The organism is Modestobacter sp. I12A-02662, assembly GCF_041028325.1.
GTDB lineage: Bacteria > Actinomycetota > Actinomycetes > Mycobacteriales > Geodermatophilaceae > Modestobacter.
In genome coordinates this window covers 57,672-173,014 of the sequence record NZ_JABGDE010000004.1, presented here as the reverse complement: position 1 = coordinate 173,014, position 115,343 = coordinate 57,672, and the positions used below count along the sequence as shown (strand labels likewise).

Annotated in this window: 102 protein-coding genes (2 of these 102 cut by a window edge); 59 read left to right on the top strand and 43 right to left on the bottom strand. The window is 74.6% G+C overall.

Translation table 11 applies throughout. The features are described 5' to 3' along the window. The 5 genes from HL189_RS05910 to HL189_RS05890 all read left to right on the top strand — a co-directional run. Positions 1-302, top strand: partial view of an ABC transporter ATP-binding protein gene (locus HL189_RS05910; protein ID WP_369133059.1) — the 3' portion only. Its footprint begins 583 nt before the window's first position; the window shows 302 of its 885 coding nt (coding positions 584-885); its start codon lies beyond the left edge, outside the window; the stop codon is at positions 300-302. Beyond that, complete coding sequence (locus HL189_RS05905; RefSeq protein WP_369132781.1) at positions 299-1,102, top strand: ABC transporter permease; 804 nt, start codon at positions 299-301, stop codon at positions 1,100-1,102. Before HL189_RS05910 ends, HL189_RS05905 begins: the two co-directional genes overlap by 4 nt. Positions 1,103-1,111: 9 nt before the next feature. Beyond that, a complete protein-coding gene (locus tag HL189_RS05900) occupies positions 1,112-2,182 on the top strand; it encodes an adenosine deaminase (RefSeq protein WP_369132780.1) in 1,071 nt (356 codons plus the stop codon). 61 nt (positions 2,183-2,243) lie between these two features. Continuing rightward, positions 2,244-3,077, top strand: a complete 834-nt coding sequence (locus tag HL189_RS05895) for an MgtC/SapB family protein (RefSeq protein WP_369133058.1) — start codon at positions 2,244-2,246, stop codon at positions 3,075-3,077. An 87-nt stretch (positions 3,078-3,164) separates the two neighbouring features. Next, positions 3,165-4,724: a DEAD/DEAH box helicase gene (locus HL189_RS05890; protein ID WP_369132779.1), complete on the top strand. Its 1,560-nt coding sequence runs from the start codon at positions 3,165-3,167 to the stop codon at positions 4,722-4,724. 119 nt (positions 4,725-4,843) lie between these two features. On the opposite strand, the gene HL189_RS05885 is transcribed toward HL189_RS05890, so the two are convergent. After that, on the bottom strand, positions 4,844-6,289 hold the full coding sequence (locus HL189_RS05885) for a hypothetical protein (protein WP_369132778.1): 1,446 nt from the start codon (positions 6,287-6,289) through the stop codon (positions 4,844-4,846). Between the two features lie 60 nt (positions 6,290-6,349). Further along, positions 6,350-7,216 (bottom strand): class I SAM-dependent methyltransferase, encoded by an 867-nt coding sequence (locus tag HL189_RS05880; RefSeq protein WP_369132777.1) that lies wholly within the window; start codon positions 7,214-7,216, stop codon positions 6,350-6,352. Positions 7,217-7,292: 76 nt separating this feature from the next. Here HL189_RS05880 and HL189_RS05875 point away from each other — a divergent pair, with 76 nt between their 5' ends. Further along, positions 7,293-7,931, top strand: a complete 639-nt coding sequence (locus tag HL189_RS05875; protein WP_369132776.1) for a PadR family transcriptional regulator — start codon at positions 7,293-7,295, stop codon at positions 7,929-7,931. 100 nt (positions 7,932-8,031) lie between these two features. On the opposite strand, the gene HL189_RS05870 is transcribed toward HL189_RS05875, so the two are convergent. The 3 genes from HL189_RS05870 to deoC are packed head-to-tail and all read right to left on the bottom strand — an operon-like array spanning position 8,032 to position 11,346. After that, entirely contained in the window at positions 8,032-8,898 is an 867-nt protein-coding gene (locus tag HL189_RS05870) for an aldehyde dehydrogenase family protein (RefSeq protein WP_369132775.1), read from the bottom strand. After that, positions 8,895-10,340, bottom strand: a complete 1,446-nt coding sequence (locus HL189_RS05865; protein ID WP_369132774.1) for an aldehyde dehydrogenase family protein — start codon at positions 10,338-10,340, stop codon at positions 8,895-8,897. Before HL189_RS05865 ends, HL189_RS05870 begins: the two co-directional genes overlap by 4 nt. Position 10,341: 1 nt before the next feature. Then, positions 10,342-11,346, bottom strand: a complete 1,005-nt coding sequence (deoC, locus tag HL189_RS05860) for a deoxyribose-phosphate aldolase (protein WP_369132773.1) — start codon at positions 11,344-11,346, stop codon at positions 10,342-10,344. Positions 11,347-11,969: 623 nt separating this feature from the next. On the opposite strand from deoC, the gene HL189_RS05855 reads away from it, so the two are divergent. Beyond that, positions 11,970-12,620 (top strand): maleylpyruvate isomerase family mycothiol-dependent enzyme, encoded by a 651-nt coding sequence (locus HL189_RS05855; protein ID WP_369132772.1) that lies wholly within the window; start codon positions 11,970-11,972, stop codon positions 12,618-12,620. A 7-nt stretch (positions 12,621-12,627) separates the two neighbouring features. Here the strand turns inward: HL189_RS05855 and HL189_RS05850 are convergent, their stop codons facing one another. Then, positions 12,628-13,011 (bottom strand): VOC family protein, encoded by a 384-nt coding sequence (locus tag HL189_RS05850; RefSeq protein WP_369132771.1) that lies wholly within the window; start codon positions 13,009-13,011, stop codon positions 12,628-12,630. A gap of 36 nt (positions 13,012-13,047) precedes the next feature. On the opposite strand from HL189_RS05850, the gene HL189_RS05845 reads away from it, so the two are divergent. Next, positions 13,048-13,458: a rhodanese-like domain-containing protein gene (locus tag HL189_RS05845; RefSeq protein ID WP_369132770.1), complete on the top strand. Its 411-nt coding sequence runs from the start codon at positions 13,048-13,050 to the stop codon at positions 13,456-13,458. On the opposite strand, the gene HL189_RS05840 is transcribed toward HL189_RS05845, so the two are convergent. Further along, positions 13,459-13,923 (bottom strand): GNAT family N-acetyltransferase, encoded by a 465-nt coding sequence (locus tag HL189_RS05840; protein ID WP_369132769.1) that lies wholly within the window; start codon positions 13,921-13,923, stop codon positions 13,459-13,461. A gap of 194 nt (positions 13,924-14,117) precedes the next feature. On the opposite strand from HL189_RS05840, the gene upp reads away from it, so the two are divergent. From upp to HL189_RS05820, 4 genes are all read left to right on the top strand, one after another. Then, a complete protein-coding gene (upp, locus tag HL189_RS05835) occupies positions 14,118-14,741 on the top strand; it encodes a uracil phosphoribosyltransferase (protein WP_369132768.1) in 624 nt (207 codons plus the stop codon). Next, the gene (locus tag HL189_RS05830) at positions 14,741-15,631 is read left to right on the top strand and encodes a Gfo/Idh/MocA family protein (RefSeq protein WP_369132767.1); all 891 of its coding nucleotides are present in this window, start codon (positions 14,741-14,743) and stop codon (positions 15,629-15,631) included. Before upp ends, HL189_RS05830 begins: the two co-directional genes overlap by 1 nt. 112 nt (positions 15,632-15,743) lie before the next feature. Further along, entirely contained in the window at positions 15,744-16,163 is a 420-nt protein-coding gene (locus HL189_RS05825) for a DUF805 domain-containing protein (RefSeq protein ID WP_369132766.1), read from the top strand. 105 nt (positions 16,164-16,268) lie between these two features. Continuing rightward, on the top strand, positions 16,269-16,694 hold the full coding sequence (locus HL189_RS05820) for a DUF805 domain-containing protein (RefSeq protein WP_369132765.1): 426 nt from the start codon (positions 16,269-16,271) through the stop codon (positions 16,692-16,694). 45 nt (positions 16,695-16,739) lie between these two features. On the opposite strand, the gene HL189_RS05815 is transcribed toward HL189_RS05820, so the two are convergent. Genes HL189_RS05815 through HL189_RS05805 form a run of 3 tightly spaced genes read right to left on the bottom strand, consistent with a single transcriptional unit; the run spans position 16,740 to position 20,079 of the window. Beyond that, the gene (locus HL189_RS05815; RefSeq protein WP_369132764.1) at positions 16,740-18,365 is read right to left on the bottom strand and encodes a phospho-sugar mutase; all 1,626 of its coding nucleotides are present in this window, start codon (positions 18,363-18,365) and stop codon (positions 16,740-16,742) included. Beyond that, positions 18,362-19,189, bottom strand: coding sequence for an NAD-dependent epimerase/dehydratase family protein (locus HL189_RS05810; RefSeq protein WP_369132763.1), 828 nt, complete (start codon positions 19,187-19,189; stop codon positions 18,362-18,364). The genes HL189_RS05815 and HL189_RS05810 overlap by 4 nt, the downstream gene beginning before the upstream one ends. Before the next feature lie 41 nt (positions 19,190-19,230). Then, positions 19,231-20,079 carry a purine-nucleoside phosphorylase gene (locus tag HL189_RS05805; RefSeq protein ID WP_369132762.1) on the bottom strand — a complete coding sequence of 283 codons (849 nt, stop codon included), beginning with the start codon at positions 20,077-20,079 and terminating at the stop codon, positions 19,231-19,233. A gap of 100 nt (positions 20,080-20,179) precedes the next feature. On the opposite strand from HL189_RS05805, the gene HL189_RS05800 reads away from it, so the two are divergent. The 6 genes from HL189_RS05800 (at position 20,180) to HL189_RS05775 (ending at position 29,435) form a co-directional block, all read left to right on the top strand. Next, positions 20,180-21,322, top strand: coding sequence for a glutamate--cysteine ligase (locus HL189_RS05800; RefSeq protein WP_369132761.1), 1,143 nt, complete (start codon positions 20,180-20,182; stop codon positions 21,320-21,322). 20 nt (positions 21,323-21,342) lie between these two features. Further along, positions 21,343-22,584, top strand: coding sequence for an amidohydrolase (locus HL189_RS05795; protein WP_369132760.1), 1,242 nt, complete (start codon positions 21,343-21,345; stop codon positions 22,582-22,584). A 56-nt stretch (positions 22,585-22,640) separates the two neighbouring features. Next, the gene (locus tag HL189_RS05790; protein WP_369132759.1) at positions 22,641-24,578 is read left to right on the top strand and encodes a methylmalonyl-CoA mutase subunit beta; all 1,938 of its coding nucleotides are present in this window, start codon (positions 22,641-22,643) and stop codon (positions 24,576-24,578) included. Beyond that, entirely contained in the window at positions 24,575-26,785 is a 2,211-nt protein-coding gene (scpA, locus tag HL189_RS05785) for a methylmalonyl-CoA mutase (RefSeq protein WP_369132758.1), read from the top strand. The genes HL189_RS05790 and scpA overlap by 4 nt, the downstream gene beginning before the upstream one ends. After that, positions 26,782-27,810, top strand: coding sequence for a methylmalonyl Co-A mutase-associated GTPase MeaB (gene meaB / locus HL189_RS05780; protein ID WP_369132757.1), 1,029 nt, complete (start codon positions 26,782-26,784; stop codon positions 27,808-27,810). Before scpA ends, meaB begins: the two co-directional genes overlap by 4 nt. 215 nt (positions 27,811-28,025) lie before the next feature. Beyond that, positions 28,026-29,435: an NAD(P)H-quinone dehydrogenase gene (locus HL189_RS05775; protein ID WP_369132756.1), complete on the top strand. Its 1,410-nt coding sequence runs from the start codon at positions 28,026-28,028 to the stop codon at positions 29,433-29,435. A gap of 15 nt (positions 29,436-29,450) precedes the next feature. On the opposite strand, the gene HL189_RS05770 is transcribed toward HL189_RS05775, so the two are convergent. Beyond that, entirely contained in the window at positions 29,451-31,211 is a 1,761-nt protein-coding gene (locus HL189_RS05770) for a biotin carboxylase N-terminal domain-containing protein (RefSeq protein WP_369132755.1), read from the bottom strand. A gap of 144 nt (positions 31,212-31,355) precedes the next feature. Here HL189_RS05770 and HL189_RS05765 point away from each other — a divergent pair, with 144 nt between their 5' ends. Continuing rightward, the gene (locus tag HL189_RS05765) at positions 31,356-32,072 is read left to right on the top strand and encodes a methyltransferase domain-containing protein (protein WP_369132754.1); all 717 of its coding nucleotides are present in this window, start codon (positions 31,356-31,358) and stop codon (positions 32,070-32,072) included. Positions 32,073-32,097: 25 nt separating this feature from the next. Here the strand turns inward: HL189_RS05765 and HL189_RS05760 are convergent, their stop codons facing one another. Genes HL189_RS05760 through HL189_RS05750 form a run of 3 tightly spaced genes read right to left on the bottom strand, consistent with a single transcriptional unit; the run spans position 32,098 to position 34,537 of the window. Then, positions 32,098-32,706, bottom strand: coding sequence for a nucleoside triphosphate pyrophosphatase (locus tag HL189_RS05760; protein ID WP_369132753.1), 609 nt, complete (start codon positions 32,704-32,706; stop codon positions 32,098-32,100). Further along, entirely contained in the window at positions 32,703-32,918 is a 216-nt protein-coding gene (locus HL189_RS05755) for an acyl-CoA carboxylase subunit epsilon (RefSeq protein WP_369132752.1), read from the bottom strand. Before HL189_RS05755 ends, HL189_RS05760 begins: the two co-directional genes overlap by 4 nt. Next, positions 32,915-34,537 (bottom strand): acyl-CoA carboxylase subunit beta, encoded by a 1,623-nt coding sequence (locus tag HL189_RS05750; RefSeq protein ID WP_369132751.1) that lies wholly within the window; start codon positions 34,535-34,537, stop codon positions 32,915-32,917. Before HL189_RS05750 ends, HL189_RS05755 begins: the two co-directional genes overlap by 4 nt. A gap of 19 nt (positions 34,538-34,556) precedes the next feature. Between HL189_RS05750 and HL189_RS05745 the strand changes: the two genes are divergently transcribed. From HL189_RS05745 to HL189_RS05725, 5 genes are all read left to right on the top strand, one after another. Beyond that, the gene (locus HL189_RS05745; RefSeq protein WP_369132750.1) at positions 34,557-35,399 is read left to right on the top strand and encodes a biotin--[acetyl-CoA-carboxylase] ligase; all 843 of its coding nucleotides are present in this window, start codon (positions 34,557-34,559) and stop codon (positions 35,397-35,399) included. Between the two features lie 88 nt (positions 35,400-35,487). Beyond that, a complete protein-coding gene (locus tag HL189_RS05740; RefSeq protein ID WP_369132749.1) occupies positions 35,488-36,864 on the top strand; it encodes an acyltransferase family protein in 1,377 nt (458 codons plus the stop codon). A 31-nt stretch (positions 36,865-36,895) separates the two neighbouring features. Then, entirely contained in the window at positions 36,896-37,525 is a 630-nt protein-coding gene (locus HL189_RS05735) for a PH domain-containing protein (RefSeq protein ID WP_369132748.1), read from the top strand. Between the two features lie 77 nt (positions 37,526-37,602). Next, on the top strand, positions 37,603-38,751 hold the full coding sequence (locus HL189_RS05730; protein WP_369132747.1) for an exonuclease SbcCD subunit D: 1,149 nt from the start codon (positions 37,603-37,605) through the stop codon (positions 38,749-38,751). Beyond that, the gene (locus HL189_RS05725; protein ID WP_369132746.1) at positions 38,748-41,708 is read left to right on the top strand and encodes an AAA family ATPase; all 2,961 of its coding nucleotides are present in this window, start codon (positions 38,748-38,750) and stop codon (positions 41,706-41,708) included. Before HL189_RS05730 ends, HL189_RS05725 begins: the two co-directional genes overlap by 4 nt. A 9-nt stretch (positions 41,709-41,717) precedes the next feature. Here HL189_RS05725 and HL189_RS05720 read toward each other — a convergent pair whose 3' ends face one another. Further along, positions 41,718-42,242 carry a GtrA family protein gene (locus tag HL189_RS05720; RefSeq protein ID WP_369132745.1) on the bottom strand — a complete coding sequence of 175 codons (525 nt, stop codon included), beginning with the start codon at positions 42,240-42,242 and terminating at the stop codon, positions 41,718-41,720. A gap of 159 nt (positions 42,243-42,401) precedes the next feature. On the opposite strand from HL189_RS05720, the gene HL189_RS05715 reads away from it, so the two are divergent. From HL189_RS05715 to HL189_RS05690, 6 genes are all read left to right on the top strand, one after another. Next, positions 42,402-43,181 carry a polyprenol monophosphomannose synthase gene (locus HL189_RS05715; protein WP_369132744.1) on the top strand — a complete coding sequence of 260 codons (780 nt, stop codon included), beginning with the start codon at positions 42,402-42,404 and terminating at the stop codon, positions 43,179-43,181. Next, positions 43,178-44,620, top strand: a complete 1,443-nt coding sequence (locus tag HL189_RS05710; protein ID WP_369132743.1) for a hypothetical protein — start codon at positions 43,178-43,180, stop codon at positions 44,618-44,620. The genes HL189_RS05715 and HL189_RS05710 overlap by 4 nt, the downstream gene beginning before the upstream one ends. Positions 44,621-44,660: 40 nt before the next feature. Continuing rightward, on the top strand, positions 44,661-45,374 hold the full coding sequence (locus HL189_RS05705; protein WP_369132742.1) for an SGNH/GDSL hydrolase family protein: 714 nt from the start codon (positions 44,661-44,663) through the stop codon (positions 45,372-45,374). Between the two features lie 44 nt (positions 45,375-45,418). Further along, the gene (locus HL189_RS05700) at positions 45,419-46,624 is read left to right on the top strand and encodes a 5-(carboxyamino)imidazole ribonucleotide synthase (protein WP_369132741.1); all 1,206 of its coding nucleotides are present in this window, start codon (positions 45,419-45,421) and stop codon (positions 46,622-46,624) included. Between the two features lie 50 nt (positions 46,625-46,674). Further along, complete coding sequence (gene purE / locus HL189_RS05695) at positions 46,675-47,151, top strand: 5-(carboxyamino)imidazole ribonucleotide mutase (protein WP_369133057.1); 477 nt, start codon at positions 46,675-46,677, stop codon at positions 47,149-47,151. A 61-nt stretch (positions 47,152-47,212) separates the two neighbouring features. Next, positions 47,213-48,367: an acyl-CoA dehydrogenase family protein gene (locus HL189_RS05690; protein WP_369132740.1), complete on the top strand. Its 1,155-nt coding sequence runs from the start codon at positions 47,213-47,215 to the stop codon at positions 48,365-48,367. A gap of 100 nt (positions 48,368-48,467) precedes the next feature. On the opposite strand, the gene HL189_RS05685 is transcribed toward HL189_RS05690, so the two are convergent. Both HL189_RS05685 and HL189_RS05680 read right to left on the bottom strand, forming a co-directional pair. After that, positions 48,468-48,596 carry a hypothetical protein gene (locus HL189_RS05685; RefSeq protein WP_369132739.1) on the bottom strand — a complete coding sequence of 43 codons (129 nt, stop codon included), beginning with the start codon at positions 48,594-48,596 and terminating at the stop codon, positions 48,468-48,470. 258 nt (positions 48,597-48,854) lie between these two features. Beyond that, entirely contained in the window at positions 48,855-49,529 is a 675-nt protein-coding gene (locus HL189_RS05680) for a GntR family transcriptional regulator (RefSeq protein ID WP_369132738.1), read from the bottom strand. A gap of 78 nt (positions 49,530-49,607) precedes the next feature. Between HL189_RS05680 and acnA the strand changes: the two genes are divergently transcribed. The 8 genes from acnA (at position 49,608) to HL189_RS05640 (ending at position 57,913) form a co-directional block, all read left to right on the top strand. After that, positions 49,608-52,337, top strand: a complete 2,730-nt coding sequence (gene acnA, locus HL189_RS05675) for an aconitate hydratase AcnA (RefSeq protein ID WP_369132737.1) — start codon at positions 49,608-49,610, stop codon at positions 52,335-52,337. 63 nt (positions 52,338-52,400) lie between these two features. Continuing rightward, on the top strand, positions 52,401-53,396 hold the full coding sequence (locus HL189_RS05670) for a tripartite tricarboxylate transporter substrate binding protein (RefSeq protein ID WP_369132736.1): 996 nt from the start codon (positions 52,401-52,403) through the stop codon (positions 53,394-53,396). Beyond that, complete coding sequence (locus HL189_RS05665) at positions 53,393-53,908, top strand: tripartite tricarboxylate transporter TctB family protein (RefSeq protein ID WP_369132735.1); 516 nt, start codon at positions 53,393-53,395, stop codon at positions 53,906-53,908. Before HL189_RS05670 ends, HL189_RS05665 begins: the two co-directional genes overlap by 4 nt. Beyond that, positions 53,908-55,521, top strand: a complete 1,614-nt coding sequence (locus HL189_RS05660) for a tripartite tricarboxylate transporter permease (RefSeq protein WP_369132734.1) — start codon at positions 53,908-53,910, stop codon at positions 55,519-55,521. The genes HL189_RS05665 and HL189_RS05660 overlap by 1 nt, the downstream gene beginning before the upstream one ends. Then, positions 55,518-55,910, top strand: a complete 393-nt coding sequence (locus tag HL189_RS05655; protein ID WP_369132733.1) for a universal stress protein — start codon at positions 55,518-55,520, stop codon at positions 55,908-55,910. Before HL189_RS05660 ends, HL189_RS05655 begins: the two co-directional genes overlap by 4 nt. A gap of 61 nt (positions 55,911-55,971) precedes the next feature. Beyond that, positions 55,972-57,144 (top strand): MFS transporter, encoded by a 1,173-nt coding sequence (locus tag HL189_RS05650; RefSeq protein WP_369132732.1) that lies wholly within the window; start codon positions 55,972-55,974, stop codon positions 57,142-57,144. Between the two features lie 38 nt (positions 57,145-57,182). Continuing rightward, positions 57,183-57,572 carry an isocitrate/isopropylmalate family dehydrogenase gene (locus tag HL189_RS05645; protein WP_369132731.1) on the top strand — a complete coding sequence of 130 codons (390 nt, stop codon included), beginning with the start codon at positions 57,183-57,185 and terminating at the stop codon, positions 57,570-57,572. Further along, positions 57,464-57,913, top strand: a complete 450-nt coding sequence (locus tag HL189_RS05640) for an isocitrate/isopropylmalate family dehydrogenase (protein ID WP_369132730.1) — start codon at positions 57,464-57,466, stop codon at positions 57,911-57,913. The genes HL189_RS05645 and HL189_RS05640 overlap by 109 nt, the downstream gene beginning before the upstream one ends. A gap of 222 nt (positions 57,914-58,135) precedes the next feature. Here the strand turns inward: HL189_RS05640 and HL189_RS05635 are convergent, their stop codons facing one another. The 4 genes from HL189_RS05635 to HL189_RS05620 form a co-directional block, all read right to left on the bottom strand. Beyond that, the gene (locus HL189_RS05635) at positions 58,136-59,152 is read right to left on the bottom strand and encodes a CNNM domain-containing protein (protein ID WP_369132729.1); all 1,017 of its coding nucleotides are present in this window, start codon (positions 59,150-59,152) and stop codon (positions 58,136-58,138) included. Then, the gene (locus HL189_RS05630) at positions 59,149-60,576 is read right to left on the bottom strand and encodes a hemolysin family protein (RefSeq protein ID WP_369132728.1); all 1,428 of its coding nucleotides are present in this window, start codon (positions 60,574-60,576) and stop codon (positions 59,149-59,151) included. Before HL189_RS05630 ends, HL189_RS05635 begins: the two co-directional genes overlap by 4 nt. Positions 60,577-60,926: 350 nt before the next feature. Next, a complete protein-coding gene (locus HL189_RS05625; RefSeq protein WP_369132727.1) occupies positions 60,927-62,270 on the bottom strand; it encodes a hypothetical protein in 1,344 nt (447 codons plus the stop codon). Continuing rightward, positions 62,267-62,716, bottom strand: coding sequence for a hypothetical protein (locus HL189_RS05620; protein WP_369132726.1), 450 nt, complete (start codon positions 62,714-62,716; stop codon positions 62,267-62,269). Before HL189_RS05620 ends, HL189_RS05625 begins: the two co-directional genes overlap by 4 nt. Positions 62,717-62,887: 171 nt before the next feature. Between HL189_RS05620 and HL189_RS05615 the strand changes: the two genes are divergently transcribed. Beyond that, positions 62,888-63,277 (top strand): hypothetical protein, encoded by a 390-nt coding sequence (locus tag HL189_RS05615; protein WP_369132725.1) that lies wholly within the window; start codon positions 62,888-62,890, stop codon positions 63,275-63,277. Beyond that, a complete protein-coding gene (locus HL189_RS05610) occupies positions 63,274-63,798 on the top strand; it encodes a MerR family transcriptional regulator (protein ID WP_369132724.1) in 525 nt (174 codons plus the stop codon). Before HL189_RS05615 ends, HL189_RS05610 begins: the two co-directional genes overlap by 4 nt. Here the strand turns inward: HL189_RS05610 and HL189_RS05605 are convergent. The 4 genes from HL189_RS05605 to HL189_RS05590 form a co-directional block, all read right to left on the bottom strand. Continuing rightward, positions 63,701-64,366 (bottom strand): class I SAM-dependent methyltransferase, encoded by a 666-nt coding sequence (locus HL189_RS05605; RefSeq protein WP_369132723.1) that lies wholly within the window; start codon positions 64,364-64,366, stop codon positions 63,701-63,703. The genes HL189_RS05610 and HL189_RS05605 overlap by 98 nt on opposite strands. A 16-nt stretch (positions 64,367-64,382) precedes the next feature. Further along, complete coding sequence (locus HL189_RS05600; RefSeq protein ID WP_369132722.1) at positions 64,383-65,024, bottom strand: methyltransferase domain-containing protein; 642 nt, start codon at positions 65,022-65,024, stop codon at positions 64,383-64,385. Positions 65,025-65,096: 72 nt separating this feature from the next. Then, positions 65,097-66,116 (bottom strand): Gfo/Idh/MocA family oxidoreductase, encoded by a 1,020-nt coding sequence (locus tag HL189_RS05595; RefSeq protein ID WP_369132721.1) that lies wholly within the window; start codon positions 66,114-66,116, stop codon positions 65,097-65,099. A gap of 81 nt (positions 66,117-66,197) precedes the next feature. Further along, on the bottom strand, positions 66,198-66,719 hold the full coding sequence (locus HL189_RS05590; RefSeq protein ID WP_369132720.1) for an Lrp/AsnC family transcriptional regulator: 522 nt from the start codon (positions 66,717-66,719) through the stop codon (positions 66,198-66,200). A gap of 180 nt (positions 66,720-66,899) precedes the next feature. On the opposite strand from HL189_RS05590, the gene hppD reads away from it, so the two are divergent. Continuing rightward, positions 66,900-68,105 (top strand): 4-hydroxyphenylpyruvate dioxygenase, encoded by a 1,206-nt coding sequence (hppD, locus tag HL189_RS05585; protein WP_369132719.1) that lies wholly within the window; start codon positions 66,900-66,902, stop codon positions 68,103-68,105. 54 nt (positions 68,106-68,159) lie between these two features. Here hppD and HL189_RS05580 read toward each other — a convergent pair whose 3' ends face one another. From HL189_RS05580 to HL189_RS05570, 3 genes are all read right to left on the bottom strand, one after another. Continuing rightward, positions 68,160-70,391: a malate synthase G gene (locus HL189_RS05580; protein ID WP_369132718.1), complete on the bottom strand. Its 2,232-nt coding sequence runs from the start codon at positions 70,389-70,391 to the stop codon at positions 68,160-68,162. Positions 70,392-70,655: 264 nt separating this feature from the next. Next, on the bottom strand, positions 70,656-72,068 hold the full coding sequence (locus HL189_RS05575; RefSeq protein ID WP_369132717.1) for a sensor histidine kinase: 1,413 nt from the start codon (positions 72,066-72,068) through the stop codon (positions 70,656-70,658). Next, on the bottom strand, positions 72,065-72,739 hold the full coding sequence (locus tag HL189_RS05570; protein WP_369132716.1) for a response regulator transcription factor: 675 nt from the start codon (positions 72,737-72,739) through the stop codon (positions 72,065-72,067). The genes HL189_RS05575 and HL189_RS05570 overlap by 4 nt, the downstream gene beginning before the upstream one ends. 453 nt (positions 72,740-73,192) lie before the next feature. Between HL189_RS05570 and HL189_RS05565 the strand changes: the two genes are divergently transcribed. The 6 genes from HL189_RS05565 to HL189_RS05540 are packed head-to-tail and all read left to right on the top strand — an operon-like array spanning position 73,193 to position 82,871. After that, complete coding sequence (locus HL189_RS05565) at positions 73,193-76,654, top strand: glycogen/starch synthase (RefSeq protein ID WP_369132715.1); 3,462 nt, start codon at positions 73,193-73,195, stop codon at positions 76,652-76,654. Continuing rightward, positions 76,651-77,673, top strand: coding sequence for a phosphotransferase (locus HL189_RS05560; RefSeq protein ID WP_369132714.1), 1,023 nt, complete (start codon positions 76,651-76,653; stop codon positions 77,671-77,673). The genes HL189_RS05565 and HL189_RS05560 overlap by 4 nt, the downstream gene beginning before the upstream one ends. After that, positions 77,670-79,646: an ABC transporter ATP-binding protein gene (locus tag HL189_RS05555; protein WP_369132713.1), complete on the top strand. Its 1,977-nt coding sequence runs from the start codon at positions 77,670-77,672 to the stop codon at positions 79,644-79,646. The genes HL189_RS05560 and HL189_RS05555 overlap by 4 nt, the downstream gene beginning before the upstream one ends. After that, positions 79,643-80,851 carry a phosphotransferase gene (locus HL189_RS05550; RefSeq protein WP_369132712.1) on the top strand — a complete coding sequence of 403 codons (1,209 nt, stop codon included), beginning with the start codon at positions 79,643-79,645 and terminating at the stop codon, positions 80,849-80,851. Before HL189_RS05555 ends, HL189_RS05550 begins: the two co-directional genes overlap by 4 nt. After that, positions 80,848-81,879: a hypothetical protein gene (locus HL189_RS05545; protein WP_369132711.1), complete on the top strand. Its 1,032-nt coding sequence runs from the start codon at positions 80,848-80,850 to the stop codon at positions 81,877-81,879. The genes HL189_RS05550 and HL189_RS05545 overlap by 4 nt, the downstream gene beginning before the upstream one ends. Beyond that, positions 81,876-82,871 (top strand): phosphotransferase enzyme family protein, encoded by a 996-nt coding sequence (locus HL189_RS05540; protein WP_369132710.1) that lies wholly within the window; start codon positions 81,876-81,878, stop codon positions 82,869-82,871. Before HL189_RS05545 ends, HL189_RS05540 begins: the two co-directional genes overlap by 4 nt. Before the next feature lie 54 nt (positions 82,872-82,925). On the opposite strand, the gene HL189_RS05535 is transcribed toward HL189_RS05540, so the two are convergent. The 3 genes from HL189_RS05535 to HL189_RS05525 all read right to left on the bottom strand — a co-directional run bounded on the left by HL189_RS05535 (position 82,926) and on the right by HL189_RS05525 (position 87,042). Continuing rightward, positions 82,926-84,500, bottom strand: coding sequence for an FMN-binding glutamate synthase family protein (locus HL189_RS05535; RefSeq protein WP_369132709.1), 1,575 nt, complete (start codon positions 84,498-84,500; stop codon positions 82,926-82,928). A gap of 74 nt (positions 84,501-84,574) precedes the next feature. Next, positions 84,575-85,693: a glycosyltransferase family 4 protein gene (locus HL189_RS05530; RefSeq protein WP_369132708.1), complete on the bottom strand. Its 1,119-nt coding sequence runs from the start codon at positions 85,691-85,693 to the stop codon at positions 84,575-84,577. Beyond that, on the bottom strand, positions 85,690-87,042 hold the full coding sequence (locus HL189_RS05525; RefSeq protein ID WP_369132707.1) for a lipopolysaccharide biosynthesis protein: 1,353 nt from the start codon (positions 87,040-87,042) through the stop codon (positions 85,690-85,692). The genes HL189_RS05530 and HL189_RS05525 overlap by 4 nt, the downstream gene beginning before the upstream one ends. Before the next feature lie 63 nt (positions 87,043-87,105). Between HL189_RS05525 and HL189_RS05520 the strand changes: the two genes are divergently transcribed. The 3 genes from HL189_RS05520 to HL189_RS05510 all read left to right on the top strand — a co-directional run bounded on the left by HL189_RS05520 (position 87,106) and on the right by HL189_RS05510 (position 93,524). Beyond that, the gene (locus HL189_RS05520; protein ID WP_369132706.1) at positions 87,106-90,282 is read left to right on the top strand and encodes an arabinosyltransferase domain-containing protein; all 3,177 of its coding nucleotides are present in this window, start codon (positions 87,106-87,108) and stop codon (positions 90,280-90,282) included. Positions 90,283-90,418: 136 nt separating this feature from the next. Further along, positions 90,419-91,390, top strand: a complete 972-nt coding sequence (locus tag HL189_RS05515; protein ID WP_369132705.1) for a decaprenyl-phosphate phosphoribosyltransferase — start codon at positions 90,419-90,421, stop codon at positions 91,388-91,390. A gap of 175 nt (positions 91,391-91,565) precedes the next feature. Continuing rightward, a complete protein-coding gene (locus HL189_RS05510; protein ID WP_369132704.1) occupies positions 91,566-93,524 on the top strand; it encodes a DUF6541 family protein in 1,959 nt (652 codons plus the stop codon). A 13-nt stretch (positions 93,525-93,537) separates the two neighbouring features. Here the strand turns inward: HL189_RS05510 and HL189_RS05505 are convergent, their stop codons facing one another. Genes HL189_RS05505 through HL189_RS05490 form a run of 4 tightly spaced genes read right to left on the bottom strand, consistent with a single transcriptional unit; the run spans position 93,538 to position 96,668 of the window. Further along, positions 93,538-94,359: a DUF1028 domain-containing protein gene (locus HL189_RS05505; RefSeq protein WP_369132703.1), complete on the bottom strand. Its 822-nt coding sequence runs from the start codon at positions 94,357-94,359 to the stop codon at positions 93,538-93,540. After that, entirely contained in the window at positions 94,356-95,024 is a 669-nt protein-coding gene (locus HL189_RS05500) for a CoA transferase subunit B (protein WP_369132702.1), read from the bottom strand. Before HL189_RS05500 ends, HL189_RS05505 begins: the two co-directional genes overlap by 4 nt. Then, the gene (locus HL189_RS05495; protein ID WP_369132701.1) at positions 95,024-95,830 is read right to left on the bottom strand and encodes a CoA transferase subunit A; all 807 of its coding nucleotides are present in this window, start codon (positions 95,828-95,830) and stop codon (positions 95,024-95,026) included. Before HL189_RS05495 ends, HL189_RS05500 begins: the two co-directional genes overlap by 1 nt. A gap of 49 nt (positions 95,831-95,879) precedes the next feature. Beyond that, entirely contained in the window at positions 95,880-96,668 is a 789-nt protein-coding gene (locus HL189_RS05490; RefSeq protein WP_369132700.1) for a TIGR03089 family protein, read from the bottom strand. A gap of 70 nt (positions 96,669-96,738) precedes the next feature. Here HL189_RS05490 and HL189_RS05485 point away from each other — a divergent pair, with 70 nt between their 5' ends. Beyond that, entirely contained in the window at positions 96,739-97,263 is a 525-nt protein-coding gene (locus HL189_RS05485; RefSeq protein ID WP_369132699.1) for a phosphatase PAP2 family protein, read from the top strand. A gap of 63 nt (positions 97,264-97,326) precedes the next feature. Here the strand turns inward: HL189_RS05485 and HL189_RS05480 are convergent, their stop codons facing one another. Next, the gene (locus HL189_RS05480) at positions 97,327-98,862 is read right to left on the bottom strand and encodes an LCP family protein (protein ID WP_369132698.1); all 1,536 of its coding nucleotides are present in this window, start codon (positions 98,860-98,862) and stop codon (positions 97,327-97,329) included. Positions 98,863-99,283: 421 nt separating this feature from the next. Between HL189_RS05480 and HL189_RS05475 the strand changes: the two genes are divergently transcribed. Beyond that, on the top strand, positions 99,284-101,263 hold the full coding sequence (locus HL189_RS05475; protein ID WP_369132697.1) for an N-acetylmuramoyl-L-alanine amidase: 1,980 nt from the start codon (positions 99,284-99,286) through the stop codon (positions 101,261-101,263). A gap of 13 nt (positions 101,264-101,276) precedes the next feature. Further along, on the top strand, positions 101,277-103,163 hold the full coding sequence (locus HL189_RS05470) for a SpoIID/LytB domain-containing protein (RefSeq protein ID WP_369132696.1): 1,887 nt from the start codon (positions 101,277-101,279) through the stop codon (positions 103,161-103,163). Between the two features lie 55 nt (positions 103,164-103,218). Here HL189_RS05470 and HL189_RS05465 read toward each other — a convergent pair whose 3' ends face one another. Beyond that, positions 103,219-105,153, bottom strand: a complete 1,935-nt coding sequence (locus HL189_RS05465) for a DUF6541 family protein (protein WP_369132695.1) — start codon at positions 105,151-105,153, stop codon at positions 103,219-103,221. A 186-nt stretch (positions 105,154-105,339) separates the two neighbouring features. On the opposite strand from HL189_RS05465, the gene HL189_RS05460 reads away from it, so the two are divergent. From HL189_RS05460 to HL189_RS05450, 3 genes are read left to right on the top strand one after another with little or no spacing between them, the layout of a single operon-like run. Next, positions 105,340-106,179, top strand: coding sequence for an ABC transporter permease (locus HL189_RS05460; protein WP_369132694.1), 840 nt, complete (start codon positions 105,340-105,342; stop codon positions 106,177-106,179). A 2-nt stretch (positions 106,180-106,181) separates the two neighbouring features. Then, positions 106,182-106,943, top strand: coding sequence for an ABC transporter ATP-binding protein (locus tag HL189_RS05455; protein ID WP_369132693.1), 762 nt, complete (start codon positions 106,182-106,184; stop codon positions 106,941-106,943). After that, on the top strand, positions 106,940-107,845 hold the full coding sequence (locus HL189_RS05450) for a glycosyltransferase (RefSeq protein ID WP_369132692.1): 906 nt from the start codon (positions 106,940-106,942) through the stop codon (positions 107,843-107,845). The genes HL189_RS05455 and HL189_RS05450 overlap by 4 nt, the downstream gene beginning before the upstream one ends. Positions 107,846-107,869: 24 nt before the next feature. Here the strand turns inward: HL189_RS05450 and HL189_RS05445 are convergent, their stop codons facing one another. After that, on the bottom strand, positions 107,870-108,493 hold the full coding sequence (locus tag HL189_RS05445; protein ID WP_369132691.1) for a maleylpyruvate isomerase family mycothiol-dependent enzyme: 624 nt from the start codon (positions 108,491-108,493) through the stop codon (positions 107,870-107,872). Positions 108,494-108,608: 115 nt separating this feature from the next. Here HL189_RS05445 and HL189_RS05440 point away from each other — a divergent pair, with 115 nt between their 5' ends. The 3 genes from HL189_RS05440 to HL189_RS05430 are packed head-to-tail and all read left to right on the top strand — an operon-like array spanning position 108,609 to position 111,085. Next, positions 108,609-109,565 (top strand): threonine dehydratase, encoded by a 957-nt coding sequence (locus tag HL189_RS05440; protein WP_369132690.1) that lies wholly within the window; start codon positions 108,609-108,611, stop codon positions 109,563-109,565. A gap of 26 nt (positions 109,566-109,591) precedes the next feature. Beyond that, the gene (locus tag HL189_RS05435; RefSeq protein WP_369132689.1) at positions 109,592-110,497 is read left to right on the top strand and encodes a metallophosphoesterase; all 906 of its coding nucleotides are present in this window, start codon (positions 109,592-109,594) and stop codon (positions 110,495-110,497) included. 9 nt (positions 110,498-110,506) lie between these two features. Then, a complete protein-coding gene (locus tag HL189_RS05430) occupies positions 110,507-111,085 on the top strand; it encodes a GNAT family N-acetyltransferase (RefSeq protein ID WP_369132688.1) in 579 nt (192 codons plus the stop codon). A gap of 30 nt (positions 111,086-111,115) precedes the next feature. On the opposite strand, the gene HL189_RS05425 is transcribed toward HL189_RS05430, so the two are convergent. From HL189_RS05425 to glf, 5 genes are all read right to left on the bottom strand, one after another. Then, the gene (locus tag HL189_RS05425) at positions 111,116-111,772 is read right to left on the bottom strand and encodes a hypothetical protein (protein WP_369132687.1); all 657 of its coding nucleotides are present in this window, start codon (positions 111,770-111,772) and stop codon (positions 111,116-111,118) included. Between the two features lie 159 nt (positions 111,773-111,931). Further along, complete coding sequence (locus HL189_RS05420) at positions 111,932-112,057, bottom strand: hypothetical protein (RefSeq protein WP_369132686.1); 126 nt, start codon at positions 112,055-112,057, stop codon at positions 111,932-111,934. Positions 112,058-112,260: 203 nt separating this feature from the next. After that, positions 112,261-112,917, bottom strand: a complete 657-nt coding sequence (locus HL189_RS05415) for a hypothetical protein (RefSeq protein ID WP_369132685.1) — start codon at positions 112,915-112,917, stop codon at positions 112,261-112,263. Between the two features lie 161 nt (positions 112,918-113,078). Next, positions 113,079-115,025 (bottom strand): glycosyltransferase, encoded by a 1,947-nt coding sequence (locus HL189_RS05410; RefSeq protein ID WP_369132684.1) that lies wholly within the window; start codon positions 115,023-115,025, stop codon positions 113,079-113,081. Positions 115,026-115,033: 8 nt separating this feature from the next. Next, positions 115,034-115,343, bottom strand: partial view of a UDP-galactopyranose mutase gene (glf, locus tag HL189_RS05405; RefSeq protein ID WP_369132683.1) — the end only. The gene runs 878 nt beyond the window's last position; 310 of the gene's 1,188 nt are visible here — the last part of the coding sequence; its start codon lies off the right edge, out of view; it ends in the stop codon at positions 115,034-115,036.

Below are 115,343 nucleotides of genomic sequence, written 5' to 3'. Positions count from 1 at the left end.
CGACGATCCTCCTCACCACCCACTACCTCGACGAGGCCGAGGCGCTGGCCGACCGGGTGGGCGTGATCGCGCACGGCCGGGTGCTGGAGATCGGGGTCCCCGGCGAGCTGGGTGGGCGAGGGCTCGCCCCGGCGGTCGTCTCCTGGACCGAGGACGGCGTCCGGCGCACCGCCGAGACCGCCACCCCGACCGCCTTCGTGCGGGAGCTGGCAGCGCGCTTCCCCGGCGAGGTGCCGGACCTCGCGGTCAGCCGGCCGACGCTGGAGGACACGTACCTGCGCATGATCGGAGACCGTCCGTGAGCTCGACGGAGACCCCGCTGCCCGGGGCCTACGGCACCCGGATCTCGGTCGAGCTCAAGGAGTTCTTCCGGCAGCGCGAGGCGGTGACCTTCACCGTCCTGTTCCCCGTGGTCCTGCTGCTGGGGGTCGGCTCGGTCCTCGAGTACGACATCGGGTACGGCGTCGACTTCTCGCAGTACTTCATGGCCGGCGTGATCGTGGCCGGCATCGTCGGGGCGAGCCTGCAGAACCTGGGCATCTACATCGCCAGCGAGCGGTCCGACGGGACGCTGAAGAGCCTGCGCGGCACCCCGATGCCGGCCAGCGCCTACTTCGTCGGCAAGGTTGTGCAGGTGCTCGCCGTCGCGGCGGTCACCATCGCGCTGCTGCTCGTCGTGGGCGTCCTCGTCTACGACACCGCGCTGCCCTCGGCCCGGGACTGGCTCACCTTCGCCTGGGTCGGCCTGCTCGGCATCACCGCCTGCACGCTGCTCGGGATCGCCGTCTCCAGCCTCGCGCCCAACCGGCGGGCGGCGTCGGCGCTGGTGAGCCCCGCGGCGCTGCTGCTGATGTTCGTCTCCGGGGTGTTCATGCCCTTCGGGCAGCTGCCGCACTGGGTGCAGACCATCGCCTCGCTGTTCCCGGTCAAGTGGATGGCGCAGGGCATGCGGTCGGTGTTCCTCCCCGAGCAGCTGGCGGCCGACGAGCCGGCCGGCAGCTGGGAGCTGGGGCGCGTCGCGCTCGTGCTGGGCATCTGGTGCCTGCTCGGGCTGGTGCTGTGCCTGCGCACCTTCCGCTGGCAGGACCGCGGCGACAGGTAGCTTCTCCGGATGCCCGCCGACATCACCGCCGAGACCCTCGCCCGCGCGCCGAAGGTGCTGCTGCACGACCACCTGGACGGCGGCCTGCGGCCCGGCACGGTGCTCGAGCTGGCCGAGGAGGCGGGCTACCGCGACCTGCCCGCCGACGAGCCGGAGGCGCTGGGGCGCTGGTTCCGCGAGGCCGCGGACTCCGGGTCCCTGGTGCGCTACCTGGAGACCTTCGCGCACACCGTGGCGGTGATGCAGCGACCCGAGGCGGTCCAGCGGGTCGCCCGGGAGTGCGCCCTCGACCTGGCCGCCGACGGCGTCGTCTACGCCGAGGTGCGGATGGCCCCCGAGCTGCTGACCGCCATGCCGCTGGAGGCGGCCGTCGAGGCGATGCTCGACGGGTACGCGCAGGGCGCGCACGAGGCCGCGGCGGCCGGCCGGCCGATCGTCGTCGGGACCCTCCTGTGCGCGATGCGCCAGGCCGACCGGTGGGTGGAGGTCGCCCGGCAGGTCGTCCGCCACCTCGACGTCGGGGTGGTCGGCTTCGACCTGGCCGGCCCCGAGGACGGGTTCCCGCCGGACCGCATCCCGGAGGCGATCGCCGTCCTCGACCGGGCCGGGGCGCACCGGACCGTGCACGCCGGTGAGGCGGCCGGCATCCCCTCCATCCTCGCCGCGCTGGACGGCGCCGGGGCGGAGCGGCTCGGCCACGGGGTGCGCATCGCCGACGAGGTCCAGCCCGACGGCCCGCTCGGCCCGGTCGCCCAGCGGGTGCGCGACGAGCAGGTCGTCCTGGAGGTCGCGCCGTCGTCCAACGTGCAGACCGGCGCCTACCCGTCGCTGGCCGCGCACCCGGTCGACCGGCTGCACCGGGCCGGGTTCGCCGTCACGCTCAACACCGACAACCGGCTGATGAGCGGGGTCTCGGCGAGCAGCGAGCTGACCGCGGTGGCCGGGACGTTCGGCTGGACCTGGGACGACGTGCAGACCGTCGCCGAGCGGGCCCTCGCCGCCGCCTTCGTGGACGACACCGAGCGCGCGCGGCTGCTGGCCGACGTCGTCCGTCCCGGGTACGCCGCGCTGCGCGCCTGACCACCGTGACGGCGCTGGCGCTGACCCACCCCTCGGGCAGGACTGGGAGCAGGTCGGTGACCTGGGGGTCGCCTTCCTGCTGTCGGCGCTGATCGGGCTGGAGCGGGAGCTGCGGCAGAAGTCGGCCGGGCTGCGCACGCTCACCATCGTCGGGTTCGCATCCGCGCTGTTCATGCTGATCAGCAAGTACGGCTTCTTCGACGTCGCCGGTCCGGGGGTCAGCATCGACCCCTCCCGGATGGCCGCGGAGGTCGTCTCGGGCCTGGGCTTCATCGGCGGCGGGCTGTTGTTCGTCCGCCGCGACGCCGTCCGCGGGCTGACCACGGCCGCCGTCGTCTGGCTGACCGCGGCGGTCGGCATGGCCGCCGGTGCCGGGCTGCCGCTGCTCGCCGTCCTGGTGACCGCGGGGCACTTCGTCATCGTGTACGGGTTCACGCCGCTGTCCCGGCGGCTGTCGCGGCGGCTGACCGGCGTCCACCAGGTGCACCTGACCTACCGGGAGGGCGGGGGCGTGCTGCGCCGGGCGCTGGCGGAGCGCACCAGCCGGGGCTTCGCCGTCCGGCACCTGGCCACCGCACCGGACGAGGATGACCGGTGGGACGACGGCGGGCGGGGTGGCCGGCGGGTGTCCCGGCAGCCGACCGTCGAGGGCCGGGGACCGCCACGGACCTCGCCGCGTGGCTCAGCGACGTCGGCGGCGTGCTGGCCGTCACCGCCGGGGACGTCGACGAGGAGGCGGACTGACCGGCGACGCTGCGTCGCCGGTCACGCCACGGGCGGGAATCATCCCAGGTCCGACGCTGCTAACCTGTGTGGGTCGGCGTCTGCCGGCCATCCTCCCGGACGGAACTGTCCGGGTACGAGCGCATCCGTGCAGATCCGGCGTCACCGCTGACGCAGAACGATCGCCAGTGAGGACGCCGGGCTTCCCGCGTCCCTGCACCACCACGGGACGCGCACCGATCTGTATCGGAGTCCCCGCTTGTCCTCGTTCGACTCTGTCGACGTCCAGAACGCCCCCGAGAACGACCTCCCCGAGACCACGGCCGCGGCCGTGACCGAGGAGACCCCCGAGCCCACCGGCCCGACCTTCGCCGAGCTGGGGCTGCCCCCGCAGCTGGTGACCGGCCTGGAGCGGCGCGGCATCCGGCACCCGTTCGCCATCCAGACCTCCGCGCTGCCCGACGCGCTCGCCGGGCGCGACGTGCTCGGCAAGGCCGCCACCGGATCGGGCAAGACGCTCGCGTTCGGCCTGCCGATGCTCGCCCGGATCGGCGCGGACGTGCGGCAGGGCCGCCGCCCCGCCCGCGGCCTGGTGCTGGTGCCCACCCGTGAGCTGGCCCAGCAGGTGCACGACAACCTGGCCCCGCTCGGTCAGGCCATCGGCGTGCAGATGGCGGCCGTCTACGGCGGCGCCTCGATGTACCGCCAGATCCAGCAGCTGCGCCGCGGCGTGGACGTGCTCATCGCCACCCCCGGCCGGCTGCAGGACCTCATCAACCAGGGCGAGGCCACCCTCGCCGAGGTCGAGGTCTCGATCATCGACGAGGCGGACTTCATGTCCGACCTCGGCTTCCTGCCGGTGGTCAAGGAGCTGCTCGACCAGACCCGGCGCGACGCCCAGCGGCTGCTGTTCTCGGCCACCCTGGACGGCGAGGTCGACACCCTGGTCCGCCGCTACCTCAAGGACCCGGCCCGGCACGAGGTCGTCCGCGCGGAGGACACCGGCCCGGCTGCCGAGCACCTGGCCTACAGCGTGTCCTTCCCGGACAAGCTGAAGGTCGCCGAGCAGATGGCCTCCCGCCCGGGCCGGATCATCGTCTTCGTCCGCACCCAGCACGGTGCCGACCGGCTGGCCGGCAACCTGCAGGCCGTCGGCATCCACGCCGAGCCGATCCACGGCGGCCTGCCGCAGGCGGCGCGCCGCCGGGCGCTGGAGGCGTTCACCGACGCCCGCAGCCCGGTGCTGGTGGCCACCGACGTCGCCGCCCGCGGCATCCACGTGGACGACGTCTCGCTGGTCCTGCACTACGACCCGCCGGCAGACCACAAGACCTACCTGCACCGTTCCGGCCGCACCGCGCGCGCCGGTGCCGCGGGTGTCGTGGTCTCCCTGCTCCTGCCCGACCAGGTGGGCCAGGCCAAGCGCCGGTTCCGCCAGGCCAAGGTCGACCCGCAGGTCACCCGGGTCCGCCCGGGTGACGCCCCGATCGACGAGCTGGTCGCCGGCGGCACGTTCGTCGAGCCGGTCGCCCGTCCGGTCCGCGAGTCGCGCCGTCCGGCCGGTGGTCCCGGTGGCCGGCGCCCGCGTCGCGACGGCGAGCGTCCCGGCGGTCACCGCGCTGGTCCGCGTCGCTCCTTCGGCGACCGCGACCGGTCCTTCGGCGACCGCCCGCAGGGCGAGCGGCCCTCCGGGGAGCGGTCGTACGGCGGCCGCCCGCAGGGCGAGCGCCCGCACGGTGACCGGGACCGGCGTCCCGGTGGCTACCGCGGCCAGGGCGAGGGGCAGCGCTCCGGCGGCCGCCCGACCCGCTCCTACTGAAAAGGACCCCCTTGCCCCCCGCCGCTCGCTAGCTCGCGCCGGGACCCTGCAAGGGGGCCTGACGGCGACGGCCGGCTCCCGCTACCGCGGGGGCCGGCCGTCGCCGTCCCAGCCGTCGCTCAGGTGCGGAAGACCAGCGCCCCGCTGACCTCGGTCACCACGTCGTCCCACGCGGCGCGCAGCGCACCGGCCTCCTCGGCGGGCAGCAGCGCCGTCGGATCGGCCTCGCCGCGGGCCACCGCCCGGCCCAGCGGCGTGCCCGGCGACAGCAGCTGCTCGACCCGGGCGAGACCGGCGTACTCGGCGACGTCGCGCACGCCCTCGACCGGTAGCAGCAGGGCCTCGTGCTGCACCAGCCCGCCGGCGCCGGCGGCGACCTCGTCGAGCACCTCGCCGAACTGCGGGAGGTCGTAGCGGTCCTGGTCGGCCGGCAGCGGCGGGACGTCGGTGTCGGCGACCTCCGGCCAGGACGCGATCTCGGTCAGGTCGTGCGGCTCGTCGCCGGCGCAGAACCGGGTCAGCTCCTCAGGTGAGGGGAAGAGGAAGACCCGGCCGTCCCGGCCGAGGAACCGGGCCCGGTCCTCCACGTAGCAGCGCAGGGTCAGCCCGGCGCCCTCCGGGACGACGAGCTCCACCGGCAGGATGCCGACCGCCTCCCAGAACTCCTGGGCCGCGGCCACGGCGGCGGGGCTGGCGCTCAGCCGGCCACCGCCGGCGATGGTCCGGGTGCCGGTGACCTCCGCGGGTGCGGCGGCGGTCGCCCCGGCCGGCCGGCGGGTGGCGGCGTCCGGCGCGGCGTCGACGACCTCCACGTCCTCGTCCTCGTCGACGAGGGTGACGTCGCCGTCCTCGAGGTCGTCCGGGTCCGCGGCGCGGGCCTCGGCCTCCTCGCCGGCCGGCGGGTAGTCGTCGGGGGAGACCGTGCCGGCGCCGGTCCAGTCGAGGTGCTCGTCGAGCTCCTCGAGGACGTCCTCCCACAGGTCGTCGACGGCGGTGCCCAGGCGCGACCATGCCTCCTCGCCGTCGCGGCCGAGGAAGGCCTGCACCCCGAGGCCGAGTGCGGCGACCTCGGGACGGGCGACCAGCTCGGCGACGTTCTCGAAGGCGGTCTCGTCCTCGTCGTCGTCGAGGTCGTCGTCATCGTCACCGGCGGCGTCGCAGCACTCGGCGATCCGGCCCACCATGTCGACCACCGAGGCCAGCTCCTCGACGGCCCAGCGGTCCGGGTTCTCCGCGACCACGTCGTAGACGCCGTCCAGGTCGTACCGGTGCTCCTCGTCGGGGGTCAGGTCCGCCGCGCCGAGCGTGGCCACGACCGGCCAGACCGGGTGGTCGGCGAGGTCGTGGTCGGTGGCGGTGCGGCAGAACACCGCCAGCGCGGCGGGGGAGGGGAACAGGTGGACGACGGCGGTGGCGTCGCCGTCCTCGTCGTCCTCGTCCTCGACGGTGCTGCCGAGGAACGCCTGCCACTCCTCGCCGTCCTCCTCCCAGGGCGGAGCCCACAGCGTGTAGCCGGTTCGATCATCGAGGGTGAGGGCGATCGGGACGATGCTGGGCCTGGCCACCGGTCCATCCTGCCCGTAACGGCTGTGTGCTCGCGAAGCGGGCTCGATCCGGCTCCGCTCTCAGGGGCGGCGGGCCGTGACCAGCCACGCGGCCGATCGGTACCGGACGCCGCCGGGCCCGAGGTGCTCCTGCAGCGAGCGGCGGAGGTCCTCCAGCGCCTGCCTCCGCCGCTCGTCGTCCAGGTCGGCGAGCAGCCAGGACATCAACCCGCTGACCAGCTGGTGGGCCTCCTCGACGTCGCCGCCGTACCGCAGCGGCGCCTGGACGTCGGTGCAGCGGACGTCGGCCCACCCGGCCGACCCGAGGAGGTCGCGCACCCGGTCCGGGTCACCGAACGCGAAGGGGCCCGGTGCGTGCGGCGGTGGGGTGGGGATCTCACGGCCGGCCGCGAGGGCGGCCACTGGTGCCGTCAGCCACTCGTTGCGGTCCAGCGACTGCCAGGCGAGCAGCACCATCCGTCCACCAGGCCGCACGGCCCGGGCCAGGTTGGTGAAGGCGGCGACCGGGTCGCCGAAGAACATGGCGCCCGTCCGGCTGATGACGACGTCGAAGCCGGCCGTCGGGAAGGGGTGCACCTGGGCGTCGGCCTGGAGGAACCGCGCGTTGCCGATGCCCTCCGCGCGGGCGCGGGCCCGGGCGACCTCGAGCAGGGGTGCGGAGAGGTCGACGCCGAGCGCGTCCCCCGCCGGGCCGGCTCGCCGGGCGGCCGCCACGGTGGTCCCGCCGGCGCCGCAGCCCACGTCGAGGACCCGCTCGCCGGCCGTGATGGCGGTCGCGGCGGAGAAGGCGTCGTCGTAGCCGCTGGCCGCGGACTCGAAGGCGGACGCGTGCGCGGCCCAGTAGGCGCCCTGGTCCCCGTTCCACGCCCGGGCCTGGTCGGCATTGGTCGGATCGACCTGCAACGACGTCGGCGTCACGGCTGCCACCGCCTCATGTAGTCCCTTGGGGAGTATCTGGTGTCTACTCCTCGGGGACGCACGCGTCAACGAGAGGCTCGATCCCATGGCCGAGAAGGACCCCGCTCCGGCGTCGCGGCTCACCACGACGTCCTTCGCGCTGCTGTGCCTGCTGGGCGTGCGGCCATGGAGCACCTACGAGTTGACCCGGCAGATGGACCGGAGCCTCGGCCGGATGTGGCCGCGCGCGACCAGCAAGCTCTACGAGGAGCCCAAGAAGCTCGCCCGCCGCGGCCTCGCTCGGGCGCGGTCGGAGCGGGTCGGCCGCCGGGTGCGCACCGTGTACTCCATCACCGACGAGGGGCGGCGGGCGCTGGCGGACTGGCTCGCCGTGCCGGGAGACGGCCCGGTCCTCGAGTTCGAGGGGCTGCTGAAGGTCGGCTTCGCGGAGTACGGCACCCGGGCCGACACCCTGGCGACCCTGGCCTCCGTCCGGGAGTGGGCGGCCGAACGCAACCGGGAGAACGCCGCGGCCGCACGCAGCTACGCCGCCGGCGAGGGTCCCTTCCAGGAGCGTGCCGCGCAGGGGGCGCTGGTCGGCGGCTTCCTGACGGCGTACTACCGGATGGTCGACGACTGGGCGGACTGGGCGACCGGCGTGGTCGAGCGCTGGCCGGACCAGCCCGCCGACGCCCGGCCCGAGCCGGGGGAGCTGGAGGGCATCGCCCGGCGCGCCGAGTGGTGACGCGGCCGCCGGCCCTTCCCTCAGACGCCGATCGGATGCCAGCAGGAGGACCCGTCCTCCCCACCCTTCGCCAGCTCAGGGCGGGACCCTGGACGGGGCCTCACACCCCCATCGGATGCCAGACGCTCTTTGTCTCCAGGAACGGGCGCATCCGGGACAACCCGGGGTCCGCCGTCCAGTCCGGCTCCTCGGCCGGCGCGCGCAGCACCCGCTTGATCGTGCCGGCGGCCGAGCGCTCCAGCTCCATGGCCAGCGGCGTGGGTGCGCCGGCCAGGTCGATCCCGTCGACGTCCGCGTGCTCGGCCAGCCACGGGCCGAGCTCCGCGGCGTCCCCGGTGAGCAGGTTGGCCACGCCGCCGGGGACGTCGGAGGTGGCCAGCACCTCGCCGAGGGTGATGGCCGGCAGCGGGCGCGCCAGCGAGCTGACCACGACCGCGGTGTTGCCCGCGGCCAGCACCGGCGCGACCACGCTCACCAGCCCGAGCAGCGAGCTGCGCTGCGGCGCCAGGACGGCGACCACCCCGGTCGGCTCGGGCACCGAGAACCCGAAGTACGGGCCGGCGACCGGGTTGCTGCTGCCCAGGACGCCGGCGAGCTTGTCGGTCCACCCGGCGTACCAGACCCACCGGTCGATCGCGGCGTCGACGGCGGCGCGCGCCTTGCCCGCCGACAGCCCCTCGCCGGCTGCGACCTCCTCGGCGAACTGCGCGGCGCGGCCCTCCATCACCTCGGCGACCCGGTAGAGCACCTGGCCCCGGTTGTAGGCGGTGGCGCCGGACCACTTCGCGAACGCGCCGCGGGCAGCCACGACGGCGTCCCGCGCGTCCTTGCGGGACGCCCGGGCGGCGTTGGCCAGGAAGTGACCCCGCGCGTCGGTCACCTCGTACGTGCGGCCGGACTCCGAGCGGGGGAACGCCCCGCCCAGGTAGAGCTTGTAGGTCTTGCGCACGGCCAGCCGGTCGCTCATCGGTCGTCTCCCTGCAGGTAGGCCGCGAGCCCCTGCCGGCCGCCCTCGCGGCCGTACCCGGACTGCTTGTAGCCGCCGAACGGCGAGGTCGGGTCGAACTCGTTGAAGGTGTTGGCCCAGACCACCCCGGCGCGCAGCCGGTCGGTGATCGAGAGGATCCGGGAGCCCTTCTCCGTCCAGACCCCGGCCGACAGCCCGTACGTGGTGTTGTTGGCCTTGGCGACCGCCTCGTCGGGGGTGCGGAAGGTGAGCACGGAGAGCACCGGACCGAACACCTCGTCCCGGGCGATGCGGTGCGCGGCGGAGACGTCGGTGAACACCGTGGGCGGGAACCACCAGCCCCGGTCGGGCAGCGTGCACTCGGGCTGCCAGCGCCGTGCCCCCTCCGCCTCGCCGATCTCGGACAGCTCGCGGATCCGGACCAGCTGCTCGGCCGAGTTGATCGCGCCGATGTCGGTGTTCTTGTCCAGCGGGTCGCCGATGCGCAGCGTGCCGATGCGCCGCTGCAGGGAGGCCAGCAGCTCGTCGTGCACCGACTCCTGCACCAGCAGCCGGGAGCCGGCACAGCACACGTGGCCCTGGTTGAAGAAGATGCCGCGGACGATGCCCTCGACGGCCTGGTCGATCGGGGCGTCGTCGAACACGATGTTCGCCGCCTTGCCGCCCAGCTCCAGGGTCAGCCGCTTCTGCGTGCCGGCGACGGAGCGGGCGATCTCCCGGCCGACCTCGGTGGAGCCGGTGAACGCGACCTTGTCCACGTCGGGGTGGGCGACGAGTGAGCGGCCGGTCTCCCCGGCACCGGTCACGATGTTCACCACGCCGGGCGGCAGGTCCGCCTGCTGGCACACCTCGGCGAAAAGCAGCGCGGTGAGCGGCGTCGTCTCGGCCGGCTTGAGGACGACGGTGTTGCCGGTGGCGAGCGCAGGGGCGATCTTCCAGGCGAGCATGAGCATCGGGAAGTTCCACGGGATGACCTGACCGGCCACCCCGAGCGGGCGCGGTGCCGGGCCGAGGCCGGCGTGGTCGAGCTTGTCGGCCCAGCCGGCGTGGTGGAAGAAGTGCGCGGCCGCCTGCGGGACGTCGAAGTCGCGGGACTCGCGGATCGGCTTGCCGTTGTCCAGCGACTCCAGGACGGCGAACTCCCGGGCGCGTTCCTGCAGCAGTCGGGCGATCCGGAACAGGTACTTGCCGCGGTCGGCCGGGCGCATCGGCCCCCAGACCCGGGTGAACGCGCGGCGGGCGGCCCGCACCGCACGATCGACGTCCTCGCTGCTGCCGACGGTGACCTCGCTGAGCACCTCCTCCGTGGCCGGGTTGACCGTCTTCATGGTGCTGCCGGTGCCGTCGGTGAACTCGCCGTCGACGAACAGGCCGTAACTCGGTCGGACGTCGACGATCGATCGCGACTCGGGGGCGGGGGCGTACTCGAACAGGCTGGTCATGTCAGTCGACGCTCACGTGGTCGGGGCCGGAGTAGTGGCCGGTGCGGAGCTTCTGCCGCTGCAGGAGCAGGTCGTTGAGCAGGCTGGAGGCGCCCAGGCGGAACCAGTCGGGGGACAGCCAGTCGGCGCCGGCGGTCTCGTTGACGAGCACCAGGTGCTTGATCGCGTCCTTCGTCGTCCGGATGCCGCCGGCGGGCTTGAGGCCGACCTGGCGGCCGGTCGCGGCGCGGAAGTCGCGGACCGCCTCGAGCATCACCAGGCAGACCGGCAGCGTCGCGGCCGGGGAGACCTTGCCGGTTGAGGTCTTGATGAAGTCGCTGCCGGCGAGCATGGCCAGCCAGCTCGCCCGCCGCACGTTGTCGTAGGTGACGAGCTCGCCGGTCTCCAGGATGACCTTGAGGTGCGCGGGCCCGCAGGCCTCCTTCACCGCGACGATCTCGTCGAAGACGTCAAGGTAGCGGCCGGCGAGGAACGCGCCGCGGTCGATGACCATGTCGATCTCGTCGGCGCCGTTGGCGACGGCGTCCCGGACGTCGGCGAGCTTCACCGCGCGGCTGGCGCGGCCGCTGGGGAAGGCGGTGGCGACGGCGGCGACCTTGATCCCGGTGCCCTGGACGGCCTCCTTGGCCACGCCGGCGAGGTCGCCGTAGACGCAGACCGCGGCGACCGACGGGCAGGTGAGGTCCTCCGGGTCGGGACGGCGTGCCTTGGCGGCGAGGCTCCGCACCTTCCCGGGGGTGTCCGCGCCCTCCAGCGTGGTCAGGTCGACCATCGAGATCGCGGTGTCGATCGCCCACGCCTTCGCGGTGGTCTTGATCGACCGGGTGCCGAGCACCTTCGCCCGGATCTCCGCGCCGACCTGGTCGACCCCGGGCAGCCCGTGCAGGAACGCACGGAAGGCGTCGCCGGAGCGGGTCACGTCGGCGAACGGCCCGGGCGGGGCGCCCGGCGCGGTGTCCTGGCTGCCCGCGCCGTCCAGCGCGTTCGGGTCGAGCACGTGGGTCATGCCGGGCATTCTCCACTGCCCACCGACAGGACCGCGGTTCGCCGGGACGGCGCCTGCCGGCCGGCTTCGTCAGCCTGACCGTGCACCTTCGACCTGGCCTCGTGGCACGCGGTCAAGCCCTGGTCGGAATCTGTGGACAACGACCTGAGCTGGGGATTCACTCTGCGAGGGGTGTCGCTGGCAGATATACGCGAACACACGTCCGGATCGTGATGGGCCCCGACGGGGTGCCGCTGGACCTGGGCCGGGACCACCGGGTGGTCACCCCGGGGCTGCGCCGGGCGGTGGAACGGCGCGACGAGGGCTGCGTGCTCGCCGGCTGCGGGGCGCCGACCTGGTGGTGCGAGGTCCACCACCCGGCCACCCCCAGGGACCCGCGGCGAGCCTGCGAGTCGTGGGCAGGGGGTGGTCCTTCTGCACACCAAGGTCCACCACGGCTTCCGGGTCGAGCGACTACCCGATGGCCGATGGCGCACCTGGGGCCCCGACGGCCCCGAGATCCGAATCGGCCCCCGCCTGTGAGTTGCTGGGGGATGCCGTGGACGTCGTCCGCCGGCGATGAGTCCTGCGCCGTCCGGGCGTCCTCCCTGGTGTCCACCCCGACCTGCACCCGGAGCGCCCTCGTGAGCGAACGCCGTCCACGTGTCCAGCTGCTGCCCGCCGTCGCCGACCGGCGGCGCGCTCTCGCCGACCTGCTCGACACGCTGGCCGGTCACGAGTGGGCCGCACCCTCGCTGTGCCGGGAGTGGACGGCGCACGACGTCCTCGCCCATCTCGCCCTCTCCACCCGGCAGTCGACCGCGCGGGTGTTCTGGCGCGTGCTGCGTGCCCGCGGCGACTTCGAGCGCGCCGACGCCGCCCTCGCGCGCGAGCACGCGGCCCGGTTCTCCCCGTCGGAGCTCCTCGCCCAGCTGCGCGCAACGGCCGACCTGGACCGGCGGCTGGGCCTGTCCAGCGCCTGGGACCCGCTGGTCGACGTCCTCGTGCACAGCCAGGACATCGCCCGCCCGCTCGGACGCGAGCTGCCGACACCCCCGGAGCTCGCCGTCCCCGCGTTGCGGCACGTGTGGTCCAACGTCTTCTACGGCCACCCCGACCGCCGGTTGCGCGGGTTGCGCCTGGTGGCCACCGACATCGACTGGACGGCGGGCCGCGGCACCGAGGTCCGCGGTCGAGCCGGGGACCTCCTGCTGCTGGCGACCGGGCGTCCCGTCGCCGCCACCGGGGTGACGGGCCCGGGTGTGGGGGAGGCCGCCGCCCGGACCGGCAGCTGACGCGGGGTCAGCGCTGGTCGCGGCGCAGCGGGTGGTCCGCGGGCACCTCGACGAGCACGATCCGGATGCCGTCCGGATCGGCGACCCAGGCCTCGACCAGCCCCCACGGCTCCTGCTGCGGCGCCCGGAGCACCGGCACGCCCGCGGCGGACAGCCGGCCCACCTCGGCGGCGACGTCGCGGACCTGCAGCCACAGCGCCACGCCACCCACCGGACCGTCCGAACGGCCGGACACCTCCAGCAGCCCGTTGCCGGTGAAGAACACCAGCCCCGGCTCGTCCGGCGAGCCGAACTCCCGGTGCACGGCCAGGCCGAGGACGTCCCGGTAGAAGGCCCTGCTCCGCGCCGGGTCCACCGGACGGATCAGCACCCGGCTGCTCAGCACCTCCATGCGGCCATCCTCGCCCGTCCTGGCACGCTCGACCGGGTGACCGTCGACGACCTGCTGGCCGCCAGCCGCCGCGGCGTCCAGCGGCTGACCCCCGAGGAGACGGTCGCCGCAGCCCGGCGCGGCGCCCTCGTCGTCGACACCCGGACCGAGGCCCAGCGCCGTCGCCAGGGCGAACTGCCACCCGAGCTGCTCCCCGGTGTGCTCGTCATCGACCGCACGGTCCTGGAGTGGCGGCTCGACCCGGCATCGGCCGCCCGCATCCCCGAGGCGACCGGCGCGGACCTCCGGGTCGTCGTGGTCTGCCGGCAGGGCTACAGCTCCAGCCTGGCCGCCGCGTCCCTGCGGGCGCTCGGCCTGGACCGGGCGACCGACCTGGCCGGCGGGGTCGAGGCGTGGCTCGCCGCCGGGCTCCCGACGGTCGCCGGCCCCGCCGACGTGCGCGAGTGATCAGGGCACGTCCAGCTCCTCGACCAGGTGCACCAGCTCCAGGCCCGGGCGCAGCGTCTCGCGGTGGCTGTCGACGTAACCGTGCCGCCGGTAGAGCCGGAGGTCGGCCAGGCTGCGGGCTCCGGTGGACAGCGTGGCCCGGGGCAGCGCCGTCGCGGCCTCGGCAGCACCCGGCAGTCGTGACCCGATCCCCCGTCCCTGCAGGTCGGGCGCGACCACCAGCCGGCCGACGTGCAGCACGCCGCCCCGCTCACGGCTGCGCACGGCGCCGACCAGCCGGGTGCCCTCCCAGGCCGCCGCGCACGTGGACCCGTCGAGCTCGCCGACCAGCTCGTCCAGCGTCTGCACCAGGGCGGGCAGCCGGACGTCGTCGTACAGCTGCGCCTCGCTCACGTACGCGGCGCGCTGCAGGGTGAGCAGTTCCCCGGCCGCCGAGGCCGGCAGCGGGGCGAGACGGACGGACACGGGCAGCTCCTCGGCGAGGGTGGGCCCGGACGTGCGGGTACGGCCCACGGGGGCAGGTGGGCCGGACGACGCGGGGCAGCCACCTAGCGGCGGCGCCACCCCGGGCTCGTCGTCACGGGCGCGATCCTGCCAGCCCCGGCGACCGGCTGGCCGGGCCCGCGCCCCGGCCCGGCCCGGCCGATACGGTGTCCGCCGTGCAGCTGACCGTCGTGGACCACCCGATCGCCCGCGCCCGGCTCTCGCGGATGCGTGACGAGCGCACCGACAACGCCACCTTCCGGGCCGCACTGCGCGAGCTGACCCAGATGCTGGTCTACGAGGCCACCCGTGACCTCGCCGTCGCCGAGGAGCCGATCACCACGCCGGTCACCGAGACCACCGGCTACCGGCTGGCGTCCCCGCCGCTCATCGTCCCGGTGCTCCGCGCCGGCCTCGGCATGGCGGACACCGCGCACGGCATGCTCCCCGAGTCGCAGATGGGCTTCGTCGGGCTGGCCCGCAACGAGGCCACCCTGCAGCCCGAGGCCTACATGGCCTCACTCCCGGAGTCGCTGGTCGACCGGGCCGTCTTCGTCCTCGACCCCATGCTGGCCACCGGCGGCTCGCTGGTGCACTGCTGCACCCTGCTCACCGAGCGCGGCGCCACCGACATCACCGTCCTCTGCGTCCTGGCCGCCCCCGAGGGGCTGGAGCGGCTGGCCGGCAGCGGCCTGCCGCTGCGCGTGTTCACCGCCAGCGTCGACGAGCGCCTCAACGAGAACGCCTACATCGTCCCCGGCCTCGGCGACGCCGGAGACCGCCAGTTCGGCGCCGTCTGATGCGCTTCGCGGTGCTCGGCACCGGCTACTGGGCGCGCGAGGTGCACGCCGCCTCCCTGGCCGGGCACACCGACGCGGAGCTGGTCGGCGTCTGGGGCCGCGACCTCGGCAAGGCGAAGGCGGCCGGGGCGCAGTTCGACGTCCCCGGCACCACCGACCTCGACCAGCTCCTCGCCGACGTCGACGCGGTCAGCATCGCCGTCCCCCCGGACGTGCAGGTGCCGCTCGCCGTCGCGGCTGCGCAGGCGGGCCGGCACCTGCTGATGGAGAAGCCGATCGCCCTCGACCTGGCCGGCGCCGACCGGGCGGTCGACGCGGCCCGGGCCGCCGGCGTCGCGTCGGTCGTCTTCTTCACCGCCCGGTTCCGGACGGCGACCTCCACCTGGCTGCAGCAGGCCGCCCGCACCACTCTCGCCGGCGGTGCGCTCACCTGGATCGGGTCCCTCGCCGGCAGCCCCTTCGGCCACTCGCCCTGGCGGCACGAGCACGGCGCGCTGTGGGACATCGGGCCGCACGCCCTCGCGCTCCTCGTCCCGGCGCTCGGCCCGGTCACGGCGGTGCAGGCCGGCCGCGGGCAGGGCGACACCGTCCACCTGGTCCTCACCCACCCCGAGGGGCGCGCCAGCACGGTGACGCTGTCGCACACCAGCTCCGAGCTCGCCGCCGGGATCGACGTCTGGGTGCACGGAGACGCCGGGCGACTGGTCCTGCTGCCGGAGTCCGGCACCGCGGTGGAGGCGCACCGCGTCGCCGTCGACGAGCTCTCCGCGGCGGCGCTGACCGGCGGGTCGCACCCCTGCGACGTCACCTTCGGCCGGGACGTCGTCCGGGTGATCGAGACCGCCCAGCGCGCGCTGGCCAGCGGCTGCCGCGAGACCGTCGGCGGATGACCCCCCGGGCGGGCCGCTGGCGCCCGGTGCGCGGCGTGTCCGGCCGGCCGCCCGGCGCGGCACCCCGGCCGGCGGGGAGGATGGTGGGGACCGGACGGCAAGGAGGGGACCCGTGAGCTTCTGGCAGTGGTACGTCCGGCGCGGGCGGATCGACCGCCGGACCTGGTGGCTGCACTACACGCTGCCGCTGACCGGCCTGGCGCTGCTCGCCCTCCTCGCCGACCTGACCACCGGGGCGGGGAGCCTGCCCACCGCCGCGCAGCCGGACCTCACCTACGGGCCGCTGTCCACCTTCGTGGGCCTGCTCGCCGCGCCGGCCTCGATCTCGTCGAGCGTGACCCGGCTGCACGACCGCGGCCTGCCGGCGTGGCTGCTGCTGCTCGCCCTCGTCCCCGCCGTCGGGCAGCTCGCGCTGTTCGTGCTCACCGGCCTGGTGCCCGGCCACCGCGGCGTGAACCGGTACGGGCCCCCCTCCCGGTCGGGCCCCGAGCCGGCCGAGGAGCCGCTGTACCCGCCGCCGACCTGGACCTGACCCCCGGCGGCGTGTCACCCGTCCGGGGCACAGACACCGCGCAGCGTGACCGCCAGGATGAGCCACCGCCCGAACGGGCGGCCCGGCTCCCACAGTGAGGTCCACGTGAACATCGCGCAGTGGTACGTCTCCCGCGGCCGCATCACCCGCCGCACCTTCTGGCTGTACTACGTGCTGCCACTGGTCGTGCTCGGCATCATCGCGTCGGTGATCGACCTGGCCATGGGCTTCGCCGAGCTGGAGACGACGACCACCGCCAGCAGCGCCAGCGCCTGGTACAGCATGGGGCCGGTCGCGATCGCGGTCACGGTGCTCACGCTGGTCCCGTCGATCTCCTCGACGGTCACCCGGCTGCACGACCAGGACAAGTCGGCCGCCTGGCTGCTGCTCCTGCTGATCCCGCTGGTCGGCTGGCTGGTCCTGCTGGTGATGTGCGGCTTCGTCCCCGGCACCCCGGGACCCAACCGGTACGGCCCGCCCCCGGCCGGCGACCGGGTCCTGGAGCCCGGCTACCCGGCGTCCTACAGCTGACCGGCGAGCGGGCGGCGCGCCCGGGGGTGCGCCGCCCGCGCCGGTCTACAGGCCCAGCGCGGCGGCCATCTCCGTGCGCAGCCGGTCCAGCTCGTCCGCCGCACGCCGGCGGGCGGCGGGCACCCCTGCGGGGTCGGCGACCGGGACGACGGTCTCCAGGTACGCCTTGAGCTTCGGCTCGGTCCCGCTGGGCCGGACGGTGACCCGCACGCCGTCGCCGGCGAGCCGCACCCCGTCCACCGGCGGGTCGGCGTCCCGCAGGTCGGTCGCGGCGACGTCCCGCCCGAGCAGCTGCGCCGGCGGCCGCGCCCGCAGCCGCTCCATCGCCCCGGCGATCAGCGACAGGTCATCCACCCGCGCGGACAGCTGGCCGGTGGCGAACAGGCCGTGCTCCACCGCGAGCTCGTCCAGCCGGTCGGGGAGCGTGCGGCCCTCGGCCGCCAGCTCGGCCGCGAGCAGCGCGACCGCCAGCGACGCGGAGACGCCGTCCTTGTCCCGGGCCACCGACGGGGTCACCGCGTAGCCGAGCGCCTCCTCGTAGCCGAACGCCAGCGGTGCCGCGGCCGAGCCGGCCCGGATGATCCACTTGAACCCGGTCGGCGTCTCCGCGAAGGGCACGCCGTGCGCCCGGGCGAGCTCGCGCAGCAGCGAGCCGCTCACCAGCGACGCCGCGTAGGTGCCGGTGACCCCGCGGCGCAGCAGCCAGTCGGCGAGCAGCACACCGACCTCGTCGCCGGTCAGCTGCCGGCCGCCGCAGACCACCGAGCAGCGGTCGGCGTCGGGGTCCTGGGCGATCGCCAGGTCCGCGCCGACCCGCCCGGCCAGCGCGGTGAGCAGGTCGACCGCGCCCGGCTCCTCCGGGTTGGGGAACGACACGGTCGGGAAGTGCGGGTCGGGCAGGTCCTGCTGGGGGACGGCGTGCAGCGGGGCGAATCCCGCGGCCTCGAACACCCGCCGCGTGGTGGCCGAGCCGATCCCGTGCATCGCGGTGTACGCGACGACCAGCCGCTGCCGGTCGGCCAGCGGCACGCGTCCCGGCTCCAGCGCGTCGACCACCGCGGCGACGTAGTCGGTCTCGACGTCGTCGCCGAGCGTCGTCCACTCCTCCCCGCGCGGGAGGTCGCGCAGCGGGCCGACCGCGGCGATCGCCGCCTCGATCTCCGCGTCGGCCGGCGGCACCAGCTGGGCGCCGTCGGCCAGGTAGACCTTGTAGCCGTTGTCCTGCGGGGGGTTGTGGCTGGCGGTCACCATGATCCCGGCGACCGCGCCGAGGGAGCGCACCGCGAAGGAGAGCACCGGCGTGGGCAGCGGCCGGGGCAGCACCTGGACGGCGAACCCCGCGCCGCTGAGCACCTCGGCCGTCACCCGGGCGAACTCGTCGGACCGGCGCCGCGCGTCGTAGCCGACGACCACCCCGCCACCGCCGTGCCTCGCCCCGGTGAGCCAGGCGCCCAGGCCGGCCGCCGCCCGGGTGACCACCGCCGCGTTCATCCCGGCCGGCCCGGCGCGCAGCGGACCGCGCAGGCCGGCCGTGCCGAAGGTCAGCGGACCGGCGAACCGGCTGGTCAGCTCGCGGGTGTCGCCCGCCTCGATGAGCGCCTCGATCTCCGCGCGGTCGGCGTCGTGCGGGTCGTCGTCCGCCCACTTCCGGGCGACCTGCAGGACCGTCACCGGCCCTCCGCCCGCGCCCGCGCCTCGACCTCGTCGGCGTCCAGGTCGGCCAGCGTGTACTCACCGCCCACCCGGGCGTGCACCGGGTCGTCGGGGTCCGGCTCGCCGTAGGCGGCGATCAGCGCCTCGGCGTACGGCTCGGCGTCGTCCTGCGGGTCGTACCCGAGGGCCCGGGCGGCGGAGAGGTCCCACCAGGCCCGGGTGTTGGCCGAGATGCCCCAGACGACGGCGTAGCCCGGGGCGGGCGTCCGCAGGGCGGCGTCGACCAGCCGGACGGTGTCGCCGGGGGAGAGCCAGGTGGCCAGCTGGCGCACCGTCGTCGGTTCGGGGAACGCGCTGCCGATCCGCAGGCAGACGACGTCCATCCCGTAACGGTCGACGTACAGCGACCCGAGCGCCTCCATCGTCACCTTCGCGACGCCGTAGTAGGTGTCCGGCCGGTGGTGGGCGTCCGCCTCGCGCAGCAGGCCCCCGGCCGGTCGCGGGCTGAAGCCGGTGGCGTGGTTGCTGCTGGCCAGCACCACCCGCTGCACCCCCGCCCGGCGGGCGGCCTCCAGCACCGCCCGGGTGGTCTCGATGTGCGAGTGCGCGATCACCGGCCAGGTCGCCTCGCCGGGGTGCCCGGCCAGGTGGACGACGGCGGAGGCGCCGGTGGCCGCGTCGGTCATCGCCGCCAGGTCCGCGGCATCGGCGACGCGGTGCTCCTCGCCGGGGCGCGGCTCCCGGATCTCCACGACGTCCAGGCTGCGCAGCGCCCACCCCTTCTCCGGCAGGCCGCCGCGGAGCACGGTGCCGATGCTCCCGGCCGCGCCGGTGATGAGCACCGGCCCGCTTCCGCGATCACCTGCTCGCTCCCGCGGGGCGCTCACGGCATCCGCCCGATCAGCTCCACCAGGAACGCGCCCAGCCGGCCCGCCGCCGCCCGGCCCGCCTCGAGCACCTCCTCGTGGTCCAGCGCCTCGCCGGTGATCCCGGCCGCCGCGTTGGTGACCATCGACAGCCCGAACACCTCCAGGCCCGCGGCACGGGCCGCGATCGCCTCCAGCGCCGTCGACATGCCCACCAGGTCCGCGCCCAGCGTGCGGAGCATGCGGATCTCCGCCGGCGTCTCGAAGTGCGGCCCCGGCAGGGCGGCGTAGACGCCCTCGGTCAGCACCGGGTCGATCTCCTTCGCCAGGCTGCGCAGCCGCGCGGAGTAGAGGTCGGTCAGGTCGACGAAGGTGCCGCCCACGAGCGGCGACCGGGCGGTCAGGTTGAGGTGGTCGCTGATCAGCACCGCCTGGCCCACCCGGTGGTCCGCGCCGAGGCCGCCGGCGGCGTTCGTGAGGACGACGGTGCGCACCCCCGCGGCCGCGGCGGTCCGGATGCCGTGCACCACCGGCTCCACCCCGCGGCCCTCGTAGAGGTGCGTGCGGCCGAGGAACAGCAGCACCTTGCGCGCCCCCACCCGCACGGAGCGGACCTCGCCGCCGTGCCCGGCCACGCTCGGCGCGGCGAACCCGGGGAGGTCACCGATCCCCACGGCGGCGAGCGTCTCGCCGAAGGCCTCGGCGGCCGGGGCCCAGCCCGAGCCCATCACGACCGCGATGTCGTGCCCGGTGCCCAGGGCGGTGACCAGGTCCTCCGCCGCCCGGGCGGCGAGGGCGGCGGGATCGGTCACCAGCGCCGGGTGGGGATGCTGGTCGGTGGGGACGGCGGCGTTCGGGTGGTCCACGCGGCGAACGTAGCCCAGCGGCGCCCCCGCGGACCGGCGGCCCGGAAGAGCCCTGGTCATCGACCGGCGAGGGGGCTCCGGCGTCCCTAGACTCCCCGCAATGAAGATCCCGTTCCACTCCTCCGAGCGGGCGAGCCTCGGCGTGGAGTGGGAGCTGCAGCTGGTCGACCGGGGCACCCGCGAGCTCACCGCCGGCGCCGTCGAGGTGCTCGCCGCCATCACCCCCGAGGGGCTCGACGAGCACCCCAAGGCCAAGCACGAGCTGCTCCAGTCGACCGTCGAGGTGATCACCGGCATCTGCTCGACGGTCGCCGAGGCGAAGGCCGACCTCGCGGGCACCGTCGCCGAGGTGGCCGCCGCGGCGGACGCGCGCGGGCTCGACCTGATGTGCGCGGGCTCCCACCCGTTCACCCGCTGGCGCTCCCAGGAGGTCTCGCCCAAGGAGCGGTACGTCCAGCTCATGGAGCGGATGCAGTGGATGGCCCGCCGCATGCAGATCTTCGGCGTCCACGTGCACGTCGGCGTCCGGTCCGGGGACAAGGCGTTCCCCATCGTCAACGCCCTCACCCAGTACATCCCCCACTTCCTGGCGCTGTCGGCGTCCTCGCCCTACTGGTCCGGCTGCGACACCGGCCTGGCGTCGGCCCGGACCAAGGTCTTCGAGGGCCTGCCCACCGCCGGTCTGCCGTACCAGCTGGCCGACTGGCCGGCGTTCGAGGAGTACATGGAGACCCTGATCACCGCCGGCGCCATCGAGAGCGTCCGCGAGGTGTGGTGGGACATCCGGCCGCACCCGGACTTCGGGACCGTCGAGCTGCGGATCTGCGACGGGCTGCCCACGCTGGACGAGATCGGGGTGGTGGCCGCGATGGCGCAGTGCCTGGTGGAGAAGCTCGACCAGGAGATCGACCGCGGCTACACGCTGCCCACCCCGGTCGGCTGGGTGCTGCGTGAGAACAAGTGGCGGGCCACCCGCCACGGGCTGGACGCCGACATCGTCGTCGACGACAAGGGCACCGTCCGGCCGGTCCGGCAGGCGATCGCGGACCTGGCCGAGGAGCTCGCCCCGTTCGCGCGCAAACTGGGCTGCGAGGCCGAGCTGGCCGACGTCGAGCGGGTGCTCGCCGGAGGGGCCAGCTACCAGCGGCAGCGGGCGGTCGCCGCGGCGCACGGCGGCGACCTGCGGCCGGTGGTCGACAGCCTGGTCGCGGAGATGCGCTCCGGGCTGCCGCGCCGAGCATGATCGACGACAGGAGTGGCGGGATGACGCGGGAGGAGCCGGGCGCGGCCGTGGAGGCGGCGGGCCGGGCGGTGGACGCCTGGTCGCGGGCGCACCAGCCGGAGCTGGTCGCGGTGCGCCGGCACCTGCACGCGCACCCGGAGCTGGGCTTCGCCGAGCACGAGACGACCGGCTACCTCGAGCGGCGGCTCACCGCCGTCGGGTTGCAGCCGCGCCGGCTGGAGTCCGGCACCGGGCTGGTGTGCGACGTCGGCCGGGGCGGGCTGGACGGCGGGCCGGTCGTGGTGCTGCGCGCCGACATCGACGCCCTGCCGCTCGCCGACCTCAAGGACGTCCCCTACGCCTCCACCCGCGAGGGCCTCTGCCACGCCTGCGGCCACGACGTGCACACCACGGTGCTGCTGGGCGTGGCGCTGGCCCTCGCGTCGCTCGACGACCTGCCCGGCACGGTCCGCTGCGTCTTCCAGCCCGCGGAGGAGCGGGTGCCCGGGGGCGGGCTGCTGGTCCTCGAGGAGGGCGTGCTGGCCGGTGCCTCGCGGGCGTTCGCGCTGCACTGCGACCCCTCGGTGCAGGTCGGCAAGGTCGGGCTGCGGACCGGTGCGATCACCGCCGCGTGCGACCGGGTCGAGGTGAGCCTCACCGGCCCGGGCGGGCACACCGCGCGGCCCCAGCTCACCGTCGACCTCGTGCACGCGCTGGGCCGGGTGGTCACCGAGGTGCCCGGCCTGCTGTCCCGGGTGGTCGACCCCCGCTCCGGCGTGTCGCTGGTGTGGGGCTCGGTGAGCGCGGGCGTCGCCCCGAACGCGATCCCGCAGACCGGCACGCTGCGCGGCACGCTGCGGGTGCTGGACCGGTCGGTGTGGAGCGACGCGGAGGAGCTCGTCCGCCGGCTGGTCACCGAGGTGGCCCGGACGTCGGGCGCCGGGGTCGACATCGAGTACGTGCGCGGGGTGCCGCCGGTGGTCAACGACCCGCGCAGCGTCGGGCTGATGCGCTCGGCCGCGCTGGAGACGGTCGGCAGCGAGGGCGTGGAGCTCTCGCCGCAGAGCATGGGCGGGGAGGACTTCGGCTGGTTCGCCGAGGCGCTGCCCATCGCGCTGGCCCGGCTGGGCACGCACGGCTCGGGAGAGCCGTTGGACCTGCACCGGGGGACCTTCGACGTCGACGAGCGGGCGATCGGCGTCGGGCTGCGGCTGCTGGCCCGCACCGCGCTGCACGCGCTCGCCGCCGATGCCGCGCTACCCGCCGGCACCGCCGGACGGTAGGAGCCTGTAGACCTGTCCTGACGCGCTCATCAGGACCTGAGAGGCGGGAACCGACGATGCGTTCCACCGAGACCGGTCACCCCGAGGGCCCACCCCCGGCCGAGCCGGAGGCCCCCGTCCAGCTCTCGCTCGCCGCGGAGTTCCCGCCGGCGACCCGGGACGAGTGGCGGCAGCTGGTGGCCGGCGTGCTGCGCAAGGCCGGCCGCACGGAGCTGCCCGAACCGGTCGAGGAGGCGTTGCGCCGCACCGTCGCCACCGGGGTGACGGTCGCGCCGCTCTACACCGCCGAGGACGCCGGGAGCCTGCCGACGGCGGTCGGCGTGCCCGGGCTGCCGCCGTTCGTCCGCGGCGCGCGGGCCGGCGCGGCGGGGACGACCGCGGCCGGCGGGGCGGACGCCGACGTCCCCGGCGGCTGGGACGTCCGGCAGCGGCACGCCGACCCCGACGTCGCGGTCACCCGGGAGGCGATCGCCGCCGACCTGGACAACGGCGTCTCCTCGCTGTGGCTGGTCCTCGGCGACGGCGCGCTGCCGGTGGACGCGCTCGGCGAGGTGCTCGCGGACGTCTACCTGGACCTCGCCCCGGTGACGCTCTCCGGGGGCGTCGCGGCGGCGGAGGCGTTCCTGGCCCTGGTCGAGGGCCGCACCGACCTCGCCCCGGGCGGCTGCCTGGGGCTGGACCCGCTGGGGGTGCAGGCGGCGACCGGGGCGGAGCAGGACCTGACCGGTCTGGCCGACCTGGCCCGCCGCGCGCCCGCGGGCTGGCGGACCGTCGTGGTCGACGCCACCGTCTTCTCCGACGCGGGCGCCACGGCGGTGGAGGAGCTCGGCTGCGCGCTGGCCGCCGGGGTCGCCTACCTGCGCGCGCTCACCGACTCCGCGGACGGGCGACAGGGCCTGAGCGTGGACGAGGCGTTCGGCCAGCTGGAGTTCCGCTTCGCCGTCGGCGACGACCAGTTCACCACGATCGCCACCCTGCGGGCCGCGCGCCGGCTGTGGGACCGGGTGGCCGGCGCCAGCGGCGCCGCGCCCGCGGCGCGGGCGCAACGGCAGCACGCGGTCACCTCCTCGGTGATGACCACCCGGCACGACCCGTGGGTCAACATGCTGCGGACGACGGTCGCCTGCTTCGCCGCGGGGGTGGGCGGGGCCGACGTCGTCACCGTGCAGCCGTTCGACGCCGCGCTGGGGCTGCCGGACGCCTTCGCCCGGCGGATCGCCCGCAACACCCAGAGCCTGCTGCTCGAGGAGGGGCACCTCGCCCGCGTCGTCGACCCGGCCGGCGGGTCCTGGTACGCGGAGTCGCTCACCGAGGAGCTGGCCCAGGCCGCCTGGTCCTGGTTCACCGAGATCGAGCGGGCCGGCGGGCTGGCCGCCGCGCTCTCCTCCGGGCTGGTGGGCCGCCGGATCGGCGCCGCCTGGGCCGAGCGGTCCGAGCGGATCGCCCACCGCCGCGAGGCGGTGACCGGCGTCAGCGAGTTCCCCAACCCCGCCGAGGTGCTGCCCGAGCGGCGCCCGGCGGCGCCGCCGCCGTCCGGGGGACTGCCCCGGGTGCGCGCCGCCGCGGCCTTCGAGGAACTCCGCGGCCGGGCCGAGGCCGCCTCCCCGCGTCCGGCGGTCTACCTGGCCACGCTCGGCCCGGTGGCCCGGCACACCGCCCGGGCGGGCTTCGCGGCCGGCCTGTTCCAGGCCGGCGGGCTGCTGACCCCCACCGGCGACGGCGCTTCAGGGCTCGCTGCGGCGGGTACGACGGTGGCCTGCCTGTGCGGCGCCGACGCCGACTACGCCGAGTCCGCGGCGGAGGTCGTGGCGGAGCTGCGGGCGGCCGGTGCCACCCAGGTGTGGCTGGCCGGGAAGCCGTCGCTGGGGGTGGACGGCGTCGACGGTCACGTGTACGCCGGATGCGACGCCCTCGCGGTCCTGCGGACGGTGCACGAGCAGCTAGGAATCGGCCATGTTGGCCAACATGGCCGCTCGGAGGAGGAGCAGGCATGAGCGGGATCCCCGACTTCGGGAGCCTGGAGCTCGGCCCGCCGGCGGCTGCGGCCACCGCGGACGACTGGGCGAAGGCGTACGAGGAGGCCACCGGCCGCGGCGTCGCCGAGGCCACCTGGGAGACGCCGGAGGGCATCGCCGTCCCCCCGCTGTACACGCCGGCCGACCTGGCCGACGTCGACTTCCTGGCCACCTACCCGGGCATCGCGCCGTACCTGCGCGGGCCCTACCCGACGATGTACACCACGCAGCCGTGGACCGTCCGGCAGTACGCCGGGTTCTCCACGGCAGCTGCGTCCAACGCCTTCTACCGGCGCAACCTCGCCGCCGGGCAGAAGGGGCTCTCGGTCGCCTTCGACCTGCCCACCCACCGGGGCTACGACTCCGACCACCCGCGCGTGGTCGGCGACGTGGGCATGGCCGGCGTGGCGATCGACTCGATCCTGGACATGCGCCAGCTGTTCGACGGCATCCCGCTGGACCGGATGAGCGTCTCGATGACCATGAACGGCGCCGTGCTGCCGGTGCTGGCGCTCTACGTCGTCGCCGCGGAGGAGCAGGGCGTCGCGCCCGCGCGGCTGACCGGGACCATCCAGAACGACATCCTCAAGGAGTTCATGGTCCGCAACACCTACATCTACCCGCCGAAGCCCTCGATGCAGATCATCAGCGACATCTTCGCGTTCACCTCGCAGGAGATGCCGCGGTTCAACTCGATCTCCATCTCCGGGTACCACATCCAGGAGGCCGGGGCGACGGCCGACCTCGAGCTGGCCTACACCCTGGCCGACGGGGTGGAGTACCTGAAGGCCGGCACCGCGGCGGGGATGGACGTCGACGCCTTCGCGCCCCGCCTGTCGTTCTTCTGGGGCATCGGCATGAACTTCTTCATGGAGGTCGCGAAGCTCCGGGCGGCGCGGCTGCTGTGGGCCCGGCTGGTGAAGGCCGAGGGCGCGAAGGACCCGAAGTCGCTGTCGCTGCGCACCCACTGCCAGACGTCCGGGTGGTCGCTGACCGCCCAGGACGTCTACAACAACGTCGTCCGCACCTGCCTGGAGGCGATGGCGGCCACCCAGGGGCACACCCAGTCGCTGCACACCAACGCCCTGGACGAGGCGCTCGCGCTGCCCACCGACTTCTCCGCGCGGATCGCCCGCAACACCCAGCTGCTGCTGCAGCAGGAGTCGGGGACGACGCGGGTCATCGACCCGTGGGGCGGTTCGGCCTACGTGGAGAAGCTGACCTACGACCTGGCCCGCCGGGCGTGGGGGCACATCGAGGAGGTCGCCGAGCACGGCGGCATGGCGCAGGCGATCGACGACGGCATCCCGAAGCTGCGCATCGAGGAGGCCGCGGCCCGCACCCAGGCCCGGATCGACTCCGGTCGCCAGCCGGTCATCGGGGTGAACAAGTACCGGGTCGCCGCCGACGAGGCGTTGGACGTGCTGCGGGTCGACAACGCCGACGTGCTGGCCCAGCAGAAGGCCAAGCTCGCCGAGCTGCGGGCCTCGCGGGACCCCCGCGCGGTGGAGGACGCCCTGCGCCGGCTCACGGACGCCGCGCGTGCGGCCGCGGAGGGACGGCGGGGGAGCGACCTGGATGCCAACCTGCTCAAGCTCGCCGTCGACGCGGCCCGGGCGAAGGCCACCGTCGGGGAGATCTCCGACGCGCTGGAGACCGTGTGGGGGCGGCACGCCGGCCAGGTGCGCACCATCGCCGGTGTGTACCGCGACGAGGCAGGCGACTCCGGGCCGGTGGAGGAGACCCGCCGGATGGCGGCGGCGTTCGAGGAGGCCGAGGGCCGCCGGCCGCGGATCCTGGTCGCCAAGATGGGCCAGGACGGGCACGACCGCGGCCAGAAGGTGATCGCCACGGCCTTCGCAGACCTCGGCTTCGACGTCGACGTGGGCCCGCTGTTCCAGACCCCTGAAGAGGTCGCCAGGCAGGCGGTCGAGGCCGACGTGCACGTCGTGGGGGTCTCCTCGCTGGCGGCCGGCCACCTCACCCTGGTGCCGGCACTGCGCGACGCCCTGGCCGAGCTGGGTGCCGACGACGTGGTGGTGGTGGTCGGCGGGGTCATCCCGCCCGACGACGTGCCGACGCTGAAGGAGATGGGCGCCACCGCGGTGTTCCTGCCCGGCACGGTCATCGCCGAGGCCGCGCAGGGGCTGCTGCGCACGCTGTCCGAGCGCCTCGGCCACGCATGACGGGCGGCCAAAGTCGCGACTTTGGCCGCTCGGGGAGCGGGGGACCGGACGTCGAGGCGCTCACCGAGGGGGTGCTCGCCGGGGACCGGCGCGCGGTGGCGCGGGCGATCACGCTCGTCGAGTCCCGCCGGGCCGACCACCGGGAGCGGGCGCAGGAGCTGCTGGTCGCGCTGCTGCCGCACGCCGGCAACGCCCGCCGGATCGGGATCAGCGGGGTGCCCGGGGTCGGGAAGTCCACCTTCATCGACTCGCTCGGCACCTCGCTCACCGCGGCCGGCTCGCGCGTCGCGGTGCTCGCCGTCGACCCGTCGTCCACCCGCTCCGGCGGGTCGATCCTCGGCGACAAGACGCGGATGTCCCGGCTGGCGGTGGACCCGGACGCGTTCATCCGCCCCGCCCCGACGGCCGGGACGCTCGGCGGGGTGGCCCAGGCGACCCGGGAGTCGATGGTCGTGGTGGAGGCGGCCGGCTACGACGTCGTCCTGGTGGAGACCGTCGGCGTCGGCCAGTCCGAGGTCGCCGTCGCGGCGATGGTCGACTCGTTCCTGTTCCTCACCCTGGCCCGCACCGGCGACCAGCTGCAGGGGATCAAGCGCGGGATCCTGGAGATCGTCGACGTCATCGCGGTGAACAAGGCCGACGGGCCCGGCGAGGTCGACGCCCGCCGCGCGGCCCGGGAGCTGGGCGGGGCGATGCGGATGCTGCGCGGTCACGGCGGGGACTGGGACGTCCCGGTGCTCACCTGCGCCGGGCTGACCGGGCAGGGGCTGGACCAGGTGTGGGCGGCGGTCGTCGAGCACCAGGACCGGATGCGGGCGTCGGGGGCCCTGGGGGCGCGGCGCCGTGAGCAGCAGGTCCGCTGGGTCTGGCAGCTGGTGCGCGACGAGCTGGAGCACCGGCTGCGCGACCACCCCGCCGTCCGGGCGGCCACCCCGCAGCTCGAGCGCGAGGTGCTGACCGGCGAGCTCACCCCGGCGCTCGCGGCCCGCCGGCTGCTGGACGCCTTCTTCACCGCCGGGGACTGACGCTCTTGCCTTCCCCGGCGATCATGGAGTTCGGGAAGCGACTCACCGTCGACGTCCGGGGTGTCGGTTCCCGAACTCCATGATCGCGGGCGGGACGTCACGTCCCGAACTCCGTGATCGCGGGAACGGTCACCGCCGAGTCGGTTGCTCGGCGACGGCCCGGACCAGGGACACTGGGGCGGCATCGTCGTCACAGCAGTGGGAGAGCCGGAGTCATGACCCGCATCGTCATCATCGGGGGCGGTCCCGCCGGCTACGAGGCCGCGCTGGTCGCCGCCCAGCTCGGGGCCGACGTCACCGTGGTCGAGCGCGACGGGATCGGTGGGGCCAGCGTGCTCACCGACTGCGTGCCCTCCAAGACCTTCATCGCCTCCGCCGGCGCCATGACCTCGGTCCGCGACTCCAAGGTCCTCGGCCTGCGCGGCACCGACCCGGAGACCGTGTGCCTCGACCTGGCCGCGGTGAACCAGCGGATCAAGGGCCTGGCCGTCGCCCAGTCCTCGGACATCCACGCCCGGCTGGAGAACGAGGGCGTGCGGATCATCCGCGGGCAGGCCCGGCTGGCCGACGACGCCCGCGGGCTGGCCACGCACCGGGTCGACGTGCTGGACGGCGACGGCGGGGTCACCGAGGAGCTGGAGGGCGACGTCGTCCTCATCGCCACCGGCGCCGACCCCCGCGTGCTGCCCGGCGCCGAGCCCGACGGCGAGCGGATCCTCTCCTGGCGGGACGTCTACGAGCTGGACGAGATGCCCGAGCACCTCATCGTCGTCGGGTCCGGGGTCACCGGCGCGGAGTTCGCCTCGGGGTACCTGGAGGCCGGCGTCCCGGTCACCCTGGTCTCCTCCCGCGACCAGGTGCTGCCCGGGGAGGACGCCGACGCCGCCGCCGTCGTGGAGCAGGTGTTCCAGTCCCGCGGCGGGCGGATCGCCGAGCGCAGCCGCGCGGACAAGGTGGTGCGCACCGAGAAGGGCGTCCGGGTGGAGCTCACCGACGGCCGCGTCGTCGAGGGGTCGCACGCCCTGATGACGGTCGGCACGGTGCCCAACACCGCCGGCCTCAACCTGGAGGCGTGCGGTGTGGAGGTCAGCGGGTCCGGCCACGTCGTCGTGGACCGGGTCTCCCGTACCACCACGCCGGGCATCTACGCCGCGGGCGACGTCACCGGCGTCTTCCAGCTGGCCTCGGTCGCCGCCATGCAGGGCCGGATCGCGATGTGGCACGCGCTGGGCGAGGCGGTGGCCCCGATCCGGCTGAAGACGGTGTGCGCGAACGTCTTCACCCACCCGGAGATCGCCACGGTCGGGGTGCAGGAGAAGGCGCTCACCGAGGGTGCCGACGTCGAGGTCGTCCGGCTGCCGCTGGCCACGAACGCGCGGGCCAAGATGGGCGACCTGCACGACGGGTTCGTGAAGCTCTACTGCCGGCGCTCCACCGACGTCGTCATCGGCGGTGTCGTCGTGGCCCCCAACGCGTCGGAGCTGATCCTGCCGATCACCCTCGCGGTCACCAAGGGCCTCACCGCTGCCGACCTGGCCAACACCTTCGCGATCTACCCGTCGCTGTCCGGCTCGATCACCGAGGCCGGCCGGCGGCTCATGGGCATCGAGGACGAGCACAGCTGACGGAGGGCCCCGGCGCTATCCCGCGTCGGCGATCGTGCAGATCGTCGCGCCGCTGGAGATCGAGGCGCCCACCTCGGCGGACAGCCCGGAGACCGTGCCCGCCTTGTGGGCGACGATCGGCTGCTCCATCTTCATCGCCTCCAGCACGACGACGAGGTCCCCGGCGGCGACGGTCGCGCCGTCGGACACCGCGACCTTGACGATGGTGCCCTGCATCGGCGAGGTGAGCGCGTCCCCGGACGCGGCCGCGCCGCCGTGGCCGCCGCGGCGCCGGCGCGGCTTCGGCCCGCCGGCGTTCGCCGGTGCACCGCCGCCGGCGGCGAGCCCGGCGGGCAGGGACACCTCCAGCCGCCGGCCGCCGACCTCGACGACGACGGTCTGCCGCGGCGGCTCCTCCTCCCCGTGCGGGGCCGCCGCGGTGGAGGGCGGCACCTGGTTGTCCCACTCGGTCTCGATCCACCGGGTGTGCACCGTGAACGGCTCGGTGGTGAACGCCTCGTCGCGGACGACCGCCCGGTGGAACGGGACCACCGTCGGCATGCCCTCGACGACCAGCTCGTCCAGCGCCCGCCGGGCCCGCTGCAGGGCCTCCTCGCGGGTGGCACCGGTGACGATGAGCTTGGCCAGCATCGAGTCGAAGGCGCCGGCGACCTCGCCGCCGGTCGCGACCCCGGAGTCCCAGCGCACGCCGGGGCCCTGCGGGATCTCCAGCCGGGTGACCGGGCCGGGGGCGGGCATGAAGTCGCGCCCGGCGTCCTCGGCGTTGATCCGGAACTCGATGCTGTGCCCGCGGGGGGCGGGGTCCTCCGTGATCTCCAGGGGCAGCCCGTCGGCGATCCGGAACTGCTGCCGCACCAGGTCGATGCCGCTGGTCTCCTCGGTCACCGGGTGCTCGACCTGCAGCCGGGTGTTGACCTCGAGGAAGGAGATCGACCCGTCGGTGCCGACCAGGTACTCGACGGTCCCCGCACCGGAGTAGCCGGCCTCCCGGCAGATGGCCTTGGCCGACTCGTGGATCCGGGCCCGCTGCTCGTCGGTGAGGAACGGCGCGGGCGCCTCCTCGACGAGCTTCTGGTTGCGGCGCTGCAGCGAGCAGTCCCGGGTGCCGACGACGACGACGTTGCCGTGCGTGTCGGCCAGCACCTGCGCCTCGACGTGCCGGGGCTCGTCGAGGAACCGCTCCACGAAGCACTCGCCGCGGCCGAAGGCGGAGACCGCCTCGCGGACGGCGGAGTCGAACAGCTCCGGGATCTCCTCCAGCGTGCGGGCCACCTTGAGCCCGCGCCCGCCACCGCCGAACGCGGCCTTGATGGCCACCGGCAGCCCGTGCTCCCGGGCGAACGCGACCACCTCGTCGGCGTCGGCGACCGGGTCCGTGGTGCCGGGGACCAGCGGAGCGCCGGCCCTGGTGGCGATGTGCCGGGCGGCGACCTTGTCGCCGAGGTCGAGGATCGACCGGGGCGACGGGCCGATCCAGGTGAACCCGGCATCGAGGACGGCCTGGGCGAAGGAGGAGTTCTCGGAGAGGAAGCCGTAGCCGGGGTGCACCGCGTCGGCACCGGACCTGCGTGCGGCGTCGAGGACCTTCTCGATCACCAGGTACGAGTCCCCGGGGGTGGTTCCGCCCAGCGCGAACGCCTCGTCCGCCATCCGCACGTGGAGGGCGTCCCGGTCGGGCTCGGCGTACACGGCGACGCTGGTCAGCCCGGCGTCCCGGCAGGCGCGCGCCACCCGCACCGCGATCTCCCCGCGGTTGGCGATGAGGACCTTCTGCACCGACGCTCTCCCTCCGTGTGGACGCTCGGACTGTAGTCAGCGGGCAGGTGGCCGGCAGCAGCGCCCTGGTGGGGTCCGGAGCCCGGGGGCCGGGGCCGTCCCGAGGGGTCGGTGGGGCGGTGTCCCGGGCGCTACGTTGGGCCGGTGACAGGGCACCGCACCGCGGCCGGCGGGCCCGAGAGGCCGCTCAACGCCTCCTTCGACGACGAGCCCGAGCGCTATGACGACCTCCGGGCCGCCGGGCACATGGCCCGCCGCCGGGCCGAGTACTTCCGGCGCGTCGTCGCCCGCGTCCCGGGGCAGGTCGTCGAGCTCGGCTGCGGCACGGGCACCCTGCTGCGCCGGCTGGCGACCGTGCACCCCGACCGGTCGTTCCTCGGGGTGGAGCCGCTGCCCAACTACGTCGAGTTCGCCCGCGAGCGGGCCGCCGCCGCCGGGCTGCGGAACGTCCGGTTCGAGTCCGCCCCGGGCGAGGAGCTCGACCAGGTCGTGCCCTCCGGCTCGGCCGGACTGGTGATCAGCGTGGACTCCCTGCACCACGTCGTGGACCTCGACCGGGTGGTCGCCGCGGTCCACGCCGCCACCGCGGTGGACGGGCGCTGGTACGCGATGGAGCCCAACCGGGTGCACCCGTACGTGTGGGCGTACCACGTGCTGACCACGGGGGAGCGCACGTTCGCCGCCCGCGACTTCCTGCGCCGGGCACGGCAGCAGGGCTGGACCCTGGTGGACCGCCGGCGGATGTTCATCTACCCCAGCGGGGTCCGCTCAGTCCCGGCCTGGGCGGCCGGTCTGGAGCGGCAGCTGGAGACCAACCGGTTGCTGTCCGGCGCCCTGGTGCACGACCTGGTCCGCACCTGAGCGATCCGGGCCCCACCGGGTCGGGTCAGCGGGCCCAGAGCTCGGTGAGCGACGTCCCCACCCGGGCCAGCTGGGTGCGCAGCATCGGCAGGGACAGCCCGATGACCGCCGACGGGTCGCCCTCCACCCGGCGGACGAACGGGGCGCCCAGCCCGTCGAGGGTGAAGGCGCCGGCGACCGCGAGCGGCTCACCGGTGGCCAGGTAGGCCTCGATCTCCGCGGGCGTGGGCTCGGCGAAGTGCACGACGGTGGAGGAGACGCCGACGTCGCGCCGGGCGACCGCGCCGTCCCGGACGTCGAACACCGCCTGGCCGGTGTGCAGGACGCCGCTGCGCCCGCTCATCCGCTGCCAGCGCAGCCGGGCGTCGGCGGCGTCGGCCGGCTTGCCCAGCGGCCGGCCGCGGAACTCCAGGAGCGAGTCGGCGGCGACGACCAGCGCGTCGGTCTCCTGCTCGGCCACGGCCGCGGCCTTGGCGGCGGCGAGCAGCGCGACCAGCTCGCCGACCCGCGGAGCGGTGACGGCGTCCTCGTCGACACCGCTGACCACCACCACGGGGTTCAGCCCGGCCTGGCGCATCAGCTGCAGGCGGGCCGGGGACTGCGAGGCCAGCACCAGCCGGCGGGCGGCGGTCACGCCGTCCGCCCGGACGCGGCCCAGCCGCCGGGACCGGGCCGCAGCGGCGCCCGCAGCAGCGCCGCCGGGGACCCCCACGCGCCGACCGGCGTCGGGCGGCGGGGCGGCCGCGGCCGGGACAGCGCCGCCATGACGACGGTCAGCGCGGCGAGCTCCTCGGCGGTGGGCTCACCCTTCACCACCCGCAGCAGCGGGGTCTGCGGTCCGGTCACAGGGGGATGTTCCCGTGCTTCTTCGGAGGGAGGGTCTGGCGCTTGTTGGCCAGCAGGCGCAGGGCGCGCACCACGTGGACCCGGGTGTGCGACGGGGGGATCACCGCGTCGACGTACCCGCGGTCGGCGGCGAGGTAGGGCGACAGGAGCGCGTCCTCGTACTCGGTGATCAGCTCGGCGCGGCGGGCCTCCGGGTCCTCGGCGGCCGCGAGCTCCTTGCGGTACAGGATGCCGACCGCGCCCTGGGCGCCCATGACCGCGATCTGCGCGGTGGGCCAGGCCAGGTTCACGTCCGCGCCGAGGTGCTTGGACCCCATGACGTCGTACGCGCCGCCGTAGGCCTTGCGGGTGATCACGGTGATCAGCGGGACGGTGGCCTCGGCGTAGGCGTAGATCAGCTTCGCCCCGCGGCGGATGATGCCGTCCCACTCCTGCGACGTCCCCGGGAGGAAACCGGGGACGTCGACGAAGGTGAGCACCGGGATGTTGAAGGCGTCGCAGGTGCGGACGAACCGCGCGGCCTTCTCGCTGGCGTCGATGTCCAGCGTGCCGGCGAACTGGGTGGGCTGGTTCGCGACGACACCGACCGGGCGGCCCTCCACCCGGCCGAAGCCGGTCAGGATGTTCGGCCCCCACAGCGCCTGCACCTCGAGGAACTCGCCGTCGTCGAGCACGTGCGTGATGACCGTGTGCATGTCGTACGGGGTGTTCGCCGAGTCCGGGACGAAGGTGTCCAGCTCGAGGTCGGTCTCGGTGAGCGCGTCGGGCAGCGCGACGTCCACCGGGTCGGTCTCGGCGACCGGCAGCGGGTCGAGGTTGTTGCTGGGCAGGTAGGACAGCAGCGCCTTGACGTAGTCCAGCGCGTCGGCCTCGTCCTCGGCGAGGTGGTGCGCGACGCCGGACTTGGTGTTGTGGGTCCGGGCGCCGCCCAGCTCCTCGAGGGTGACGTCCTCGCCGGTCACCGTCTTCACCACGTCGGGCCCGGTGATGAACATCTGGCTGGTCCTGTCGACCATCACGATGAAGTCGGTGAGCGCGGGGGAGTAGACGTGCCCCCCGGCGGCCGGGCCCATCACCAGGGAGATCTGGGGGACGACGCCCGAGGCGTGCACGTTGCGCCGGAAGATCTCGGCGTACAGGCCGAGGGAGACCACGCCCTCCTGGATGCGTGCGCCGCCGCCCTCGTTGATCCCGATGATCGGGCAGCCGGTGCGCATGGCCAGGTCGAGCACCTTGACGATCTTCTCGCCGTAGACCTCGCCGAGGCTGCCGCCGAACACCGTGACGTCCTGGGAGAAGACGCACACCGGGCGGCCGTCGACCGTGCCGTGCCCGGTCACCACGCCGTCGCCGAACGGGCGGTTGGCGTCCATCCCGAAGTTGGTGGACCGGTGCCGGGCGAACTCGTCGAGCTCGGTGAACGAGCCCGGGTCCAGCAGGGCCTCGATCCGCTCGCGGGCGGTCATCTTCCCGGCGGCGTGCTGCTTCTCCACCGCGCGCGCGGAGCCGGCGTGCGCGGCCTCCCGCACCCGCTGCTCGAGGTCGGCGAGCTTGCCCGCGGTCGTGTGCAGGTCGCCGGGGACGTGGTCCCCGGTGCTCTCCGGTTCGGCGGCGCTCACGGGTCCGTAGCGTAGTGACGTGACCGACAGCGACTCCCCACGACCCGATCGGCCGGCGCTGGACCAGAGGGCGCTGGCCGCCGAGCTCGCCGCCGGCGGGGGCCTGTGGCGGTCCCTGGAGGTGGTCGACCGGATCGGGTCCACGAACGCCGCGCTGGCGGCCCGGGCGGCCGACGACGAGCCCGAGGGCGCGGTGCTGGTCGCCGAGCACCAGGAGGCCGGCCGGGGGCGGCTGGACCGCAGCTGGACCTCACCTCCGCGGGCCGGGCTCACGGTGTCGGTGCTGCTGCGCCCCGACGTCCCCGCGGCCCGCCGCGCCTGGCTGTCGCCGCTGGCCGGGGTGGCGCTCGCCGAGTCGGTGTCCGAGGTCGCCGGCGTCCGCACCTCGCTGAAGTGGCCCAACGACCTGCTGGCGCCCGACGGCACCAAGCTCGCCGGCATCCTCGCCGAGGCCGGCTCGGGTGCCGTCGTCCTGGGTGTGGGGCTCAACGTGTCCACCCGCGCCGACGAGCTGCCCGGCACCGGCACGTCGCTGGAGCTGGTGCGGGGCGGGCCGGTCGACCGGGGCGCGCTGCTGCTCGGCTTCCTCCGCGCGTTCGAGCGCCGCTACCGGGCATGGGTGGGCGCCCTCGGCGACCCGGTCGCCTCCGGCCTCGCCCGGGACTACCTCGCCTGGTGCAGCACGGTCGGCACGGAGGTCGCGGTGACCATGCCCGACGGCTCCACGCTGGAGGGGGTCGCCGAGTCCGTCGACTGGGACGGCCGGCTCGTGGTGCGCACGTCCTCCGGCGTCCTGGAGCTCGCCTCCGGCGACGTCCGGCACGTGCGGCCGAGGCCCACGGGAGCGCAGGGGCCGCTGTGACGCCGGAAGTCGGCGTGCGGACCGGCGGCAGGTAACTTCGAGTGGTTGCGCCAGAGCGGCCGAGGCCGCTGCACCCCGGGGGATACCTGTGACCTCTGCCAGTGAGACGCCGGTCGCCCTGAAGGGCGAGGTCCGGTCGCTGACCGGGCTGCGCATCGTCGCTGCGCTCTGGGTCGTCTGCTTCCACTTCTCCTTCACCCCGGGGGACGCCTACACGAGCTACTGGGAGCCGCTGCGCCCGCTGGTCCACACCGGAGCGCTCGGGGTCGACCTGTTCTACGTGCTCAGCGGCTTCGTCATCACGTTGACGTACCTGGACAAGCTGGGCTCCCGGCCCTCGGTCCGGGGCACGGTGGGCTTCCTGTGGGCGCGCATCTGCCGGATCTGGCCGGTGTACGCCACGGTCATCTCGCTGTTCGGCATCTGGATGCTGTACCGCGCCTCGCGCATCACCGACGACTTCGTCGTCTGGCAGACCGTCCAGCCGACCGTCACCTGGTGGCACTGGCTGCAGCAGATGCTGATGATCCAGCTCTGGGACAAGGCGTCCTTCGCCGGCTCGTCCTGGGTGGGCGCGGCGTGGTCGATCAGCGCGGAGTGGCTGGCCTACCTCTGCTTCCCCCTGGTCGTGCTGGTGCTGTACCGGCTGCGCAGGGCGCCGGCCTGGGTGCTCGGCGTCCTCGCGGTGGCCTGCATGGTGCCGTTCGCCTACGCCTGCTACCGCACCGGCGACCCGTACTTCGACTACAGCTGGCTGCTCCGGATCGCGGGCGGCTTCCTCGCCGGCGCCTTCACCTGCCTCGCCGTCCGCAAGGTCCGGGTCACCCGGCGGGTGGACCAGATCGCCGCCGTCGTCGCCGTCATCGCGCTCATCGAGGTCCTCGCCGGCCTCTGGTGGGGGTTCTGGCGCGGCCAGGGCGGAGCCGAGTACGGCGGTGTCGTCGTCGTGTTCTTCCCGGTGCTGATCGGCGCGCTGGCGCTGTCCCAGCGGGGGCTGAGCAAGGCGCTGTCGGCCGGGCCGATGGTCCACGGCGGGCGGATCTCCTACAGCCTCTACCTGGTCCACGTGCCGGTGTTCGAGATCTTCTGGTCCTACATGCTGTGGGAGCCCCGGATCGGCCCGGGCAGCGCGCTGGGCTCCTTCCTCGTCCCGCAGGTGCTGCTGTTCGTGGTGCTGCTCGCCCACCTGGCCTACACCTACGTCGAGGAGCCGGCCCGGAAGGCGATGCGCCGCCGCGGCCCGGGCCGGTGGGTCAGCCGCCGGCCGGTCCCGGCGCAGGTCCTCGCCGACGGCACCCGCGACGGGGTCCCCCAGGAGGGGACGGGCGTCGTCGGTGCCTCGGTGGCGGACGGCGATCCCCAGCGTCCGCGAGCGGTCCAGCAGGCACCGGCCGGGGACGGCGCGGTCGCCGAGGAGCTGGTGCCGAACCGGACACGGGACGGGGACCGCCGCCGGAGTGCGTGACCCGGGCCGACTTGTCGGCGATCCTGGTCCGGTGGCGTATCCGGAGAAGGTCCTCACCGAGGACGAGGAGGTCGTCCGGCACCTCCACCCGCACTGGACGACGGTCTTCTGGCCCGTCGTCCTGCTCCTGGTGATCGTCGGTGCCGCCTCGTTCGGGGCGGCGCTCGTGCCGGCCGGGGACCAGCAGGCGCTGTGGCGGCTGGTCGTGGCCGGAGCCGCCGCCGCCCTGGCGCTGGTGCTGGTCGCCGTTCCGCTGCTGCGCTGGCGCACCACCCACTACGTGGTCACCACGCACCGGCTGCTGTTCCGCACCGGGGTCCTGGCCCGGCACGGCCGCGACATCGGGCTGTCCCGGATGACCGACGTGTCCTACCGGCAGAGCCTGTGGGACCGGCTGGTCGACTCCGGGACCCTCGTCATCGAGACGGCGGGGGACGGCGGCCCCACGGTCCTCGGCGACATCCCCGGCAGCGACGAGGTGCAGCAGCTGCTCGCGCAGCTGGTCGAGGAGGACGCCGACCGCCGGGCCGGCGAGCCGATGGCCCCGTCCGACGGGTGGAGCCGACCCGGGGGCGGTGGGTCCTGGGGCGGCGGGTCCTGGGGCGGCGGGTCCTGGGGCGGCGGGTCCTGGGGCGGCGGGGCGACCCAGCAGTACCGCTGACCCCGGCCCGCCCCACCGGTCCCGTCCGCTCCGGGGTGCCGGGTCGTTCTGTCGGTGCCTCGACCTACGGTCGGTCCATGCGGTTGCTGCACACCTCGGACTGGCACGTGGGCAGGTCCCTGCACGGGACCGACCTGCTCGCCGAGCAGGACGCGGTGCTGCGCCGGCTCGCCGAGGTGGTGGCCGAGGAGTCGGTGGACGTCGTCGTGGTCGCCGGGGACGTCTACGACCGCGCCGTCCCCTCCGCGGACGCGACCGCCGTGCTCGACCGCGCGCTGACCCGGCTGCGGGCCGCGGGCGCCGTGGTCGTGCTGACCCCCGGCAACCACGACTCCGCGCGGCGGCTCGGCTTCGTCTCGGGGCTGCTGGCCCGCTCGGGCGTGCACGTGCGCGCGGCCACCGCCGTGCTCGACGAGCCCGTCCTCGTGGCCGACGAGCACGGTGAGGTCGCCGTCTACGGCCTGCCCTACCTGGAGCCGGAGGTCGCCCGGCACGAGCTGGGGCTGCCGGAGGCGCGCAGCCACGAGGCGGTGCTCGCCGCGGCCATGGACCGGGTGCGCGCCGACCTGTTCCTCCGGCCGGGCGCCCGGTCGGTCGTGCTCGCGCACGCGTTCGTCGGGGGCGGGGTGGCCAGCGAGAGCGAGCGCGACATCTGCGTCGGCGGGGTGGACCTGGTGCCGGCCTCGGTCTTCGACGGCGTCGACTACGTGGCGCTCGGGCACCTGCACCGGCCGCAGACGCTCAGTCCCCGGCTGCGGTACAGCGGCTCGCCGCTGGCGTACTCGTTCAGTGAGGCCGGCCAGCAGAAGCAGGCCTGGCTCGTCGAGCTGGACGCCGACGGGCTCGCCGACGTCCGGTCGGTGCCGCTGCCCGTGCCCCGCCGGCTCACCGTGCTGCACGGTGAGCTGGCCGACCTGCTGGCCGACCCCGCCCACACCCCGGCCGAGGAGCACTTCGTCTCCGTTCAGCTCACCGACCCGATCCGCCCCACCGACCCGATGCGCCACCTGCAGACCCGGTTCCCGCACTGCGTGCACCTGGAGTGGGCCGGCGCCGGGGCGGGGGCCGACGGGCGCAGCTACCAGGAGCGGCTCACCGGCCGCAGCGACCTCGAGGTGGCCGGGGAGTTCGTCGCGCACGTGCGGGGCGTCCCGGCCACCGACGCCGAGCGGACCCTGCTGGGGCGGGCGCTGGCCGCCGTGCACCGCGAGGAGGCCGCGCTGTGAGGGTCCACCGGCTGGAGCTCACCGCCTTCGGGCCGTTCGCCGACCGGGTCGAGGTCGACCTCGACGACGTGGCCCGTGACGGGCTGTTCCTGCTCTGGGGCCCCACCGGTGCGGGCAAGACCACGCTGCTGGACGCGGTGGTCTACGCGCTGTACGGCACCGTTCCCGGCGCGCGCGGCGAGGAGAAGCGGCTGCGCAGCGACCACGCCTCCGACCAGGTGCGCACCGAGGTCCGGTGCGAGGTCACCCTCGGCGGAGAACGGCTGCTGGTCACCCGCCGTCCCGAGCAGCAGCGACCCAAGCGCCGGGGAACCGGCGTCACCACCGAGCAGGCCCGGCTGACCGTCCAGCGGTGGGCGGCGCAGGGCTGGGAGCCGGTGAGCACCCGGATCGACGAGGGGTCCGAGCACCTGCGCACCCGGCTCGGTCTGTCCGCCGAGCAGTTCTGCCAGGTCGTGCTGCTGCCCCAGGGCGACTTCGCGCGTTTCCTGCGGGCCGAGCCGGAGGACCGGGGGCGCCTGCTGCGCACCCTGTTCGACGTGGGGCGGTTCGCCCGGGTCGAGGAGTGGCTGGCCGAGCAGCGCTCGGCCGCCCGCCAGGAGCTCGACCAGGCGCGGCTGCGGGCGAGCACGCTGCTCGCCCGGGTTGCCCAGGTGGCCGACGTCGACGTGCCCGAGGAGCTCGCGCCCGAGCTCGTGGGCGCGGCGGCGGCGGCCCACGCCGGGGTCTGGGTCCAGCGGGTGCGGGCCGAGGTGGCCGCGCGGCTGACCGAGCGGGAGAAGACCGCGGCCCAGGCGGCGGACGACGTCGCCCGCGAGGACGCCGTCCTGGCGGCCGCCCGGGAGGAGGCCGCCCGCCACGACCGCCGGGACCGCGCCCGTGCCCAGCTGGAGCGGCTCCAGGCGGAGGCGGCCGAGCTGCGCCCGCTGCGCGAGGTGCTGGAAGCGGGGCAGCGCGCCGAGCCGGTCCGCGACGTCCTGGAGGCCGCCGGCCGCGCCGCCGTGGAGCACGAGACGGCGCTCGCGCGGCTGACCACCGTCCGCCGGGACTGGACCGAGGTGGCCGCCGGCCGTTCCGCGGACCCCCGGCTGGCCCGCGCGCTGCGCGACGAGGTCGCGGCCCTGCGCTCGCTGCTGCCCGAGGTGGACCGCGCGGAGCGGCTGCAGGCGCAGGTCACCGGCGGGGAGCGGGAGCTGGGCCGGCTGGAGACGGCGGCCGAGCGGGACGAGGCGGCCGCGGCCGCCGAGTCCGCCCGGCTGGCCGCCGCGGACGCGGCGGTACGGGCCGCCGGCGACGCCGCCGCACGCCTGCCCGGGCTCACCGCCGACCTGGCCCGCCGCCACGAGGCGCTCGCGGCGGCCCGGGCCGCCGCGGAGCTCGCCGAGGGCCTGCACGCCGGGCAGGGGCAGGCGTCGGCCGCCCGCGAGGCGTGGCTGGACGCCCGGGAGCGCTGGGACGACCTCCGCGCCCGCCGGCTCGACGGCATGGCCGCCGAGCTCGCGGAGGGTCTGGCCGACGGCGCGGACTGCCCGGTCTGCGGCGCGGTGGAGCACCCCCGGCTGGCCCGGCACGAGGGGCCGGTGGTCACCCGCGCGGACGAGGACGCAGCCCGCGCCGCCGCCGGCGAGCAGGAGGCGCGGTACGAGGCGGCGGCCCGCCTGGTGGAGGAGACCGAGCGCCGCATCGCCGTCCTGCAGGCGCAGGGCGGCGAGCAGCCGGTCGCCGAGCAGGCCGCGGCGGTGGCCACCGCCGCCGCCGAGGAGGGGGCGGTGCGGGCGCAGGCCGAGCGACTGGACGAGGTCCGCCGCGCGCTCACCACGCTGGTCGCCGAACGGGACGCCGCCGCGGCGGCCCGCGCGGCCGCCCGCGAGGAGGTCGCCCGCCGCCGGGCCGAGCTCGCCGCCGCAGCGGAGGCGCTCGCGGAGGTCCGGGAGCGGCTGACCGCGGCGCGGGGCGAGGACCCCGACCTGCCCGCCCGGGTGCGCCGGCTGGCCGGGGAGGCGGGACGCTGCGAGGCGCTCGTCACCGCCGAGGACGACGAGGTCCGCGCCCGGGTGGCGGCCGACGCGGCCCGTCGGCTGGCCGAGGAGCGGGTCGCCGACGCGGGGTTCCCCGACCTGCTGGCCGCCGCCGGTGCGCTGCTCGAGCGCGGGGGGTCCGCGGACATCGGCCGGCGCGTCGCCGAGCACGACCGCCAGTGGTCGCTGGTCACCGCCACCCTCGCCGAGCCGGAGCTCGCCGACCTGGCCCCGCGTCCCGACCTCGAGGCGGCCCGCACCGGCTGCCGGTCGGCGACGGAGCGGCGCGAGGCGGCCGTCGCGGCGCTGGCCGAGGCCGGCCGGTGCGCCGCGGACCTCGACGAGCTGACCGCCGACCTCACCGCGGTCGAGGTGGAGCTCGACGAGCGGCGGGCCGTGGCCGAGCAGGTCACCGCCCTCGCCGACCTGGTCAACGGCCGCGGCGCCAACACGCTGAAGATGCGGTTGCAGTCCTTCGTCCTCGCGGCGCGGCTGGAGCAGGTCGCCGAGGTGGCCAGCCGGCGGCTGCGGGACATGTCCGGCGGGCGGTACACCTTCCTGCACAGCGACGCCCAGGGCCGGCACGGCGCCCGTGGCGGGCTGGGCCTGGACGTGCTCGACGAGTACACCGGGGCGCGCCGGCCGACGAAGACGCTGTCCGGCGGGGAGAGCTTCATGGCCTCCCTGGCGCTGGCGCTCGGGCTCGCCGACGTCGTCACCGCCGAGAGCGGCGGGGTGCAGATCGAGACCCTCTTCGTCGACGAGGGCTTCGGCACCCTCGACCCGCTGGCGCTGGACGCGGTGATGACCGTCCTCGACGAGCTGCGCCGCGGTGGCCGCACCGTCGGCGTGATCAGTCACGTCGAGGAGCTGCGCACCCGGATCCCCAGCCGGCTGGAGGTCGTGGCCGGCCGGGACGGCTCGCGGCTGGCCGGCTGAGCCCGCGGGTCAGGCGGCGGCGCGCGTGTCCTGCTCGGCGGCCGACTGGCGGCGCTCGACGTCCAGCTGGTGGGCCACGGCGGCCGGCGCGTCGCTGGACACGAACACCCAGCGGCGGTAGGCCAGGAAGCGGATGACCGTGCCCAGGCCGATGGAGACGACGTTGGTCATCTGCAGGGCCAGGGCGCCGTCCTGGCCGAGCGGGTAGCGCACCGTCGCGACCAGCAGCAGGCCCAGCAGCAGGGTCACGCCGTTGACCAGGAAGAAGAGGGTGTACTCCCGGCGCAGGCCGGTCCGGGCCCGGTGGGAGAACGACCAGTAACGGTGCCCGACGTAGGCCAGGGTCATCGACACGAGGGTCGCCAGCAGCTTGGAGGTGACCGCCCCGACCCCGGCGTGCGCGTACAGCAGCTGGAACAGGCCGAGGTCGACGACGAAGCACACGGCACCCACGACGCCGAAGGCGCTGAGTTCCTTGAGCAGGATGCGCCAGGTGACCCCTGCACGGTCGAGGAGCCGCGGGATGAACTGCACGGGGCAACTGTAGGGGGACCCACCCCCGGCTGCCGCCGTGGACGAGTCGCCCCTGTGCACGGTCCGGCTCCGGCGCGACCCGGGAGCGACTCCGGACACGGGCGGGTCCCCGGGTTCCGCGTCGGGGTCCGGCGCCGCGCTCACCTACGATCGCCGACGATGACGCGGGACGAGCAGGCGCCGAGGGCTGCGTCCGGAACCGGCCCGCGGGCCCTCGGCGCGGGGTGGCTGGTGCTGCCCACCTACCAGGAGATCGAGAACATCGAGCCCGCGCTGCGGGCGGTCCACGCGGCGCTGACCTCCTGCGACCTCCCGGGGTTCCGGATCCTGGTGGTCGACGACTCCTCCCCGGACGGCACCGCCGAGCGGGCCCGCGCGCTGAGCGCCGAGCTGCCGCAGGTCGAGGTGCTCGTACGGCCCCAGCGGCAGGGGCTCGGCCGCGCCTACGTCCACGGCTTCACGTACGCGGTCGCGCACGGGGCAGACGTCCTGCTGCAGATGGATGCCGACTTCTCCCACGACCCCGCCGACATCCCCCGCCTGGTGGCCGCCGTGCGTGCCGGTGCCGACATGGCGATCGGCTCCCGGTACACGCCTGGCGGGGGAGTGGCGAACTGGGGTCTGCCGCGGCGGCTGCTCTCCCGCGGGGGTTCGGTGTACGCCCGGCTCGTGCTCGGGCTGGACGTCGCCGACCTGACCGGGGGCTTCAAGTGCTTCCGGGCCGCGGTGCTCCAGGCGATCGAGCCGGAGACGATCGAGGCCCAGGGGTACGCCTTCCAGATCGAGGTCACCAACCGGGCGGTCCGCGCCGGCTTCCGGGTCGTCGAGGTGCCGATCGTCTTCCGGGACCGCGAGCACGGGCAGTCCAAGATGAACGCCCGGATCGCGGCCGAGGCGCTCCTCCTGGTCCCCAGGCTGCGGCGCAAGGCGCGGGGTTGAGCGCCACCGGGTCGACCGCGGTCCCGGTGCGCGAGGTGCCGGCCGGCACCCGGGGGTGGCTCGACGCAGCCGTCGCGGTGGTCATGTTCGCCCTCACCGCCGCCTGGAACCTCACCGCGGCCGCCACCGTGGACGTCCAGCAGTGGCTGTCCGGGGAGGAGGTCTCGGTCAGCATCCTCGACGTGGTCGCCGTCCCGGCCCGCTTCCAACCGACCGAGTACGCCACCAACTTCGGCGGGCACCTGCACTTCTGGGTCTTCTCCCACCTGGACCCGTCGCCGGACCTGTTCTACGGCCGGGACTGGAAGGCCGGGGCGATGGCCCTGCTCGCGCCCCTGTCCTACCTGGTGCTGCGGCGCCGGCTGTCCTGCGGTCGAGCGGCCTCCGTGCTCGGCGCGGCCGTCGTCGTGCTGCTGCCCGGCGTCAGCGCGCTGGCCTGGCTGGCTACCGAGAACGGCCTGGAGGCGCTGTGGGGCATGGTCACGCTGCTCCTGGTCACCTCCCGCCGGCGCTGGTGGGTGCTCGCCCCCGTCACCGCGGGCATCAGCGTGTCCACCTACGGCGCCGGTCTCGCCTGGGCCGGTGCAGCCGGGGTCGTCGTCCTCGTCCGGCTCGTCCGCTCGCCACGGCGGGTGCGGGACACCCTCGGACTGCTCGGCGCGACCGTCGTCGGCGCGGCGGTCGTCTGCTTCCCGCTGGTCTGGTGGGAGGGCGGAGGCCGGATCGTCATCGGTGGTGGCTCGGTCGACTCGGCCGACCCGGTGGACGCCCTGGACGGCCTGCTGTACGAGCTGACGGAGCGGGGGGACTCCTACTACTACTTCACCGCGGCCCCCGCGCTGGGTTCGCTGGAGCTGGCCGTCGCGCTCGCGATCAGCCTGGTCCTGGCCACCGTGTGGCGGCCGCGGTCGTGGCCCTGGACGGGGACCCTGGTCCTGACGGTCGTCCTGTACGCGCTGAGCGGCGGCGTGCTCGGCGTGCGGCGGACCATCGCCATCCCGATCGTCGCGGGGCTGGCGCTGGCGGTGGCCGTCGACCACCTGGTCCGGCGCCGGCCCGCCGTGGTGCGGGGGCTCGCGGTCGTCGCGGTCGCCGCGGCCGCGCTCGTCCCCGTCGGGCTGCACCACCTCGAGGAGCGGGAGGAATGGCTGAGTGGCCGGTACCAGCTGCCTCGGGACTTCGCGTTCGGCCTCGCGGAGGGGCGCACGATGGTCGAGGAGGTCGCGGCCCTGACCGACCGGCTCAACTCGGGCCGGGCCACGTACGAGGAGGTCGCCGCCGAGCGCGAGGGGGAACGGGCGCTGGCGATGGTCTGGTTCCTCGCCGAGCGGAACGGGCGGGACCTGACCGGACTCGCCACCCCGGCGCAGATCGCGGAGCTGGCGCGCGAGGGCCCGCGCTGTGCCCGCGGCTGCAGTCCGGTGCCGGGCCGCCCCTGACCGGTGTCCCGGAGACGCCGGAAGGGGCGAGGATGGACGAGTGATCCGTGTCCTCCCCGCCCTCCGACCGCTGGGTCTGCTCGCGGTCCTCCTGCTGCTGAGCGGCTGTGCGCTCACCGGGACGGCGACCGCCGGGAACGCCGCCGTTCCCGCTGTCCCGGCGACGGCGTCCCCCGCGGCCGACCGCTCGTCCGCGCCCCCGCTCCCGCCGGCGACCGCGACCGACGTCGTGACCGTCGTCGTCGTGGGTGACTCGATCACCGCCGGCACCGGACCCACCGACCGGGCCGACACCCCGGGACCGCAGTCCTGGCAGCACGGCTTCTGGGGTGCGCCGCTGGAGTTCCGCGGCGGATGGGCGGTCCCGGGGGCGACGACCGAGCAGATGCGGGCCGGCGCCGCGGGCCTCGCCGCCGATGTCCTCGTGCTGCTGGGCGGCACCAACGACCTCGCCACCGGGGTCGGCTGGCCGGCGAGCCAGGAGCACCTCCTGGGGGTCGTCGCCGCGGTCGGCGAGGGCCACGTCGTGCTGTCCGCGATCCCGCCCTCGGACTTCTTCCCGGCCCTCGTGCTGGACTTCAACGCCCGGCTGACCGCGCTGGCGCAGCAGCAGGGGTGGGAGTTCGTCGACCCCTGGGTGGCGGTGTCCCAGGGCGGGGCCTTCGCGCCGGGCACCAGCCCGGACGGCATCCACCCGACCCCCGAGGTGGCGGCGCAGGCCGGCGCGGTCATCCGCGCCGCCGTCCTGACCTGACGCAGCTGCGGGCCGGGCACGGCCGCTCGCTACCGTGGTCCGCGATGGCCACCCCCCTGCACCCCCGTACCGGCCTGCCCGTCGTGGCGATGGTGGGCGGCGGGCAGCTGTCCCGCATGACCCACCAGGCGGCGATCGCCCTCGGGCAGTCGCTGCGGGTCCTCGCCACCGACCCGGCCGAGTCCGCGGCGCTCGTCGCGGCCGACGTCGTCCTCGGCGACCACCGCGACCTGGCGGCGCTGCGCACGGTGGCCGACGGCGCGACCGTGCTGACCTTCGACCACGAGCACGTGCCCACCGAGCACCTGCGTGCCCTCGAGGACGACGGCCACCGGGTGGCTCCGGGGCCGGCGGCGCTGGTGCACGCCCAGGACAAGCTGGTGCTCCGCCGGGCCCTCACCGAGGCGGGGGAGCCGCAGCCTGCCTGGGCCGAGGTGCGCACCGGCGCCGACGTCGCCCGCTTCGCCGCCACCGCCGGCTGGCCGGTGGTGCTCAAGACCCCGCGCGGCGGCTACGACGGCAAGGGCGTCTTCGTCGTCCCCGACGAGGAGTTCGCGGCCGAGCTGCTCGCCGCGCACGGCACGCTGCTCGCCGAGCAGCGGGTCGAGATGGTGCGGGAGCTGTCCGCGCAGGTGGCCCGATCGCCGTTCGGGCAGGTGTCGGTCTGGCCGGTGGTCGAGACCGTCCAGCGGGACGGCGTCTGCAACGAGGTGTACGCCCCCGCGCCGGGGCTGAGCGAGGAGAAGGCCACCGCGGCGCAGGAGCTCGCCGTCCGCATCGCCGACCGGCTCGGGGTGGTCGGCATGCTCGCCGTCGAGCTGTTCGAGACCGCCGACGGCGTGCTGGTCAACGAGCTGGCGATGCGGCCGCACAACTCCGGGCACTGGACGATCGAGGGCGCCCGCACCAGCCAGTTCGAGCAGCACCTGCGCGCCGTCCTGGACTACCCGCTCGGGTCGACGGCGATGACCGCGCCGGTGGTCGTGATGGCCAACGTGCTCGGTGGCGCGGCCTCGGCCGAGGACTGGACCGGCCCGGCCCTCGACGAGCGGGTGCACCACCTCCTGGCCCACTGGCCGGACGTGAAGCTGCACTGGTACGGCAAGGGCCAGCGGCGTGGCCGGAAGCTGGGGCACGTCACCGCGCTGGGCGACGACCTGGCCGAGGTGCGTGCCCGGGCGGTGGCCGCCGCCCGCTACCTGGCCGACGGCGTGGTCGACCCCGCCTTCGCCTTCGCCGACGAGCACTGAGGAGCCGCACCGTGCCCGAGCCCGGCACCGACCCCGTCGTCGGCATCGTCATGGGCAGCGACTCCGACTGGCCGATGATGGAGCCCGCGGCCTCGGCGCTGCAGGAGTTTGACGTCCCGTTCGAGGCGCACGTCGTGTCCGCGCACCGCACGCCGCGGCGGATGCTCGAGTACGCCGAGACCGCCGCAGACCGCGGGCTGCGGGTGGTCATCGCCGGCGCCGGGGGAGCGGCGCACCTGCCCGGCATGGTCGCCGCCGCGACGCCGCTGCCGGTGATCGGCGTCCCCCGCCCGCTGGACAGGCTCGACGGCCTCGACAGCCTGCTGTCGATCGTGCAGATGCCCGCGGGCGTGCCGGTGGCGACCGTGTCGATCGGTGGCGGGCGCAACGCCGGTCTGCTCGCGGTGCGGATCCTCGCTGCCGGCGATCCGGAGCTGCGGGCTGCGGTGGCCCGGTTCCAGGCCGACCTCGCCGAGTCCGTGCTCGCCCGGGACGCCGCTCTGCAGGACCGGCTCGGCGCCGACTGACCCGCCCCACCCAGGGGTGAGGATGCTTCCGGTCACGCCCGGTCCGACCTACGATCTACTCGTGAGTAACAATGCTGGGCTGTACGCGCTGACCGAGGAGCACCAGGCCGTCCGGGAAGCCGTCCGCGAGATCGCCGAGCACGAGATCGCGCCGTACGCCGCCGAGGTGGACGCCGAGTCGCGGTACCCGGTCGAGGCGCAGAAGGCGCTCATCGCGGCGGGGTTCCACGCCACCCACGTCCCGGAGCAGTACGGGGGCGAGGGGGCCGACGCCGTCGCCACCTGCATCGTGATCGAGGAGGTGGCCCGGGTCGACGTCAGCGCCTCGCTGATCCCGGCGGTCAACAAGCTGGGCTCGGTCCCGCTCATCCTGTCCGCGTCGGAGGAGCTCAAGCAGCAGGTGCTGCCCTCCATCGCCGCCGGCGACGCGATGATCAGCTACGGCCTCTCCGAGCGGGAGGCCGGTTCCGACGCCGCGGCCATGCGCACCCGCGCCCGGCGGGACGGCGACAGCTGGGTGCTCAACGGCACCAAGGCCTGGATCACCAACGCCAGCGTCTCCGAGTGGTTCACCGTCATGGCGGTCACCGACCCGGAGCAGGGCGCCAACGGGATCTCCGCGTTCGTCGTCCACCGCGACGACCCGGGCTTCGCGGTGGGCCCCAAGGAGAAGAAGATGGGGATCAAGGGCTCGCCGACCTGCGAGCTCCACCTCACCGACTGCACCGTCCCCGCGGACCGGCTGGTCGGCGAGCCCGGCACCGGCTTCAAGACGGCGCTGCGCACGCTGGACCACACCCGCCCGACCATCGGCGCGCAGGCCGTCGGGGTCGCGCAGGGCGCCCTGGACGCGGCGATCGCCTACACCAAGGACCGCCGCCAGTTCGGGTCGGCGGTCGCGGACTTCCAGGGCGTGCAGTTCATGCTCGCCGACATGGCCATGAAGATCGAGGCCGCCCGGCACCTGGTCTACGTGGCCGCGGCCCGCGGCGACCAGGGCGGCCCCGACCTGACCATGCTGTCCGCCTCGGCCAAGGCGTTCGCTTCCGACGTGGCCATGCAGGTGACCACCGACGCCGTGCAGCTGTTCGGTGGCGCCGGCTACACGCAGGACTTCCCGGTGGAGCGGATGATGCGCGACGCCAAGATCACCCAGATCTACGAGGGCACCAACCAGGTGCAGCGCATGGTGATCGCACGGAGCCTCCTGAGGTAGGACGTCGACCGGCGTTCCCGCAGGTCAGCAGCATGCCACGCGGACAGGGGCGACGTGGCAGCCGCAACGGCCTCGTATGGCGCGTGGTCCGGCATGGACCTCATGTGCGTGGGCCGACGTCCCGGGTGGCGTAGATGAAGACCCCGGAGTCCAGGTTCGGCTTGCGGCGGAGCGAGGGCCGCCACGTCCCGTCGCGGCCGAGCTGCCAGTCCACCGCGCCGTCCAGCATGTCCAGGTGGATGGAGTCCCACCGCCACGTGAGCGGCTCCTTATGCGCAGGCCCGTGTCGAGAGCTGCTCAGAGCGGGAGTGGCGGGCTGAGGTGGTGGACCACCCTGGTCTACGAGGGCACCAACCAGGTGCAGCGCATGGTGATCGCGCGGAGTCTGCTCAGTGGGTAGGACGGCACTGGCGTTCCTGCAGCCCAGCCGCCTGTCCGCGCTGCTGCAGGCCGAGTCGGCGCACCTGCCGGTGGTGGCGGTGTGCGGTCAGTTCCCGCCGAGGATCGCGACGGCGCGGCGGCCGAGGCTGTTGGCCACATGCCGGCGCATCTGCTCCTCGGCCTCCTCGGGGTCCCCGTCCAGGACTGCCGCCATCATGGCCTGGTGCTCGGCCCGCACCCGGGCCCTGTCGTCGGGGGAGTCGTCGCGGGACTCCAGAGCCGCACGGCGGTAGCGGTCGGCCTTGTCCCACAGGCCGTCGAGCAGGCCGATCAGCAGGTCGTTGTGCGATGCGCGGTAGAGCGCGGCGTGGAAGGCCCGGTGCGCCTCGAGGGCGATCAGGCCGCTGCCGGCGTCCAGGGGTTCCAGGGATGCGGCAGCGTCGCGGATCCGCGCCATGTCGGCGCTGTCCCGCCGCCCGGCAGCGAGCCGGACCGCGAGCGGGTCGAGCTGCTGACGGACCTCGAAGAGGCTGCGCGCCTCGTCCGCCGTGAGCGGAGCGACGCGGGCGTCCCGGTGCGCATCGAGCACGACCAGGCCCTCCGACGAGAGCCGGCGCATCGCCTCGCGCAGTGGGGTCGTGCTGACGTTCAGTTCGGCGGCCAGAGCTTCCTGGCTGATCGTCGCGCCGTGGGGGAGCTCCCCGGACATGATCCGCTCACGGACCTCGCTGTAGGCGTACTCGGCCTTGGTCAGCGCGGCACGGAACATCGGCGTCGCCATGCGTCCCCCTTCGGTCGGGACTGAGAATAGCGCCCTCCGAGGCTGTAGCCTATAAGAAGTCATTCGATGGAGGTGGGCATGGCCATGATCGACAGCTTCGGCGCCCGGCGGACCCTGGACCTGGGGTCGGGAGAGTACGAGGCGTGGTCCCTGCACGCCGTTCCGGGGGCCGAGCACCTGCCCTTCTCGTTGAAGATCGTGCTGGAGAACCTGCTCCGCCACGAGGACGGCGTCGCTGTGACGGCCGAGACGATCCAGCGCCTCGCGAGCGGCGTGGGCACCGGAGGAGAGGTGTCGTTCTCACCGGCGCGCGTCTTCCTGCACGACACGAACGGCATCCCGGTCCTGGTCGACCTGGCCGCCATGCGCGAGGTCGTGGGTGACCTGGGCGGTGACCCGGCCGCGGTGAACCCGGTCATCCCGGCGGAGCTCACCGTTGACCACTCGGTCGTCACCGACGTCTTCGGGCGTCCCGACGCCATGAGGATCAACGTGGAGCGGGAGTACGCCCGCAACGAGGAGCGGTACCGGTTCCTGAAGTGGGGGCAGCAGCAGTTCCGGCAGTTCGCCGTCGTCCCCCCGGGCACGGGGATCATGCACCAGATCAACCTGGAGTACCTGGCCGACGTCGTCGTGCGGCGGGACGGGCGGGCCTTCCCCGACACGCTCGTCGGAACCGACTCCCACACGACCATGATCAACGGCCTCGGCGTCCTGGCCTGGGGCGTGGGCGGCATCGAGGCGGAGGCGGCGATGCTCGGGCTGCCGGTCGGGACCCTCGTCCCGCCGGTCGTGGGCCTGGAGCTGATCGGTGAGCGGCGGCCCGGGGTGACCGCGACGGACCTGGTGCTGACCATCGCCGAGATGCTGCGCGCCCGCGGTGTCGTGGGCTCCTTCGTCGAGTTCACCGGGCCGTCGGTCGGCGCCGTCCCCCTCGCCGACCGGGCGACGCTGGCCAACATGAGCCCGGAGTTCGGCAGCACCTGCGCCATCTTCCCGATCGACCAGGTCACCGTGGACTACCTCCGGTTCACCGGTCGGGACGTCGAGCACGTCGAGGCGGTCGAGCGGTACGCCAAGGAACAGGGCCTGTGGCACGACCCGACCGTCCGCCCCCGCTTCGACGACCTGCTGCGACTCGACCTGTCGACCGTGGAGCCGTCACTGGCTGGTCCCCGGCGTCCACAGGACCGCATCCCGCTGGCCAGCGCGCGCAGCCGCTTCCAGAGCGCGCTGGCCGAGATGCTCGCCGACCGCTTCCCGGGGGGCCCGGAGGACGCCGTCGACGAGGCCAGTCAGGAGTCCTTCCCGGCCAGCGACCCGCCGGCCCTCGCCGCGGTCGCGACCTCCCGCCCGGCGGCCACGGGGCTCCAGCACGGAGCGGTCGCCATCGCGGCGATCACCTCGTGCACCAACACCTCCAACCCCGCGGTGATGGTCGCGGCCGGCCTGCTGGCGCGCAACGCGGTGCAGGCAGGGCTGACCAGGAAGCCGTGGGTCAAGACCAGCCTGGCGCCCGGCTCCAAGGTGGTGACCGACTACCTGAGCAGGTCCGGGTTGGACCGCCCGTTGGAGGAGCTGGGGTTCCACACCGTCGGCTACGGGTGCATGACGTGCATCGGGAACTCCGGCCCCCTGACCCCCGAGGTCAGCCAGGAGATCGCCGAGCGGGATCTCGTGGTCGCCGCCGTGCTGTCGGGGAACCGCAACTTCGACGGGCGGATCAACAACGACGTCGCCATGAACTACCTGGCCTCCCCGCCGCTCGTCGTGGCCTACGCCCTCACCGGGTCGATGGACGTCGATCTGCTCCACCAGCCGCTGGGCGTGGGTGCCTCCGGGGAGCCGGTGTACCTGGCGGACCTGTGGCCGACGGACGCCGAGATCGAGGAGGTCGTCCGCGGCAACCTGGACCCGGCGATGTTCTCGGCCCGCTACGCCGACGTCTTCACCGGTGAGCAGCAGTGGGCCGAGCTGGCGGTGGGTGGCCGCGCGACCTTCGACTGGGACCCGGGGTCGACCTACGTGCACCGTCCACCGTTCCTCGACGGGCTGTCCGTGACCCCGGAGGAGGTGTCCGACATCGCCGGCGCCCGGGTGCTGGCAGTGCTCGGGGACTCCATCACCACCGACCACATCTGCCCGGCCGGGCGGATCCCGGTGGACAGCCCGGCGGGGCAGTACCTGGTGGGGCGCGGCGAGACCGACCTGAACACGTACGCCTCCCGCCGGGGCAACCACGAGGTCATGCTGCGGGGTGCCTTCGGCAACCAGCGGCTGCGCAACCAACTGGTCCCCCAGCGGCGTGGTGGGTGGACCCTCGACCACCTGGACGGGTCGGAGCGCACGGTCTACGACGCGGCCGAGCACTACCGGGGTGCCGGCACACCGCTGATCGTCCTGGCGGGCAAGGAGTACGGCACCGGGTCGTCCCGTGACTGGGCCGCCAAGGGGACGGCGCTGCTCGGCGTGCGCGCGGTTCTCGCCGAGAGCTTCGAGCGCATCCACCGCTCCAACCTGATCGGCATGGGCGTCCTCCCGCTCCAGTTCCTCGAGGGGGACTCGATCGCGAGCCTGGGCCTGTCAGGCCGGGAGACCTTCTCGATCGAGGGGCTGGCCGGCCTGGGTGAGCACAGGTGGCCGCGCGAGGTCACGGTGCGGGTAGAGGACGCCGACGGCGCACGGGCCTTCCGAGTCCACGTCCGGCTGGACACCGCGACGGAGGCGAAGTACCTCCGGCACGGCGGGGTGCTGCCGTTCGTCGCACGGTCCCTGGTGGCCAGCTCGGCTGCAGCGCCGGCTCGTTGACAGAGTACAGCCTATAAGCTGTACCCTGTGGCCACCGTCACCCTCCACGATTGGACTCCCTCCATGCGCACCAGAACCCTCGGGGCCCTCGGCCTCGCCGCCGCCCTGCTCACCGCTTGCGGCCAGCAGCAGCCGGGCTCCCCGGCGGCGGGAGGGGGGGCGGCGGCCTTCCCGACGGCCTCGCTCCAGCTGATCGCGCCGGCGGCGCCCGGCGGCGGTTGGGACAGCACGGCTCGTACGCTGCAGTCGGTCATCGAGGACGAGGGCCTGGCTCCCGAGGGTGTCGAGGTCGTCAACATCGCGGGTGCCGGCGGCACCATCGGGTTGTCCCAGTTCGCCGGTGAGACCGACCCGCACACCCTGATGGTCACCGGCGCGACACTGGTCGGCGCGGTCGAGACCAACGACTCCCCGGCGAGCCTGGACGAGGTGGTCCCGATCGCCCGGATCACCGAGGAGCACCACGTCATCGTGGTCCCGGCCGACTCGCCCCTGCAGGACATGACCGACCTGGCCGACGCCATGAAGGCGGACCTGGGTGCGGTGTCGATCGCCGGCGGCTCGGCCGGTGGCACCGACCAGATCACCGCCGGGCTGATCGCCCAGGCCGTCGGGGTGGACCCGAAGGGCGTGAACTACGTGGCCTTCTCCGGGGGCGGTGAGTCTCTCGCGGCCATCCTCGGCGGCCAGGTCACCGCGGCGATCTCCAACGTCCAGGAGTACGCCGGGCAGATCGAGGCCGGCGAGCTGCGGGCCCTGGGCGTGACCTCCCCTGAGCCGATCGAGGGCTTCGACGCGCCGACCCTCACCGAGCAGGGCATCGACGTCACCTTCGCCAACTGGCGCTGCATCCTCGCCCCGCCCGGGACCACCGACGAGCAGGCCGAGCAGATCACGGCGTTCCTGGACGAGGTCCACTCCGGCGCCGGCTGGCAGCAGGCGCTGGAGGAGAACGGCTGGACCGACGCCTACCAGAGCGGCGCTGAGTTCGACTCGTTCCTCGACGAGCAGGTGATCGAGATCCGCGACACCCTGACCCAGATCGGGCTGGTCCAGTGACCTCCGCCGCGCCGCCCGCCACGACGAGGGGACGGATCTCCTGGGGGGAGCTGGTTGCCGCCCTGGGGCTGACCGCCCTCGGCGTCGCCATGGTCCTCGACACGCACACGATCCGTGTGACGGCGACGGCCAACGCCGTGGGCCCCCGGTTCTTCCCGTACGTGGTGGGCGGTGCGGCGGCTCTCATCGGCCTCTGGCTGGCGATCTCCGTGCTGCGCGGCGACCAGGCCGAGCCGGAGAACAGCGAGGACATCGACCTCACGCAGAAGACCGACTGGCGGACCCTCGCCGGGCTCGCCGGCACCTTCGTCGTCTACATCCTGATCATCGAGCCGGTGGGCTACCTGCTCTCGACGATGTTCCTGTTCGGGGCCAGCGCCTTCACCCTGGGGGCGCGGCGGCCACGGAGCCTGGTCCTCACCACGCTCCTCGTGCCCTTCGCGACCTTCATGATCTTCACCCGGCTGCTGGGCATCTTCCTGCCCAACGGGATCCTGCAGGCGGTCATCTGATGGACAGCATCAGCCTGCTCATCGAGGGCTTCGGCACCGCCCTCACCCCGGAGAACCTGCTCTTCGCCTTCCTCGGAGTCCTGCTCGGGACCGCCGTCGGCGTCCTGCCGGGCATCGGGCCGGCCACGACGGTGGCCCTGCTGCTGCCGGTCACCTTCAGCCTGCCGGCGACCAGTTCGTTCATCATGTTCGCGGGCATCTACTACGGCGGCATGTACGGCGGGTCGACCACGTCCATCCTGCTGAACACCCCGGGTGAGGCCGCCTCGATCGTCACGGCGCTCGAGGGCAACAAGATGGCCAAGGCCGGCCGGGGCGCCACCGCCCTGGCGACAGCCGCCATCGGCAGCTTCGTCGCCGGGACGATCGCCACCGTCCTGCTGACCCTGGTGGCCCCGCAGGTGGTCCGCCTGGCCGTCGCGCTCAGCCCGGCCGACTACGTCGCGCTCATGGTGCTGGCCTTCCTCACGGTCTCCGCCGTCCTCGGCTCCAGCGTCGCGCGAGGGCTGGCCAGCCTCTCCGTCGGCCTGATGGTCGGGCTGATCGGCATCGACGCGCAGACCGGGCAGGCCAGGTTCACCTTCGGCATCCCGCAGCTGCTGGACGGGATCGACGTCGTGGTCGTCGCCGTCGCGCTTTTCGCCGTCGGCGAGTCGCTGTGGGTGGCGTCCCGGCTCCGGCACACGCCGGCCGACCTCATCCCCATCTCCGGCAAGTACATGACCCGCCAGGACTGGAAGCGATCGTGGAAGCCGTGGCTGCGCGGGACGGCGTTCGGCTTCCCCTTCGGCACCCTCCCCGCCGGCGGCGCGGAGGTCCCCACCTTCCTCAGCTACGCGACGGAGAAGCGGCTCTCCAAGCACCCGGAGGAGTTCGGCAACGGCGCGATCGAGGGGGTCGCCGGACCCGAGGCGGCGAACAACGCGGCCGCGGCCGGTGTGCTGGTGCCGCTGCTCAGCCTGGGGCTGCCCACCTCGGCGACGGCCGCAGTCATGCTCGCGGCGTTCCAGCAGTACGGGCTCCAGCCCGGCCCGCAGCTGTTCAGCAACAACGGGAGCCTGGTCTGGGCGCTCATCGCGAGCCTCTACATCGGCAACCTGCTGCTCCTGGTCCTGAACCTGCCGCTGGCGGGCATGTGGGTGAGGCTGCTGCGCATCCCGCGCCACTTCCTGTACGCGGGGATCCTGATGTTCGCGGCACTCGGCTCGTACACGGTGAACCTCTCACCGGTGGACCTCGCGCTGCTGTTCAGCCTCGGCGTGCTCGGCTACTTCTTCCGCAGGTACGGCTGGCCGGTGGCCCCCGCCATCGTCGGGCTGATCCTCGGCCCGGTCGCCGAGCAGCAGCTGCGGCGGGCGCTGGCGATCAGCCAGGGCGACGCGACGGTCCTGGTGGACAGTCCCTTCTCGATCACCCTCCTGGCCATCTCGGCGCTGATCCTCGTGGTTCCGCTCGCCCTCCGGCTGACCCGCGGCCGGACGAGCGACCGGCCCGGGGACGACGGCGACGCCGGGCCACAGGGTGGTCCGGACACCACGAACAGCCCGGACGCGTCCTCCTCCGCGTTGATCCCCAGCACCACCACCACTGCCGAGTCGAAGGAACGGTCATGAGCGTGCTCGTCGGATTCATCCCCACTCCCGAGGGGCGGGCCGCGCTCGAGGCCGCCATCACCGAGACGGAACTGCGGCAGACGTCGCTGATCGTGGTCAACGCCTCCTCCGGGGACTCGCTCGCCGACCCCCGGTGGGCCGCCCGCGACGCGATGGCCGAGCTCGAGCGGGAGCTGACCGAGGCCGGCGTCCCCCACGCGGTCGAGCAGCGCACCGGCCGCGACCCGGTCGAGGTGCTCGTCGAGATGGCCGACGACCGGGGCGTAGACCTGGTGGTGATCGGCCTGCGTCGGCGGAGCCCGGTCGGCAAGCTGCTGATGGGCAGCGCGGCCCAGCGGATCCTGCTGGAGGCCGGCTGCCCGGTGCTCGCGGTCAAGGTCGCCGGCTGAGCGGGATCCCGCCACACTCCCTGCATCGGCAGGAGACGCCGGACGGGCTGGGCGCGCCGCGGTGACGAGCGGTCCGGGCTGGCAGTTCCGGCTGCTGCTCCTGCACACGCTGCTGGTGCAGACCGTCACCTTCGTGGTCCGGCCGACGACGTCCTACCGGGCACTCGAGCTCGGGGTCCCCGGCGAGGCGCTCGGTGGTCTCTCGGCCGCCTTCGCCCTGGTGCCGCTCCTCCTGGCCCTCGGCGTCGGTCGGGTGACCGACCGCTGGGGGGAGCGCGTGGTCATCCTGCTCGGCGGCGTCGGCCTGTGCGGCGCCACGGTGCTGCTGCTGACCAGCTCCGGACTGACCGGCCTGGTGATCGGCACGGCCCTGCTGGGCCTGGGCCACCTGCTGTCGATGGTGGGGGAGCAGGCGCTGGTGGCCAACACCAGCACGGACGCCCGCCGGGACAGCCGGTTCGGTCACTACACCTTCGCGGCCTCCGCGGGTCAGGTCGCCGGGCCGGGGTTGATCTCCCTCTTCGACGCGTCCTCGGCGGTCCCCGACACCGACGCGCTGTTCACGGCAGCCTGCGTCCTGGCGCTCGTGGGCGTGCTGCTTGGCCTGGCGCTGCGACGGTCCCGGGCCGCGGTCCCGGAGCCGGCCGACCGCACGAGCGGAGGCGCGCGCCGGCTGCTGCGCACTCCGGGCCTGCTCCGGGCGCTGCTCGCCAGCTCTGTGGTGCTGGCGGCGGTGGACATCAGCCTCGCCTACTTCCCGGCGCTCGGGCAGGAGCGTGGCTTCAGCGCGGCCCTGGTGAGCCTGCTGCTGGCGGTCCGCGCCGCCGCCTCGATGGTCTCGCGGCTGTTCCTCGGCCGATTGGCCGCCTCCGTCGGCCGGCGCCGGCTGTTGCTGGTGAGCGTCACCGGTTCGGGCCTGACCGTCGCGGCGCTCGCGCTCCCGCTGCCGGTTCCGCTCGTCCTGGTGGTGGTGACCGTGGCCGGCCTGGTCCTGGGCGTCGGCCAGCCGCTGACCATGTCCTGGGTCGCCGGCACGGCCCCACCCCGTCTCCGGGGGACCGCGATGTCGCTGCGGATCACCGGCAACCGGCTCGGCCAGGTGACGATCCCGGCGGTGGCCGGTCTCGCCGCCGGGCTGGGCACCGGCGGCGTCTTCCTCACCACCGGCTGCCTCCTGCTCGCCGTGGCTCTCGCCGTCCGCCGGCTCCCGATGGAGGACGACCCGTCGTCCTGATCCGCCGGTGACCATGTCCAGTGACCAGAGGAGCACTCATGTCCGACCGCACCGCCCCCGCCCTCCGGCTGGCCGTCCTCCACGGTGACGGCATCGGCCCGGAGATCGTGCCCGCTGCCCTCGCCGTCGCCGATGCCGTCCACGCCGTCGGTCTCCCACCTGTGGGCTGGCTGCAGCTGCCCTTCGGTGTCTCGGCGATCGGGTCGCACGGGACAGCCGTCCCGCAGGAGACCCTCGCGGGACTCGCGGACGTCGACGGCTGGCTGCTCGGACCCGGGACGTCTGCCGGGAGGCGGCGCGCGACCACCCGGACGTCACGGTGGACCAGTTCCACATGGACGCCATGTGCGCCCGCCTCGTGCGCCGGGCCGACCAGTTCGACGTCGCCGTCACGGAGGACGTGTTCGGCGACATCCTGTCCGACCTGACCGGCGAGATCGCCGGCTCACTGGGGGGCGCCCCCAGCATCAACGCCTCGGACGCCCATGCCATGGCCCAGGCCTCGCACGGCTCGGCGCCGGACATCGCCGGCCGGGACGCGGCCGATCCCACCGCGATGATCCTCCCCACGGCGATGCTCTTGGACTGGCTGGCGACCCGGCGCGACGACACCCGACTGGCAGGCGCGGCCGGGCGCATCGAACAGGCGGTCGGCGCCGCGATCCGCAGCGGTGCCGCCACAGCGGACCTCGGCGGATCCGCCGGCTGCAGCGGGTTCGCCGCCGCCGTGGCCGCCGTCCGAGCGCCTGACCGCCCGATCGGCCGCTGACTCGTGGCGGGAGTACGGCAACAGGACGACGGCACCCGCTCGCCAGGACCGGGTCCGACACCAGACGGTGCAGCCACGCGCCGCGGTGCTGCTCGTCGACGTGACCGGGGCGATCGCCGCCTGGTGCAACCGCTCCGTGCGCGGACCCGTTGAACGCTCCCGACCGCTGCGCGGCCGGGCTTCCGCGTGGGCCCGGCCGCGCCGGTCCGCCGATGCCGGGTGTCAGGCGGCGGTGGCCGGCTGCGGGAACAGCCGGCGGAGCACGTCGGCGAGCGTGACGACGCCGAGGACCGCGCCGCCATCGGTGACCACGGCCAGGTGGTGACGGGTCTCGCGCATCCTCTTCAGCGCCGCGTGCACGGTGGTGTCCGCTCCCAGGGTGAACACCGGCCGGGCGAAGTCAGCCGCCGGCGCCTGCTCGGACGCGGTCAGGGTGTCGCGGACGTGCACCACACCGGTCAGCCGCGTCCGGTCCCCGAGCAGGATCCGCAGGTGCCCGGTGCGCCGGGTCGCCTCGCGCACCGCACCGACGGTGGCCTCGGCCGGCACCGCCCCCAGCGGCGCGTCCGCGGTGACCAGCTCGCGGACGGTCATCCGCTCCAGCTCCAGCGCGCCGGAGATCTGCGCGGAGAAGCGCGCGTCCAGCGCGCCCACGTTGGCCGAGTGCTCCACCAGGTGGCGCAGCGCGTCGGGGCTGTGCCCGACGGCGACCGCGTCCGCGGGCTCCACCCCGACCCTCCGGACCAGCGCGTTGGCCGCGGCGTTCAGCGCGCGCAGCAGCGGCCGGGACACCGCCATGAACGCGCGCATCGGCGCGGCGAGCAGCGTGGCCGAACGCTCCGGATGGGCGATCGCCCACGACTTGGGCGCCATCTCGCCCACCACCAGGTGGACGAACGTCACGAGCAGCAGCGCGAGGACGAAGCCGACCACATCCGCGGCGAGCAGCGGGAGCCCCCACGTCTCGAACAGCGGGGTCAGCCAGTGGTGCACCGCCGGCTTGCTGATCGCGCCCAGGGTCAGGGTGGCTGCGGTGATGCCCAGCTGCGACCCGGCCAGGAGCAGGGTCAGCTCCGAGGAGTTGCGCAGCGCGGCGCGCGCCGAGCGGCTGGTCGGCGCGGCCTCCTCCAGCCGGTGCCGCTTGGCCGCCAGCGCGGCGAACTCCACGGCGACGAAGAAGGCGGACAGCGCGACGATGACGGCGGTGGCGACGAGGACCACCCACGGGTTGTCGCTCATCGGGAGGGCTCCTCGGAGACGCGCGCCGCGCCGTCGGCGTCGGCCGGACCAGGGTCAGCGGTGGCGGGGTGCACCCGGTCGGGCAGCTCGAGGCGCACCCGCGAGGGCACGTGCCGGTCCACGGCGAGCACCTGCACGTGCAGCAGCCGCGGCGTCGGCGCGTCGGCGTGGACCAGATCGGCCGGGTCGGGCGGCAGCTCGACGGTCAGCCGGGTGCCGGGCTCCGGCAGGGTGCCGGCCGCGGCGATGACCAGGCCGGCGATCGTCTCGTGGTGCCCGCGCGGCAGGTCCACGGCGAGGGCGCGCTCGACCTCGTCCACGTGGACGTCGCCGGGCATCTCCCACACGCCGTCGCCCTCGACGGGCACGTACTCCGGGTGCTCGGCGTCGTGCTCGTCGGTGATCTCCCCGACCAGCTCCTCGGCGAGGTCCTCCAGGGTGATGACACCGGCGAACCCGCCGTACTCGTCGATGACGCAGGCCAGCTGGTCCCCGCTGTCGGCGAGCTGGCGCAACGCGTCGGGCAGCGAGGTGAACGTGGATACGACCAGGCACTCGCGGGCGATCGCGGTGACCGGCGCAGCGTCCGGCTCGGGGGTGGTGAGCAGGTCGGCCAGGTGGACCACGCCGACGACGTCGCCGGTCGCGGCGTCGAGCACCGGGTAGCGGGAGTGCCCGGACGCCATGAGCTCGCGGAGGTGTCCCAGGGTGTCGGTGCCCTCGACGGTGCCCACCCGCGGGCGGGGGATCATCGCGTGCTCGACGTCCCGGTCGGGGAAGTCGAGGATCCGGTCGACCAGCATCGACAGCTCCGCCGTGAGGTCCCCGCTCTCCCGGGACTCCTCGACGATGTGCTCCAGGTCGCGGGCGCTGGCGGCGTGCTCGACGTCGTGCACCGGCTCGATCCGGAGCGCCCGCAGCAGCAGGTTCGACGCCTGGTCGAACACCCAGATCAGCCAGCCGAACACCGTGAGGTACACGGTGGTGGACGCGGCCAGCCACCGGGCGACCGGCTCGGGGCGGGCGATGGCGAGGTTCTTCGGGAACAGCTCACCGAACAGCATCTGCACGATCGTGGAGAACAGCAGTGCGGTCACCGCGCCGATGCCCACGCTGACCGCGGTGGGGATGCCGACGCCGCCGAGCAGCGCGCCGAGGGACTCGCCGATCAGCGGCTCGGCGACGTAGCCGACCAGCAGGCCGGTGACGGTGATGCCCAGCTGCGCACCGGACAGCATGAACGACGTGCGGCGGGTCACCGCCAGCGACCGCCTCGCGGCCGCGTCCCCGGCTTCGGCGCGGGCGGCCAGCGCGGAGCGGTCGACCGTCATGAAGGCGAACTCCTGCGCCACGAAGTACCCGGTGAGCACGGTGATCCCCAGGACCACCGCGACACCCACCAGCAGGGAGAGAACCTCGGTCACCGGCCACGCACCCCCTCACCGGGATCGGGGTGCGCGGCCCGGGGACTGTGACAGGGGGTCATGGCTCTCTTCGACGACGGGACGGGGGTGGGCGGACGGCCCCCGGAGGTCAACGCGGCGGCTGCGGCGAGCGTTCCGAGCGGCGCGTGCCCGACGGTGCTCCGCCGACGGCTCCGGCTCACTGCTCGCCCCGGCGGCCGGATCACGGTGCGCGACGCGGACGGGATACCCGCCGACCCGGAGCACAACCCCCCTGCCCCGGCCCGCACCCCGTTCCGAGCCCCGGGGTGACGCCGGTCGGGGACCGTCACCCGGGCACGGCAGGCCGGTCCTCCGTCCGGCCGGGACGATCAGCCGAGCAGCAGCCCGAGCCCGCCGACGGTGAACGCCACCATCACCACGAGCAGGGGGAACTGGGCGAGGAGGGTTCGGCCGGGGGAGGCGACCCGGACGGCCCGGTCGTGCGCGAGCACGACGCCGAGCACGTGCCCGAGCACGATCGCGCCGACCTGGACGAGGCTGATCATGCGGGGTGAGACAGCCGTGTAGTCGATCAGGTTGCCGGCGGTGCCGAACAGGTCGAGCCCGGTCTGGAACGGGTCGCTGGCGAGCCGCCAGGTCCGCTGCCCGTCCAGGAGGAGCAGCGAGAAGTAGTGGGCGATGGCGTAACCGGCGGCGATCGGGATCAGCGAGTGGGCGTACGCGGCAGGGCCGCCGGCCGCGCCGGAGATCCGGGCGGACAGCGCCGTCGCCACGACGTACAGCGCGGCCACCACGCCCACCGTGTCCAGCAGGCCCAGGGTGGCGAACAGGCCGGCGCCGTCACCGGCCAGGCCTGGCCCGTCCTGCCACCAGCGGGTCCGGGTGATCCCGTCGAAGGCGGTGCCGCCGACGAGCACGACGACGACCGCGGTCAGTCCGGGCACCGGAGGGGTCCCCTCCGCCCCGGAGAGCGGGTTGCGCAGCACCAGGCGGCCGTCGGAGCGGCGGCCGATCGGGGCGAGCCGGCCGAGCAGGGTCGAGTACACCTCGAAGCCGTCACCGCGGGCGAACCAGCCGGGCCCGAACCACAGTCCGGCCAGGAGCTGGACGACGCCGTAGGAGACGAGGAACAGCCCGACCGTGCTGGGCTGGGACCGCCCCGGGTGGGCCAGCTCCAGCCAGGAGTAGAGCAGCAGTGCGGCGGCGGCGGGCCACGAACCGACCCGGTCGAGACGGTCGGCCCCCGGAGCCGGTCCGGTGAGCCGCGCCAGCAGCGCGTGCAGGGTCCGCAACGGGTTGACCCGCCGCCAGACCGGGCCGAGCAGCAGGCTGACCGGGACCAGCCCGACCCAGAAGGTGACGTAGAAGCCGTACACGCCGAGGTTCGCCTCGGGCAGGGCCGGCCCGGCCAGGGCCACCGCGACGACGACCGCGGTCGCCACGAGGACGACCGCGCGCAGCACCCCGGTGGTGACCGGGTGGTCGACGGCGGCCTGGACGGCGACGGGCAACGGTCTGCCCGCGTCCGCGCGCAGCCGCGGCTCGGGCCACAGCAGACCGAGCGCCGCGAAGGAGACGACCACCGCGCACGCGCCGCCGGTGACCGCGAGCCACACCGGCACCGGCAGATCGCTGCGGGAGCCGACGCCGTGCGCCAGGACGGCGTCCGCCCATGCGACCGGGCCGCCGCCCGCCGTCGCGTCCGGCGTCACTGCACCTGCAGCCGGGTCAGCAGCAGCCCCGACTCGTGCAGCTCGACCTCGAACACCCCGGGGATGTCGGCCGTGAACTCGACGCTCACCGGCTGGCCGGGAACGGTGTCCGCCGTCAGGTCGTAGCCGTGGACGTGCACCTCGTCGAGGAGGTCGGCGGTGACCTCGATCCGGACCGGTGAGCCGAGCTCGACGACGGCGCGGCCGCTCTCACCGCTGACGGCGCCCGCGGACACGACCAGCGCGATCACCCGCGCGGTGTCGGGCTGGGTCGCCGCGGGCGGTCCGGCGCTCGTGGTGTGCTCCGTCCCGGCGGTCTCCTGCGGGACGGACGGGGCCGGGCTGCTCGCCGGAGGAGAGGAGGAGTCGGCCGCGCCGCTGCCGGGGGCGGTGGAGCCGCAGGCGGTCAGGCCGGCCAGCGCGGCGGTCAGGACGAGGGCGGGCACGACGCGAGGCATGGTCCGTCTCCGGGTCGGCGGTGGGGCGCGAGGTGGACCCGGCCAGCGTGGCGGTCCTCGGGAGACCGAGGAAGGTCATCCGGCACGGGGGGAACCGGCGGGCGGCTCGTGGGCGCGCGGGTTGCATCCCGTACCCAGGTACGGGTCTACCGTTCCGGCATGACCGCTCCCACGCCCGGCTCCCACGTCCCCGGCCCTGGTCTCGTGGGGTTCCCGGAGGACTGCACGCTGCCGACCGCCGACCGGCCGCTCCGGGTGGCGGAGTTCGACGCGCTGTTCGCCGCGTCCCTCCGCGCCGTGGCGCGCCCACCCGGGGACGCGACCCGGGCACGGCTGATGCTGGCCGGCGACGCGGACCTGCGGGACCGCGTGCAGCGCCTGGCCGACGCCGAGACCTCGTGCTGCTCGTTCTTCTCCTTCACGCTCACGGCGCTGCCCGGCGACGGCGGGACCACCCTGGCCCTGGACGTCGAGGTGCCGGCCAGCCACGCCGACGTGCTCGCCGGCCTGCTGGCCCAGGCCGAGCGGGCCCGCGGAGCCGCCGCGTGAGCGGGACGTCGGCGTCCGGCCTGCGCAGCGGGCAGCTCGCCGCCGCCGCCGGCGTGAACGTCGAGACGTTGCGCTACTACGAGCGGCGTGGGCTGCTGGCCGAACCGCACCGCAGCCCCGGCGGGCACCGGCTGTACCCGGAGTCCGCGGTGACCACCCTGCGGGTGGTCAAGGCCGCGCAGCGGCTCGGGTTCACCCTCGACGAGGTCGCCGACCTGATCGAGGTGGGTCGGCACCGGCACCGGCGCGCGGGTGGCGTCCCCGGGCTGCAGGCGCGGGCGCAGGCCAAGCTCGCCGCGGTCGAGGAGCGCATCGCCGACCTGGTGACCATCCGGGACGACCTGCGCGCCGCGCTGGACGCCGGCTGCGACGACCTCGTCGCGTGCGCCGGCAACGACCGCTGCCCCATCCCGTTCTCCACCCTCACCGTCCGACCGGGCGCCGGGCCAGACCCAGCACGTGCGGGCTCGCCGGCTGAGGGGGGCCGGACCCGGGGAAGCGGAGCCGGCGCGCGGTCGTGACCGCGAACCCGGCCGCGGTGATGTCGCCGAGCGGATCGGTGGCGGTGTGGCAGCCGCCGGTCAACAGCGGCCACACCGTGGCGTCCGCCAGCCGCTGCACCGCCCGCAGCACCGGCGTCCCGGCGCGGGTGTGCTCGAGGAACGCGAGCATCCCGCCAGGACGCAGCACCCGGGTGACCTCGGCCAGTGCGGCGGGCCGGTCGGGCAGCGAGCACATCACCAGGCACACCACCGCCGCGTCGCAGCAGGCACCGGCCAGCGGCAGCGCCGTGGCGGTGCCTGGCACGACGGTCACCGCGACCGGAGCGGTCGTTGCCGCCTCGGCCGCGAGGGCCCGGAGCCTGGGTTCGGGCTCGACGGCGGTCACGTGCGTGACCGTCGCCGGGTAGCGGGCGAAGTTGCGGCCGTTGCCGGCGCCGATCTCGACCACCGCCCCGGACAGCGGCGCGAGCAGCTCCGTGCGCAGCGCGGCCAGGCCCTCGTCGTCCATCCGGCCGCTGATCGCGGCGTAGAACCGGCTGAACACCGGCCGTGGCCGGTCGGCGACCGGTGGGCGGGGAGAGGTCATGATCGGGTCGGCCCGGTCAGCGGGTGGCCGTGGCGATCTGCCAGACCAGGCCTCGGTGGGCGAGCGTGGCGTTCATCCCGCGGTCGGCGAGGACGCCGAGCATGGCCGCCGGCGGGTGCGTGAACGTGCGGAACTCGCGCCCGGACAGCCGGAGCACCGTGTTCTCCGTGGCGGCCACCGCTCGGAAGAGCGGATCGCGCGGCGGGAAGCTGAACACGACCTGCCGGCGGGTGTGGTCGGCGGCCGTGCCGAGCAGGCCCGCGTAGTCGGGGTAGCAGCAGACCACCCGGTGCAGGACGAGGACGTCCGCCGGTCCCACCGCGCCGGGCTCGGCGGCGAGGTCGACCAGCCGGCGGTCCACCCGGTCGGTCAGCCCGGCCTCGGCGGCCAGCGCCGCGGCGGCGTCCTCGTAGGCGGGGGAGAGCTCCAGGTTGGTCACCGAGGCCGCACCGCGGCGCAGCAGCTCGAGACCGATCTCGCCGACCCCGCCGCCGATCTCCAGCACGGTCCTGTTCCGGACGTCGCCCTCGGCGACCAGGGCGACCATCCGGCGGGCGGTCCGGTCCAGGCCCTTCGCCCGGTAGCGGGCCGCCCTGCGCCGCGCGAACCGGTCGTCGAACACCCGGTCGCAGCCCCGCGGGTCGCAGCAGCCGGCCATCGGGCGATCATCCCACCGGCTCGGCGTCCGACCACGGCGTGGACGGGACGGTGGGCTCGGCGGAGGGCGTCACTACGCCGCGGCCGGGGCGTACAGGCCGGGCGGGGACGGCAGCTCGACCAGGACCCGGCCGCCCTCGTGCAGCGACCGGAGCGCCGCGTCGGAGACGACCTGCGCGACGTGGCCGTCCCAGGCGCCGGGCCCCGCGGGCGGACGGCCGGCGGCGACGGTGTCGACCCACTCGCGCAGCTCGATGTCGTAGGACAGGGCGAAGCGCTCCCGCCAGTCGGCCGGCACCAGGCCGGCGACGGCGCCCTCGCGGCGGATGTGCACCGGAGCCGGGTCGGCCAGCTGGACCGTGCCGGTCTCACCGGAGACCTCGCAGCGGATCTCGTAGCCGTAGTGGACGTTGACCGACACCTCGACGTCGGCCAGGACGCCGTCGGCCAGCTCGAACAGCACGAGCAGGGGGTCCTGCAGCTCGCCGCCGCGGCTGCTCTTCCGCGGGGTGAGCACCTGGACGGCGGTGATCTCCTGGCCGCACAACCACCGCAGCTCGTCGATCTCGTGGACGGCGGTGTCGGCGATGGACATGTCCCGGGTGTAGTGCGGCGGCACGGAGGCGTTGCGGTGCGCGCAGTGCACCAGCAGCGGGGCGCCGATGACGCCGCTGTCCACGGCCTGCTTCAGCGCCCGGTGCGCGGGGTCGTAGCGGCGGTTGAAGCCCACCTGGACCAGCCGGCGGCCGGCGGCGACCTCCGCGTCGACGATCCGCCGGGTCGCCTCCTGGCTGGTGGCCAGCGGCTTCTCGCAGAACACCGGCTTGCCGGCGGCGATGCAGGCCAGCACGTACTCCTCGTGCGTCGGCCCCCAGGAGGTGACCACGACGGCGTCCACGGCGTCGGAGGCGATCAGCTCCGCCCCGCCGGGCAGCGCCTTCGCGGCCGGCAACCGCCCGGCCACGTCCGCGGCGCGCGCGGCGTCCGCGTCGGCGACCGCGACCACCCGGCTGCCGCCGGGACCGCCGTCCAGGCGGCGGACGTGCTCCTGGCCGATCATGCCGACCCCGACGACCCCTACGTCCAGCGCCACCACGCCCTCCTCGGCTCCATGTCCGGCCCGGCTCGTGCCGGCCGCGTCGCGGTCAAGGCTGTGGCCGCCGCCGCAGCCGCGTCAACGCGGGCCCTCGCGCCGGCTCATCGCCGACCGGCCGGCACCGGGGACGGCGGCGGACTCCAGCAGCGGCAGCGTGCGCCACGGCACGATCTCCGACAGGGCGACCACGCTGGTGGAGCGGACCACCGCCGACGAGCGGTTGAGGTCCACGAGCGTCTGCTGGAGGGCCTCGTGCGAGGCGGCTGCGACCCGGCACAGCACGTCCCCGACGCCGGTCGTGGCGTGCGCCTCGAGGACGCCGGGGATGGCCTCCAGGTCGCGGGTGACGGCCTCGATCGCGCCCTGGGCGATCTCCAGCGTGACGAACGCCTGGACGCCGAAGCCCGCCGCGGCCACGTCGACGTCCGGGCCGTACCCCGTGACCACCCCCGCCGCCGTCAGCCGCTCCAGCCGTGAGGTCACCGTGGCCCGGGCGACACCGGCGATCCGCGACAGCTCCAGGTCCCCGGCCCGGGGGTGGTCGTGGAGCGCGGCCAGCAGGGCCACGTCCAGGGCGTCCAGTGCTCTCCTGCCGGTCACTCGCGGCTCCCTTCCTCACCCGCCGACCTGGACTGTGCATCCTGCACAGTCCAGGTCGCTGCATGCTGTCCGGGTTGGTCATCTTGGTGAGCAGTGTCGTCGCTGCTTGCGCAGTCCGTCGTCCCCAGTGTCCAGTGGTGGCGGCACCGCCGGACGGACCTGTGGTGGAGGGAGACGGACATGAGCCTCGAGCAGACCCTGAACGACGAGGAGCGCCTGGCCCAGCTGGACGCCGACCAGCTCAGGCAGCTGGTGGGGCTGGTCGAGTACGACGCCTCCGGTGACCCGTTCCCGGTGTCCGGCTGGGACTCCCTGGTCTGGGTCGTGGGCAACGCGGTGCAGACCGCGCACTTCTTCCAGTCCGCCTTCGGCATGGAGCTGATCGCCTACTCCGGACCGGAGACCGGCAACCGGGACCACCACGCCTTCGTGCTGCGGTCCGGGGCCGCCCGCTTCGTGGTCACCGGCGCCTACGACCCGGCCAGTCCGCTGGCCGACCACCACCGGGCGCACGGCGACGGCATCTCCGACATCGCGCTGTCGGTGCCCGACGTGGACCGCTGCATCGCGCACGCCGCCGCGCAGGGCGCGACCGTGCTCGAGCAGCCGCACGACCTCACCGACGAGCACGGCACGGTGCGGGTCGCGGCGATCGCCGCCTACGGGGACACCCGGCACACGCTGGTCGACCGGTCCCGCTACACCGGGCCGTACCTGCCCGGCTACGTCGCCCGGACGTCGTCCTACGTCAAGCGGGACGGCGCCCCCAAGCGCCTCTTCCAGGCGGTCGACCACGTGGTCGGCAACGTCGAGCTGGGCGCGATGGACCGCTGGGTGGACTTCTACAACCGGGTCATGGGCTTCACGAACATGGCCGAGTTCGTCGGCGCGGACATCGCCACCGACTACTCCGCGCTGATGAGCAAGGTGGTCGCCAACGGCAACCACCGGGTGAAGTTCCCGCTCAACGAGCCGGCCGTGGGCCGGAGGAAGTCCCAGATCGACGAGTACCTGGAGTTCTACGGCGGGCCCGGCGCACAGCACGTCGCCCTGGCCACCAACGACATCGTCGGCACGGTCGACGCGCTGCGCGCCGAGGGCATCGAGTTCCTCGCCACCCCGGAGTCCTACTACCGGGACCCGGCACTGCGGGCGCGCATCGGCGAGGTGCGGGTGCCGATCGAGGAGCTGCAGGCCCGCGGCATCCTGGTCGACCGGGACGAGGACGGCTACCTGCTGCAGATCTTCACCAAGCCGATCGGCGACCGGCCCACGGTCTTCTTCGAGCTGATCGAGCGGCACGGTTCGCTCGGGTTCGGCATCGGCAACTTCAAGGCGCTGTTCGAGGCGATCGAGCGCGAGCAGGAGAAGCGCGGCAACTTCTGACAGGGGGCCGTCCGGGGGCAGGGAGCGCGAGCGCCTCCTGCCCCCGGGCCGGGCTCAGGCCTCCGGGCTCGGCGCCTCGTCGTCGAGGACGGCCTCGCGCGTCCCCGACTCGTCGTCGCCGGTCGCCTTGGCCTTCTGCCGCCACTGGGTCAGGGCCCGCTCGGTGTAGCCGTTCGGCTCCCGCCGTCCGGAGAAGACGAGGTCCAGCGCGGCCTGGAACGACGGGCTGCCGTCCAGGTCGGCGCACATCGGCCGGTAGCCCGGCTCGCCGGCGTTCTGCCCGTCGACGACCTCGGCCATCCGGGCGAACGTCTCCCGCACCTGCGCCTCGTCGACCAGCCCGTGGTGCAGCCAGTTGGCGATCTGCTGGCTGGAGATCCGCAGCGTCGCGCGGTCCTCCATCAGGCCCACGCCCTCCAGGTTGGGCACGGTCGAGCAGCCGATGCCCAACCCGACCCAGCGCACGACGTAGCCCAGGATGGACTGGGCGTTGGTCTCCAGCTCGTGCCGCTTCTCCTCGTCGGAGAGGCCGGCACCGCCGTCGGGCAGGACGGGGGGCACGAGCAGGCCGCGCCGCTCGGCGAGCGGACGCTGCTTGATCTCCTCCTGGACGGCGAGCACGTCGGTCTCCAGGTAGTGCAGCGCGTGCAGCGTCGCCGCGGTGGGTGAGGGCACCCAGGCGGTGTTCGCCCCGGCCTTGGGGTGGCCGCCCTTGGTGTCGAGCATCTCCCGCATCGCCGCGGGCTTGGCCCACATGCCCTTGCCGATCTGCGCCTGCCCGACGAACCCTGCGCGCAGCGCGACGTCGACGTTGCGGTCCTCGTAGGTCTTCAGCCAGGTCTGCGACCGCTGGTCGTCCTTGCGGACCACCGGACCGGCCTCGAAGTCGGTGTGGATCTCGTCGCCGGTGCGGTCCAGGAAGCCGGTGTTGACGAAGACGACCCGGTCGGCCGCCCGGGCGATGCAGGTCTCGAGGTTGGTCGAGGTCCGCTTCTCCTCGTCCATGATCCCGATCTTGAGGGTCGTCGGCTCGAGGCCGAGCGCCTCCTCCACCGCCGCGAGCAGCTCCACGGACGCGGTGACCTCGTCGGGGCCGTGCATCTTCGGCTTGACGATGTAGACGCTGCCGGTCCGGGTGTTGGAGTACCGGCCCCGGCCGCGCAGCTCGTGCAGCGCGGCCGTCGCGGAGACGACGGCGTCGAGCACCTCCTCGAGGATCGGCTCGCCGTCGGCGGTCCGGACGGCGTCCAGCCGCATGTGGTGCCCCACGTTGCGGACCAGCAGCAGCGAGCGGCCGGGCAGGGTGAGCTCGTTCCCGTCGGTGCCGACGTAGCTGCGGTCGCCGTTCACCTCGCGGGTCACGGTGCGCCCGCCCTTGCCGAACGAGGCGGTCAGCTCACCGGTCCGCAGGCCCAGCCAGGTGCGGTAGGCCCCCACCTTGTCCGGGCCGTCGACCGTGGCGACCGAGTCCTCGAGGTCCACGATGGTCGTGACCGCGGACTCCAGCACCGCGTCGGACACCCCCGCGTGGTGCTGGCCGCCCACCCGGGTCGACGGGTCGATCGTCAGCTCCAGGTGCAGCCCGTTCCGGCGGAGCAGCACCGCGCCCGGCCCGTCGCCGTCCCCGTCGCCGGGCCGGTGGCCGGCGAACTGCGCCGGGTCGGCGAGGCCGGTCGTCCCCGACGACGTCTCGACGGAGAGCTCGCCGGCCGAGGCCACCCGGTAGGCGACCGCGTCGGCGTGGCTGCCGTCCGCCAGCGGGAAGAACTGGTCCAGCAGGCGGTCGGCCTCGGCGATGACCTGCGCGCCGCGGCGCTCGTCGTAGCCGCGCTCGAGCTCGTGGTCCAGCGGCAGCGCGTCGGTGCCGTAGAGCGCGTCGTACAGCGAACCCCAGCGGGCGTTGGCCGCGTTCAGCGCGTACCGGGGCACGGTCGCGGGCACGACCAGCTGCGGGCCGGGGACCTCGGCGATCTCCCGGTCCACCCGGTCCACCCGGACCTTCGGGTCCTCGACGGGCACCAGGTAGCCGATCTCGGTGAGGAACGCCTCCAGCTCCTCGACGTCCCCGGCCCCGTGCTCGCGGTGCCAGCCGTCGATCTGCTCCTGCAGCTCGTCGCGGCGGCGCAGCAGCTGCTCGACCCGCCCGCCGAACCGTTCCTGCAGATCGGCGACGATGGCCCAGAACCGCGCCGGGTCCAGGTCCAGACCGGCGACCAGCTCGTCGGCCACGAAGTCGCGCAGCAGGGGGTCGACCTGCAGTCCACCGGTCGAAGTCTCGTCGCTCATGCTCTCCACTCTCGTCTCTCTCCCATCTCCCGGGACGACCGCCCCGTACAGAACTGTCTCATCGCCGCACCGGCCGACTCCTCCGGCGTCCGGACGTGGACGACTCCGGTCCACTGCAGCAACGCTGCGGGCAGCACTCCCGCCCGGCGGTGGCTGCGTCGTGTCGCGGCCGGCGGCGCACCGCTCGGGTCTACCCCCGATCCAGGCGTTCCGCAGCTCGACCGCGGAGAACGGGCGCGAGCCACTCGTCCCTCGATGGCCGACTCAGCCGACCGCGGTGGGCGCGGTCGGCGGGCCGGCGGCCAGCGGCAGGTGGATGGTGACGCTCAGGCCACGCCCCCCGGGTCCGTCCGCGACCTCGATGCGCCCGTCGTGGGCGGCGGCGACGGACGCGACGATGGCCAGGCCGAGCCCGGCGCCCCCGGTGGGGGCCTCGGTGCGGTCCAGCTGGGCGAAGCGCTGCACCAGCCGTTCGCGCTCCGCGGGCGGCACGCCGGGACCGTCGTCCGTCACGCTGATCGCCGTGCCGTCGGGGCGCTGGCCGATCGTCAGGCCCACGTGCCCGCCGTCCGGTGCATGGCGGATGGCGTTGTCGAGCAGGTTGGCCAGCGCCCGCGCCAGCGCGCGCCCGTCGGCCCGGACGACGGCGTCGCCGGTGCGGGTCAGCGTGATGCCCCGCCGGTCGGCGAGGGCGCGGAACCCGGGCAGCAGCCCGTCGGTGGCCTCGGCGACGTCGACGAGCAGCCGCGGGGCGACGTGACCCGCGTCGGCCCGGGCCAGCAGCAGCAGGTCGTCGACGAGGTGGCCCAGGCGGTCGGTCTCCTCCAGCGCGCTGTCCAGGGCCCGGGTGAGCTCGTCACCGGACGCGTGGCTGCGGGAGAGCTCCAGCTCGGCGCGGAGGATGGCCAGCGGCGTCCGGAGCTCGTGGCTGGCGTCGGCGGTGAAGTCCCGTTCCCGGCGCCGGGCGCCCTGGATGCGGAGGAGCAGGCCGTTGAGCGTCGTCCCCAGCCGGAACACCTCGTCCCGCGACCGCGGCAGGGCCAGCCGTGCGGAGAGGTCCTCCGCGCTGATCGCCTCGGCGTCGGCGGTCATCCTGGCGATCGGGCCCAGGCCCTGCCGGGCCACCCGCCAGCCCGCGAGGCCGGCGAGCAGGGCGGCGAGGGGGGCCATGACGACCACCAGGCGCAGCAGGCCGGCCTGGGCGTCGCGGACGTCCTCGAGCTCGGTGACCACGACGAGGAGGCGGTCCCGGTCCAGCGGGACCGCCAGCGCCCGCCCCGGTTCGTCGTCGTCGACGACGTCGGTGAACAGGACGCCGTCGCGGAGCGCGGTCGCGGTCTGCGCGTCGGAGAGGAGCGGAGCGCCCCGCAGGCGGGGGCCGGACCCGCTCACCACCCGACCGTCCGCGCCGATCACCTGGGTCTCGAACTCCGGCGACTCGACCCCGCCGAGCTGCTCCTCGTCGATGTCGTCCCGACTGGCCCGCGGCCCGGAGAGGTAGTCGGCCGCGGCCACCAGGGTCCGGTCGGCCTCTCCCCTGAGGATCTGGCCGAGGCCCCAGTACGCCAGCGCGGCCAGTCCCGCGAGGACGGCGAGGAAGACGGCGGCGAGGGTCGCGCCGAGCCGCGCGCTGATCGGCAGCCGCTGCCAGGCCCGCACCGGCGAGAGCGCGATCACGAGGGCTCCGTCAACCGGTAGCCCGCACCGCGGACGGTGTGGATCAGCCGGGTGCCGAACCGGCGGTCGATCTTGTCCCGGAGGTACTTCACGTAGACGTCGACGACGTTCGAGCCCTCCTGGGAGGAGACGCCCCACACGTGCTCGAGGATCTCCGCCCGGGGGACGACGTGCCCCTGCCGCCGCAACAACAGGTCCAGGACCGCGAACTCCCGCGGGGAGAGCTCGACCGGGGTGCCGGAGAGCGCCACCCGTCGCGTGGTGGGGTCCAGCTCGAGCGGGCCGCACCGCAGCACGACCTGGTGCGACGTGCTGCCCCGGCGGATGAGCGCGCGGACCCGGCTGACCAGCTCGGTGAAGGCGAACGGCTTGACCAGGTAGTCGTCCGCCCCCGCGTCGAGGCCGGAGACGCGGTCGGAGACGGTGTCGCGGGCGGTGAGCATCAGGACCGGTGTCCACACGTCGTCCGCACGCAGCCGGCGCAGCAGTTCGAGACCGTCGAAGCCCGGGAGCATCACGTCCAGGACCAGGGCGTCGTAGATCGCCTCCCGGGTGAGCTGCAGCGCCGTCGGGCCGTCCGCCGCGGTGTCGACGTCGTAGCCCGCCTCGCCCAGACCCCGGCACAGCACGTCGCGCATCTTGGGCTGGTCCTCCACGACGAGCACTCGCACGACGCACCTCCGTGGTCCCCGTGCCAGTGTCCCGCTCGCCGGCAGCTCGGGAGAACGGCCGGAACTCTCCGCAGTCACCCGAATGCGAAGTGCAGGTTTCCTCCGCAATTCCGTGAAGATGAGAGATCCTTCACCAAAGCTCTGGTAGCGCAACAGCTGCGGAACTACGCTTCGCCACGCCTCGTCCACCACCGACAGTTCATCCATGATCCACCTGCACGACGTGCAACCTGACCTGCGCGTTCTACGCGGACTGTAGTACCGGCCGCTCGTTCCCCGTGAGCGAGGTCCCACCCCCGGTTCCGCGCTGCGGCCAGGGACGTCCTGCCGTGCGCGCACCATTCGACGCGCCCGGTGACCGGTGCTCGGCCCGCCATTCCACCGACGCCCGCGGACTGGACGTCAGACCATTCCGCGTGCATTTCCTGCGACCCGACGCGAGGTGACGAAGCGATGGGCGAGCCGGAGCCGTCGCGTCCCCAGCGCGTGCTCTTCGCCAGCGCTGAGGCCTACCCGTTCGTGAAGGCGGGCGGGCTGGCCGACTTCAGCGGTGCGCTGCCCAAGACGCTCGCCGGGCAGGGCCTGGACGTCCGGCTGGTGCTGCCGGGTTACCGCGGCCTGCACGGGGAGGTCGTGACCCGGCTCGACGTCCCGCTCGGCCCGATCGGCGAGCAGGTCGAGGTGCGGCGCATCGCGCGCCGCGACGGGGTCGACGTCCTCGCCCTCGCCGTCGCGGGCTGGTTCGACCACGACCAGCCCTACGGCTACCGGGACGACGACGTCCTGCCGTTCGTGCTGTTCTCCCGGGCGGTGACCGAGCTCGCCGCGCAGCCCGCGTGGCGCCCCGACGTCGTCCACTGCAACGACTGGCACACCGGCCTGGTCGCCCAGGAGGCCCGCCAGGGCCGCCACCGGCGCGCGCTCGAGCACACCGGGATCGTCTTCACGATCCACAACCTCGCCTACCAGGGCCCGGTCGGGGTGGCCACCGACCAGCTCATCGGGCTGCCGCACGCCGGGACGCTGCTCGAGCGGGGGATCGCCTTCGCCGACCGGGTGAACACCGTCAGTCCCCGGTACATGCAGGAGATCCTCGGCTCGGCCCAGGGGTGCGGCGTGGAGGGGCTGCTGCAGGCGCGCGGGGACGCGGCCCGGGGCATCCTCAACGGGGTCGACTACGAGGAGTTCACCCCCGAGCAGGATCCGTGGATCGACACCCGCTACGACGGCTCCTTCGTCGTCGGCAAGCGGGCGAACAAGCAGGTGCTGCAACGGATGAGCGGCCTGGAGCAGGCCGCGGACCGGCCGCTGCTGGGCATGGTGGCCCGGCTGGTCCCGCAGAAGGGCGTCGGGCTGCTCTGCTCGGCTCTCGACCAGCTGGTCGACCGGGGAGCCCAGGTCGTGGTGATGGGCGAGGGCGAGCCCCGGTACCGGCGCGACCTGCAGGCCGCCGTCCGCCGCCACCCCGGCAGCGTGGCCTACCACGCCACGGCGCGGGAGGCGCTGGCCCGCCAGGTGTACGCCGGGTCCGACCTCTTCCTCGCCCCGTCGGTGTTCGAGCCCTGCGGGCTGACCCCGCTGATCGCGCTCCGCTACGGCACCATCCCCGTCGTCCGCCGCACCGGCGGGCTGGCGGACACCGTGAGCGACTACGCCGAGGACCCGGAGTCGGGGCTCGGCTTCGTGTTCGTGCACCGCCGGGTCGCCTCCCTGCTGTCCGCGGTGGACACCGCGCTGGCGGTCTACCGGCGGCCCCTGGAGTGGCAGTCCCTGCAGCGGCGGGCGATGGCGGCGGACTTCTCCTGGGAGCTGCCCGCCCGGGAGTACCTCGACCTGTACGAGGCCGCCGTGCGCCTGCGCAGGAACGCGGCGACGCCGTCCCTGGGCTCCGGGACGCACGGGTACGCCGGCCCGCGGTCGCGGCGGAGACGGCCGGCGCCCCTGCCCCTGGCGCTGGTGCACCACGCGAACCAGTACCTGATCACCGACGGGTACGCCGACCGGGAGGGCCTCAGCTCGCTCGTCACCGGCTACACCGGGCTGCTCCGGCTGCACGAGAAGTACCGGATCCCGGTCAACCTGCACGTGTCCGGGACCCTCGTCGAGGCGGCCGCCTGGTACCACCCCGAGTTCCTGGCCTGCATCCGCCGGCTGCGGGAGAACGGCCTGCTCTCGCTGGTGGGCGGCACCTACGCCGAGAACGTGCTCACCGCCTTCGACCCCGAGTTCAACAGCCGCCAGCTGCACGAGCTGTTCTGGCTGTACCGGCGGCACCTCGGGTGCGATCCGCGGGACCTCGACATCTGCTGGGTCCCCGAGCGGGTGTGGGACACCGACCGGCTCGCCGGGGTGCTGACCGACCCGGGGCTGCCCAACGGCGGGTACCGCTACGTGCTGCTCGACGACCGGCTGCTCTACCCGACCGACGGCGCCGACGGCGGCAGCGACCGGGCGGACTTCGACGGCGCGGACCCGGCCAGCCCGCCGCCGGCCGACGCCCTGCACCCGTACGCCATCGCCGGCGGCAACGGGCTGGAGATCGTGCCGATGTCCACCCGGCTGCGGTACTGGATCCCGCCGGAGGACAAGAGCCACTGGCGCAGCCTGTCCCGCGTCGCGGAGCTGAGCACCGCCCCGGGCGACGACACCGTGCTGGTGTACGCCGACGACATGGAGAAGGGCGCCGGGGTGGGGCCCTGGCACCCCAGCGCGCTGGACCGCTACGAGACCTTCCTCCGCTGGCTGGCCGCCCAGTCCACGCTGGCCCCGGTGTCGCTGCCGGCGTGGCTGCGGCAGCGCCGGCGCGCCCCCGGCGTGCGGACCGTCGCGCCGGGCACCTTCGTGGAGCTGGCGGAGGACTGGCACGCGGGGGAGGACTACCGGGGCTGGTACCAGGACGACGCCTGGCGCCCCTACCAGGAGCACCTCGTCCGGGCCCGGGCGTCCGTGGCCGCGGCCGAGACTGCCGGCGCTGAGCCGCGGCTGACCGCCCTGGCCTGGAAGCACCTGCTGGCCTCGGCGTACGAGACCGCCTGGCACGACACCGACCGCCCGGACCGGCCGCCGGCCGCGTGGGCGAAGGCGGTGGCCAGCCACGCCCGCGCCGCCACCGTGCTGGCCGCCGCGGCCCGCTGGTTCGGCCGGGCCGACCGGCCGCTGGGCGCCGAGCGGGTCGACGTCGACGACGACGGTGACGTGGAGCTGGTGCTGCGCAACGAGCACCTGTTCGCGGTGTTCGCGCCGGACCACGGCGGGCGCCTGGTGTACCTCGCCGTGGCCGGGCCCGACGGCGGCGCCCTGGTGGTCGGCAACCCGACCGACGACTGGAACTGCCAGGAGGCGATGAACCGGTACATGGACGTGCCGGCGAACCACCCCGGCGCCCTGGCGGACCTCGCCTCGGTGCACGACCGGTTCGAGGTGACCGTGCACCCCGGCGAGGGCGTCCTGGCCGTCGAGCTGGAGGACGTGCAGCCGGACAGCCCGTTGCGCGGGCTGCGCAAGCGGGTCCTGGTCGAGGCCGGCGACACCGTCCTGCTGGTCGGCTACGACCTGCCGGTGGACCTGCCCTCGCTCACCGTGGAGACCTGCCTGTCCCCGGACTACCACCAGCTGCTGCGGGACGGCGCGGACGCGCTCCACCGGCTCGAGGGGCGGACCTGGCGCGGCGCGCGCACCGACCGGGTGGGCGTGTGGGTCGCGCTGGCTCCCGACGAGGACACCTCCTGGTGCCCCCGGCCGGCGGTGGAGCCGGGACACGGACACCTGGTGCGGCTGCGGGCGGCCACCCGGAGGTTCCACCTCGCCCTGGGCGCCGGGGCCGTGGACGACGGGACGGCGGCGGCCGCCGTGCTGGCCGGGCGCGAACGGCTGGCCCGGATGACGGAGGCGGCCGCGGCCGGGGCGCCGCGGTGACCGCCGGTACCAGCACGGGCGCCGACGCCGCGTCCGAGGCCCGGCGGGCCGAGCGGCGGGCCATCGCCGAGTCGCTGCTGGAGTCCCCGCCCCCGCTCCAGCAGCTCGGCGCGCGCCGCGTGGTCGTGCGGGAGCGGTCGGTGGTGCACCTGTCCCGGAGCCGCCCGGTGGTCCGGTGGGAGCTCACCGTGGACACCGGCTCCGGCCCCGCGCCGCTGACGGTGATCGGGAAGGGGTACCGCAAGGGCGGCGGCGAGGAGGCCGGGCGGCTGCTCGGCCAGCTGCGGCGGGCCGGCTTCGACGATCCCCGGCTGCAGGTGCCGGCGCCGTTCGGCTTCGACCCGCTGCGGCAGGTGCTCGCCCAGGAGGAGGCCCCCCCGACGACGCTCCGCACGCTCCTCGACGCCGCTCCGGAGCCGGCTGCGCCCGCGGTCGGCCAGGTGGGCCGCTGGCTGGCCCGCCTGCACGGGGTGCACGGCGTCGACGTGCCGGTCCTCCCCGGTGACTTCGAGCGGCACAAGCTGACCGAGTACGCCACCGCGCTGGTCGAGGCGCTGCCGGCCGCGGCGGCCCGGCTGCGGGCACTCACCGCCCGGACCCTCGACGTCCTGGCGGCCGGCGGCGCCCGCCCGGTGGTCACGCACGGCGACTTCCAGCCGGGGAACATCCACCTGGACGAGGACCGGGTCGTGGTCATCGACTTCGACCGCGCCGCGTACGCCCCGGCCGCGCGGGACCTCGGGCACTTCATCGGCCAGACCCTCACGATGGGCGCCTCGCGGCACGGCTCCCTCGAGGCCGCGGCCGCCTGGGTCGAGGCGTTCCTGCACGGCTACACCACGGCCGGCGGGGACCCTGCCGCCGTCGCGGCCGCGCCGGCCTACGTCGCCCGCACGTTCGCCGAGGTGCTCTTCTACCGCCTGGTCGTCCGGCCGGTGCCCGACCGGTCGTTCGTGTCCGCCTGGCTGGACGCCTGGGAGCGCTGCCTCGACCCGCCGCCGGGCGGGGGGCGGACGTGAGCAGCCGCCGGCCGCAGCGGCCCGGCCCGCCGCCCCGCGTGATGCGCGCCCCGGAGGTTCTCCGGACGTTCGCGCCCTTCCTCCGGCCGCAGTTGCCGCTGTGGGTGCTCGCCGCGGTGCTGGCGCTCGCCGGGACCCTCGTCGGGCTGCTCAAGCCGTGGCCGCTGAAGTTCCTCTTCGACGAGGTGCTGCTGCCGGTCGAGTCGTCCGGCCGGGGCGACATCGGGGGCACGCTCGCGCTGATCGTGCTCGCCCTGGCGGGGATCACCGTCCTGGACGCGCTGCTCTCGACGGCCCGCAGCTACACGCTGACGGTCGTGGGCGAGCGGGTCGCGGCGGGCATCCGCACGCGGCTGTACACCCACCTGCAGGACCTCTCCCTCGACTACCACCAGCGGACACCGACCGGTGAGCTGACCACGCGGCTGACCGGTGACGTGGACAAGGTGCGCGGGCTGCTCACCGGGACGCTGGTCGACGCGTCCACCAACGTGCTCACCCTGGTGGGCATGGCCGGGATCATGCTGAGCCTGGACTGGCAGCTCAGCCTGGCGATGCTGCTGGTCCTCCCGGCGCTGCTGTTCACCGTCGCCGGCTTCCGGGCGCGCATCCGGGCGGTCGAGGAGAACGCCCGGGAGATCGAGGGCGACCTCGCCGCGGTCGCGCAGGAGTCGCTCACCGGCGTCAAGCTGGTCAAGGCGCTCGGGCGGGAGGCCCACGAGGCGGCGCGGTTCCGGCGCCGGTCGGACGCGTCGGTGGCCGCCGTGCTGGGTTCCTCCCGCACGACCGCGACGTTCGTGCTCGCCATCGACGTGGTGGTCGCGGTCGCCGTCGCGGGTCTGGTCTGGCTCGGCGCGCAGCGGGTGATCGCGGGTGCGCTCACCCCCGGGGACCTCCTGATCTTCACCTCCTACCTGCGGGACTTCTTCGGCCCGACCCGCGCGCTGTCCAAGCTGCCGGCCCAGCTGACCCGGGCCGGGGTCCGGGCGGCGCGCATCGCGGACACCCTGGCCACGGTCCCCACCGTCGTCGACCGGCCCGGCGCCCGTCCGGCGCGCCCGCCGGAACGGGCGCTGCGGCTGGAGCGGGTCGGCTTCGAGTACACCCCCGAGCGCCCGGTCCTGTCCGACGTCGACCTCGTCGTCCCGGTCGGCCGGACGGTGGCCGTGGTGGGCCCCACGGGCGCCGGCAAGTCGACGATCGCCGCCCTCCTGTGCCGGCTGCAGGACCCCACCAGCGGCCGGGTGCTGCTGGACGACGACGACCTGCGCGACCTGACCACCACGAGCCTGCGCCACCAGGTGGGCCTGGTCCTGCAGGAGGCGCTGCTGTTCCGGGCCACGGTGCGCGAGAACATCGCCTACGCGCGGCCGGACGCCTCGCTGGAGGAGGTGCAGCACGCCGCCCGGCTGGCCCAGGCCCACGATTTCGTCGTCGCGCTGCCCGACGGGTACGACACCGTCCTCGCCGAGCGCGGGACGACGCTGTCCGGCGGCCAGCGGCAGCGGCTCGCCCTGGCCCGCGCGGTCCTGCAGGACCCACCGGTCCTGGTGCTCGACGAGCCGACGACGGGTCTGGACGCCCGGTCCGAGCACGCGGTGCTGCGCGCGCTGGAGCGCGTCAGCTCGGGCCGCACCACGGTGCTGATCACCCACCGCATGGCGGCGGCGATGACCGCCGACGAGATCGTCGTGCTCGACGGCGGCCGGGTCGTCGAGTGCGGCACGCACGACCGGCTGGTCGCCGCCGGCGGGCTCTACGCCGAGATGTGCCGCCTGCAGGGCCTGGGCGCCCGCGGGTCCGGGCACGCCGGCGAGGCCCGGCCCGGCACGGAGGCGGTGAACGGGGTCGCCGTCCACAAGGGCACCGAGCCGCGCAACGGCGCCGAGGCCGTCAGCTACGGGCGTCACGCCGCGCGAGGTGTCGCCGAGGCTGCCCAACCCGTCACCCACCTGAGAAGAGCGCGACCGTGACGCAGCACGACACGCAGCCTGCACCGAGCGATCCGGCGGCCAGCACGACCGGACGCGCCGAGCGTGTCCTCGCGGTCGTCCCCGAGGTCGCCGAGCCGGTCACCGACCCGACCGACCACCTCCTGCTGCGCAGCTCGGTGCACCGCCAGGGTGGCCGGTTCCCGGCGACGGTGGTCGACGAGGACGGCCTGTTCACCGTGCTGGAGGACGCCTACGAGCTGGGCCGCTGGCGCGGGTGGCGCCGCACGGAGCAGGGGACGTCCAACACCAGCTGGTTCGTCCGCACGGATGCCGGCGACGTGGTGCTGCGCCGGTCGCACAACCTCAAGACGGTGGCGGGTGCCGAGTTCGAGTGCGCCCTCATCGACCACCTGCTCGGGCACGGCTACCCCGCCCCACCCGTGGTCCGCACCCGGAACGGCGCGGTCCTGGTGGAGGTCGAGGGCGTCCTGCACATGGTGATGCGGCTGCTGCCCGGCGGCGGCTACGACCCCGACGACCCCGCGCACCTGGTGGCGGTGGCCCAGGGCCTCGGCCGCTACCACGCCATCGTCTCCGAGCTCACCGATCCGGCCGAGCGACGGCGCTCCTCGGCGTTGGCCTCCCTGGGACAGCTGGGGCGGGAGGACCTCTGCTCCGCGGTGGAGGTCGTCGCGCCGCTGCTGCCCCCCGAGGCCGGCACGGCCCTGCGCGCGGACGCCCGCTACCTGGCCGACCGGATGGAGCGGCTGGACGTCGAGCTCGGGGAGCGCCAGGACGCCCTCACGGCGCTGGTCGTCCACGGGTCCTACGGCCGCTCCGCAGTGCTGCTCAGCGAGGGCCGGTTGACCGCGGTCCTCGACTTCGACCGGGCCGCGCACGACCTGCTGGGCCTGGACCTGGCCTACGCGCTGAAGTCGTTCTGCCGTCCGGGCGGGCTCCGTGGCTCCCGGGTCGGCATCGACCCGGACCGGTGCCGGACCTTCCTCCGGCACTACCGCGGCCAGGCCCCCCTGGCGGGGGCGGACCTCGCCGCCATGCCCGGGCTCCTCGAGGCCCAGCGGCTGGTCATGGTCGTCAAGAAGTGCGACAACCTGCTGACGAAGCAGGCGATGGTCCCGCAACAGGCGAAGGACGCCGTCAAGTTCTCGCTCGTCCTGGAGCGCGAGTGCGCCCGCGTGCGCTGGCTGGCCGACAACCCCCACACCCTGACGGAGGACGCATGAGCCCGATCGCGAGCAAGACGCAGCACCACGAGGTCAAGGAGCACCAGCTCGCTCGTGCCGAATGGGTCTGCAGCCCGGAGTTCCTCGACCGGTACGTCCGCCCGCACGTGGGCGCGGACGCGCCGGCCACCGGCGGGACGTGGACCACGCAGGTCATCCAGCTGGACGGCTCCGGGGCCGCGACGGTCCGGGCGGAGCTCGACGGCAGCCGGCCGGTGTTCGCCAAGCTCTTCCCCTTCGACGACGGCCCGGCGGTCCACGACAAGCTGTGTGCGCTGCGAGCGGCCGGTCTCGGCGCGGGGCAGCGCTACCAGGTCGTGGAGCCGCTCGCCTGGATCGACGAGGAGAAGGTGCTGCTGTGCCGCGGGGCGCTGGGCTTCCCCATCTCGGACCTGCTGGGCGGCGACGTCGACGTGCTCGCCCGGGCGACGGCGGAGGCGGGTCACTGGTTGGGCCGGCTGCACGGCCCGGACCTGCGGATCGGGACGGCGCACTCGCTGCTGGTCACCGGGGAGCTGACCAGCCTCGGCAAGCGGCTGGCGAAGGTGTGCGCCAGCCATCCGGGCTACCTCCGGCAGGGGCTGGCCATGCTGGCGCAGCTCGACGCGCTCACCTACGACACCGTCGACGGCATCATCGCCCAGAGCCACGGGCAGTACCGGCCGATCCACGTGTTCCTGTCGCCCGACGTCGTCACCGTCATCGACCTGGACCGCAGCGCGCCGGCGGACCCGGCCCGGGACGTCGCGGAGTTCCTCCACCGGCTGCGGCTCGGGGTGCACACGGCCACCGGGGACATGAGTCGCGCCGACCCGGCCTCCGCCTCGTTCCTCGCCGCCTACCGGGAGTCGGCCCGCGGTGACGAGCACCTGGTCAACCTGCGCTTCCACTGGGCCCGGTACGTGTTCCACAGCCTCAACGGCCGGGTGAAGGTCGACGAGTCCACCTACGAGGACGGGGGCAACGCCGAGTACCGCCTCCTCGTGGCCGAGTTCGACCGCATCGTCTCGGGACGGGCCGGGGCGTGACGGCGGCGACAGCGCCCCTGCTGGACCGCAGGGGGGAGCCGCTGCCGCTCCCCGAGCTGGCGGACCTGTGGCCACTGGGCGGCTGGCAGTCGGTCGAGCCCATCCCGGTCGGCAAGAACGAGCACCTGCGCCTGACGGCGGGGGACGGCGTCCACTACCTCCGCCGCTCCCACCGGGCCAAGCCGCGCGACGAGCTCGTCGCCCAGCTGCAGCTGATGCGGGAGCTGCGCGCCCGCGGCTTCCCCGCGCCCGAGGTCGTCCCCACCCGGACCGGCGCCGACCACGCCGAGATCTCCGGCCGGTGGTGGGTGGTCACCCGCGGCATCGCCGGCGCGCCGTTCGACGACGGTTCCCCGGCGCACCTGGGGGCACTCGGGCAGGTGCTGGGCCGCTACCACCGGCTGGTGGCCGACCTGCCCGCGGTGGTGACCGAGCCCCCGGCGCTCGCCGAGCTGCGGCTGCGGATCGCGCGGCCGGACGTCGGCCCGGCGCTGCGGGCCCGGGCGGTGGAGGTGGTCGGCAGGCTGACCGCGCTGCTGCCGGAGCTGCCACGGGTGGTCGTGCACGGCGGCGCCCGGCGGGGGAGCCTGCTCTTCGACGGGGACCGGGTGGTCGGCGTCCTGGACCTCGACAGCGCGCACGCCGACGTGCGGGTGCTGGACCTCGCGGTCGCCGTCCACGACGTCGGCAAGGTCTACACCCGGCTCGGCGACGAGGACCACAAGGTGGCGCTCGACCTCGACCGCGTGACCGCCGTGCTGACGGCCTACCGCGCGGAGGTCCGCACCGCACCGGCCGAGGCGGAGGCGCTGCCGCTGCTGCTGGAGGCCAAGCGGCTCAAGCGGGCCCTCGGCCGGATGAACCGGGCCCGGGACGGGGAGCAGCTGTCGGACAACGACCACGCCAAGATCCACCTCGAGGACAACCGGCTGTCCTGGCTGGACGAGCACCGGGCGGAGCTGGTCGCCACCTGCCGCCGGGCCCTCGCCTGACCCCTGGCGGCCATGTTGGCCAACATGGCCGCCAGGGGTCGCGGCGCGGCGTCCTCAGCCGACGGCGGTGGGTGAGGGCGGGGCGCTGCCGCCCTGGGGTGCCTCCGCCGTCATGATCCGCACGATCTCGGCCTGGTCGGCCGCCGACGGCAGCCCCCAGCCCGGCTCGTAGTCGTAGACCTCGGAGAGGGGGCGGGCGGCGGTCCGCCCGGTCAGCACCTCGACGGCCGACGTGTCGATCAGCCCGGGGTGCTCCACGCCGCACGCCTCCGCCACCTTGAGCAGGTCGCGGCGCAGCGTCGAGATGTAGGTCGCCGCGCGCACGGACTTCAGCGCGGGGTCCAGGCCGTGCGCCAGCCAGGCGTTCTGCGTCGCCACCCCGGTCGGGCAGGTGTCGGTGTGGCACTTCTGCGCCTGGATGCAGCCGATCGCCAGCATCGCCTCGCGGGCGACGTTGACCATGTCGCAGCCGAGCGCGAAGGCGACGACGGCGTTGTCGGGCAGGCCGAGCTTGCCCCCGCCGATGAACGTCACCTGCTCCTGCAGCGCGGCCCGGGCGAAGGTCGAGTAGACCCGCGCGAAGCCCAGCTGGAACGGCAGGGACACCGAGTCGGTGAAGATCAGCGGCGCGGCACCGGTGCCGCCCTCCCCGCCGTCGATGGTCACGAAGTCCACGCCCCGGCCGGTGGTCGCCATCAGCTCGGTGAGCTCGTGCCAGAAGCCCATGTCGCCCACCGCGGACTTGATGCCGACCGGCAGCCCGGTCTCGGTGGCCAGCAGCTCGACCCAGTCGAGCAGGCTGTCCGGATCGGAGAACTCGGCGTGCCGGGACGGGCTGATGCAGTCGACGCCCTCGGGGACCCCGCGGGCCGCGGCGATCTCGGCGGAGACCTTGGCCGCCGGCAGGACGCCGCCGAGCCCGGGCTTGGCGCCCTGGCTGAGCTTGATCTCCAGGGCCCGCACCGGCGCCGACGCGACGAGGTCCTTGAGCCGGCCCAGCTCGAAGCGGCCGTGCTCGTCCCGGCAGCCGAAGTACGCGGTGCCGATCTGGTAGACCAGCTCACCGCCGTGCCGGTGGTGCACCGAGATGCCGCCCTCGCCGGTGTTGTGCAGGCAGCCCGCCACCGCGGCCGCGCGGTTGAGCGCCTCGACGGCGCGGCCGGACAGCGAGCCGAAGCTCATCGCCGAGATGTTGACCACCGAGTTCGGGCGGAACGCCTGCGCGCGGCCGCGGGCACCGCCGAGCACCTTGGCGCTGGGCAGCGGCGTCTCGTGGCCGGCCGCGACGTGCGTGGTCGGCACCGCCCGGCCGAAGGTGCGGTGGTTGATCACGGGGTACCCAGCGGTGTACTCGAGGTCGTTGTCGGTGCCGAAGCCGAAGTAGTTGTTCTCCTTCTTCGCCGAGGCGTAGACCCAGCGCCGCTGGTCCCGGGTGAACGGCCGCTCCTCGTTGTTGCCGGCGACGAGGTACTGGCGCAGCTCCGGGCCGATGGCCTCGATCAGGTAGCGGGCGTGCCCGACCACCGGGAAGTTGCGCAACAAGGTGTGCTCGCGCTGCAGGAGGTCGCGGGCGGCGACCCCGGCGAGGGCGGAGAGTCCGGCGGCGGCGGCGCGTGTGACCCAGCTCATGGGACGACTATGGCCCCGGCACCGGCCCGTCGGCCCGGTCCGGAGGGCGGGAGTGGCCATTTCTGCCCCTGGGGTCAGCGGGGAGGTGCCGCCGTGAGCAGCCGCTCGTAGGCGTCCAGGACGGTGCCCAGGGCGAACCGCTCCCGCGCCCGCTGCGCACCGGCGCGCCGGTCCAGGTCCGCCGCGGCCAGCTCGCGCAGCCCGGCGGCGATGCCGTCGACGTCCCGCGGCGTCACGATCCGGCCGAAGCCGGTCTCCCGCACCGGCACCCGCACCCCCGGCAGGTCGCTGGCCAGCGCGGGGACTCCGGCCATCATCGCCTCGACCTGCACGATGCCGAACGCCTCGAACGCGTTGACCGAGGGCAGCGCGAACACGTCGAGGGAGGCGTAGAGGTCGGCCAGCTGCTCGTCGGGCAGGAAGCCCAGCAGCCGGATCCGCGGGTCGCCGTCCACCAGGCGGCGGATCTCGTCCACCACCGAGCCGCCGGCCACCTTCGCGAAGTCCCCACCGATCACCAGCCGGCTGTCCGGGTCGTCCAGCGCCTGGAAGCCGCGCACCAGGTACTGCAGCCCCTTCTCCTCGACGATCCGGCCCAGGAAGCCCACGTGCAGCCCGGCGCCGTCGCGGAACCGGGGGATCCCGGCCGGGCGCTCGTGGCACGGCGGCGGGATCGCGACCGTCCGGCCGGCCATCGACGGCCAGAGGCGGCTGTGCCGCGCGTAGTCGTCACTGGTGACGACGACGGTCTGCGCGTGCCGCATCGCCCGCCGGCTCGACGCGTCCACGACGGTCCGCTGCACGGCGTTCACCGCCCCCGGGGGCAGGCTCACGTCGCAGTGGTAGGTCAGCGCCACGGGGGAGGCGCAGCGGCCGGCGATGACACCCGCCTCCGGCATCGGCAGGTGCAGGTTGGTCAGCCGGGCCCGCCGGCTGGCCCGGACGGTGCGGGTCACCAGGGCGGGGCTGATCACGCCCTTGCCCAGCCGGGCGACGACGGGGGTCCGCTCGACCTCGACGCCGTCCAGCGTCTCGGACGCCGGCAGCGACGGGTCGTGCCGGCTGGTCACCACCTTCACCCGGTGGCCGCGCTCGGCCAGGCCGACGGCGACGTCGCGGGCGACGTTGGTGAGCCCGCTGACGTACGGCGCGTAGTAGTTCAGCGCGATCAGCAGGTCGGCGTCGGTGGTCATGAGCGTCCTTCCGGTCCGGCGGCGGGAGCCCGGGCGACGTCCTCCGCACGGGGCGCGTGGTGGCGCAGGAGGGCGACGGCGGCGCAGGCGAGGGCCACCCCCGATCCTGCGGTGAAGGCCAGGGCGGCCCGCAGCACGAGGTCGGGGACGAGCAGCAGGCAGAGGCAGGCGGCGAGCAGCCCGGTGACCCAGACCGCCGCCACGGCCCGGTGCCGGCCGGCGGCCACGAGCGCCTGGCCGGCGACGAGCAGCCCGAGGTGCAGCACGCTGCCGGCCGCCAGGACGGCGATCTCGCCGCCGGGCAGGGCGTAGGCGTCCCCGAAGACCAGCCGGACCACCCAGGGGCCCAGCCAGAGACCGACCGCGGCCGCGGCTCCCCCCAGCAGGACGACGGCGGCGAGCCCGCGGCGCAGCAGCCCGGCCAGCCGCCCGCCGTCCTCCCCGGCCTGCAGCCGCACGAGGACCGGGATCATCGCGCTCTGCAGCGGCACGGCGACGAACAGCGGCAGCCGGACCAGGGTGAAGGACGCCACGAACTGCGCGGCCCGCACCTCCTCACCGGGCGCGGCCAGCGCGGTGATCAGCACCGGAGCGGCGTTCAGCAGCGCCTGGGCGCACAGCGACCCGACCAGCAGGTGGCCGACGGCCCGGACGAACGGGCCGGCGCCGGGCTCGCCGGGGCCGCGCGGGGCGGGGCCCCGGCGGAGCAGCAGCCAGCCGAGCAGGGGCAGGTGGGCCAGGCCCATCGCGGCGACCAGCGTCCAGGCGTAGCTGCCGCCGTCGGCGTCCGGCGCGGTGCGGATCAGGACCAGGGCGAGGACGACCCGGAGACCGGAGTCGGCGAGCAGCACGGTGCCGTGCGTGCCCAGCCGGCCCGTCCCCAGCAGCAGCCCCCTGACCAGGAACTGGCCGGCGGAGATGACGCAGATGCACAGCAGGGCCAGCAGGAAGGCCGCGTCGTCGCCGAGCGCCCCCACCAGGCGCGGACCGGCCAGCAGCAGGCAGCCCGCGCTCAGCCCGGTCAGCCCGAGGACCGTCCGCAGCGTGCCGGCCGGCAGCCGCGCGCCGGCCGGCCGCTGCTGCAGCAGGCGCGCCAGCTCCAGCTCCACCGGCAGGAAGGCGCCGAAGCCGATGACGAGGGCCAGGGACCAGTACGAGCCGAACCAGCCGTAGTCGGCCACCGGCACCGCGCGGGCGACCAGGGCCTGGTAGCCGTAGGTGAGGACGCCGGAGACGACGATGCAGACCGCTACCCAGGAGAAGCCCACGGTGACGCCACGCGTGGAGCTCGGGTCGGGCCGGTCCGCGACCGGCGGCGACCGGTGCGCGCGCGGACGCCGGATGACCACCAGGGGACCGTAGTCGGGGTGTTGGGCGGGGGCGCGGAAGACCGCCACGTCAGACTCTTCCCCGTGCAGCACGAGGCGACCCCCGTGTCCACCGGGCACCCGGGACGCGACGACGACCAGAGAGGACCGGTGGCCGGCGGCGGAGCGGCGCGGACGGGAACGGCCGAGGAGGCGGTCCCGGACACCCCGCCGTCGCCCGCGGGAGCTCCCCGGGACGAGCCCTCCGCGCGCGGCCGGACGGCCTCCTGGTGGGGCCCGCTGGTCGCCTTCCTCGCGGTCGTCGCCGCGGTGCTGCTGCCGCTCGCGCCGGTGGAGATGAGCACCCCGGTGGTCACCTGGCCGGAGGTCCCCGGGCAGCCGGCCTCCACCATGCTGATGCTCACGTCCCAGGAGCCGGTGACCCTCGACGTCGAGGTGAGCTGCGGCGCGCTGCGGGCCGCGGCCGGGACCCCGGACGGCGTCGTGCTCTCCACGATCCGCCCCGGGGCGGCCGTCGCCGGCACCGAGGGCCTGCTGATCACCGCCGGCGGGGGCGTGCTGCGGATCGAGTCGATGGACCGGGTGCTGCTGGAGGAGCCGGTGCCGGCCGGTGCGTGCACCTACGCGCTGCACGGCGACGGCAGCGGCCTGGAGGTCAGCCGGGACGGCGAGGTGGTCGGCCGGGCGCGGGCCACCGCGCTGCCCGGGATCGACGTGCTGGCCACCTCGCTCGGGTCGCTGTCCGCGGCGGACGGCGAGGAGCTGAGCGTGCGCATCGGCGTCGACGACCAGTTCGCCACCAGCCCCACGGGGCTGAAGGTCGGCCTCGTCGCGGTCTGCCTCGGCGGTGCGGTCCTCGCGCTGGTGTGGCTGCGGCGGGCGGGCACGCGGTCCCGGCGACGGCGCGGCTGGGGCGCGGCCTTCTGGCTGCGCCGGGGGGTCGACCTGGTCGTCGTGGCGGTGCTGCTGCTCTGGACGCTCCTGACGCCGATGACCGGGGACGACGGCTACTACGCCGCCATGGCCCGCAACGCCCCGCTCGAGGGCTACGTGGGCAACTACTTCCAGCTGCTCAACCAGAGCTTCACCCCGTTCACCTGGTTCTACCGGCTGCTCGGCTGGTGGCAGCAGGTGGCGGGGGACGCCCCGGCGGCGCTGCGGGTGCCGGCCCTGCTGGCCGGCCTGGGCACCTACGTGCTGGCCGCCCGCCTGGTCGCGGTCGCCCCGTGGCGCGGGCAGTGGACGCGCCTGGGCGGGCACGCGCTGCTCGCTCTGGTCTTCCTGGTCTGGTGGATGCCCTACGACATGGGCATCCGCCCGGAAGCAGTGGTCGCGCTGGCCGGCGCCGGCACGCTGCTGGCGGTGGTGACGGCGGTCCGCCGGCGGAGCTTGTTCTGGTGCGGGGTCGCCGTCCTCGTCGCCGCGGTCGGTTTCGTCTGCCACCCGACCGGCTTCGTCACGCTCGCGCCGCTGGTGGCCGGGCTGCCGTCGATGGCCCGGCTGGTGCGGACCGGTCGGCTGCCGGCCACCCTCGGCCGGGTCGTCGCGATCGTGGCCCCCGGCGCGGTCGCCAGCGTGCTGGCGTTCGGGGACGGCACGCTGCGGGACTTCATCCGCGGCCAGGAGATCTTCCTCGCGGCCCAGCCGCAGGAGGACTGGACCCGCGAGTACGCCCGCTACACCATGCTGCTGGGCCAGGACTTCATGGGCGCCTACGCCAAGCGGCTGCCGGTGCTCATCGCGATCGTGGCGCTGGTGGGCTGGCTGGTGCTGGCCGCGGCCCTGCGCGGGCGCGGTCGCCCGCTGCCCGCGCTGCTGCACCTGTCGGCGGTCAGCCTCGGCCTGAGCCTGCTGCTCCTCTGGCTGACCCCGAGCAAGTGGTCCTTCCACTTCGGCAGCCTGGTCGGCGTGGGGTCGGTGTTCGTGACCCTGTTCCTCTGCGGGCTGGTCCGGGCCAGCCGCCAGGTGCACGCCCGCGGGTCCCTGCCGGTGCCGACCGTGCTGTTCGCCGCCCTGGCGGTGGTGCTCACCGTCGCGCTGTCGTTCGCCGGGCCGAACGCCTGGCCGTCGTCCTGGATGCTCGGCGTGCCCCAGGCCAACGTCCCGCCCTCGCTCGGCGTCCCGCTGGAGAGCCCGCTGCCCTGGCTGGCCGGCCTGGTCGTGGTCGCCGCGGTGCTGTGGTGGCGCGCGCGCCGCCGCGGGGGCGGCTCCGCCTGGCCGGTCGCGGTGACCCGGTCGCTGCCCGTCGTGCTGACCGTCGCCCTCGCCGTGGGCGGCACCTACCTGGTGGGCACCTTCGCGTACGCGGCGCTGGCCGAGCAGGAGTCGTGGACGCCGTGGGGCGACACGCTGCAGGACCCGCTGGCCCGGAACTGCCACGCGTCCGGGGCCTTCGAGGTGCTCACCGACGAGGGCCGGCCGCTCGACGAGCAGTCCGCCGGCGACGTCGGCGTCTTCACCGAGGGGGCCGGCTGGTACGCGCCGGTGCCCCCGGCCGGCTCGGCGGGCCGGATCTGGGGCAGCCTCCTGCCGCCGGCGTTCAACGGGGTGACCGGGACCGCCGTCACCGGCTGGTACTCCCTGCCCGAGCTGGACCCCGGTCGGGAGGCGGTGGCGCTCACCGCGGCCGGGAACCTCGGCGCGGGCAACGCGCTGGTGGCCGAGTACGGCCGGACGACCCCCGGCGGGGTCCAGGTGGTCGCCTCGGAGGAGCTCGGCGACGAGCAGAGCACCCCGTACTGGCGGACCGCGACCCTGGATCCCGAGGTGTCGGGGGAGGCCGGGGCCGACGCCGTCCGGCTGGTGGCCGTCGACTCGACCACCGACGTCGGCGGCTGGCTCGCCTTCTCCGAGCCCATGCTCCGCGAGTGGGTGTCCGTCGAGTCCCACCTCGGCGGCGACCAGCCGGTGGCCGTGGCATGGCAGATCGCCCTGCTGTTCCCCTGCCAGCAGCAGCCCCGGGTGCAGTACGGCATCACCGAGCCCGTGCAGGACGGCATCCTGTACGGCGGCTCGATGGGGGCGCAGCTCGGCGACGCGACCTGGCTGGTCGACCGGGGCGGGCTCTACGCCCCGGTCCCGCGCGAGGCGTCGGTGACCGCGCTCCCGACCCGGCTGCCGGGGGCGCCGCAGGTGCAGGACGTCGGCGTGTACCTGTTCGAGTACCCGTACCCGGAGGGCCGGTACGAGCTCACCCCGGAGACGACGACCACCCGCGGCTGGGCGCCGCCGCCGGGCTGGGGGAACCGCCCCGCCCGGTGAGCGGGCGACCCCGGCGGGCGGTGCCGCGCCGCCGGCGGGGTCCCCTCCGCCCGGGTGGGCGCTACCGTGGCCCGGGGCGCAGCGGCGCCCCGGGCCGCCGCGCGTCGGTGGACGCGAGGTCTGAGGAGGACGATCGGTGACATCGGAGGCGGCGCGGTCGCCGGTGCACCAGGACGGCGAGCACCCGCCGCGGCCGGGGTCCGGCGTGGCGGAGCAGCAGCCGCAGCGGTCGCCGGCCGTCATCGCGGGCGGCGTCGTCCGGACGATGCGGCCCCGGCAGTGGCTGAAGAACGTGCTCGTCCTCGCCGCGCCCCTCGCCGCAGGCACCCTCCTCGACCCGGCCGTGCTGCTGCCCACGGCGCTGGCCTTCGTGCTGTTCTGCCTCGCCGCCAGCGGCATCTACCTGCTCAACGACGTCCACGACGTCGCCGAGGACCGCCGGCACCCCCGCAAACGCTGGCGCCCGGTGGCCGCCGGTCTCGTGCCGGTGCCCGTGGCCGTGGTCGTCGGCGTGCTGCTGCTGGTCGGCGTCCTGGCCGCCGCCGCCCTGCTCAGCCGCCCGCAGCTCGCCGGTGTCCTCGGCGCCTACGTGGTGATCTCGCTGGCGTACTCGTACTTCCTCAAGGACCAGCCGGTCATCGACCTCGCGGTGGTCGCCTCCGGCTTCCTGCTCCGCGGGGTGGCCGGGGGCGCGGCCGCGGGCATCCAGCTCTCCCAGTGGTTCCTCCTGGTGGCCGCGTTCGGCGCGCTGTTCATGGTGGCCGGGAAGCGGTACGGCGAACTGGTCGCCGTGGGCGACGGGGCCCAGACCCGCAAGTCGCTGGCCGAGTACTCGCCGAGCTACCTGCGGTTCGTCTGGAGCCTGTCGGCCGCGGTGGCCTGCACCGCGTACAGCCTGTGGGCGTTCGAGCTGCGCGCGTCGCACGACGGCTTCCCCTGGGAGACCGCCTCCATCGCCCCCTTCGTCCTCGGCCTGCTGCGCTACGCGGTCGACGTCGACCGGGGCCAGGCCGGCGCGCCGGAGGACGTCGTCCTCGGGGACCGGGTGCTGCTGGGGCTGGGCGTGCTCTGGGTGGGGCTCGTCGTGGCCGGTGTCCTCACCCGCTGACGCGCCGGTTGGGGTGCGTGGGGGCCGTGGGGTCGGTGCGCCGCCGGCGTCCGTCGTCCCCGGCGGTCCGGCCCGGCCCCTGTCCTAGTCTGAAGGTGACCCGTCCGCGACACCGCGGAACCGACTCTCTGGACGGCGGCACCACCTGTACGCGCTCCTGACCCTCACCGTCGCGGTGCTGCTGGTCTTCGCACCCGGGCTCCTGCTGGCCCTCGCGCTCCGGATCAGGGGATGGGCGGGCCTCGGGGTGGCCCCGCTGCTCACCGCCGCGCTGGTCGTGCTCGCGATCGTGGTGTCGTCCGCAGCCGGCCTGCGCTGGACGCCGCTCACGGCCGGCGGGGTGACCGCCGGGCTGCTCGTCCTGGTGGCGCTGCTCGGGGCCTGGTCCGCCCGGCGCCGCGGGCCGGCGGACCCGGACCGGGACCGGCCTCCCGCGCCGGAGCACGCCCGGCTGTGGTCGGTGCTGACCCTGGGCGGCGTCGCGATCGGCGGCGCCGTCGGCTTCCTGGTGGTCGTGCGCGGCACCGGGAGCTTCCGGGTGCCCAACCAGGGGTTCGACGCGCTCTTCCACGTCAACGCCGTGGAGGCGATCACCAGCACGGGCAACGCCAGCCCATCGGTCGCCAGCCTGCTGAACGGCTACCCGCTGGGCACCTCGGTCTACCCGGACGCGCTGCACGCGATGGCCTCGCTCGTCGCCCAGCTCCACGGCGACACCGTCACCAGCATCAACGCGCTGATGGCGTGCATCCCGCTGATCGCCGGGGTCGGGCTGGTGGCGCTGCTCCGGGCCCTGGGCCTGGTCCGGGAGGCCGCCGTCGCGCCGGTGGTCCTCTCGGCGACCACGGGGTACCCGATGGACCCGATCTGGCACGGGCCGATCTGGGTCTTCGCGTTCGGCGTCGCGCTCATCCCGGCGTTCCTGTTCCTGCTCCACTCCTGCCTGCGCGAGCGGTCGGGCGCCGGCGTCGTGCTGCTGGGCCTGGCCGCCGCCGGGCTGGCGCTGGTCCACCCGAGCGCGGCCATGGCCGCCGTCCTGGCCGGGGTCTTCCTGCTCGTCTCCCGCTGGGTGTCCCGGCCGGCGGACCTCGCCCGGGAGGTGCTGGTCCTCGGCTGCGCGGCGGTGCTGGCCGCGGTGGTCGCCCTGCCGCTCATCGGCAAGGCCATCGTCTCCTCGGGCGGCGGGACGATCGTCGACTGGCCGGTGGCCCAGTCACCCGGCCAGGCCGTCGGCGAGCTGCTGCTCTACAACTACGGCACCGAATACCCGCAGGTGTGGCTGGCGGTCCCGGCGCTGCTCGGGCTGGCCGTCGGCTGGCGGGTCCCCGCGCTCCGCTGGTGGTACGGCGGGACCGTGCTCTTCACCGGGCTGTGCGTGCTGGCGGCGGCGTACGAGGGGACGCTCGTCTCGGTGCTGACCGGCCCCTGGTGGAACGACCGCTTCCGCTTCGCGGCGCTGGTGTTCCTGTTCCTGGCGGTGTTCGCCGCGGTCGGGGTCGTCCGGATCGGGGACCTGCTCGCCGGCCTGCTGGGCCGGGTCGCCGCCCGCGGGCGGGACCGGGCCGCGGCGCCCCGCGGTGTCGTCGCCGTCGGCGCCCTCGCGCTGGTGGTGCTGGTCGTGGGGGTGCTGAGCAAGGGCTTCTACGTGCCGGACAACGTCGAGCGCCTCCGGCTGGCCTACGTCCCGGAGGGCGGCGGGTCCGTCGGGCCGGCCGACGTCGCCGCGTTCGACTACCTGGCGGAGGTCACCGACGGGGAGCCGGTGCTCAACGACCCGAACGACGGGTCGCCGTGGATGTGGCCGCTGGTCGGCGTCCGCCCGGTGTTCGCCGCCGCGCTGACCGACCCGGTCAGCCCGCCGCTGCCGGAGTCCCGGCAGCTGCTCGTCGACGGCCTCAACTGCCTGGACTCCGACGAGGACGTGCGCGCGGCGGTCGAGGCGCTCGGGGTCCGCTACGTCTACTCCTCGGTGTCCACGGTCCTCGGGGCGCCGAGCCCCAACGAGGGGTTCCACGACCTGTCCGACGTCGAGTCGCTGCGCCCGGTCTACGAGCGGGACGGCGCGACGGTCTACGAGATCGACCTGGTGCCGCTGGAGGAGATCCGGGACGACGCGAGCTGCGCGCTGCGGTGACCCGGCGCAGGGCTCAGCCCAGCAGCCGGGAGACGGCCGAGAGCCGCGAGTCCCCGGCCATCGAGGCCAGCCACGTCGCCCACCCGGGTCGCGTGCGGACCGCCTCCAGCGCCCTGCGGGCGGCCTCCCGGTCACCCCGGCGGGACGCGGCCAGCGCGGCGTAGAGGTCGCGGGCCCCCTCGGGGGCGAAGACGGCGAGGGTCTCGTAGTCGCGCTCGTCGTAGGCGCGCTGCAGGTTCCGCAGCATGCGGAGCTGGGCGACCGGGTCGCCGGAGTCGTCGACCCGCAGGTCGATCCGGACGCCGTCGTCCTCGTCGGTGGCGGGGCTGCCGCTGACCACCTGCAGCGCCGCCGACTGGCGGCCGCGCAGGTCGCCGCCGGCGTCCTGGCCGGCGGTCAGGGCGGCGAGCAGCCGGTCGGCGAGCGTGCCGCCGGTGGCGGTGAACGCCTGCGACATCGCGGGCAGCACCTCGGCCGAGCCGAGCATGTTGCCCTGCACGCTGAACCCGTCGCCGAGCACGTGGCCGCTGGCCGGCAGCGACCCGCGCCCGGTGTCGGCGGCCACCCGGCCGGCGGCGTCCAGGACGGCGATCTGCCGGTCGACGTCCTCGGCGGCGTGCGCGGCCCGCCGGACGAGGTCCTCCGGGGAGGTGCCCTCGGCCAGCCCGGCCAGCAGTGACCCGCCCAGCCCGCGCCGGCTGCGGGCCTGCACCGCGACGACCCCGACGCCGGGCCGGACGTTGGGCACCGCCCGGCCGACGGCGAGGATGCAGGAGCTGACCGCGATGCCCAGGTCGCCGGTCCCGGCGTCCCGGGCGATGACCGAGAACGTCACGCAGCCGCCGGCAGGCGCATCTCCGGGACGTCGGCGGGCACCTGCAGCGGAGCACCGGTCTTGCTGACGACCTCGTCGACCGAGACGCCGGGCGCGACCTCGCGCAGCACCAGGCCGTCGGGCGTGACGTCGATGACGGCCAGGTCGGTGATGACCTGGTCCACGCACGCCTTGCCGGTGAGCGGCAGGGTGCACTCCTCGACGATCTTGGCCGAGCCGTCGCGGGCGACGTGCTCCATCATCACGATCACCCGCTTGGCGCCACCGACGAGGTCCATCGCCCCGCCCATGCCGTTGACCATCTTGCCGGGGATCAGCCAGTTGGCCAGGTCACCGCGGGCGTTGACCTGCATCGCCCCGAGGATCGCGAGGTCCAGGTGGCCGCCGCGGATCATGCCGAAGGACAGCGAGGAGTCGAAGTAGCTCGCCCCCGGCAGGACCGTCACGGTCTCCTTGCCGGCGTTGATCAGGTCCGGGTCCTCCTCGCCCTCGAAGGGGTAGGGGCCCACGCCGAGGATGCCGTTCTCGCTGTGCAGCACCACGTGCACGTCGTCGGGGACGTAGTTGGGCACCAGCGTGGGCATCCCGATGCCCAGGTTGACGTACTGGCCGTCGATCAGCTCCAGGGCCACGCGGGCCGCGAGCTCGTTCCGGGTGAGTGCCATCAGGCCGTCGCCTCCGTCGCCTCGTCGCCCGCGGCAGCCGGGGCGGCGGCGGCCTCGGCGCGCGGACGGGTGGTCCGCTTCTCGATCTTCTTGCCCTCGGGGCCCACGACGACGACGCGGTGCACGAACACGCCGGGCAGGTGGACGTCCTCGGGGGTGATCTCACCGGGCTCGACGAGCTCCTCGACCTCGGCGATGGTGGTCCGCGCGGCCATGCCGACCAGCGGGTTGAAGTTCCGCGCCGACTCGCGGAAGACCAGGTTGCCGTGCCGGTCCCCGCGCGCGGCGCGGACCAGGCCGTAGTCCGCGGTCAGCGCGGTCTCCAGCACGTACTGCCGGCCGTCGAACTCGCGGACCTCCTTGGGGCGGCTGGTCTCCACCACCTTGCCCTCGGCGTCGTAGCGGATCGGGATGCCGCCGTCGGCGACCATCGTGCCGACGCCGGTGGGGGTGTAGAACGCCGGGACGCCGATGCCGCCGGCCCGCAGCCGCTCGGCCAGGGTGCCCTGCGGGGTGAGCTCCACCTCGAGCTCCCCGGACAGGTAGAGCCGGGCCAGCTCCTTGTTGCCGCCGACGAAGGAGCTGATCGTGCGGGTGATCCGGCCGGCGTAGAGCAGGACCCCGAGGGCCTGGTCGTCCACACCGCAGTTGTTGGAGATCGTGGTGAGCCCGCGGGCGCCCTGCGCCAGCAGGGCGTCGATCAGCGCGATCGGCACACCGCACAACCCGAACCCGCCGACGGTCAGGGAGGCGCCGTCCGGGATGTCGGCGACCGCTTCCGCGGCGTTGGCAACGACCTTGTCCATGCAGGTGTCCACCGTCTCTCGCAGGCTGGGCTGGCCGGGTGGCCGGTCGTCACGCGGGGCGGCCCAGCTCGCGCACCCCGTCGAGAGTCAACCCGAGCGTAGCGGTGACCCGCTCGGCCGACGCCCGCCGGAGGAGCGCATCCGGCTCGGTCGCGCGCGTCAGCACGATCGAGGCGCCGGCCGCCAGCGGTGCCAGCAGCCAGGCGACCGGCCCGGCCTCGGTGGCGGCGCGCTCGTCGACCAGCACCCGGTCGCCGGGCTCGATGCCCAGCCGGTCGGCCAGCTCCGTGGCCGCGGACACCAGGCCGCCCAGCGGCAGCTCGAGGGCGCCGGCCCGCAGCCCCGGGCCGGCCGGGTCGACCGGCTGCCACGGCGTGAAGGTGTCCCCGTGCACCCGGACCTCCAGCGCGAAGTCCCGCGCCGGGCCCGCGTAGCCGGCCATCCCCATGCCCAGCGGGTGCAGCGAGAGGCCCATCAGGTCGGGCAGGTCCTGCTCCTCCAGCGCGGGCAGCCGGTCCTGCGCGGCCAGCACCACGTCGACGGCGGCGAGCCGGCCGTCGTCCTCGGCGGCGGTGTCGAGCACGGCGGCTCCGCAGCTCCACACGCCCAGCAGGACGGCGGCGGTCTGCCAGTGGACCGGCAGCGCGACCGCGACGGTGCTGCCCGGCCCCACGTCGAACTCGTCCTGCAGCAGGTTGGCGGTCTTGGCCACCCAGTTGGCCAACGTGGTCCCGGAGAGCTCCGTGCGCTCACCGGAGAGGTCGTCGTAGAACGTGATCAGCGGGCTCGCGGCGTCGCGGCGCAGCGCGGCCCCGAGCAGGGCGGCGGGGTGGGACACGGCTCCAGCCTGGCAGCCGCCCGGCGCGGCCGGCCGGGCGGCCCGGAGGCGTCGCTACAGTTCCGCGTCGATGACCGCCACCCCCGGGTCCCCGCTGACCCGCCTCGACCACGCGCTGCTGCGGGCCACCCGGCGCGCGCTGGGGGAGACCCCGGCCGTGCCGGCCGCCCGGGCGCTGTCCCACTTCGGTGAGCACGCGGTCGGCTGGCTGGCGCTGGGTGCGGCCGGCTGGGCGGGCGGGCGCCGCCGGCCGGAGTGGGTGGCCGGGACGGCCGGGGTGTTCGCCGCCCACGCCGCCGGCGTGCTGGTGAAGCGCGTCGTCCGCCGGGTCCGGCCCGACCTCGAGGACGTCCCGCCGCTGGTGGCCACGCCCAGCCGGCTGTCCTTCCCGAGCGCGCACAGCTGCTCGACCGCCGCCGCGGCCGTCGGCTTCGCGCCGATGCTGGGCGGCCCCCTGATGGGGACGGCGCTCGGCGCGATGCTCGTCTCGCGGGTGCTGCTGGGCGTGCACTACCCGAGCGACGTCCTGTCCGGTGCCGCGCTCGGCTCGGCGGTCGCGGTCGCCGTCCGCCGCACCCTGCTCAGCGCGACCTGACCCCCCGGGCTTCTCCCCGATCAAGTCCGGGGGCTCTTCCCCGATCAGGTCCGGGGACGGCGGTCAGTTGATGCAGCTGGTGTCGGCGGCGGTGCGCGGGTCCTCGCCCTCGGTGGTGGGCGCCGGGGGCTGAGCGGTGACCGGCTGGCCGATCCCGTTGAAGTCCGAGCCGAGCACCAGCTGCACGGTGCCGCTGGTCGCGGTCTCCAGCGGCGCGGTCGTCGCGCCGGGGACCGCGGCCGCGAGGGTGGTGGCCAGGGCCTCGTCGCCGGGCGCGTAGCGGATCTCGGTCACGTCGTAGTCCGAGGAGTCGGCGTTCCCCGTGCCGGTCACCACGAAGCCGGCCTGCTCCAGGGAGGTGGCGGCGCCCGCGGCCAGCCCGGGGGTGCCCGAGCCGTTGAAGACCTCGACCGACACGTCGGCCGGCGCGACCACCTCCGGGGCGGCGGTGGTGGCGGGTGCGGCCTTCTCGCCCTCGGCGGACAGGTCGGCGAAGAAGGCGTGCAGCGCGTCCTCGTCCTCGAGCCGGAGGATGTAGCGGCCCTGCTCGTCCTCGTCGTCCCCGACGTAGGGCACCGTCTGGAAGTCGATGCTGCCGGCGGTCACCGACTGCATCTGCTGGGCCAGCCGGAGCAGGTTCAGCGACTGGTCGACGGTGAGCGACTGGGCGGCGGCCTGCACCAGCTCGCGCTGCTTGCCCAGGTCGAGCAGGACGTCGTCGGAGAGCATCTTGCGCAGGACGCCGGCGATGAAGACCTGCTGGCGGATGATCCGGTCGAAGTCGCCGCGGGGCAGCCCGTGCCGCTGGCGGACGAACTCCAGCGCGTCGGCGCCGCTGATGGTCTGCACCCCGGCCGGGAAGACCGCGCCGGAGTAGAAGGAGTCGTCCACGGCGTTGCAGAGGTTCACCTCGACGCCGCCCACCACGCTGCTGAGCTCGAAGAAGCCGAGCAGGTCCACTTCGGCGTAGTGGTCGATGCGCAGCCCGGTCAGCTGGCTGACGGTCTGCACCAGCAGCCGCGCTCCCGCGGCGCTCTTGGCCTCCGCCGAGGCGCTGTCGGGGACGTCCTGGCTGCCGTACGCGTAGGCGGCGTTCAGCTTGTCCCAGCCGTAGCCGGGGATCTGCACGTAGGAGTCACGCGGGAAGGAGACGAACGACGCCTTCGATCCGTCGGCGGGGACGTGCACCAGGATCATCGTGTCGGTGTTGGTGCCCGACTCCTCGCCGGCGTTCAGCTCGGCGAGCTGCTCCTCGGTGAGCGAGGCCCGGCTGTCGTTGCCCACCAGGAGCAGGTTCATCGCCTCGCCGGTGCTCACGACCTGCGTGTTGCCGTCCGTGGGGATGGCGTCGGTGCGGTTCACCCCGGCCTCGGCGACCCGGCCGAGGTGCCAGCCCCAGCCGCTGGCGACCAGCAGGGTGAGGGACAGCACCGCGGCGACCGCCCGACCGGTCCAGGCCAGCCGGCGCCCGCCCGCGGACCCGGTCGCGGCAGGGGCCGCCGTCGCGGCGGAGGACCCCCGGCCCAGGCGCGGGTCCAGGCGCGGCGGCAGCGCACGCGAGGTGCCCTGCCGGTCGTGCGCGTCGTCTGGTCTGTTCACGGAGGTTCCTCACGTCGGGGAGCCGACGTCGGGTGCCGACGTCGGTGCGTCGCAGGTGGCCCGTCGTCCAGCGGCGTGGTCGGCGTGACTGTACGTCGCGCAGCTGTGCCGATCGGGCAGTTGGACGGCCCGCCGCGGTCGTGTCCGACGCGTTGCGTCCCACCCGGCACTCCTGACCCCAGCCGTCCGGACGGGCGGTGACCGGCCCCGGCGGGTGGACGATCGAGCGTCGAATCGTCGTCGAACGGTGACGAAGTGACAGCAGTGTCACTTGTGAACTGGAGATGATGAACAGGCAGTACTTCGTCGACTTATGTCTGCCGATTGAGTCGATTTGGCCCCCGTGTCCGTGGATGCTGGCGTCGGGTTCGTTCCGTATGTCCGGGCGGACCGACGTCGCTGAACCGGAGGAACAGAAACCGTGCGTCGACTCGCCGGGGGCTCACTGGCCTTCCTGATCATGACGGGCACCCTGCTCACCGTCCCCGTCTACGCCGCGCCCCTGCCGCAGGCGGAGCCCGTGGAACCCTCCATCGACTCGGTCTCCCTGGGGTCGGTCGAGGCGCCGGCGGACGAGGCGGTGGTGACTGCGGACGGGACGGTCGTCGACTCGGGGCCGGCGTCCGACGTCGACCCGGCCACCCCGGTGCCCGCGCCCGGCGAGGAGCCCGAGGACGGCGCGGTCGCCAGCTCCGGGGAGGAGCTCGCCGGCGTCCCGGCGCTCACTGTGTCCCAGCCGGACACCGCCCGCTTCGCCAGCGTCGGGATCACCTGGGTCGCCGACCCGGGCGTGCAGGACGTCACCGTCCAGCTGCGCACGAAGGACGCCCGGGGCACGTGGAGCGACTGGACGACGGTCGAGCAGGACGACGTCCAGATGACCGCGACCACCCCCGGCGCCGACCAGGACGCCGTCTTCCGGGGCGGCACCGCGCCGTACTGGACCGACGAGGCGTACGGCGTCGAGGCGATCGTCCAGTCCGCGGACGGCGCCACCCCGCGCGACGTGCAGGTCCAGCTCATCGACCCGGGCACGAGCCCGGCCGACGCCACGCCCAGCGCCCCGGAGGTCACCGACACGGCCGGGGCCGCGATGATCCAGCCGGCGATCTACTCCCGCGCGCAGTGGGGCGCCGACGAGACCCTGATGGGCTGGGACCACCAGTTCGCGCCCACCATCAAGGCGGCGACGGTGCACCACACCGCCGACAGCAACAACTACAGCGCCGCCGACGTGCCGGCGATCATGCGCTCGATCTACGCCTACCACGCGCGGAGCCTGGGCTGGGGCGACATCGGCTACAACGTCGTCGTCGACAAGTTCGGCCGGGCGTGGGAGGGCCGCTCCGGAGGGCTGTCCAGCACGGTGATCGGCGCCCACGCCGGTGGCTTCAACGAGAGCACCTTCGGTGTCTCGATGCTCGGCAACTACGACACGGTCGACACCACCCCGGCGATGGTCGACACGGTCGCCGGCGTGATCGCGTGGAAGCTGTCCCTCTACGGCGTCGACCCGCGTGGCCAGGTGTCGCTGACCTCGGCCGGTGGCGGCACCGCCAAGTACGCCAGGGGCGTCTCGGTGCCGCTGCCCACGATCTTCGCCCACCGCGACGTCGGGGCGACGGCCTGCCCGGGGAAGTACGGCTACGCCCGCATGGGCGAGATCCGCTCGCTCGCCGCCAAGAAGATGGCCGACCCCGCGCTGCAGGTGAAGACCCCGCCGCAGCTGCTGCTGCGCAACGCCAACAGCTCCGGCAACGCCGACGTCCAGGTCCTGCGGGGCGACGTCGGTGACCGGCCGCTGGTCTGCGACTGGAACGGCGACGGCCTGGACACGGCCGCGGTCTACCGGCGCGGCCACTTCTTCCTGTTCGACGCCAACGACCAGGCCGCGGCTCCCGTCGCCGACTTCTGGTTCGGCGACGTCGGCGACACGCCGATCTGCGGCGACTGGGACGGCGACGGCAAGGACTCCATCGGCGTCTGGCGCAAGGGCTGGTTCTACGTCCGCAACGACAACATGGGCGGCTACGCGCAGGGCGCCTTCCCGTTCGGCAACGTCGACGCGCAGCCCGTGGTCGGCAACTGGGACGGCGACGCCTTCGACACCGTCGGCGTCTACCAGAGCAACGTCTTCTTCTGGACCAACAGCAACCTGCGGCCGGTGGCCGACGGGAAGCAGCCGTTCGGCGACGGCGCGGACCGGGTCGTGGCGGGCGACTGGACCGGCTCCGGCAGGGACTCCATCGGGGTCTTCCGGAACGGCACCTTCTTCCTGACGAACGGCCTCCGGGGCACCACCGACGCCGTGGTCCGCTACGGCGACCGGGGTGACCGGCCGGTGACCGGCGACTGGGACGACGACGACACCGACACCGTGGGGGTCATCCGTGGGTACTGAGCGGACGCACCGCGTGCGCCGTGGGCTGCTGGCCGGGATGGTCGGGCTGGGGGTGCTGGCGGTCGTGCAGGTGCCGGCCGAGCCCGCGTCGGCCGCGATCACCGGCACCGTGCAGTTCACCGGGCACGGTTACGGCCACGGCCGGGGGATGGGCCAGTGGGGCGCGTACGGCTACGCCGTCACCGGCGCGTCGCACACCGACATCCTGGGCCACTTCTACGGCGGCACGACCCTGGGCAACCAGGGCGACGCCCCGATCACGGTGGGCCTGTCCGGCCAGGACGGCGCCGACCTCGTGGTCACCTCCGGTCGTGACTTCACCGCCGGCGGCGTGCCGGTGCCCGGAGGGTCGGCGGCGCGGCTGCGGGCTCTCGCCGACGGCAGCTTCCAGGTCTCGGTCAGCGGCGGGTGCGCGGCACCCGGCGGTGCGATGTCGCCGGCCGGGAACGGCCGGGTCGCCCCGAACGCCGACCCCGGCAACGACCTCGGCGGGATGATCAGCCTGTGCACCGCCACCGGGACGCGGCAGTACCGCGGCGAGCTCGCGGTGCTCTGGGCCAACAACTCGCAGCGCACGGTGAACACCGTGTGGATGGAGCAGTACCTGCGCGGCGTCGTCCCCCGGGAGTCGCCGGCCAGCTGGGGCGACGCCGGCGGCGGCAAGGGGATCGAGGCGCTGAAGGCGCAGGCGGTCGCCGCCCGCTCCTACGCGTGGTCGGAGAACAAGACGCCCTACGCCAAGACCTGTGACACCGTCACCTGCCAGGTGTACGGCGGCGCCGGGATCAACGGCGGGTCGATCGAGGACCGCCGGACCGACGCGGCCATCGCCGGCACGGCCGGCGTGGTGCTGAAGAAGGGCACCGCGGTCGTCCGGGCCGAGTTCAGCTCGTCCACCGGCGGCTACAGCGCGGGCGGCAACTTCCCCTCGGTCGTCGACCTCGGGGACGGCGTCTCGTCGCCGTACCACAACTGGACCCAGCCGATCAGCGCGACGACCATCGCCACCGCCTTCGGTGTCGGCGAGCTGGTCGAGGTCAAGGTGACCAAGCGGAACGGCCTGGGTGCCGACGGCGGGCGGGTCACCGCGGTGCAGGTCGTCGGGACGGCGAAGACCGTCACCACGACCGGCACCGACATGCGGACCAAGCTCGGGCTCCGCTCGGACTGGTTCAGCGTCGCCGGGGTGAGCCAGAGCGTTCCCGCGGCCGTGCAGCCGGTGGTGCACCTCGCCTCGGGCAACGCCGTGGGCGCCGGGGCGGTCGGCGTGCCCTTCGGCCAGTCCGGCGACGTCCCGCTGTCCTGCGACTGGAACGGCGACGGCGTCAACAGCCTGGGCGTCTTCCGCAAGGGCACCTTCTTCGTGACCGACGACGCAGCCGCGTCGACCGGGGTGCGGGCGTTCCTGTACGGCGACTCCGGTGACCAGCCGGTGTGCGGTGACTGGGACGGCAACGGCACCGACACGGTCGGCGTCTACCGCAACGGCATGGTGTTCCTGCGCAACAGCAACACCTCGGGGATGGCCGACGGCCGCTACCCGTTCGGGCAGGCCGGCGACCGGATCGTGGCCGGGGACTGGAACAACGACACCTACGACACGGTGGCGATCTGGCGGAACGGCAAGTACCACTGGACGAACAGCAACCTGGTGGCCACCACCGACGGCACCGCGGCGCTCGGCGACCCGTCCGACGCGCCCGTGGTCGGCGACTGGGACGGCAACGGCAGTGACACCTTCGGGGTCTTCCGCGCGGGGGTCTTCTACCTGCGCAACGACACGCTCTCCGGGGTGTCCGAGCTGACCGTGGTGTTCGGCGACCTCGGCGACAAGCCGATGTCCGGGCGCTGGCAGGCCGGAGGCGGCGGCGACGTCGTCGGGGTGGCGCGCTCCTACTGACGGTCAGCTCGTCCGACGGGCGCCGGGGTCGTCGACCCCGGCGCCCGTCGTCGTCTCAGGGCGGGGACTGCCCGGCCGCGCAGAACGGCAGCGGGTCGGCGCGGAGCTCGCCCAGCTGCACCCGGTAGATCCGCACCGCGCCCCGGGCGTGCTCGAGGGCCACCGACGGGGAGTCGGCGAGGCCGGTCAGCCCCTCCGCCCGCTCCCCGTTCCGGCGGACGTAGCCCTCGCTCACGAACACGTACCGGATGCCCAGCGTCCCGATGGCCTGCCGCACGTCCCGGTCGCTGTCCAGGCAGGAGAACCGCTCGCGGAGCAGCGCCTGCACAGGGCCGACGGTCTCGGCGTTGACCTGGTGGCCGAACACCGGCCGCAGCCCGGCGACCGCGGCCATGTACGCCGACCCGTCGCCGGCGTCGTTCATCACCCACTCGCCTGGCTCCACCCGGTCGGCCAGCCAGGCCATCGCCGCGGTCTCGTCGCCGTCCAGATGGCGGTCGGACTGGTGCGCGCCGGCGACCCGGGAGCTGTTCGGGCCCGCGTACAACCCGCCGGAGAACACGACGACCGCCGTCAGCACGGCTGCTGTGGCGACCCACGGCGGGATCCGGGCCCTGGGCACCCGGGCGACGACCCCCGCGAGCGCGCGCGACGACGCCGCCAGCCCGTGCGCCGCGAGCGGCACCAGGCAGAGGACCAGCCAGGCGGTGAACCGCCAGCGGTCGTTCCACCACGGGCGGGTGAGCGCGGCGGCGAGCGCGGACTCCGACGACGCGGCCAGCACGTACAGCCCGAGCGGCACCAGCGCCGCGGCCGCGCACCACCACAGGTACCGCGCCGACCGCAGCGCGAGGAGGCCGGCCAGCACCAGCGCGGCGAGGACCAGCTGCGGGCGCCGGGACACCTCGTCGAAGGTCAGCGCCTGCAGCACCGCGCCGCCGGGTGTGGTCACCGCCGGCCAGTCGCTGTCGTTCCCCCCGGTGCTCGTGCGCACCGAGCCGAGGACCACCGGTGCGGCCAGCAGGCCGGCCAGGGCCGCCGCGCCGAGGAGCGGGAGCAGCGGAGGACGCCGGCGCCGGGGGCCGCACTGCTGGACCAGCACCGGCACGGCGACCAGCCCGGCCGCCAGCGCGGAGCTCGGCTGCAGCCCGAACAGCGCGGCGCCCGCGAGGCCGGTGACCAGGGCGAGGGCGGGGCCGGGGCGGGCGGCCAGCTCGCGGACCAGCGCCAGGAAGGCCGGCAGCAGCGCGAGCCCGGCGGCGTAGGGGAGGACCGGGCCGCGTGCGACGAGGTCGTACGGGAACCCGGCCGCCGCGGCCAGCAGCAGCGGAGCGGTCGCCGTCGCCGCGGTCGGCGCGCCGAGGTCCCGGAGCAGCACGGCGAGCCCGAGCCCCGCCGTCCCCGCGATCAGCAGCGTCCCGGTGTTCAGCACGGCGAAGACCGGCGCGCCGGTCAGGTCCCGGACCACCGCGGCCACGGCGTGCATGGCGTTCGGGTAGAAGAACGACGAGGACTCCCAGTCGTTGACCGCGCGCAGCGCCGCGGGGGCGACCTGGCCGGTGTCGGCGATGAACCGGGTGGCGTTCGCGTGGAACGTGTAGTCCCAGTCCTGGTTCGGGCGCCCGAGGTCACCGAACCCGGCCAGCAGCACCGCGGCGGACACGCCGGCCCCGGCGAGGACCCCGCCGGCGACCACCAGGTCCCGGGCCGGGAGCCACCCGGCGGGCCGCGGCTCGCGTCGCCGTCCCCGGCGCACCGCCAGCAGCAGCCCCGCCAGCGCGGCCGCCTCGAGCGCGAGGAGCCAGGGCCGCCACGGGACCGGGAGCACGGTGGCGACGGTCCCGGTCGCCGTCGCGAGGCCGTAGGTGACCAGCGGCGCGGCGGCCAGCGCGAGGGGGAGGCGGAGCCCGGCGGCGACCGCGACCGCCGCGCCGGGCAGGAAGAGCGTCGCCAGGGAGACCAGCAGCAGGACCGGTGTCGGAGGGGGCACGAACAGGCGGTCCCGTCTGGAGCGGGGTCGGGTCCGGCGGCCGGCACCGCGGGCGGCCGCCACGGACCAGGGTAGTCGCGGCCGGGGATGGGGTTGCCGTGGTCGCTGGGGGGCGCGGGGCTGAGGTGGTCGCCGTCCTGCCGGAGTGTCCAGCCGGCCAGGAGCGGACGGGTACCGTCAGGTCCCGTGTCCAGCGCTGTCGTCCCGTCCACCTCGCGGGCGTGGTCCCGTGCCTTCGCCGATCTGACCGGCGGATGGGGGCAGCGGGAGCTGTGGGGACACCTCGGCTGGCAGGACATCAAGCAGCGGTACCGCCGGTCGGTGCTCGGCCCCATCTGGATCACCATCAGCATGGCGGTCACCGCCATCGCGCTGGGCATCCTCTACGCCGGGCTGTTCGGCAACGACCTGGCGGTCCAGCTGCCCTACATCCTGGTCGGCTTCATCGTCTGGGCCTTCGTCAGCGGCTGCATCCTCGAGGGCGCCGAGGTGTTCATCGCCAACGAGGGCCTCATGAAGCACCTGCCCGCCCCGTTGAGCGTGCACGTCTACCGGCTGATCTGGCGGCAGACGCTGCTGCTCGCCCACAACATGATCGTCTACCTGATCATGCTGCTGGTCTTCCCGCAGCCGCTGGACTGGACGATCCTCGCCGCCGTGCCCGCGGTGGCGCTGCTGGCGCTCAACGGCGCCTGGGTGGCCCTGCTGTTCGGGATGGTCACCGCGCGGTTCCGGGACCTGGCGCCGATCACCCAGAGCCTCGTCCAGCTGATGTTCTTCATGACGCCGATCGTCTGGATCTACGACGACCTGCTGAACAGCCCGAACCCCGCCATCGCCGAGCGCGCCCGGCTGGCCGAGTTCAACCCCTTCCTCCACTTCATCGAGATCGTCCGCCGGCCGTTGCTCGGCCAGGACCTGCTGCTGCGGCAGTGGGTCATCGTGCTGGTCATCACCGTCGTGGGCTGGTTGCTCACCCTGGTGGTGCTGCGCCGGTACCGGTCCCGCGTCACGTATTGGGTGTGAACGTGTCCGCGAGTTCCCCTCCTCCGATCGGCATCACCACCAAGGACGCCTGCGTCGACTTCCCGATCTTCGACGCGAAGAGCCGGTCGCTGAAGAAGACCGTCATCGGCATGGTCGGCGGCAACATCGACAGCGACGCCAAGGTGCCCGTGATCGAGGCGCTGCGGGACATCACGCTGAACCTGGAGCACGGCTCCCGGGTGGGCCTGGTGGGGCACAACGGCGCGGGCAAGTCCACGCTGCTCCGGCTGCTGTCGGGCATCTACGAGCCCACCCGCGGTTTCGCCGAGGTGCGCGGCCGGGTCGCGCCGGTCTTCGACCTCGGCGTCGGGATGGACCCGGAGATCTCCGGCCTGGAGAACATCATGATCCGCGGCCTCTTCCTCGGGATGAACCGCAGGGAGATGGAGGCCCGGGTCGACGACATCGCCGACTTCACCGAGCTCGGCGACTTCCTGCGCATGCCGCTGCGCACCTACTCCACCGGCATGCGGGTGCGGCTGGCGCTCGGCGTCGTCACCAGCATCGACCCGGAGATCCTGCTGCTCGACGAGGGCATCGGGGCGGTCGACGCGGCGTTCCTGGAGAAGTCGAAGAAGCGGCTGTCGGAGCTGGTGGAGCGCTCCGGCCTGCTGGTGTTCGCCTCGCACTCCGACGAGTTCCTGCGCGAGCTGTGCGACACCGCCATCTGGATGGAGCACGGCCGCGTCAAGCAGCAGGGCGACCTCGACGACGTCCTGCGCGCCTACAAGGGCGGCGCGTGACCCCGGCCGCCGGCCCGCGGCCGCAGGTGGTCGCCGTCGTCGTCACCCGGCACCGCCGGGAGCTGCTGGCCGGGAGCCTGGCCGCGATCGCCGCCCAGTCCCGGCCGGTCGACCACGTGGTGGTCGTCGACAACGGGCCCGACGACTCGGCCGAGCCGGTCGTGCGGGCCAGCGGCCTGGACGTGACCTACCTGCCCAGCCAGCGCAACCTCGGCGGCGCCGGGGGCTTCGCGCTGGGCATGCTGGTCGCCCTCGCGCGGGGCGCGGACTGGGTGTGGTGCGCCGACGACGACGGGCGCCCGGCCGACGGCGCCGTCCTGCAGACCCTGCTGGACTGCGCGGAGCGGCACGGCCTGGCGGAGGTCTCGCCGCTGGTCACCGACATGGCCGACCCCGACCGGCTGGCGTTCCCGCTGCGCCGCGGGCTGCGCTGGCGGCGCCGCCGCAGCGACTTCGCCGGGCTCGACCTGCTGCCGCGCTACGCCTCTCTGTTCAACGGCGCGCTGTTCAGCGCCGCCGCGCTCGACGTCGTCGGCGTCCCCGACTACCGGCTGTTCTTCCGCGGCGACGAGACGGAGGTGCACCGGCGGCTGGTCCGGTCCGGCCTGCCGTTCGGCACCTGCCCGGCGGCGGCGTACCTGCACCCCGAGGGGACGACGGAGTTCGAGCCGATCCTCGGCGGGCGGCTGTCGGCGCAGTACCCGGCCAACGACGTCAAGCGGTACTTCACCTACCGCAACCGCGGCTACCTGATGTCCCAGCCGGGCATGCGCTGGCTGCTGCCGCTGGAGCTCATCCGGTTCAGCTGGTTCTTCCTGGCCACCCGCCGGGACCCGGCCGCGTGGCTGGAGTGGCTGCGCCTGGTGCGCGCCGGCCGCCGGGAGCACTTCACCCGACCCTGAGCCCGGCCGCATGACCGGCCCGGGTCAGTGGCGGCGCAGGGCGCGGCCGTCCGGGAGCGTGCGGCCGCTCAGCAGGGCGACCAGCGGGCCGCTGTCGGCGCGGACGGCCGCGCCGTCCCCCCAGCTCCAGGCGGTGTCGGCGGCCTCGAGCCGGACGCCGGCCAGGTCGATCCCGAAGAACGCGCCGTCCGCGGCGGTGAGCTGGTCGAGGACGGCGACCACGGCCTCGACCGGTGCGACCGCCGGCCGGTCCAGCGCGACGGTCACGTCCAGGGCGTGGATGACGGCGTGGGCCAGCGCGCCGGCCGCGCCACCGCCCGGCGGCTGCCACCCGTGCAGCACCGGCGAGCGCAGCGCGGCCAGCAGCTCGGCGGCCGGCAGGGCGGCGTCGCGGGCCGCCACGGTGTCGGAGAGCCGGCCGAAGTCGCCGCCCGCGGCCGCCATCTCGGCGCCGAACTGCTCGGCCGACAGCCGCGCCGGCATCGTCACGTGCGCCACCACGTGCCGGACCTGCCATCCCGCGCACAGCGACGGGGCGTCCCAGGTCCCGGCCGGGGCGGAGTCCAGCAGGTCGGCGAGGCCGTCGTACGTCCGCGCCACCCAGGACCTGAGGTCGCGCGCGTCCTCGTCGTGTCCGCTCTCGGTCATCCCGGTCCCTCTCCTCGTCCCACCGCCCCGCACGCCCGAGTCGGGGCCCCACCCGGAGACCTTCGCCGATGTCGGGACTCATCGGCCACCGGGGGAGCTGGTTAGGGTCACTCCCGTGATCACGCGCGCCGAGCTCGACGCCGCCCTGCGCCTCGTCCGGCCGCACGTGCCGGTGACCCCGGCGTACCGCTGGCCGCTGCTCGAGCAGGTCACCGGCACCCCGACCTGGGTCAAGCACGAGAACGCCACGCCCACCGGCGCCTTCAAGGTGCGCGGCGGGCTGGTCCACGTGGCCCGGCTGCGCGACGCCGCACGCCCGGTCCCCGGCATCGTCTCGGCCACGCGCGGCAACCACGGCCAGTCGCTGGCGTACGCCGGGCGGGTGCACGGCCTCCCTGTCACGATCGTCGTCCCCGAGGGCAACAGCCCGGACAAGAACGCCGCGATGCAGGGGTTCGGCGCCGAGCTGGTCGTGCACGGGCGCGACTTCCAGGAGGCGCGCGAGCACGCGGTGCGGCTCGCCGGGGAGCGCGGGCTGCAGCTGGTGCCGTCCTTCCACCCCGACCTGGTCGCCGGCGTCGCGACCTACGCCGCGGAGCTGCACGAGCAGGTCCCCGATCTCGACGTGGTCTACGTGCCGGTCGGCCAGGGCTCCGGGCTCTGCGCCAACATCGCCGTCCGCGACCTGCTGGGCCGCGACACCGAGGTCGTCGCCGTCGGGGCCGCGGGTGCCCCGGCGTACGCGCTCTCCTTCCAGGCCCGCCGCCCGGTCTCGACGCCCGCCGTCGACACCTTCGTCGACGGCGTCGCCACTCGCGTCCCCGACGAGGACGCGGTCGCGGTGATGCTCCGCGGAGCCGCCCGGTTCGTGCAGGTCGACGACGAGGCCACCGAGCGGGCCATGCGCCTGCTGTGGCGGACGACGCACCAGATGCCCGAGCCGGCCGGCGCGATCGCGCTCGCGGGACTCCTCGCCGATCGCGCGCGCCCCGCCGGTGCCGTGGCCGCGACGGTGCTGACCGGCGGCAACTGCGACAGCGAGCTCGTCCGGCGCGTCGTCGTCGGCGCCTGAGATCCGGACCTGGTACTGAGGAGGGCATGACCTCCCGCCGGCGGACCCTGGCGCCCGCCGCGGTGCTCGCCGTCACCCTCGTCACGGTGTCGGCGTGCACGTCGTCCGAGCGCGCGTCGGCCCCGGCGGAGTCGTCCAGCCCCGTCGCCACCCCCTCCGACGCCGAGGACCCGGGCGCGGCCTGCGTCGTCGCGGCCGCCGGCGACGTGGCCGGCGAGGACGACCTGGAGGAGGGGGCGGAGCGGACCGCGGAGCTCATCGCCGACGCGGAGCCGCGGAAGGTGCTGGCGCTGGGGGACCTCGCCTACCCGGACGGCACGGCGGCGGAGTTCGCGGACCTCTACGACCCCACCTGGGGCGCGTTCAAGGACATCACCGCTCCCACGCCGGGCAACCACGAGTACCGGTCGGAGGGGAAGGGCTACTACGACTACTTCGAGGTGGAGCCCAACTACGTCTTCGACGTCTGCGGCTGGCACGTCGTCTCGGTCGACCACTACGCAGGCATGGACGAGGCGGCCGCCTTCATCGAGGAGGAGGGCGAGGCGGCCGGGAACGCGCCGCTGCTCGTGTTCTGGCACGAGCCGCGCTTCTCCAGCGGGCACCACGGGACCGATGCGGAGTTCCAGCCGCTGTGGGAGGCGGCCGTCGAGGCGGGCGCGGAGATCGTGCTCAACGCGCACGACCACCACTACGAGCGGTTCGAGCCGCTCGACGAGGACGGCAGGCCCCGCTCGGACGGCGCCGTCCAGTTCGTGTCCGGCAACGGGGGGCACAACCTGCGCGAGCTCGACGACCGCGAGCCGCACAGCGCGGTGGCCGTCGCCGGCACGCCCGGCGTCCTGTTCCTGACGCTGCGGGCCGACGGGTACGACTGGAGCTACCGGGACGTCGAGGGCCGGACGGGGGACGCCGGCACCCGTGAGCTCTAACGTGGCCGGGTGACCATCCAGATCGAGCCGGCGACGGCGGCGCGCTTCGACGACGTCGCCACGATGCTCGGCCCCAAGAAGCCGGGGTCCGACGTCTGCTGGTGCCTCAGCCACCGCCTCGACTCGAGGACGAACCGGGAACTCGTCGGGCCGGCCCGCGGGGAGTACGTCCGCGGCCTGACCGAGCGTCCGGTCGCCCCCGGGGTGCTGGCCTACGACGGCGGCGAGGTGGTCGGCTGGGCCGCGGTCGCGCCCCGGTCGGAGCTGCCGTTCGAGCGCTCCACGAAGATCCCGCACGTCGACGACCTGCCCGTGTGGTCCCTCTGGTGCATCCGGGTGCGTCCGGGTCACCGCGGCCGGGGCATCGCGCACGCGCTCGTCCAGGGGGCGGTCGAGTACGCCGCGGCCCAGGGCGCCCCGGCCGTCGAGGGCTACCCGGTCGACAATGAGGGCCGCAAGGTCGACCTCACCATGGCCTTCGTCGGCACCCGGAGCCTGTTCGAGAAGGCCGGGTTCACCAAGGCCGCGGACACCGGCTCCGTCGCGGGCGGGTTCCCCCGGGTGCTCATGCGCCGGGCGCTCGCCTGACCCCCGTCTCCCGGCACGGGCCTCGTCCGATCAGCCCGGCTGGGGGGCGGATGGCCGGCGCGCGGGGAAGCGATCGGCGAGTCGCCAGCCGAGCCAGACGCCGATGCCGCCGCTGATGAGGGTGCCGGGCCACCCGTAGGTGAGCACAGCGGCCGAGGCGAAGGCGAAGATGACCTTGTGGAGCAGGTACAGGTCCACCTCCACGGGTGGGAGGTCCACGTCGAGGACCCCGACGCCGAGGAGTCGGGCGACTCCGAGCGCCATGAACAGGGACACGGCGGCGGCGCCGAGCGCCCAGTAGTGCGTCAGCCGGCCCGCCTTGATGGCGTAGATGGCTCCGGCCATCCCACCGGACCAGGTGAGCGTCCCTAGGACGACCGTCATCCAGTGGCCCGCATCGGCCACCAGGGCCGACGCGCAGCTGCTGCCGAAGACCACGCTGACCGGTTTCACCCACTCCAAGAGCGTGTTCCACCGCGCGCCTTCCGTGTCGAGGCGTTCGCGCAGGGACGGGCTGCCGGGCGCAGCCGGCGGCGGCTCGGGTGCGGTCGCGGCCGACGGCGGAGACTGCTGTTCGGTCGAAGGGCGCGACCGTTCCCCATCCGGTGCTCGTCGCGGTCGGTCGGTAGCCCCGGCGAGCTGCACGAACCGGTGCAGGGTCCGGCCGCGGCCGTCGACCACCAGCACCTCGTCACCGGGTGCGGCGAGGGTCCGTGCGCGGTCCTCGGCTCCTCGCCAGGTGGAAGCCCGGTGGGCCGGCTCGGCGGCCGAAGCGGGGCGGGCGTCCCAACCGCCGATGGCGTTGGGCTCGACGATCCAGCAGGCCACGTCACACCTCCGCGCGGATCAGCGCGAACGGGACGCGAGGGGAGCGGGGTGGTGGTGGCCGTGGTCGCGGAGCAGGTGCTCGTCGAGCGCGCCGGCCTGCGCGGCCTGCTCGGAGTCTGCGCGGTGGGTCAGCTGACGCAACATGGTGGTCCTCCCGGTGGGGGGCCTGCGCCGGACGCCCCGGCGATGGCCTGCACCCACTGTCGGGGTCCACGAGCACGGTCAGCAGCCACCCTGGGTGGCGGAGCACCACCACCTGCGGGTGGACGGTCCACACCTGGAACGGCAGGAGGGCCCCGCACCGATGTCTCGGTGCGGGGCCCTCCTGGCCGGCGGTGGCCCTCAGGTCACGAGGGCTGCGACTCCGACGGCGCACCGTCGACGGGAGCCCGGGTCCGGGTGACGGTCCCGGCCTGCGGCCCACCGGAGAGCGCGGGACGTCGCGCGGCGTAGGCGAGGATCGGCACGGTGGCGAGGACCAGGGCGCCGAGCAGCTTGAAGGTGTCCTCGACGTACACGACGTCCGGACGCACCAGGTCGATGAGGATGGAGGTCACCAAGAGGACGCCGCCGAGGACGTACACCCGGGTCACCGTGCGCTCCGCCGACCTCGCCAGCAGCCACAGGACGCCGGCCCCCAGGCAGGCGTACACCACGTAGAACCCGACCTGCGGGAGGCCCAGGGCGTAGGGGCCGACCGACTCGTGCAGCATGAACGCGTCGTCCACGACGAGGACGAGCATGAGCGCCCCGAAGACGCGCAGGACCAGGCGCTCCGTCGGGAGTACCCACGCCACGAAGAAGGCCAGGGCACCGGCGACCGCCCACACGATGACGTTGAGCACGGTCACGGACCCCAGGGCCGGCGACGTGTCGAACGTCCAGTGGTAGTCGCCGGTGATGTACGAGAGGGGGACGTCGAGCAGGTACCCCGCGACGGCCGCGAGGCCCATCACGCAGAGACCGGCGAGCAGGGCCGACGCGACCACGATCCGCGTGAACATTGGAGGACCGTACGTCAACGCTCCGGGGTCCCCAGGGAAGACCGACGGGTGCGCCGCTACTGGGTGACACCGGGTCAGCCGGTCGGGTGACACCCGTCCGTGGCGCAGCAGCACGAGGGCCCCGCACCGCGCGCGGTGCGGGGCCCTCGTGTGCCCGGGACTCAGCGGGGGCCGGGGTTCGCGAGGAAGGCCTTCTCCCAGCTCTGCGGCGAGGTGAGCTCGCCCAGGTGCGCCCGGTACTGCTCGGCGAGCTTGGGGAACTCCTTGTAGAGCTGGACGTGCACCCGCACCGAGTGGCGCAGCATCCGCCAGAAGGTGTCCTGCTCCCGGCGGCGGAAGGTGACCCCACGGCCGTCGGCGGTGCCGACCGTGGCGCTGTCCAGCCGGGACAGCAGGAACCAGCGGGCGTCCTGCGCGCTGATGTTCAGCTGCGGCCGCTCGGCCGCCTGCGGCTTGGGCGGGCGCACGTTGTGCACCAGGGCGGCGAGCAGGGTCCGGCCGATGGTGATCGGCGTGGTCGGCGGCTTCATGAACCGCTCGGCCTTCACCCCGCTCATCGAGGGCAGCGGCAGGTCCGAGGAGGAGCCGATGACCTGGCCGTCCGGGTAGTCGCCCTGGTGCTCCAGGGCGGTGGGCAGCGCGGTCGGCAGCAGCGGGAAGAGCTTCTCGGGGCCGGCCAGGAAGTCGTCGTAGGCCCGGTGGTGCAGCGCGGCCGTCGCGTACTGCAGCATGATCAGGAACTTCAGGTCGAACTTGAAGGTGTCCCGCAGCAGCGTGCCGCCGTGCTTGTACTCGGTGTGCAGCGCCGCGGCGACCAGCCGGTTCCGGGTGTGGAAGTACGCCTGCCACCCGGCGGTGTCGTCCTTGTCGCTCCACGACAGGTGCCAGACGGCGGCACCGGGCAGCGTCGCGACCGGGTACCCGTGCTCGCGGGCGCGGATGCCGTACTCGGCGTCGTCCCACTTGATGAAGACGGGCAGGGCGAAGCCCAGCCGCTCCATCACCTCGCGCGGGATGAGGCACATCCACCAGCCGGTGTAGTCGACGTCGACCCGGCGGTGCAGGTCGACGGCCTTGCGCAGGTTCTTCTTCGCGAAGTCGTGCGCGTACTCGGTGTTGGGGGCGGCCCGCCAGAAGAACTTGTCCGGGGCGACGACCTCGCCCATGGTGTGCAGCACCGAGCGGTCCTGCAGGGCCAGCATCTGCCCGCCGACCAGCATCGGGCTCTTGGCGAACCGGGCGAAGGCGAACAGCCGGGCGATGCTGTCCGGCTCCAGTTGGACGTCGTCGTCCAGCAGCACGTGGTGCGTTGCGTCGGTGGAGTTCAGCGCCTCGTACATGGTCCGCGAGAACCCGCCGCTGCCGCCGAGGTTGCCCTGCTCGACCAGCAGCAGCCGGTCGCCGAGCGCCTGGGACGCGGCGGCGAAGCCACCGGCGTCCCGGACCTTCCGGGTGCCCTGGTCGGCGACGATCACCCGGGAGATGAGCTCGGAGACCACCGGGTCGCCGGCCAGCGCGCTCAGCGCGGAGACGCAGTCGTCGGGGCGGTTGTACGTGCAGATGCCGATGGACAGCCGCGCCTCCTGGACCGGCGGCTGCGGCGCCCACCACGAGGCCTGGTGCACGGTGACCGGGGCGTCGTCGGCGCTGACGTCGAACCAGTACCAGCCGCCGTCCTCGAACGGCGTCAGGTCCAGCTCGAACTCAAGCGTCCGGTCCTCGCCCGTGGTGGTCGTGCCGGTGACGTGGATGATGCTGCCGTCGGCCTTGGACCGGTACACGTCCACGCGGCCGGGCCCGGAGACCCGCATGCCCAGGATCACGGCCGGCAGCACCGTCCAGCGGCGCCAGTAGCTGGCCGGGAACGCGTTGAAGTAGGTCGCGAAGGAGACCTCGTTGCCGGCGGCGATCGTCGCGTCGGAACGGCTGGAGGACTTCACCCGCCGGCTCTCGGTCTCGTCGACGTAGAGCGAGCGGACCTTCAGCGGGTCGCCGGGGCGGGGGAGGATCACCCGCTGCAGCAGCGTGACCGCCTTGCCGGAGGCCAGGTCGGCCGCCGACGGCTCGCTCACGCGCTCCGGGGACACGGGGTTCTGCGTGGTGGTCATGGTGGGTCTCAGTCCTCCAAGCGGCCGTCGAGCGCGCCGCCGGTGTCGAAGAAGGGGCGGATCCGGTTGTCGAACATGCTCAGGGCCGACCCGATCGCCATGTGCATGTCCAGGTACTTGTAGGTCCCCAGCCGGCCACCGAAGAGCACGCGCTTGTTCGCGGCCTCCTTGTTGGCCAGCTCCCGGTAGACCTCGAGCTTGGCCCGGTCCTCGGGCGTGTTGATCGGGTAGTACGGCTCGTCGCCGCTCTCGGCGAACCGCGAGTACTCCCGGACGACGACGGTCTTGTCGGTGGGGTAGTCGCGCTCGGGGTGGAAG

Excerpts from the sequence above, each read along its gene's own strand:
- HL189_RS05795 (WP_369132760.1), top strand. The coding sequence starts at position 21,343 with ATGACGCGGGAGGAGCCGGGCGCGGCCGTGGAGGCGGCGGGCCGGGCG.
- HL189_RS05875 (WP_369132776.1), top strand. The coding sequence starts at position 7,293 with ATGGCCGAGAAGGACCCCGCTCCGGCGTCGCGGCTCACCACGACGTCC.
- HL189_RS05730 (WP_369132747.1), top strand. The coding sequence starts at position 37,603 with ATGCGGTTGCTGCACACCTCGGACTGGCACGTGGGCAGGTCCCTGCAC.
- scpA (WP_369132758.1), top strand. The coding sequence starts at position 24,575 with ATGAGCGGGATCCCCGACTTCGGGAGCCTGGAGCTCGGCCCGCCGGCG.
- HL189_RS05420 (WP_369132686.1), bottom strand. The coding sequence starts at position 112,057 with ATGTTGCGTCAGCTGACCCACCGCGCAGACTCCGAGCAGGCCGCGCAG.
- HL189_RS05800 (WP_369132761.1), top strand. The coding sequence starts at position 20,180 with ATGAAGATCCCGTTCCACTCCTCCGAGCGGGCGAGCCTCGGCGTGGAG.
- HL189_RS05775 (WP_369132756.1), top strand. The coding sequence starts at position 28,026 with ATGACCCGCATCGTCATCATCGGGGGCGGTCCCGCCGGCTACGAGGCC.
- HL189_RS05680 (WP_369132738.1), bottom strand. The coding sequence starts at position 49,529 with ATGGCGACGCCGATGTTCCGTGCCGCGCTGACCAAGGCCGAGTACGCC.
- HL189_RS05410 (WP_369132684.1), bottom strand. The coding sequence starts at position 115,025 with ATGACCACCACGCAGAACCCCGTGTCCCCGGAGCGCGTGAGCGAGCCG.
- HL189_RS05660 (WP_369132734.1), top strand. The coding sequence starts at position 53,908 with ATGGACAGCATCAGCCTGCTCATCGAGGGCTTCGGCACCGCCCTCACC.
- HL189_RS05615 (WP_369132725.1), top strand. The coding sequence starts at position 62,888 with ATGACCGCTCCCACGCCCGGCTCCCACGTCCCCGGCCCTGGTCTCGTG.
- HL189_RS05700 (WP_369132741.1), top strand. The coding sequence starts at position 45,419 with ATGGCCACCCCCCTGCACCCCCGTACCGGCCTGCCCGTCGTGGCGATG.
- HL189_RS05870 (WP_369132775.1), bottom strand. The coding sequence starts at position 8,898 with ATGAGCGACCGGCTGGCCGTGCGCAAGACCTACAAGCTCTACCTGGGC.
- HL189_RS05635 (WP_369132729.1), bottom strand. The coding sequence starts at position 59,152 with ATGAGCGACAACCCGTGGGTGGTCCTCGTCGCCACCGCCGTCATCGTC.
- HL189_RS05685 (WP_369132739.1), bottom strand. The coding sequence starts at position 48,596 with ATGCTGGACGGCGCGGTGGACTGGCAGCTCGGCCGCGACGGGACGTGG.
- HL189_RS05790 (WP_369132759.1), top strand. The coding sequence starts at position 22,641 with ATGCGTTCCACCGAGACCGGTCACCCCGAGGGCCCACCCCCGGCCGAG.
- HL189_RS05655 (WP_369132733.1), top strand. The coding sequence starts at position 55,518 with ATGAGCGTGCTCGTCGGATTCATCCCCACTCCCGAGGGGCGGGCCGCG.
- HL189_RS05600 (WP_369132722.1), bottom strand. The coding sequence starts at position 65,024 with ATGGCCGGCTGCTGCGACCCGCGGGGCTGCGACCGGGTGTTCGACGAC.
- purE (WP_369133057.1), top strand. The coding sequence starts at position 46,675 with ATGGGCAGCGACTCCGACTGGCCGATGATGGAGCCCGCGGCCTCGGCG.
- HL189_RS05495 (WP_369132701.1), bottom strand. The coding sequence starts at position 95,830 with ATGGACAAGGTCGTTGCCAACGCCGCGGAAGCGGTCGCCGACATCCCG.
- HL189_RS05900 (WP_369132780.1), top strand. The coding sequence starts at position 1,112 with ATGCCCGCCGACATCACCGCCGAGACCCTCGCCCGCGCGCCGAAGGTG.
- hppD (WP_369132719.1), top strand. The coding sequence starts at position 66,900 with ATGAGCCTCGAGCAGACCCTGAACGACGAGGAGCGCCTGGCCCAGCTG.
- HL189_RS05580 (WP_369132718.1), bottom strand. The coding sequence starts at position 70,391 with ATGAGCGACGAGACTTCGACCGGTGGACTGCAGGTCGACCCCCTGCTG.
- acnA (WP_369132737.1), top strand. The coding sequence starts at position 49,608 with ATGGCCATGATCGACAGCTTCGGCGCCCGGCGGACCCTGGACCTGGGG.
- HL189_RS05535 (WP_369132709.1), bottom strand. The coding sequence starts at position 84,500 with ATGAGCTGGGTCACACGCGCCGCCGCCGCCGGACTCTCCGCCCTCGCC.
- HL189_RS05670 (WP_369132736.1), top strand. The coding sequence starts at position 52,401 with ATGCGCACCAGAACCCTCGGGGCCCTCGGCCTCGCCGCCGCCCTGCTC.
- HL189_RS05565 (WP_369132715.1), top strand. The coding sequence starts at position 73,193 with ATGGGCGAGCCGGAGCCGTCGCGTCCCCAGCGCGTGCTCTTCGCCAGC.
- HL189_RS05645 (WP_369132731.1), top strand. The coding sequence starts at position 57,183 with ATGTCCGACCGCACCGCCCCCGCCCTCCGGCTGGCCGTCCTCCACGGT.
- meaB (WP_369132757.1), top strand. The coding sequence starts at position 26,782 with ATGACGGGCGGCCAAAGTCGCGACTTTGGCCGCTCGGGGAGCGGGGGA.
- HL189_RS05445 (WP_369132691.1), bottom strand. The coding sequence starts at position 108,493 with ATGACCGAGAGCGGACACGACGAGGACGCGCGCGACCTCAGGTCCTGG.
- HL189_RS05715 (WP_369132744.1), top strand. The coding sequence starts at position 42,402 with ATGACGCGGGACGAGCAGGCGCCGAGGGCTGCGTCCGGAACCGGCCCG.
- HL189_RS05830 (WP_369132767.1), top strand. The coding sequence starts at position 14,741 with ATGCGCTTCGCGGTGCTCGGCACCGGCTACTGGGCGCGCGAGGTGCAC.
- HL189_RS05415 (WP_369132685.1), bottom strand. The coding sequence starts at position 112,917 with ATGTTCACGCGGATCGTGGTCGCGTCGGCCCTGCTCGCCGGTCTCTGC.
- HL189_RS05530 (WP_369132708.1), bottom strand. The coding sequence starts at position 85,693 with ATGACCACCGACGCCGACCTGCTGATCGCGCTGAACTACTACGCGCCG.
- deoC (WP_369132773.1), bottom strand. The coding sequence starts at position 11,346 with ATGACCCACGTGCTCGACCCGAACGCGCTGGACGGCGCGGGCAGCCAG.
- HL189_RS05545 (WP_369132711.1), top strand. The coding sequence starts at position 80,848 with ATGAGCCCGATCGCGAGCAAGACGCAGCACCACGAGGTCAAGGAGCAC.
- HL189_RS05500 (WP_369132702.1), bottom strand. The coding sequence starts at position 95,024 with ATGGCACTCACCCGGAACGAGCTCGCGGCCCGCGTGGCCCTGGAGCTG.
- HL189_RS05865 (WP_369132774.1), bottom strand. The coding sequence starts at position 10,340 with ATGACCAGCCTGTTCGAGTACGCCCCCGCCCCCGAGTCGCGATCGATC.
- HL189_RS05850 (WP_369132771.1), bottom strand. The coding sequence starts at position 13,011 with ATGGAGGTGCTGAGCAGCCGGGTGCTGATCCGTCCGGTGGACCCGGCG.
- HL189_RS05485 (WP_369132699.1), top strand. The coding sequence starts at position 96,739 with ATGACCGCCACCCCCGGGTCCCCGCTGACCCGCCTCGACCACGCGCTG.
- HL189_RS05435 (WP_369132689.1), top strand. The coding sequence starts at position 109,592 with ATGACCTCCCGCCGGCGGACCCTGGCGCCCGCCGCGGTGCTCGCCGTC.
- HL189_RS05605 (WP_369132723.1), bottom strand. The coding sequence starts at position 64,366 with ATGACCTCTCCCCGCCCACCGGTCGCCGACCGGCCACGGCCGGTGTTC.